General features: G+C 69.8%; 97 protein-coding genes, 1 tRNA gene and 1 pseudogene. 67 read left to right on the top strand and 32 right to left on the bottom strand.

The features are described from left to right. A partial coding sequence (locus FXF51_RS51020; protein ID WP_148442077.1) for a DUF4240 domain-containing protein occupies positions 1 to 383 on the top strand: 383 nt, incomplete at its 5' end. A 146-nt stretch (positions 384 to 529) separates the two neighbouring features. Here FXF51_RS51020 and FXF51_RS51015 read toward each other — a convergent pair. After that, the gene (locus FXF51_RS51015) at positions 530 to 1,393 is read right to left on the bottom strand and encodes a hypothetical protein (protein ID WP_148442076.1); all 864 of its coding nucleotides are present in this window, start codon (positions 1,391 to 1,393) and stop codon (positions 530 to 532) included. Positions 1,394 to 1,524: 131 nt separating this feature from the next. Between FXF51_RS51015 and FXF51_RS51010 the strand changes: the two genes are divergently transcribed. Next, positions 1,525 to 1,845: a hypothetical protein gene (locus tag FXF51_RS51010; protein ID WP_148442075.1), complete on the top strand. Its 321-nt coding sequence runs from the start codon at positions 1,525 to 1,527 to the stop codon at positions 1,843 to 1,845. A gap of 227 nt (positions 1,846 to 2,072) precedes the next feature. On the opposite strand, the gene FXF51_RS51005 is transcribed toward FXF51_RS51010, so the two are convergent. Continuing rightward, positions 2,073 to 2,843 (bottom strand): phosphotransferase family protein, encoded by a 771-nt coding sequence (locus FXF51_RS51005; RefSeq protein WP_148442074.1) that lies wholly within the window; start codon positions 2,841 to 2,843, stop codon positions 2,073 to 2,075. Between the two features lie 100 nt (positions 2,844 to 2,943). On the opposite strand from FXF51_RS51005, the gene FXF51_RS51000 reads away from it, so the two are divergent. Together FXF51_RS51000 and FXF51_RS50995 are read left to right on the top strand one after the other, a co-directional pair. Further along, positions 2,944 to 3,507: a GNAT family N-acetyltransferase gene (locus FXF51_RS51000; RefSeq protein WP_148442073.1), complete on the top strand. Its 564-nt coding sequence runs from the start codon at positions 2,944 to 2,946 to the stop codon at positions 3,505 to 3,507. 85 nt (positions 3,508 to 3,592) lie between these two features. Then, positions 3,593 to 4,792 carry an NAD(P)/FAD-dependent oxidoreductase gene (locus tag FXF51_RS50995; protein ID WP_148442072.1) on the top strand — a complete coding sequence of 400 codons (1,200 nt, stop codon included), beginning with the start codon at positions 3,593 to 3,595 and terminating at the stop codon, positions 4,790 to 4,792. Here the strand turns inward: FXF51_RS50995 and FXF51_RS50990 are convergent. Together FXF51_RS50990 and FXF51_RS50985 are read right to left on the bottom strand one after the other, a co-directional pair. Further along, the gene (locus FXF51_RS50990) at positions 4,779 to 5,246 is read right to left on the bottom strand and encodes a flavodoxin family protein (RefSeq protein WP_148442071.1); all 468 of its coding nucleotides are present in this window, start codon (positions 5,244 to 5,246) and stop codon (positions 4,779 to 4,781) included. The two genes, FXF51_RS50995 and FXF51_RS50990, sit on opposite strands and share 14 nt — an antisense overlap. A 68-nt stretch (positions 5,247 to 5,314) precedes the next feature. Next, positions 5,315 to 6,454, bottom strand: coding sequence for a hypothetical protein (locus FXF51_RS50985; RefSeq protein ID WP_148442070.1), 1,140 nt, complete (start codon positions 6,452 to 6,454; stop codon positions 5,315 to 5,317). A gap of 174 nt (positions 6,455 to 6,628) precedes the next feature. Between FXF51_RS50985 and FXF51_RS50980 the strand changes: the two genes are divergently transcribed. Then, the gene (locus FXF51_RS50980; protein ID WP_148442069.1) at positions 6,629 to 7,204 is read left to right on the top strand and encodes a GrpB family protein; all 576 of its coding nucleotides are present in this window, start codon (positions 6,629 to 6,631) and stop codon (positions 7,202 to 7,204) included. An 8-nt stretch (positions 7,205 to 7,212) separates the two neighbouring features. On the opposite strand, the gene FXF51_RS50975 is transcribed toward FXF51_RS50980, so the two are convergent. After that, on the bottom strand, positions 7,213 to 8,124 hold the full coding sequence (locus FXF51_RS50975) for an SDR family oxidoreductase (RefSeq protein ID WP_148442068.1): 912 nt from the start codon (positions 8,122 to 8,124) through the stop codon (positions 7,213 to 7,215). 129 nt (positions 8,125 to 8,253) lie between these two features. Between FXF51_RS50975 and FXF51_RS50970 the strand changes: the two genes are divergently transcribed. Further along, complete coding sequence (locus tag FXF51_RS50970; RefSeq protein ID WP_148442067.1) at positions 8,254 to 9,210, top strand: DUF418 domain-containing protein; 957 nt, start codon at positions 8,254 to 8,256, stop codon at positions 9,208 to 9,210. Here FXF51_RS50970 and FXF51_RS50965 read toward each other — a convergent pair. Then, on the bottom strand, positions 9,171 to 9,449 hold the full coding sequence (locus tag FXF51_RS50965; RefSeq protein WP_148442066.1) for a hypothetical protein: 279 nt from the start codon (positions 9,447 to 9,449) through the stop codon (positions 9,171 to 9,173). The two genes, FXF51_RS50970 and FXF51_RS50965, sit on opposite strands and share 40 nt — an antisense overlap. Positions 9,450 to 9,512: 63 nt before the next feature. Continuing rightward, on the bottom strand, positions 9,513 to 10,271 hold the full coding sequence (locus FXF51_RS50960) for a class I SAM-dependent methyltransferase (RefSeq protein WP_148442065.1): 759 nt from the start codon (positions 10,269 to 10,271) through the stop codon (positions 9,513 to 9,515). Positions 10,272 to 10,343: 72 nt separating this feature from the next. On the opposite strand from FXF51_RS50960, the gene FXF51_RS50955 reads away from it, so the two are divergent. After that, the gene (locus tag FXF51_RS50955; RefSeq protein ID WP_148442064.1) at positions 10,344 to 10,913 is read left to right on the top strand and encodes a CGNR zinc finger domain-containing protein; all 570 of its coding nucleotides are present in this window, start codon (positions 10,344 to 10,346) and stop codon (positions 10,911 to 10,913) included. Here FXF51_RS50955 and FXF51_RS50950 read toward each other — a convergent pair. Continuing rightward, complete coding sequence (locus tag FXF51_RS50950) at positions 10,905 to 11,852, bottom strand: D-2-hydroxyacid dehydrogenase family protein (RefSeq protein ID WP_148442063.1); 948 nt, start codon at positions 11,850 to 11,852, stop codon at positions 10,905 to 10,907. The two genes, FXF51_RS50955 and FXF51_RS50950, sit on opposite strands and share 9 nt — an antisense overlap. A gap of 145 nt (positions 11,853 to 11,997) precedes the next feature. Between FXF51_RS50950 and FXF51_RS50945 the strand changes: the two genes are divergently transcribed. Continuing rightward, complete coding sequence (locus tag FXF51_RS50945; RefSeq protein ID WP_187415022.1) at positions 11,998 to 12,471, top strand: CHRD domain-containing protein; 474 nt, start codon at positions 11,998 to 12,000, stop codon at positions 12,469 to 12,471. Between the two features lie 214 nt (positions 12,472 to 12,685). On the opposite strand, the gene FXF51_RS63985 is transcribed toward FXF51_RS50945, so the two are convergent. Beyond that, on the bottom strand, positions 12,686 to 13,051 hold the full coding sequence (locus FXF51_RS63985) for a ClpX C4-type zinc finger protein (RefSeq protein WP_148442061.1): 366 nt from the start codon (positions 13,049 to 13,051) through the stop codon (positions 12,686 to 12,688). 18 nt (positions 13,052 to 13,069) lie between these two features. Beyond that, positions 13,070 to 13,429, bottom strand: a complete 360-nt coding sequence (locus FXF51_RS50935) for a hypothetical protein (protein WP_148442060.1) — start codon at positions 13,427 to 13,429, stop codon at positions 13,070 to 13,072. Positions 13,430 to 13,753: 324 nt separating this feature from the next. Here FXF51_RS50935 and FXF51_RS50930 point away from each other — a divergent pair, with 324 nt between their 5' ends. From FXF51_RS50930 to FXF51_RS50885, 10 genes are all read left to right on the top strand, one after another. Continuing rightward, entirely contained in the window at positions 13,754 to 15,562 is a 1,809-nt protein-coding gene (locus FXF51_RS50930; RefSeq protein ID WP_148442059.1) for a glycosyltransferase family 2 protein, read from the top strand. Between the two features lie 94 nt (positions 15,563 to 15,656). Next, positions 15,657 to 16,658: an energy-coupling factor ABC transporter permease gene (locus FXF51_RS50925; protein WP_148442058.1), complete on the top strand. Its 1,002-nt coding sequence runs from the start codon at positions 15,657 to 15,659 to the stop codon at positions 16,656 to 16,658. A gap of 3 nt (positions 16,659 to 16,661) precedes the next feature. After that, a complete protein-coding gene (gene cbiQ / locus FXF51_RS50920; RefSeq protein ID WP_148442057.1) occupies positions 16,662 to 17,417 on the top strand; it encodes a cobalt ECF transporter T component CbiQ in 756 nt (251 codons plus the stop codon). After that, positions 17,411 to 18,148, top strand: a complete 738-nt coding sequence (locus FXF51_RS50915) for an energy-coupling factor ABC transporter ATP-binding protein (RefSeq protein WP_411268437.1) — start codon at positions 17,411 to 17,413, stop codon at positions 18,146 to 18,148. Before cbiQ ends, FXF51_RS50915 begins: the two co-directional genes overlap by 7 nt. Positions 18,149 to 18,333: 185 nt before the next feature. Next, positions 18,334 to 18,672: an STAS domain-containing protein gene (locus FXF51_RS50910; protein WP_148442055.1), complete on the top strand. Its 339-nt coding sequence runs from the start codon at positions 18,334 to 18,336 to the stop codon at positions 18,670 to 18,672. 47 nt (positions 18,673 to 18,719) lie between these two features. Continuing rightward, a complete protein-coding gene (locus tag FXF51_RS50905; RefSeq protein ID WP_148442054.1) occupies positions 18,720 to 19,493 on the top strand; it encodes an SDR family NAD(P)-dependent oxidoreductase in 774 nt (257 codons plus the stop codon). Between the two features lie 10 nt (positions 19,494 to 19,503). Next, positions 19,504 to 20,268: a crotonase/enoyl-CoA hydratase family protein gene (locus tag FXF51_RS50900; protein WP_148442053.1), complete on the top strand. Its 765-nt coding sequence runs from the start codon at positions 19,504 to 19,506 to the stop codon at positions 20,266 to 20,268. Positions 20,269 to 20,376: 108 nt separating this feature from the next. Continuing rightward, positions 20,377 to 21,015 (top strand): rhomboid family intramembrane serine protease, encoded by a 639-nt coding sequence (locus FXF51_RS50895; RefSeq protein WP_148442052.1) that lies wholly within the window; start codon positions 20,377 to 20,379, stop codon positions 21,013 to 21,015. Positions 21,016 to 21,107: 92 nt separating this feature from the next. Continuing rightward, entirely contained in the window at positions 21,108 to 21,656 is a 549-nt protein-coding gene (locus FXF51_RS50890; protein WP_187415021.1) for a hypothetical protein, read from the top strand. Next, positions 21,649 to 23,034: an SRPBCC family protein gene (locus tag FXF51_RS50885; protein WP_222871831.1), complete on the top strand. Its 1,386-nt coding sequence runs from the start codon at positions 21,649 to 21,651 to the stop codon at positions 23,032 to 23,034. Before FXF51_RS50890 ends, FXF51_RS50885 begins: the two co-directional genes overlap by 8 nt. Here FXF51_RS50885 and FXF51_RS50880 read toward each other — a convergent pair. Together FXF51_RS50880 and serC are read right to left on the bottom strand one after the other, a co-directional pair. Beyond that, a complete protein-coding gene (locus FXF51_RS50880; protein ID WP_262380431.1) occupies positions 23,031 to 23,612 on the bottom strand; it encodes a TIGR00645 family protein in 582 nt (193 codons plus the stop codon). The two genes, FXF51_RS50885 and FXF51_RS50880, sit on opposite strands and share 4 nt — an antisense overlap. A gap of 97 nt (positions 23,613 to 23,709) precedes the next feature. After that, positions 23,710 to 24,819 carry a phosphoserine transaminase gene (serC, locus tag FXF51_RS50875; protein WP_148442050.1) on the bottom strand — a complete coding sequence of 370 codons (1,110 nt, stop codon included), beginning with the start codon at positions 24,817 to 24,819 and terminating at the stop codon, positions 23,710 to 23,712. A gap of 170 nt (positions 24,820 to 24,989) precedes the next feature. On the opposite strand from serC, the gene FXF51_RS50870 reads away from it, so the two are divergent. Beyond that, complete coding sequence (locus FXF51_RS50870; protein ID WP_262380430.1) at positions 24,990 to 25,871, top strand: LuxR C-terminal-related transcriptional regulator; 882 nt, start codon at positions 24,990 to 24,992, stop codon at positions 25,869 to 25,871. Here FXF51_RS50870 and FXF51_RS50865 read toward each other — a convergent pair. Beyond that, positions 25,831 to 27,393: a peroxidase family protein gene (locus FXF51_RS50865; protein ID WP_148442087.1), complete on the bottom strand. Its 1,563-nt coding sequence runs from the start codon at positions 27,391 to 27,393 to the stop codon at positions 25,831 to 25,833. The genes FXF51_RS50870 and FXF51_RS50865 overlap by 41 nt on opposite strands. A 214-nt stretch (positions 27,394 to 27,607) precedes the next feature. Then, positions 27,608 to 28,714: a citrate synthase 2 gene (locus FXF51_RS50860; RefSeq protein WP_148442048.1), complete on the bottom strand. Its 1,107-nt coding sequence runs from the start codon at positions 28,712 to 28,714 to the stop codon at positions 27,608 to 27,610. Positions 28,715 to 28,893: 179 nt separating this feature from the next. Between FXF51_RS50860 and pdxH the strand changes: the two genes are divergently transcribed. Together pdxH and FXF51_RS50850 are read left to right on the top strand one after the other, a co-directional pair. Beyond that, positions 28,894 to 29,547: a pyridoxamine 5'-phosphate oxidase gene (gene pdxH / locus FXF51_RS50855; RefSeq protein ID WP_148442047.1), complete on the top strand. Its 654-nt coding sequence runs from the start codon at positions 28,894 to 28,896 to the stop codon at positions 29,545 to 29,547. Positions 29,548 to 29,557: 10 nt separating this feature from the next. Beyond that, positions 29,558 to 30,829, top strand: a complete 1,272-nt coding sequence (locus FXF51_RS50850; RefSeq protein WP_148442046.1) for an MFS transporter — start codon at positions 29,558 to 29,560, stop codon at positions 30,827 to 30,829. A 3-nt stretch (positions 30,830 to 30,832) separates the two neighbouring features. Here the strand turns inward: FXF51_RS50850 and FXF51_RS50845 are convergent, their stop codons facing one another. After that, positions 30,833 to 31,450, bottom strand: a complete 618-nt coding sequence (locus FXF51_RS50845; protein ID WP_148442045.1) for a UdgX family uracil-DNA binding protein — start codon at positions 31,448 to 31,450, stop codon at positions 30,833 to 30,835. Positions 31,451 to 31,549: 99 nt separating this feature from the next. Here FXF51_RS50845 and FXF51_RS50840 point away from each other — a divergent pair, with 99 nt between their 5' ends. The 3 genes from FXF51_RS50840 (at position 31,550) to FXF51_RS50830 (ending at position 35,373) form a co-directional block, all read left to right on the top strand. Beyond that, positions 31,550 to 32,254: a metal-dependent transcriptional regulator gene (locus FXF51_RS50840; protein ID WP_148442044.1), complete on the top strand. Its 705-nt coding sequence runs from the start codon at positions 31,550 to 31,552 to the stop codon at positions 32,252 to 32,254. A 123-nt stretch (positions 32,255 to 32,377) separates the two neighbouring features. Then, complete coding sequence (locus FXF51_RS50835) at positions 32,378 to 34,600, top strand: SpoIIE family protein phosphatase (protein ID WP_148442043.1); 2,223 nt, start codon at positions 32,378 to 32,380, stop codon at positions 34,598 to 34,600. Between the two features lie 17 nt (positions 34,601 to 34,617). Next, positions 34,618 to 35,373: an alpha/beta fold hydrolase gene (locus FXF51_RS50830; protein ID WP_148442042.1), complete on the top strand. Its 756-nt coding sequence runs from the start codon at positions 34,618 to 34,620 to the stop codon at positions 35,371 to 35,373. A gap of 10 nt (positions 35,374 to 35,383) precedes the next feature. Here the strand turns inward: FXF51_RS50830 and FXF51_RS50825 are convergent, their stop codons facing one another. After that, positions 35,384 to 36,010, bottom strand: a complete 627-nt coding sequence (locus FXF51_RS50825; RefSeq protein WP_148442041.1) for a TetR/AcrR family transcriptional regulator — start codon at positions 36,008 to 36,010, stop codon at positions 35,384 to 35,386. 56 nt (positions 36,011 to 36,066) lie between these two features. On the opposite strand from FXF51_RS50825, the gene FXF51_RS50820 reads away from it, so the two are divergent. Genes FXF51_RS50820 through FXF51_RS63250 form a run of 3 tightly spaced genes read left to right on the top strand, consistent with a single transcriptional unit; the run spans position 36,067 to position 37,218 of the window. Next, positions 36,067 to 36,804: an SDR family oxidoreductase gene (locus FXF51_RS50820; RefSeq protein WP_148442040.1), complete on the top strand. Its 738-nt coding sequence runs from the start codon at positions 36,067 to 36,069 to the stop codon at positions 36,802 to 36,804. Further along, positions 36,804 to 36,941 carry an SDR family NAD(P)-dependent oxidoreductase gene (locus tag FXF51_RS63255; RefSeq protein ID WP_262380429.1) on the top strand — a complete coding sequence of 46 codons (138 nt, stop codon included), beginning with the start codon at positions 36,804 to 36,806 and terminating at the stop codon, positions 36,939 to 36,941. The genes FXF51_RS50820 and FXF51_RS63255 overlap by 1 nt, the downstream gene beginning before the upstream one ends. Further along, on the top strand, positions 36,922 to 37,218 hold the full coding sequence (locus FXF51_RS63250; protein WP_316247678.1) for a PQQ-dependent sugar dehydrogenase: 297 nt from the start codon (positions 36,922 to 36,924) through the stop codon (positions 37,216 to 37,218). Before FXF51_RS63255 ends, FXF51_RS63250 begins: the two co-directional genes overlap by 20 nt. On the opposite strand, the gene FXF51_RS61405 is transcribed toward FXF51_RS63250, so the two are convergent. After that, entirely contained in the window at positions 37,215 to 37,376 is a 162-nt protein-coding gene (locus FXF51_RS61405) for a hypothetical protein (protein ID WP_187415020.1), read from the bottom strand. The genes FXF51_RS63250 and FXF51_RS61405 overlap by 4 nt on opposite strands. Positions 37,377 to 37,599: 223 nt before the next feature. Here FXF51_RS61405 and FXF51_RS63245 point away from each other — a divergent pair, with 223 nt between their 5' ends. Further along, a complete protein-coding gene (locus FXF51_RS63245) occupies positions 37,600 to 38,577 on the top strand; it encodes a DUF664 domain-containing protein (RefSeq protein ID WP_262380428.1) in 978 nt (325 codons plus the stop codon). A 19-nt stretch (positions 38,578 to 38,596) separates the two neighbouring features. Here FXF51_RS63245 and FXF51_RS50795 read toward each other — a convergent pair whose 3' ends face one another. Then, entirely contained in the window at positions 38,597 to 39,742 is a 1,146-nt protein-coding gene (locus FXF51_RS50795; RefSeq protein WP_148442039.1) for an acyl-CoA dehydrogenase family protein, read from the bottom strand. A 278-nt stretch (positions 39,743 to 40,020) separates the two neighbouring features. On the opposite strand from FXF51_RS50795, the gene FXF51_RS50790 reads away from it, so the two are divergent. Together FXF51_RS50790 and FXF51_RS50785 are read left to right on the top strand one after the other, a co-directional pair. Then, a complete protein-coding gene (locus FXF51_RS50790) occupies positions 40,021 to 41,292 on the top strand; it encodes a hypothetical protein (RefSeq protein ID WP_148442038.1) in 1,272 nt (423 codons plus the stop codon). Beyond that, positions 41,292 to 42,092 carry a class F sortase gene (locus FXF51_RS50785; protein ID WP_148442037.1) on the top strand — a complete coding sequence of 267 codons (801 nt, stop codon included), beginning with the start codon at positions 41,292 to 41,294 and terminating at the stop codon, positions 42,090 to 42,092. Before FXF51_RS50790 ends, FXF51_RS50785 begins: the two co-directional genes overlap by 1 nt. 487 nt (positions 42,093 to 42,579) lie before the next feature. Here the strand turns inward: FXF51_RS50785 and FXF51_RS50780 are convergent, their stop codons facing one another. Next, positions 42,580 to 42,798 carry a hypothetical protein gene (locus tag FXF51_RS50780; protein WP_148442036.1) on the bottom strand — a complete coding sequence of 73 codons (219 nt, stop codon included), beginning with the start codon at positions 42,796 to 42,798 and terminating at the stop codon, positions 42,580 to 42,582. On the opposite strand from FXF51_RS50780, the gene FXF51_RS50775 reads away from it, so the two are divergent. Genes FXF51_RS50775 through FXF51_RS50760 form a run of 4 tightly spaced genes read left to right on the top strand, consistent with a single transcriptional unit; the run spans position 42,797 to position 46,407 of the window. Beyond that, positions 42,797 to 43,558 (top strand): hypothetical protein, encoded by a 762-nt coding sequence (locus tag FXF51_RS50775; RefSeq protein ID WP_148442035.1) that lies wholly within the window; start codon positions 42,797 to 42,799, stop codon positions 43,556 to 43,558. The genes FXF51_RS50780 and FXF51_RS50775 overlap by 2 nt on opposite strands. A 3-nt stretch (positions 43,559 to 43,561) precedes the next feature. Further along, a complete protein-coding gene (locus tag FXF51_RS50770) occupies positions 43,562 to 44,320 on the top strand; it encodes a class F sortase (protein ID WP_148442034.1) in 759 nt (252 codons plus the stop codon). Between the two features lie 23 nt (positions 44,321 to 44,343). Next, positions 44,344 to 45,204 (top strand): hypothetical protein, encoded by an 861-nt coding sequence (locus FXF51_RS50765; RefSeq protein WP_148442033.1) that lies wholly within the window; start codon positions 44,344 to 44,346, stop codon positions 45,202 to 45,204. Positions 45,205 to 45,261: 57 nt separating this feature from the next. Then, complete coding sequence (locus FXF51_RS50760; protein WP_148442032.1) at positions 45,262 to 46,407, top strand: acetyl-CoA C-acetyltransferase; 1,146 nt, start codon at positions 45,262 to 45,264, stop codon at positions 46,405 to 46,407. A gap of 308 nt (positions 46,408 to 46,715) precedes the next feature. Here FXF51_RS50760 and FXF51_RS63240 read toward each other — a convergent pair whose 3' ends face one another. Then, entirely contained in the window at positions 46,716 to 48,353 is a 1,638-nt protein-coding gene (locus tag FXF51_RS63240; RefSeq protein ID WP_262380427.1) for a S1 RNA-binding domain-containing protein, read from the bottom strand. A gap of 149 nt (positions 48,354 to 48,502) precedes the next feature. Between FXF51_RS63240 and FXF51_RS50745 the strand changes: the two genes are divergently transcribed. Next, positions 48,503 to 49,081: an RICIN domain-containing protein gene (locus FXF51_RS50745; RefSeq protein ID WP_187415019.1), complete on the top strand. Its 579-nt coding sequence runs from the start codon at positions 48,503 to 48,505 to the stop codon at positions 49,079 to 49,081. 72 nt (positions 49,082 to 49,153) lie between these two features. On the opposite strand, the gene FXF51_RS61400 is transcribed toward FXF51_RS50745, so the two are convergent. From FXF51_RS61400 to FXF51_RS50730, 3 genes are all read right to left on the bottom strand, one after another. Beyond that, positions 49,154 to 49,438 (bottom strand): hypothetical protein, encoded by a 285-nt coding sequence (locus tag FXF51_RS61400; RefSeq protein ID WP_187415018.1) that lies wholly within the window; start codon positions 49,436 to 49,438, stop codon positions 49,154 to 49,156. 20 nt (positions 49,439 to 49,458) lie between these two features. Then, positions 49,459 to 49,863, bottom strand: a complete 405-nt coding sequence (locus tag FXF51_RS50735) for a hypothetical protein (protein WP_148442030.1) — start codon at positions 49,861 to 49,863, stop codon at positions 49,459 to 49,461. 85 nt (positions 49,864 to 49,948) lie between these two features. Beyond that, complete coding sequence (locus FXF51_RS50730) at positions 49,949 to 50,161, bottom strand: DUF397 domain-containing protein (protein WP_148442029.1); 213 nt, start codon at positions 50,159 to 50,161, stop codon at positions 49,949 to 49,951. A 162-nt stretch (positions 50,162 to 50,323) separates the two neighbouring features. Here FXF51_RS50730 and FXF51_RS50725 point away from each other — a divergent pair, with 162 nt between their 5' ends. The 3 genes from FXF51_RS50725 (at position 50,324) to FXF51_RS50715 (ending at position 51,572) form a co-directional block, all read left to right on the top strand. After that, positions 50,324 to 50,596, top strand: coding sequence for a GntR family transcriptional regulator (locus FXF51_RS50725; RefSeq protein WP_148442028.1), 273 nt, complete (start codon positions 50,324 to 50,326; stop codon positions 50,594 to 50,596). Positions 50,597 to 50,708: 112 nt separating this feature from the next. Next, entirely contained in the window at positions 50,709 to 51,254 is a 546-nt protein-coding gene (locus FXF51_RS50720; protein WP_148442027.1) for a GntR family transcriptional regulator, read from the top strand. Between the two features lie 24 nt (positions 51,255 to 51,278). Next, positions 51,279 to 51,572: a hypothetical protein gene (locus FXF51_RS50715; protein WP_148442026.1), complete on the top strand. Its 294-nt coding sequence runs from the start codon at positions 51,279 to 51,281 to the stop codon at positions 51,570 to 51,572. Here the strand turns inward: FXF51_RS50715 and FXF51_RS50710 are convergent. Beyond that, positions 51,555 to 51,908 carry a MerR family transcriptional regulator gene (locus tag FXF51_RS50710; RefSeq protein WP_148442025.1) on the bottom strand — a complete coding sequence of 118 codons (354 nt, stop codon included), beginning with the start codon at positions 51,906 to 51,908 and terminating at the stop codon, positions 51,555 to 51,557. The two genes, FXF51_RS50715 and FXF51_RS50710, sit on opposite strands and share 18 nt — an antisense overlap. A gap of 58 nt (positions 51,909 to 51,966) precedes the next feature. Here FXF51_RS50710 and FXF51_RS50705 point away from each other — a divergent pair, with 58 nt between their 5' ends. Continuing rightward, positions 51,967 to 53,130, top strand: coding sequence for an MFS transporter (locus FXF51_RS50705; protein ID WP_148442024.1), 1,164 nt, complete (start codon positions 51,967 to 51,969; stop codon positions 53,128 to 53,130). 24 nt (positions 53,131 to 53,154) lie between these two features. Here the strand turns inward: FXF51_RS50705 and FXF51_RS50700 are convergent, their stop codons facing one another. From FXF51_RS50700 to FXF51_RS50685, 4 genes are all read right to left on the bottom strand, one after another. Next, positions 53,155 to 53,715: a hypothetical protein gene (locus tag FXF51_RS50700; protein WP_148442023.1), complete on the bottom strand. Its 561-nt coding sequence runs from the start codon at positions 53,713 to 53,715 to the stop codon at positions 53,155 to 53,157. Then, complete coding sequence (locus FXF51_RS50695) at positions 53,712 to 54,263, bottom strand: RNA polymerase sigma factor (protein WP_148442022.1); 552 nt, start codon at positions 54,261 to 54,263, stop codon at positions 53,712 to 53,714. The genes FXF51_RS50700 and FXF51_RS50695 overlap by 4 nt, the downstream gene beginning before the upstream one ends. 22 nt (positions 54,264 to 54,285) lie before the next feature. Then, complete coding sequence (locus tag FXF51_RS50690) at positions 54,286 to 55,707, bottom strand: serine hydrolase domain-containing protein (RefSeq protein WP_262380425.1); 1,422 nt, start codon at positions 55,705 to 55,707, stop codon at positions 54,286 to 54,288. A 70-nt stretch (positions 55,708 to 55,777) separates the two neighbouring features. Next, positions 55,778 to 56,239: an Lrp/AsnC family transcriptional regulator gene (locus FXF51_RS50685; RefSeq protein ID WP_148442021.1), complete on the bottom strand. Its 462-nt coding sequence runs from the start codon at positions 56,237 to 56,239 to the stop codon at positions 55,778 to 55,780. An 82-nt stretch (positions 56,240 to 56,321) separates the two neighbouring features. Between FXF51_RS50685 and FXF51_RS50680 the strand changes: the two genes are divergently transcribed. The 5 genes from FXF51_RS50680 to FXF51_RS50660 all read left to right on the top strand — a co-directional run bounded on the left by FXF51_RS50680 (position 56,322) and on the right by FXF51_RS50660 (position 62,836). Next, on the top strand, positions 56,322 to 57,545 hold the full coding sequence (locus FXF51_RS50680; protein ID WP_148442020.1) for an APC family permease: 1,224 nt from the start codon (positions 56,322 to 56,324) through the stop codon (positions 57,543 to 57,545). Between the two features lie 67 nt (positions 57,546 to 57,612). Beyond that, positions 57,613 to 59,484, top strand: a complete 1,872-nt coding sequence (locus FXF51_RS50675; protein ID WP_148442019.1) for an acyl-CoA dehydrogenase family protein — start codon at positions 57,613 to 57,615, stop codon at positions 59,482 to 59,484. Between the two features lie 209 nt (positions 59,485 to 59,693). Beyond that, positions 59,694 to 60,959 (top strand): extracellular solute-binding protein, encoded by a 1,266-nt coding sequence (locus FXF51_RS50670; RefSeq protein ID WP_148442018.1) that lies wholly within the window; start codon positions 59,694 to 59,696, stop codon positions 60,957 to 60,959. A gap of 63 nt (positions 60,960 to 61,022) precedes the next feature. Next, a complete protein-coding gene (locus FXF51_RS50665; protein ID WP_262380424.1) occupies positions 61,023 to 61,943 on the top strand; it encodes a carbohydrate ABC transporter permease in 921 nt (306 codons plus the stop codon). Then, positions 61,943 to 62,836: a carbohydrate ABC transporter permease gene (locus FXF51_RS50660; protein WP_262380423.1), complete on the top strand. Its 894-nt coding sequence runs from the start codon at positions 61,943 to 61,945 to the stop codon at positions 62,834 to 62,836. The genes FXF51_RS50665 and FXF51_RS50660 overlap by 1 nt, the downstream gene beginning before the upstream one ends. Before the next feature lie 45 nt (positions 62,837 to 62,881). On the opposite strand, the gene FXF51_RS50655 is transcribed toward FXF51_RS50660, so the two are convergent. Further along, positions 62,882 to 63,622, bottom strand: coding sequence for a class I SAM-dependent methyltransferase (locus FXF51_RS50655; protein WP_148442017.1), 741 nt, complete (start codon positions 63,620 to 63,622; stop codon positions 62,882 to 62,884). A 124-nt stretch (positions 63,623 to 63,746) separates the two neighbouring features. On the opposite strand from FXF51_RS50655, the gene FXF51_RS50650 reads away from it, so the two are divergent. Beyond that, a complete protein-coding gene (locus FXF51_RS50650; protein ID WP_148442016.1) occupies positions 63,747 to 64,286 on the top strand; it encodes an RNA polymerase sigma factor in 540 nt (179 codons plus the stop codon). After that, entirely contained in the window at positions 64,273 to 65,223 is a 951-nt protein-coding gene (locus FXF51_RS50645) for a hypothetical protein (protein WP_148442015.1), read from the top strand. Before FXF51_RS50650 ends, FXF51_RS50645 begins: the two co-directional genes overlap by 14 nt. Before the next feature lie 54 nt (positions 65,224 to 65,277). Here the strand turns inward: FXF51_RS50645 and FXF51_RS50640 are convergent, their stop codons facing one another. Next, positions 65,278 to 66,306, bottom strand: coding sequence for an adenosine deaminase (locus FXF51_RS50640; protein ID WP_148442014.1), 1,029 nt, complete (start codon positions 66,304 to 66,306; stop codon positions 65,278 to 65,280). On the opposite strand from FXF51_RS50640, the pseudogene FXF51_RS63980 reads away from it, so the two are divergent. The 3 genes and pseudogenes from FXF51_RS63980 to FXF51_RS63230 all read left to right on the top strand — a co-directional run. Further along, positions 66,265 to 66,594, top strand: a pseudogene (locus FXF51_RS63980) (sigma factor); the annotation flags it as partial. The gene FXF51_RS50640 and the pseudogene FXF51_RS63980 sit on opposite strands and share 42 nt — an antisense overlap. 139 nt (positions 66,595 to 66,733) lie before the next feature. Further along, positions 66,734 to 67,555 (top strand): hypothetical protein, encoded by an 822-nt coding sequence (locus FXF51_RS63235; RefSeq protein ID WP_148442013.1) that lies wholly within the window; start codon positions 66,734 to 66,736, stop codon positions 67,553 to 67,555. 40 nt (positions 67,556 to 67,595) lie between these two features. Further along, positions 67,596 to 68,132 (top strand): hypothetical protein, encoded by a 537-nt coding sequence (locus tag FXF51_RS63230; protein ID WP_148442012.1) that lies wholly within the window; start codon positions 67,596 to 67,598, stop codon positions 68,130 to 68,132. 15 nt (positions 68,133 to 68,147) lie between these two features. Here the strand turns inward: FXF51_RS63230 and FXF51_RS50620 are convergent, their stop codons facing one another. Next, positions 68,148 to 69,356, bottom strand: a complete 1,209-nt coding sequence (locus FXF51_RS50620) for a pyridoxal phosphate-dependent aminotransferase (RefSeq protein WP_148442011.1) — start codon at positions 69,354 to 69,356, stop codon at positions 68,148 to 68,150. A gap of 168 nt (positions 69,357 to 69,524) precedes the next feature. On the opposite strand from FXF51_RS50620, the gene FXF51_RS50615 reads away from it, so the two are divergent. The 13 genes from FXF51_RS50615 (at position 69,525) to FXF51_RS50555 (ending at position 81,762) form a co-directional block, all read left to right on the top strand. Next, positions 69,525 to 69,597 (top strand) — tRNA-Trp (locus tag FXF51_RS50615). A 77-nt stretch (positions 69,598 to 69,674) separates the two neighbouring features. Further along, positions 69,675 to 69,920 (top strand): preprotein translocase subunit SecE, encoded by a 246-nt coding sequence (secE, locus tag FXF51_RS50610; RefSeq protein WP_187415017.1) that lies wholly within the window; start codon positions 69,675 to 69,677, stop codon positions 69,918 to 69,920. Between the two features lie 68 nt (positions 69,921 to 69,988). After that, a complete protein-coding gene (gene nusG / locus FXF51_RS50605; protein ID WP_148442009.1) occupies positions 69,989 to 70,753 on the top strand; it encodes a transcription termination/antitermination protein NusG in 765 nt (254 codons plus the stop codon). Positions 70,754 to 70,873: 120 nt separating this feature from the next. Next, positions 70,874 to 71,305 carry a 50S ribosomal protein L11 gene (gene rplK / locus FXF51_RS50600; RefSeq protein WP_148442008.1) on the top strand — a complete coding sequence of 144 codons (432 nt, stop codon included), beginning with the start codon at positions 70,874 to 70,876 and terminating at the stop codon, positions 71,303 to 71,305. Between the two features lie 68 nt (positions 71,306 to 71,373). Further along, complete coding sequence (gene rplA, locus FXF51_RS50595) at positions 71,374 to 72,093, top strand: 50S ribosomal protein L1 (RefSeq protein ID WP_148442007.1); 720 nt, start codon at positions 71,374 to 71,376, stop codon at positions 72,091 to 72,093. A 239-nt stretch (positions 72,094 to 72,332) separates the two neighbouring features. Further along, positions 72,333 to 73,334, top strand: coding sequence for an NADP-dependent oxidoreductase (locus FXF51_RS50590; protein WP_148442006.1), 1,002 nt, complete (start codon positions 72,333 to 72,335; stop codon positions 73,332 to 73,334). Between the two features lie 12 nt (positions 73,335 to 73,346). Continuing rightward, positions 73,347 to 73,778: a pyridoxamine 5'-phosphate oxidase family protein gene (locus tag FXF51_RS50585; RefSeq protein ID WP_262380422.1), complete on the top strand. Its 432-nt coding sequence runs from the start codon at positions 73,347 to 73,349 to the stop codon at positions 73,776 to 73,778. A 10-nt stretch (positions 73,779 to 73,788) separates the two neighbouring features. Next, the gene (locus tag FXF51_RS50580; protein WP_148442005.1) at positions 73,789 to 77,070 is read left to right on the top strand and encodes an AfsR/SARP family transcriptional regulator; all 3,282 of its coding nucleotides are present in this window, start codon (positions 73,789 to 73,791) and stop codon (positions 77,068 to 77,070) included. Positions 77,071 to 77,173: 103 nt separating this feature from the next. After that, positions 77,174 to 77,995, top strand: coding sequence for an LppX_LprAFG lipoprotein (locus FXF51_RS50575; RefSeq protein WP_262380421.1), 822 nt, complete (start codon positions 77,174 to 77,176; stop codon positions 77,993 to 77,995). 237 nt (positions 77,996 to 78,232) lie between these two features. Further along, a complete protein-coding gene (gene rplJ / locus FXF51_RS50570) occupies positions 78,233 to 78,757 on the top strand; it encodes a 50S ribosomal protein L10 (protein ID WP_148442004.1) in 525 nt (174 codons plus the stop codon). 72 nt (positions 78,758 to 78,829) lie between these two features. Beyond that, the gene (rplL, locus tag FXF51_RS50565) at positions 78,830 to 79,222 is read left to right on the top strand and encodes a 50S ribosomal protein L7/L12 (protein WP_148442003.1); all 393 of its coding nucleotides are present in this window, start codon (positions 78,830 to 78,832) and stop codon (positions 79,220 to 79,222) included. 161 nt (positions 79,223 to 79,383) lie between these two features. Further along, positions 79,384 to 81,315 carry an ArnT family glycosyltransferase gene (locus FXF51_RS50560; RefSeq protein ID WP_262380420.1) on the top strand — a complete coding sequence of 644 codons (1,932 nt, stop codon included), beginning with the start codon at positions 79,384 to 79,386 and terminating at the stop codon, positions 81,313 to 81,315. Positions 81,316 to 81,327: 12 nt separating this feature from the next. Continuing rightward, positions 81,328 to 81,762, top strand: a complete 435-nt coding sequence (locus tag FXF51_RS50555) for an RDD family protein (RefSeq protein WP_148442001.1) — start codon at positions 81,328 to 81,330, stop codon at positions 81,760 to 81,762. Here the strand turns inward: FXF51_RS50555 and FXF51_RS50550 are convergent, their stop codons facing one another. After that, positions 81,763 to 82,152 carry a nuclear transport factor 2 family protein gene (locus tag FXF51_RS50550; protein ID WP_148442000.1) on the bottom strand — a complete coding sequence of 130 codons (390 nt, stop codon included), beginning with the start codon at positions 82,150 to 82,152 and terminating at the stop codon, positions 81,763 to 81,765. Positions 82,153 to 82,236: 84 nt separating this feature from the next. Here FXF51_RS50550 and FXF51_RS50545 point away from each other — a divergent pair, with 84 nt between their 5' ends. The 5 genes from FXF51_RS50545 to FXF51_RS50525 all read left to right on the top strand — a co-directional run. Continuing rightward, a complete protein-coding gene (locus FXF51_RS50545) occupies positions 82,237 to 82,791 on the top strand; it encodes a TetR/AcrR family transcriptional regulator (protein ID WP_148441999.1) in 555 nt (184 codons plus the stop codon). A 101-nt stretch (positions 82,792 to 82,892) separates the two neighbouring features. Continuing rightward, positions 82,893 to 83,894, top strand: a complete 1,002-nt coding sequence (locus FXF51_RS50540) for an ABC transporter ATP-binding protein (RefSeq protein WP_148442079.1) — start codon at positions 82,893 to 82,895, stop codon at positions 83,892 to 83,894. Positions 83,895 to 84,230: 336 nt separating this feature from the next. Next, positions 84,231 to 84,731 (top strand): hypothetical protein, encoded by a 501-nt coding sequence (locus FXF51_RS50535; protein ID WP_148441998.1) that lies wholly within the window; start codon positions 84,231 to 84,233, stop codon positions 84,729 to 84,731. Further along, on the top strand, positions 84,728 to 85,225 hold the full coding sequence (locus FXF51_RS50530) for a hypothetical protein (protein WP_262380419.1): 498 nt from the start codon (positions 84,728 to 84,730) through the stop codon (positions 85,223 to 85,225). Before FXF51_RS50535 ends, FXF51_RS50530 begins: the two co-directional genes overlap by 4 nt. 446 nt (positions 85,226 to 85,671) lie before the next feature. Continuing rightward, the coding region (locus tag FXF51_RS50525) for a DNA-directed RNA polymerase subunit beta (RefSeq protein WP_148441997.1) at positions 85,672 to 87,771 on the top strand (2,100 nt) is incomplete at its 3' end.

Genomic DNA, 87,771 nt, shown 5'->3' with positions numbered 1-87,771 from the left:
TCGCCGCGCATCGGGCCGACCTCTGGGGTGCCGCTTACCTGATCAATGGCGGCTGTTCCGATGACGGCTTCGAATACTTTCGTTGCTGGCTGGTAGGTCAAGGCCGTGAGGTCTACGAGGCTGCGCTTGACGATCCGGATTCCCTGGCGGAGTACGGGCCGGTCCGAGGATGCGTACTCGACGGGTCCGATGAATGTGAGTGCGAGCCCTTCATGTACGCCCCTGAGCGGGCCCATATGCGGGTCACGGGACATGAACTGCCCGAGGGAACCGGCGCCCATCCGGAACTTGGCGGGATGTGGGACTTCGACGATGTCGGGGAGATGAGCCGCCGGTATCCGCGCTTGTCGGCGTTGCTCGATGAGGCTGATGCGCTCGCTTGAGTGTGCGGGTGGGCGAGGTGGTCAGGGAATTGGACAGCGGTACCAATGGCGCGGATCTCCGTCCTCGTACAGCCACAAGGTCTCGTCTCTGCCGATCTTCCCCTGGGCCCAGCCGGTCGGTTGCCGGCCGTCCGGTAGCAGCAGGTTCACGCGGCTCGACTCGGTGACGGCGCCGCTCTGTCGGCGGCCCCCGCGGATCTCCCAGCGGAACCCGCTTCCGTCCGGTGCTGATCGAGGAAGGCGACCTCCAGGCCTGAGACGGTCAGGCCGCTGCAGCGGGTGATGGGGTTCGGGGTGATGCTGCGGACGCCGTGATCATCGATCTCGACCAGCGGGAAGTCGGTGTAAGGGCAGGCGTGGACCACGTCGCGTCCGACGTTCAGCGCGTAGCAGTCGCCCCAGAAGACGTCCGGGGTGTGGGAGGACGCCATCCAGGGCTTACCGCCGTTGCTGTTCCAGCGCGCCAGGCCGAGGGCGAAGCCGTAGGAGCGGGTGCCGTCCGGGTCGGAGAACCAGTAGTTCGACTGGTCGCAGTAGCTGATCCAGATGGCGCCCCGGACGTCCGTCATGAGTTGCTCGATGCCGTCGCCGGCGTAGAAGGCTGATCGGATGTGGCCGTCCGCGGAGATCACCTGGACGTTCTGGGTGAGGTGTAGTTCGTCCGCCGGGATGGGCTGCTGGTAGCGCTCGATGTCGATGTCCACCGGTTCACAGCGGGGATTCGCCAGCACGACGCCGTCGCCGAGGGTGTCGATGAGCGTGACCCACTGGTTGAGGTCTGTCAGTGGGATCTCGTGGGTTTCCGGCCCGTCGCAGATGACGGCGGTCGCGTCGTAGCGCGGGGGTGGCTGAAGGGCCGAGAAGTGCGGGATGGGGGTGAAGCCCTGGGTGGGGTCGGCGACCAGGGCGACGAGCCGGCCGTGGTGGTCGATGGTGGAGGCCAGGACCTCAAGCCGGGCGTAGCGGTCGGGGAGCGTCGCGTGCGGTGCGAGCCGGTGGTCAGCGGCCATGGGCCTTTCTCGTTGTCATCTTTCGATGATCGCAGGCACTCCGGCTAAGATCACGTCCTCCGGCGGGAGGAGGTCGGGTGGCGGCGACTCGGATGCTCACGTTCGCCATGTGGCGAGACCACGGTCATTGCTTGGGCGTCGAAGAGCTGCTCACCGCTCTGGGGCCGCTGATCGAGGGTTACGAGTGGCGGTTGTCGATCGACTGGCTGATCGGCGAGATCGAGGGGTCTGGGGGTGGGTGGCTGCCGACGGATGAGGTTGTCCGGTTGTTCGCGGCTCGGCCACAGCTTGTGGACGGGGAAGTGGAGGGGCGCAGGGGTGGTTGCGCGCCGTCCGATGTTCAACTGCGGGCTTCTGACAGCACTTCGTGGGACGTTCGGACGGCGCGGGCGGACGTTGCGGCGAGGATCGGGGAGCTCTTTCCTGATGCGGTTGAGCTGACGACATGGTGAATGCATGCGGCCCAGGCAAGGGTCAGTTGTCGAGGGTCTGGTAGAGGGTGGTCCAGCAGTTGTGGATGGTGCGTGCCTGCAGCAGAACGACATCCTGATCGCCGCGTCGCAGCGGGTGGCCGAGGTTCTGGGGCGCGCTTCGGTGTGGCCGGCGAGTTCCTGCTCCCGGCGAACGCGCCCCTCCAGCAGGTCAGGGAGCAGTGGCAGCAGGGGCGCCGCCAGGACGTCTAGGTCGTGGTGAGTGCCGATTCGATGCCGGGGACGCGTTCGTGCAGCCAGTCGCCGCCGCACTCGTACTCCCAGATGAGGGCGAGCAGGAGGTAGAGCAGCCGGTGGTTGGCGAGGTGGGTGGGGGTGTCGGCGGGGATGCCGTCGGGGAAGTACGCGTCGAGCATCGCCTGTGGGTGGCCGAGGTCCATTCTGGCCAGGTCCAGCCAGGGAGAGGCCGCGCCGCAGTCGGCCCAGTCGATGATCCCGGTGATGCGGGATCCGGACGACAGGACGTGGCGGGGGTGGAGGTCGCCGTGGACGAACACGCAAGGGTGATCCCAGCGGGTGGCGTCCAGGAGGAGGTCCAGGCAACGGGTGTGGAGGGGCGGGGGCAGGACGTCGGTGATGAGGGCGAGCCGTTCCGCCAGGCGCGCGACCTGGTCGGCCCAGCTTCCTTCGCCGGTCCTGGGCGCTTCCTTGTAGAAGGCCGCGTTCTGCACGGGGAGGGAGTGCACGGCGCGGAGCAGCCGTCCTACCTCGGATGCTGCCTCGGGGGCGATCGGTTCGCCTGGGACGAATCGTGTCAGCAGGTACGGAATCTCTGCGTCCGGAGCTCCGGCGAGGACCTCGGGGACCGGGATGCCTCTCTGTGACATGGTTCGCAGGGCCCACAGCTCCACCTCGACCTCGCGTGCGGCGGCGGCCTTGAAGACGGCGCGTGCACCGGACTCGAGGGTGACGGCGGCCACCGTGTTGGCCGCGAACCCGGACAGGGGCTCATATCCCATCACACGTTGGGACAGCAGGTGCTGGATCACCTCACTGTCGATGGTGTGCTCCTTTCTCGCGAAGCCGGATGATCAATGGCGATTGTAGGATCACGGGCCTATGAGCCGAATGCCGACGTTGTCCGCCACCGAGATCCGTTCAGACCGTCTTCTGCTTCGCACGGCGTTGCGAGACACCGACCGTGAGGGATTCGTCGAGCTCTCCACCGACCCCGAAGTCCAGGCCTACATAGGCGGCCCCAGCCCGAGGAGCGAGGCAGAGCAGCGTTTCGACGTGGCGTTGGCCGCCGACCAGGCGCCCAGGCGCGGCAACTTCGTCATCGCGGACCTCGCGACGGACCGATTCCTCGGGACGTTGATGCTCGCGGGCCGGGCGGCCGACCGTCCAGGACATGTCGCCGAGGACGGGGAGGAGCTGGAGCTGGGGTATGTGTTGCGGCGCGGCGCGTGGGGGGCGGGTTACGCGTGCGAGGCAGCGGCGGCGGTGTTGCGGGTGGCGGCCGGGGAGCTGCCTGATCAGCCGGTCGTGCTGGTGACGCAGAGTGCGAACGAGCGGTCCATGAGGCTTGCTGCTCGTCTTGGGTTCCGTCCTGTGAGGACGTTCGAGGAGTATGGCGCCGAGCAGACGCTCTGTACTGCGCCCCTGAGCGTGTTCCGCGGGTGACGAAAGTCGGCGCGGTGTAGAGGTATCGGGTGGGTACGGTGCAAAGGCTCGTACGGGCGGGAATCGGCTTCTACCGTCGCACGGTATGCAGACAGTGGATGTGCTGGTCGTGGGGGCGGGGCTGGCCGGGCTGCGTACCGCCCGCCTGCTCGCGGAGCGTGACCTGAGGGTGCTGGTCGTCGATCGTCGCAAGTCGTTGTCGGTGGGGATGAGGACGACGGGGATCTTCGTGCGGCGTACGCTCGACGACTTCGACCTGCCGGAACACCTGCTCGGGCCCGGCATCCGGGACGTCTTGCTGTATCCGCCGTCGCGGCGGTCGCCGGTTCGGCTCACCAGTGAGCGGGACGAGTTCCGGGTGGCGGACATGGGCGGGGTGTACGAGCACACGCGCCGCGCGGCGGAATCGGCCGGGGCGCAGGTGTTGATGGGGCGGCGGTATGCCGGGGTGTCGGTGGGGCCCCGGTCGCGTGGCGGGGTGGCGGCGCGGTTCGTGGGCGGGGAGCCGGTGCTGGCGCATTTCGTGGATGCGGAGCCGGTGGAGGCGCGGTTCGTCGTCGGTGCGGACGGTGCCCGGTCCCGGGTGGCCCGTGATCTCGGTCTCGACGTCAACAGGCGGTTTCTGATCGGTGCCGAGGTCGTGCATCCGATCGTGGCGGGGGCGGACGCTCCGGCGTTCCACTGCGTGCTGGATCCGCGGATCGCGCCGGGTTACCTGGGGTGGGTGGTCGATGACGGGCACGAGGCGCATGTGGGGGTGGCGGGGTACGCGGGTGCGATGCGTGGGGGTGTGCGCCGGGCGCTGGACGCGTTCGTCGCGGACGCGCCCGGATATCCGGCTCCGGCCGCCGGGCCGGTCGAGCGGCGGGGCGGGCCCATCCCGGTGGGCGGGGTGTTGCGGCGGCTGGCCTGTCCGGGCGGGCTGCTCGTCGGGGACGCGGCCGGGGCGGTGTCGCCGTTGACGGCCGGTGGGCTGGATCCCTGCCTGCGGATGGCCGAGCTGGCGGCGGCGGTCGCGGCCACCTACCTGCGTACTGGTGATCAGCGGGTGCTGGGGCGGTATGACGGGGGTGCGTTGCGGAGCAGGTTCCGGGGGAGGTTGTTGTCGCGGCGGGTGTTCGGGGGGCTTCGGTCGCCTGGTGCTGTGGAGGCCGCGTTCGGGGTGCTGCGCGGTCGTGCGGGGCGGGCGGCGGCGGCGCGGGTGCTGTTCGGGGACGGGTCCTTTCCCGATGTACGTGCGCGGCTCGCGGACCCGGAGCTTCGAAAGGGTCTCATCCAGGGCTGATCGTCGCGGCCAGGGTGGCGCCGAGTTCCCAGCAGGCGGCGAGGTCGTCCTTGGCGGGTGCGCCCGTCACCGTCACCGGCTGGTGGACCCGCTCCCAGCCGATGCCCGCGGCGATCGACTCCACCGCGCGGACGGCCCCCGTCGGGTCGTTGTTGCCGTGCACGTACAGCGCGTACGGCAGGCGCTGCGTCTCCTCCAGGCACGGGTAGTAGACGGTGTCGAAGAAGTGCTTGAGCGCACCGCTCATGTACCCGATGTTGACCGGAGTGCCGAGGACGAGGCCGTCGCACTCGAAGACGTCGGTCGCGGTGGCGTGCAGGGCGGGGCGGGTGGTGACCTCGACGCCCTCGATCTCGTCGGTGGTGGCGCCCTGCCGTACGGACTCGAACAGCTCGCGCAGCGCTGGTGAGGTGGTGTGGTGGACGATCAGCAGGCGGCGGGCGGGGCGCGACACAGTGCGATCCTCTCACGCCCCCGCGACCGGGCGGCGGCGACACCGGTGGGTGCCCCGCCGCCCCGGGGTCAGCCGTTCGTGGTGCGGACGGCCAGGGTGCGGAGGGCGGCGGAGCCGGGGCGGGAACCGACACCCCAGACCGTGGTGGGGCCGGTCGCGGCGGCGTCGGAGAGGTCGCCGGCCGGAACGCCGCTTTCGGCGACCCAGGCGGTGCCGGTCCAGCGGGCGATGCCGGCGCCGACCGCGTACACGCTGGTCGCCGACAGCGCGACCACCCCCTCGAAGCCCATGTGGCCGTTCGGGGCGCCGGGCATGGCGGAGCGCTGCCACGTCTGACCGTTCCAGTGCAGCGCGATCGGCACGAACCTGAGGTCGGTCCGGCTGAACGCCCGGCCGACGATCCACACGTCACTGGCCGACCGCGCGAACACGTCCTGCAGCACCGGCAGGCTGAACGCGCTGTCGGAGACCGCGCCGGGCACGTTCACCTGCGACCACGCGGAGCCGTTCCAGTGCAGCACCAGCCCGGCGACGGTGCCGCCGCCGTAGCCGTCGTCGCCGTAGTTGCCGATCGCCCAGACGTCGCCGGCCGAGGCGCCGTCCACGTCGGTGAGAAGGTTGCGGATCGGGTCAGGGCTGGGGCTCGGCACGGTGGACCAGCTCGTGCCGTTCCAGCGCTGGATCAGGGTGCGGGTGCCGGGTGCGGACGAGGCGGTGTACGAGCCGACCGCCCACGCGTCCGAGCCGGAGAAGGTCTTCACGCCGGAGAGCGACGCGCGTAGCGCGCCCGGTGGGGTGGGAGTGGGGACGGCGCTCCACGAGCTGCCGTTCCAGCGCTCGGCCAGCGGGCCCGTGTCGGTGGAGCCGACCGCCCAGACGTTGCCGGACGCGCTGCCGTCCACGCCGCTGAGCCTGCCGCCGGTGGTGGCCGTGGGGGTGATCGACCAGGCGGTGCCGTTCCAGCGGGCGGCGAGTGGCCGGTCGAACGGCTGGTTCGGGGCGTGGTCGGCGCGGCCGACGGCCCAGGCGTCGGTGGCGGTCAGTGCGTCCACGCCGGTGAAGGAGTTGTGGCCGTTCGAGGCGTTGGGGGTGGGGGTCGCCGCCCAGGTCGCGGCGGCTGCGGGGGCGGGCGGGAGGAGAGCGAGGAGCAGGACGGTGAGGAGGGCCGGTGGTAAGGGGGATGGCCGGGGGCGGGGAACGGGCTTCATGGCGGGCTCCTGAGGGAGGCGGTGGTGCCGGAGGGCGGGCCGCCCCGATGGTGCGCCTCCCGCGAGAACCGGTGCAAGGGCCACTAAGAACGTCTCACGTCCACCGGTGCCGAGGCCGCGCGCGCGTGAATCAGAATCGACGGGAGGCGACGACTCACTCGGGAGAAGCCGACGATGATCACGGTGATCGAGTACGACCCCGCATGGCCAGACCGGTTCGAGGAACTGCGCAGGGAGTACGCCGCGGCGCTGGCCGCCGCCGGTGTACCGGTGATCGCCATCGAGCACGTGGGCAGCACGTCGGTCCCCGGGCTGGCCGCCAAGCCCATCATCGACTGCGACATCGTGGTGACCGGGCGGGAGGTGCAGGCCGCCGCGAACGTGCTGGTCGGCCTGGGCTTCGCGCCGCTGGGGGAGCTGGGGGTCCCGCAGCGGTGGGCGTTCGAGGAGCCCGCGCGACTGCCCAGGACCAACACGTACGTCGTCGTCGACGGCTCACTGTCGCTGAAGAACCATCGCGCGGTCAGGGACACCCTGCGCGCGGATCCGGAGTTACGCGACCGGTACGCCGCGGTGAAGAGGCGGGTCGCCGAGACGGCCGATGATCCCGTCGCCTACGGGCGCGGGAAGGAGGCGGTGGTGCAGGCGATCCTCGCGGCGGCCGGTCTGTCGGAGGCCGAACGGGCGTCGATCGCCGGCAATCCGGTGCTGGCCAAGGCGCCGGTCATCCAGCGAGACCGTACGTCATGAGAGAAGGGTCAGCGGTAGCCGGTGGTGTCCGCGGGCTTGCCCGCGTCCTGCACCTCCACCAGGTACCGCCAGCTGTCCGGCTGTGACCCGTCCACGTCCGTGAACCCGTACTCGCGGGCCAGCCGCCCGCCCGACACCGACTGCCCGCTCCACCGCATGACGTCCGGGTCGGCGGCGAGCGCGGCGACGGCGCGCCCGACGTAGCGGGGCGTCTCGGAGATCGCGAAGTGCGGCTCGCGCGCGGTGGCGTCCCGCCAGTTGTCCTCGCGGACCCCGTAGTGGTCCAGCATCAGCTCCGACCGCAGCCAGCCGGGCGTCAGGGCCACCGCCGCGCACCCGTACGCCCGCAGCTCCTCGGCCTGCGCGAAGCCGAGCCTGATCACGGCGCTCTTGGCGTGGTCGTAGAAGAACGAGACGCGGTAGTTGTCGTCGTTGTACTCCTTGGTGCCGTCGGTCATCTCCACGACGAGGCCGCCCGGCCGTTTGATCAGCAGGGGCAGCGCGTAGTGGCTGGTGATGATGTGGGTGTCGATGGCGAGCCGGAGCAGGCGCAGCCCGGCGTCGAGGTCGTGCTCCCACAGCGGCTTGTCCCACTGGGCCAGCAGCTCGCCGCCCCAGATGTCGTTGACCAGCACGTCCAGGCGGCCGTGGTCGCGGGAGATCCGGTCGACGAGGGCCCGCACCTGCTCGCGTTCCAGGTGATCGACCTGGACGGGGATGCCCACGCCGCCCGCCGCCGTCACCAGCTCGGCCGTCTCCTCGATGGTCTCGGGACGGTTGTACTCGGACGGGCTGCCGTGGGTGGTGCGGCCGGTCACGTACACGGTGGCGCCGGCGGCGCCCAGCTCGACGGCGATGCCGCGTCCCGCGCCCCGCGTGCCCCCGGCCACCAGGGCGACCTTGTCCTTCAAGTTGCTCATGCGTGCAGACGCTAGGGTGAAAAGCCGATAGGGCGTGTCATGTTTTCCGGAAGAAGGGGCCGAAAGTACTGCCGCCGCCCCTGCTTACGGCTCATCCGAGCCCCCGGGCCCGCGTCCAAGGATGGGCGCATGAAATCCCGCATCGCCGCTCTCGACGTCCTGCGCGGTTTCGCGCTCTGCGGCATCCTGGTGGCCAACGTCAGGCCGATCGCGAACGTCGACGCGAAGGTCCTGAACCTCGCGGTAGGCGAGGCCTGGCCGGGCTACCTCGTGGACCAGCGCTTCTTCCCGATCTTCTCCCTGCTCTTCGGCGTCGGCTTCTCGCTCATGTTCCAGACCTCCGCCCCCCGCCTGGTGCTGCTGCGCCGCCTCCTGGCCCTGCTGGCCATCGGCCTGCTGCACATGATGCTCCTCTGGCGCGGCGACATCCTGACCATCTACGCCGTCGTCGGCCTGGCGGTGCTGCTGCCGTCCACGTGGCTGCCGCGCTGGGCGGTGGCGGTGCTCGCGGGCGTGCTGCTGGTGACGCCGCTGGCGTTCGGCAGCAACGGCGTGGTGCTGGTGCCCGCACTGTTCCTGCTGGGCTCGCTGCTGACCAGGTACGGCGTCACGGAGCGGCTGGAGCGGATCACGTGGTGGCCGTGGACGCTGGCGTTCGCGGCGCTGGCGGTGCCGGCGGCGTGGGCGCAGAGCAACGACGTGTTCAGCGCGTTCGCCGTCGCCGGGCTGCTCACGGCGGGCGCGTACGTGTGCGGCATGCTGGCCCTGCTCGGGACGCCGCTCCGCGCGGCCCTTGAGAAGGTGTTCGCGCCCCTGGGCAGGATGGCGCTGACGAACTACCTGAGCGCCACCGTGCTGGTGCTGTTGATCGGCGCGCTGCTCGGCGGCGCCCCCGGCACGTGGTCCGAGGGGACGGTGCTGCTGATCGCCGCGGGCATCCTCGTCGCGCAGCGCGTGTTCTCCGGCCTGTGGCTGCGGCGTTTCCGCTACGGGCCGGTCGAGTGGCTCTGGCGCTGGGCCACCTGGCTGCGGCGCCCGGCGATCACTTACAGCTCGCCCAGCTCGCCGAGGGGTTTGGTCCAGTAGTCGCGGTCGAAGGGCCTGCCCTCCGCGATGGCGTCGGTGTCGGAGATGGCGCGGTGGGGGTTGGCGGCGATGTGCACGATGTCGTTGAAGGTTCTGAACGCCTTGTCGTCGCCGGGTCGCATCGCACACGTGTGGATGCGGTCGTACCAGTACTTCTGCTCCTCCTCGATGCGGGGCAGGAGCTCGGCGCGGGTGAGGGTTCTGGCCTCCGCTATCGTCAGCCGCTCGAAGCTCGGCATGAGGTCATTGTGTCGCCCGCCGCCGGTGAGGTGAAGAGCGGTGGGCCAGAACCCGCGCGAGGCTCAGCCCCGTACGGCGCACAGCAGGCGGTTGTTGCCCCGCTGCCAGAGCGTGCCGATCTCGGCGAAGCCCGCCTCGCGCAGCGCGGTGACGTGGTGCGAGAGCAGGTGCGACTCGGAGCCGCGGTGGGCCGGGCCGGCCGTGGTGCGGGCGGCGTTGAGCTCGGCGAGGGCGGGGTCGGCCTCGATCGCGTCCCACCAGGTGCGCCAGTCCTCCGGCGGGTTCTGGCCGAAGACCCGCTCGCTCTCCAGCCGGTGCACCTCGTGCTCCAGCCGCGACAGCGCGGGAGTGGTGTCCTCGGTGTCCATGTGGTCGCCGTTGAGCAGCAGCCCGCCGGGCCGCAGCACGGTGGCCAGTTCGGCGTAGACGTCCTTCAGCTCGGGCTCGGAGATCCAGTGCAGCGCCGTCGTGCTGACCGCGGCGTCGACGGGCCGGCCGTCCAGGCCGAGCAGGCCGGTCCATCCGCTCGTCCGCAGGTCGGCCGAGACGAACGTGAGCCGCGGGTAGGCCGCGCGCCCCAGCCCGAGCAGCAGCGGGTCGGCGTCCACCGAGATCACCGTCGCCTCGGGGAGCCGTTCGAGCAGCCGCGCCGACAACGATCCGGGGCCGCAACCGAGGTCCACCACCACGGGGTCGGGCCGCCCCAGCGCCTGCACCGCGTCGATCAGCGCCGTGAACCTGGCCTCCCTGTCGGGCAGGTAACCCTCCTGCTGGCGGTCCCAGCGCGCGATCCACTCCGTCGCGGCATCGTGGGTGAGCATGAAACGCCTCCTGTAACTGTCATCTAAGATTTGGACAGTCACAACGTAGAACATGAAGGTGTAACTGGTCAATTGGACTACAACAGTCACACGGACATCGTGATCAGAGTGGCGGTGTCGCTCGTCAACGAGCTGACCCCCGGAGAGCGGCGCGGGCGGCCCTACGCCGTGCCGGCGGACACCGCCGCCGCGGCGGACGCCGGCCTGCGTGCCGTCTACACCTCCCACCGCCAGGTCACCGAGGCGGAGGGCGCCGAGCTGGCGCAGGTCGCCGCCCGGCTGCGCACGGTTTTCGCCGGGGTCGCGGCCGGCGACATCGACAGCGCGGCCACGGAGGTCAACGCGCTGCTGGAGGAGACGCACGCCAGGCCGATGCTCGAACGGCACGACGGCGAGCCCTGGCACCTGCACTTCCACGGCCGCGGCGGCACCATGGCCGGCGACTGGGCGGCGAGCTGCGCCACGGGCCTGGCGATCGTGCTGGGCAGCGAGTTCCACGACCGGCTGGGGGTGTGCACGGCGCCGCACTGCGACCGCGTCTACGTGGACGTCTCGCGCAACGGCACCCGCCGCTTCTGCTCCACGGCCTGCCAGAACCGCGTGAAGACCGCCGCCTTCAGGGCCAGGACGAGGTCAGAGTGACAGCACGCGGACGGGGGCGCCGTCGATGAAGGCGTCGATGTCCTCGACGGCCTCGCGGTAGTAGGTGCCGTAGTTCAGCTCGGTCACGTAGCCGAGGTGCGGCGTGGCCAGCACGTTCGGCAACGTGCGGAACTCGTGCCCCTCGGGCAGCGGCTCCAGGTCGAACACGTCCAGCCCGGCCCCCGCGATCCGCCCCGCGCGCAGCGCGGCGGCCAGCGCGTCCTGGTCGACGACGGCTGCCCGCGCCGTGTTGATCAGGTAGGCCGTGGGCTTCATCAGCCCCAGCTCCCGCTTGCCGACGAGCCCTCGCGTCCGGTCGCCGAGCACGACGTGCACGGAGACGACGTCGGAGGCGGTCAGCAGCGCGTCGAGGTCGGGGGCCCGGCGAGCGCCGCAGCCGGCGGCCCGCTCCTCGGTGAGGTTCGCGCTCCACGCCACGACGTCCATGCCGAACGCCCGCCCGACCGCCGCCACCCCCGAGCCGATCTTGCCAAGGCCGATCAGCCCGAGCGTGCGGCCGTGCAGGTCGGCGCCGATCGTCTGCTGCCACGGCCCGCCCGCGTGCATGGCCGCGGCCTCGGGCACCAGGTGGCGGGTCAGGCCGAGGATGAGCGCCCAGGTCAGCTCGACCGGCGGGGTGCTGGTGCTGCCCGTGCCGCAGACGGTGACGCCGTGCTCGCGCGCCGCCGCCAGGTCGATGGAGGCGTTGCGCATGCCGGTGGTGACGAGCAGGCGCAACCTGGGCAGCCGGTCGAACAGCTCGGCGGGGAACGGCGTGCGCTCGCGCATGGCGACCACGATCTCGTGGTCGCGGATCGCGGCCACGAGGTCGTCCTGGCGGCCGAAGTGCTCGCGGAAGCTCTCCGCCCGCACCCTGGACCAGTCGGCCAGACCGAGGGCCACGTCCTGATAGTCGTCCAGCACGGCGCAGCGCAGCATGACTCCGGATCTTACGCCCGGGCCCGGCGGCAGCCGGAAAGGTGCCTTACCCGAGGGAGGTTTTCCCCTTACCCCCGCGAACCGCTCGTGCCGCGCAACCGTGGCGAAGGGTGTCCTGAAGTCCGATGGGAGAGGAATTCATCCCATGCGCAGACAGCTGGCAGCAGCCACCCTCGCCACCGCTGCCACCCTCACCACCCTGGTCGCGCTGCCGGCCTCGGCCGACGCGGCCTCCAGCGCGCAGCGCGTCAGGATGACCGGCGGGCAGGAGGTCCCGGGGCCGGGTGACCGCAACGGCTTCGGCACGTTCGCGTACGAGGTGAGCCGCGGGCGGTTGTGCTACGTCATCACCGCTCGCAAGATCAGGCCGGCCACCATGGCCCACATCCACCGTGGCAGGAAGGGGGTGGCCGGCCCGGTCGTCGTCACGCTCAAGGCTCCGGCCAAGGGCTTCGCACGCGACTGCGTCAAGGCCGTCCGGCACCAGAACGCCAAGAACGCGGCGACCACGCTCACGTTCAGGGAGCTGCGCGCCATCGCCAAGTGGCCGCACCGCTACTACGTCAACGTGCACAACAAGAAGTTCCCGGCCGGCGCCATCAGGGGCCAGCTCGGGTAAGGCCAACCCCCTGCTCCAGCTCCCCGGTGTGCCCCGGGGAGCTGGAGCCCGTTCAGTCGGCGGCCAGCCGCTCCGCCTCTTCGTGCAGCGCCTGGATCAGGAGCAGCTCCAGGCGGAGCTGTTCGAGATCGGGCGCGACGCCGTCCAGGACGTGCATGATCGGGCCTCCCTAAGTGTTTAGGACGCCCCATATGCCACAGAGGTTCACAGCGCATCAGGATTCGCTCCTGAAACGCTCCCACGCGGACTGCCGCGTCATACCGAGGGCGGCGCCGATGCGCTCCCAGCTCACGTCCCGGGAGCGAACGTGAGCCACCCAGTCGCGTAGGTTGTCATCCACCTGTGCCTGTACGGCGGCGATTTTCGGGAGATGTTCGAGTATTTGCTCCACGGACATGGATTCCCATGCGGGAAGCCTTGGTTCTGTCGAGGCGGCAAGCCGCTCCTGTTCCAGGATTTCGCTGCACAGGCCCACACATTCGTCACAAATGTGCACACCAGGCCCGGCAATGAGTTTGTTCACGTCTGTGCTCTTCTTATGACAGAAGGAGCAGTGGAGGTTCTCTTTCCAGTCAGGCATGGCCTGACGGTAGCGCTGTCAGGCGACTCCTGACAAGCCTGCCAGGCGGTCCCGGTCCATCTGCGCTCGCAGAATCTCCTGCCGCTCCTCGTTGATCCTGCGGGAGAGCAACAAGTACGCGCTGAGCACCTGCCCGTACCTCTCGCGCGCCTGTTCGAGCTGGTCGCGCAGCATGTACGCGCGCTCCATGTCACCGTGTTGCTCGGCCTCGGCCAGCAGTGCGCGCGCCTCGTCCACGATCTCTTCGGCCCGCGCTCTCGTGCGGCGCAGCACTGCGGAGCATTCGTGCAGCTCCGTCAGGCGCGCCGAGGAGACGATGAACTCAGCAGTGTGCACGGCCGAGCCGTCGGCCGTCCCGCTGCGGAGATCCGATCCCATTTCCCGCCACCTCCCGGTCAAGGTTGCCTAACTGTAGACGCGCGACTCTCGCGCCAGGATCACTGGCGACCTCCGGTGGTGGCGTAATGAACCCGGCGGGGAAAAAACAGCTCCCGGGGAGTAAATCCTCATCCCTGAATACCGTTCGGTCCCTCTTTAATGAGCTGATTGGCGGAGATCTCGCTGGTTATCAGCAGAATGCCGAGAATCGCCGTTGTTCGCAAAGCGGCGAGAACGAAGACATCGGATCCGCCCCCACGGACACCCGCGTCCATCACATACTGAGACGGGACGACGACGCGACGTGACTGTGGAGTGGTGGCGATGCAGGGGCCAGGGCCCGATGACGGCGCGTTCGACGTGAGCGTCGTCATTCCCGTTCACAACTGCCGGGCCTTCCTCGACCGGTGCCTCACCTCGGCGCTCGTCCAGCGGGTGAAGAAGGAGATCGTCGTCGTGGACGACGGCTCCACCGACGGCAGCGGCGAGCTGCTCGACCTGTACGCCGCCTACCACCCGGGCACCGTCAAGGTCGTGCACATCGAGGCCAGCGGCGGCGCGGGCCGGCCACGCAACGTGGGCATCGAGCACGCCACCGGCCGGTACGTCTTCTTCTGCGACGCCGACGACCACCTCGGCCCCGAGGCGCTCGAACGCATGGTCGCCGTCGCCGACCGCAACGACACCGACATCGTGCTCGGCAAGGTCGTGGGCCACGGCAGGCGGGCGCCCGTGTCGATGTTCGCGCGCAGCGCCGACCGGGTGGAGCTGGGCGACAGCGGCGTCTACAACAGCCTGAGCTGCTTCAAGCTGTTCAGGCGCGACCTGCTCGTCCGGCACCGCATCAGGTTCGGCGAGGGCATGCTGGTCGGCGAGGACATCCTGTTCACCGTGCACGCCTACTGCCACGCCAGGGCGATGTCGGTGGTGGCCGACTACGACTGCTACCACCTCGTCTCCCGGCCCGACGGCAGCAGCATCATGCAGCAGCCGGACAGCCGGGACCCGCTGGCCTGGCTGGCCATGATCAAGGAGCCCATCCGGCTCATGGCCAGGCACGTCGAGCCGGGCCCGCTGCGCGACCACCTGCTGCGCAGGCACTTCAGGCTCGACGTGTTCACCCAGCTCGGAGCCCCGTTCCTGGACAGCGACGACGTGCGGCGCAAGGACATCGCGCGGGAGGTCGCCGCGCTGTGCGAGGAGTGGTACACGCCCGGCGTGCACGAGCGGCTCAACACCATCGACCGGCAGCGAGCCGGCGCGCTGGACGACCTCGACCGCCTCGTGCGCCTGGCCCGCATCGAGAGCGCCACCGTGCGGCGCAGGCTGACCGGGCTGCGCTGGGAGGGCGATCACCTGGTGGTGACGGGCGCCGCCCGGCTGGACGGGATCACCAGGGACGACGCCCTGGCCGTGGTGCTGCGGGCCAGGAACGACCCGGCCAGGGAGCTGGTCGTGCCGGCCGAGCGCACGGGCGGCGAGTTCGTCGCCAGGGTGGACGTCGGCACGCTCGGCTCCGGCATCTGGGACCTGCGGGTCGCCGTCGAGATCGAGGGCGTGATCAGGCTCGGCAGACTCGGCGCCGACCGCGACAGCGGTATCGCCAGGCCGCGGCCCCGGCTGTTCGGCGGCGTCGTGGCCATGCCCTACTTCACCAGGGACAACGGGAACCTGAGCATCGACATGGGCGGCCACGTGGTGTCGGTGCCCGGCACGGTGCGGCTGATCAGGATGCGCTGGGCGCTCGGCCATCGGCTGCTGATGGACGGCGAGGTCACCGTGGCCGGCACCACTCCGGCGGCCTCGGCGGTCAAGCGGATCGTGTGGCGGGAGCGGCGCAGCGGGTGCGAGCGCGCCGACCGCGTGACGGCGCTGCCCGGCGGCGGGTTCGCGGCCAGGCCCGCGCTGGGCAGGCTGACGCCCGGCACCTGGGACGCCTACCTGGAGCTGGATCTCGGCGGGCCGCCCGCCAGGTTCAGGATCGAGACCGATACGGTGGCCGGGCCGCGCCGCTGGTGGGGAACGTCGCTGCTCAGGAGCGTGCGGCCGTACGCGACCTCGGGGAAGGGGCGGCTCAGCGCGGTGGTGCGGCGGCTGAGCGCGGAGAGTCTGGTGAAGAGAATGTTGGGATAATTGCCATCTATGTGCAGGTGCAAGACGATGTCCTAAAGTAGGACCGTTTGTTTGTCCGCTTTTCTTGGAGATCGTCCTCTTCCTGGAGGCAGCCGTGCACGTTCCCGATGGCTTCTTCAACGCAGTGACGTCCATCTCGGCCGGGGTCGTGGCGGCCGCGGGCGTCGCTGTCTGCCTGCGAGGGGCGCGGCGCGAGCTCGACGACCGCACCGCGCCCATGGCCGGGCTGGTGGCGGCGTTCATCTTCGCCGTGCAGATGCTCAACTTCCCCGTCGCCGCCGGCACCAGCGGCCACCTGCTGGGCGGCGCGCTGGCCGCGATACTCGTCGGGCCGTACACAGGGGTGTTGTGTATGGCCGTGGTCCTGCTGGTGCAGGGCGTGTTCTTCGCCGACGGCGGGCTGACGGCACTCGGCGTCAACGTCACGATCATGGGCATCGTCACGGTGCTCGTCGGCTGGGGCGTCTTCCGGCTGGTCACCACGGTGGCCAGGGGCAAGGTCGTGGTGGCGGCGTTCCTGGCCGCGCTGATCTCGGTGCCGGCCGCCGCGCTGGTCTTCACCCTGCTGTTCTGGATCGGCGGCACCGCCCCGATCTCCGTGGGCGCGGTCGCCGCCGCGATGGGCGGCGTGCACGTGCTGATCGGCATAGGCGAGGCGCTGATCACCGCGGCGACCGTCGGCGCGGTCCTGGCCGTCCGCCCCGACCTCGTGTACGGCGCCCGCGGCCTGGCCAAGCCGCTGGAACTGCGCGGCGCCGGCGGCACCACCACGACCGTCACCGAGAAGGAGCTGGTCACCGCCCGCAGCCCGCTCAAGCCCTTCCTGCTCGGCGGCGTCGGCGTGACCCTCGTGCTGGCCGGGATCGTCTCCTTCTTCGCCTCCTCCTCGCCCGACGGGCTGGAGGCCGTGGCCGAGAACAAGGGCTTCATCGACCAGGCGGCCGACCACCTGTTCGGCGAGTGGGCGCTGGCGGACTACGGTGAGGTGGGCGGGATCCCCGTCGGCGTGGCCGGGATCATCGGCGTCGGTCTGGTGCTGCTCATCGCCGGCGCCGTGGCCTTCGCCGCGCGCGGCCGTGACAAGACCAGGGTGTGATCTGTGAGCGCTGGGCACCACCATCAGCTCTACCTGCCGGGCGACTCGGCCGTGCATCGGCTGCCGCCGCAGTGCAAGCTGCTGACGGTCTTCGCCTTCGCGCTCGTGGTGGTGGCCACGCCGCGCGAGCGCTTCTGGGCGTTCGCCGCGTACGCCGTCCTGCTGGGCGGCGTGGCGGTGGCGGCCAGGGTGCCGCTGACGTACGTGCTGCGGCGGATGGTGATCGAGGTGCCGTTCGTGCTGTTCGCGTTCCTCATCCCGATCGTCGGGCTGGGGGAGCGCACCGAGGTGCTGGGGCTCTCGCTGAGCGTGCCCGGCCTCTGGGCGGCCTGGAACATCCTGGCCAAGGCCTCGCTCGGCGTGGTCGCCTCCATCCTGCTGGCGGCCACCACGCAGCCGCGCGCCATCCTGCTGGGGGCGCAGCGGCTGCGGCTGCCGAGCCTGCTGGTGCAGATCGCCATGTTCATGCTCAGGTACATGGACGTGATCGTGGACGAGATGCGCAGGATGCGGGTGGCCAGGGAGTCGCGCGGGTTCGAGGCGCGCAACCTCCGGCAGGTGCCGGTGATCGCACGGTCGGCGGGGGCGCTGTTCATCCGCTCGTACGAGCGGGGCGAACGCGTGCACCTGGCCATGCTCAGCCGCGGCTACTCCGGCCAGCTCCCCGTCGTCCAGGACCTGCGGGCCTCCGCGGCCCACTGGGGGACCGCCCTCGCCCTGCCCGCCGCCGCCCTCGCCATCTGGGGACTAACGTGGTGAACTCTCTCGAAGTCCGGCAGCTCGCCTACGCCTACCCTGACGGCACGCAGGCGCTGTTCGGCGTGGACCTGACGATCGCCCGCGGCGAGCGCGTGGCGCTGCTCGGCCCGAACGGCGCCGGCAAGACCACGCTCGTGATGCATCTCAACGGCATCCTGACCGCCGGGCACGGAAGCGTCACCGTGGCCGGCACGCCCGTCGCCAAGGACACGCTCAAGGAGGTCAGGCAGCGGGTCGGCCTGGTCTTCCAGGACCCGGACGACCAGCTCTTCATGCCCACGGTCCACGACGACGTGGCGTTCGGCCCCGCCAACGCGGGCCTGCGCGGCGCGGAGCTGGACCGGGTGGTCACCGGCGCGCTGGAGCGGGTGGGCATGCTGGAGGCAGCCGACCGGCCGCCGCACCACCTGTCGTTCGGGCAGCGGCGCAGGGTGGCGGTGGCGACGGTGCTGGCCATGTCACCCGAGATCCTGGTGCTGGACGAGCCGTCCTCCAACCTGGACCCGGCCGCTCGCAGGGAGCTGGCGGAGATCCTGCGCTCCCTGGACGTGACGGTGCTCATGGTCACGCACGATCTGCCGTACGCGCTGGAGTTGTGCGAGCGCTCACTCATCCTTTCCGGCGGCGTGATCGCCGCCGACGGGCCCACGCGCGAGCTGCTCGCCGACGCCGAGTTGCTGGCCCTGCATCGCCTGGAGCTGCCGTACGGCTTCGCGATCCCTGCCGTTTGAGGCAAGCTGGCCTTCCAGGCATGGGCAATGACGGCGAGATGGGTAGAAACCCGGAGCATGGTTCTTGACGGGACGTTTGGTACGCGTTTAGGCCCGCCTTGTCCTCCTGCATCCGACTTTTCGTAGTTTGTGCATGCCCGGTATCCGGGGATGTCGAAGTACAGTGGCTCATCGAGGAGGGGCCCATGAAGCTGCGGCTTGCGCGACACGCCCTGGGCGACGCCGTGGTGGTGGCCGTCGAGGGAGAGCTTGACCTGTTCACCGCGCCGTTCCTGCGCGACGAGGTGCGTGACGCCATCAAACAGGACAGCGCCCGGCTCGTGCTCGATCTGCAGCAGTTGTCGTTCATGGACTCCAGCGGCCTGTCGGTGCTGATCGAGGCCTGGCGGCTGGCGACCGGCGAGGGCGGCGGCGTGTCCCTGGCGGCGCCGCAGGCACCGGTGGCGCGCATCCTGCGCACGACCGGGCTGGACCGGCGGATCAAGGTGTACTCCGACGTGGACACCGCCGTGGGTGAGATTTAACCGCCCCCGAGTAGAACTTCATTCGGTTTCCGGGTTAGGGTCCGGCTATGGACGTGAACGGATCCGCAGCAATCATTTCCGGCGGCGCCAGTGGCCTCGGCGAGGCCACGGCCCGCGAGCTGGCCCGACTCGGCGCCACCGTGGTCATCGCCGACCTCAACGAGGAGCGCGGCAAGGCCGTCGCCGACGAGATCGGCGGCGTCTTCGCCAAGACGGACGTCTCCGACGACCAGCAGGTGCAGGCCGCCGTGGACGCCGCCGTGGCCACCGGCAAGCCGCTGCGCGTGGTGGTCAACAGCGCCGGCATCGGCTGGGCCGAGCGCACGGTCAACCGTGAGGGCAACCCCCACAACCCGGCCTCCTACCGCAAGGTCATCGAGGTCAACCTGATCGGCACGTTCAACCTCATGCGCATCGGCGCGGCGGCCATCGCCAAGACCGAGCCGGTCGACGCCGACGGCGCGCGCGGCGTGGTGATCAACACCGCGTCCGTGGCCGCGCTGGAGGGGCAGACGGGCCAGCTCGCCTACTCGGCCTCCAAGGGCGGCATCGTGGGCATGACCGTGCCCGCCGCCCGCGACCTGGCCGCCATCGGCGTACGGGTGAACACGATCTGCCCCGGCATCATCGACACCCCCATCTACGGCTTCTCGCCCAACTCCGAGGAGTTCAAGGCCAAGCTGGTGGCGCCGGTGGTCTTCCCCAAGCGCATGGGCCGGGCCGACGAGTTCGCCCACCTGGTCAGGTCGCTCGTCGAGAACGACTACATGAACGCCGAGGTCATCCGCTTCGACGGCGGCATCCGCTTCCAGCCCAAGTAAGTGAGGTCCCGTGTCTGACGAAGTGCTCGTTGAAGAGTCCGGCAATGTGGCGATTCTCACCATCAACCGTCCCCAGGCGCGCAACGCCATCAACGGGGCGGTGGCGAGGGGTGTCGCCGAGGCGCTCGACACGCTGGACGCCCGTCCTGACATTTCCGCGTACGTCCTGACCGGCGCGGGCGGCACGTTCTCCTCCGGCATGGACCTCAAGGGGTTCCTGTCCGGCGACTTCCCGGTCGTCAAGGGCCGCGGGTTCGGCGGGCTGACCGAGGCGCCGCCGAAGAAGCCGCTGGTGGCCGCGGTCGAGGGGTACGCGCTGGCGGGCGGGTTCGAGCTGGCGCTGGCCTGCGACGTCATCGTGGCCTCCTCGGCCTCGAAGTTCGGCCTGCCCGAGCCCAAGCGCGGGCTGGTGGCGGGCGCGGGCGGGATCATGCGGCTGCCGCGCCGCATCCCGTACCACGTGGCCATGGAGATGGCGCTGACCGGCGACCACTACGAGGCCGCGCGCCTGTACGAGCTGGGCCTGGTCAACCGGATCACCGAGCCCGGCGCGGCCCTGGAGGGCGCGCTGGAGCTGGCCAGGAAGATCGCCGCCAACGCCCCGCTGGCGCTCTCCGCGACCAAGAAGATCGTCATCGAGTCGCAGGACTGGTCGCTGGAGGAGATGTTCGAGAAGCAGGCCACGATCATCAACCCGGTCTTCGGTTCGAAGGACGCCATGGAGGGCGCCGCCGCTTTCGCCGAGAAGCGCGCGCCCCAGTGGAAGGGCGAATGACCGTTCCCCTCCCGTCTCCCTCAAGGAACGGGAGGGGGCTCCTTTAGCGCGCGCATAGCTCCGCCTGGATACGGTAAAGAAAGAGGAGACAAGTTACCGGGAGAGCGCATGAGCGACTATTCGGGTTCCAGGTACGAATCGGCCAAGCGCGGCGCCGGGGCGCTCCTCTCCGGCGCGCTCAGCGCGTTGCTCATCGTGGTCGGCATGGTCGCGGTGATGTGGGTGGTCGAGGGCGTCGACTTCTTCGTGGACGGTGCGCTCGACTACCAGTTCGGCATCGTCGGCTGGGATCCCGAAGGCCTGGTGGGCATCCTCTTCGCGCCCTTCCTGCACGGCGGATTCGGCCACCTGATGGCCAACTCGGTGCCGCTGCTGGTGCTGGGCTTCCTGGCCGGGCTGCGTGACGTGCGCAAGTTCCTCTGGGCCACCGTGCTGATCATCTTCATCGGCGGCCTCGGCACCTGGGCGACCAGCCCCATGGTCCTGACGATCGGGGCGAGCGGGCTGGTGTTCGGCTACTTCGGCTACATCCTGGCCCGTGGCCTGTTCGACCGCAGGCTCCTCGACATCGTCATCGGCATCGGCGTGGGCGTCGCGTACTGGGGGATCCTGGCGGGGCTGCTGCCGAACCAGCAGGGCATCTCCTGGCAGGGGCACCTGTTCGGGCTCATCGGCGGCGTGGTGGCCGCCTGGGTGCTGCGGCGCAGGCGGCGCGAGGTGGCGCCGGCCAACCCGTACTCGTTCTGATAAGAAATGTCCAACTTTCTCCCTGCGTCGGGTCCTTAGCCCGAACGAGGGCATGCGTCGGTCAGAGCTGCTGAAGGACGGGAGCGCTGACCATGTCGAACAAGATGCGCATTGCCTTTGCCCTGCTCGCGGGGTACTTCCTCGGCCGGCGCCGCAAGCTGCGGATGGCCGCGGCGCTGGCCGCCGCGGGGCTGGCCGGTCGGGCGCGCGGCGGCAAGGGCGTCGCCGGTGGCGTCGGCCTGCTGTCGCAGGGGATCAAGGGGCTCACCTCGTCCGCGGACGTGGCGCCGATCGTGGACCGCCTGCGTGGTGATCTCCTGAACGTCGGCAAGGCGGCGGCGGTGGCCGCGGCCGGCAGGCAGATCGACTCCCTGAGCGACAAGCTGCACGAGCGCGCCGAGGCGCTGCGGTCGCCGGGGGAGCAGCCCGGCGACGACGCTGATCAGGCGGACGCTCCCGAGGACGCCCAGGACGCCCAGAACGCCCAGGACGCGCAGGACGCGCAGGACTCGCGGGACGAGCCTGAGGACGACGCCGCTGAGGACCAGGGTCAGGAACCGGAAGATCGCGAGAGGCCACAGCGGCGGCCGCGCGTGCTGCGGCGGACCCACCGGGCTGTGAGGGGGAGCACCCATGGCTGAGGCAGAACCGGGGCGCGTCAGGAGGGCGGCCCACGTGGCCGGCCGGGCCGGGACGGGAACCGCCAGGAAGGCGGCGGGCGCGGGCAGGCGCCTGGCCGCCGCGGCGAGGCGCACGGAGGACCGGCCGGACCCTGCGGCGAAGAACGAGGACCCGCCGGACCGTGCGGCGAAGAACGAGGACCGGCCGGATCGGGCGGCGAAGAACGAGGACCCGCCGGACCGGGCGGCGAAGAACGAGCAACTGGATCCGAAGCAGCCGGATCCCGCGTCTTCGGACGACACCGGCGGAGGCGTGCTCGGCACGGCGAAGCAGGCCGCCGGCGGGCTGGCAGGCGCCGCGAAGGGCACCACGCGAGCGGTCGCGGGAGTGGCGAAGGAGGCCGGGCAGGAGATCGTCAAGAACCTGCCCACGGACCGGCTCAAGCAGGAGGCGCAGAACCTGCTGCACGCCGCGGCAGGCCGCGCGCTGGCCCGCGCGGAGGACAAGCTCGAAGGGCTGACCGGCCGGCTGTCCGAATACGCCGAGGGCAAGGGTTCCAGCCTCCTGGGCGCGGTGACCGGCTCCGGCGGCGGCGGCGGTTCCGGTGTGGTGAGCGGAGCCATCAAGGGGGGTCTCACCGGCGGCCTCAAGGGGGGCCTGAAGGGCTTGATGAAGAAGCTCACCGGCAAGGGCGACAAGGGCAACCGGAAGATCACCAACATCATCGAGGCGATCGACATCGGTGCTCCCCGCCGCCTGGTCTACAACCAGTGGACCCAGTTCGAGGACTTCCCGTCCTTCATGAAGAAGGTCGAGAACGTCAAACGGGAGTCGGACCAGGACTCGACCTGGAAGGCCCAGGTGTTCTGGTCGCACAGGAACTGGAAGGCGCACATCGTCGAGCAGATCCCCGACCAGCGCATCATCTGGCGCTCCGAGGGCCCGAAGGGGTTCGTCGACGGCGCGGTGACCTTCCACGAGATCACCGATGACCTCACCCGCGTCCTGGTGGTGCTCGAGTACCACCCGCAGGGCCTGTTCGAGAAGACCGGCAATCTGTGGCGCGCCCAGGGGCGCCGCGCCCGGCTGGAGCTCAAGCACTTCAGGCGGCACGTGACGGCGCACCTCCTGCTGCATCCCGACGACGTCGGTGACGGCTGGCGCGGCGAGATCCGCGACGGCGAGGTCGTCAAGGATCACGAGACGGCGATGGAGGAGGAGCGCGCCGCCGAGGAGGAGCCGGAGGACGAGGAGCCGGAGGACGAGGAGTACGAGGAGGAGCCCGAAGAGGAGGAGCCAGAAGAGGAGGAGCCAGAAGAGGAGGAGGACGAGTACGAGGAGGAGCCGGAGGAAGAGGAAGAGGAGGAGCCCGCCCCCCGGCCCAGGACCCGCCGCTAGAGGTGGGAGCGCGTGTGCTCGGCCGGTGACGTGGCCAGCAGCCGGTCGATGTAGGCCAGCCCGATCGCCGAGACCACGAACGCCAGGTGCATCACCGTCTGCCACATGATCTTGTCGTTGGGCGTCGTCTGCGCCCGGATGAAGGTCTGCAGCAGGTGCACCGACGAGATGCCGATGATGGCCGTGGCCAGCTTGACCTTCAGCACGTTCGCGTTGACGTGGGAGAGCCACTCGGGCTCGTCCGGGTGGTCGTTGAGGTCGATGCGGGAGACGAACGTCTCGTAGCCCCCGATGATCACCATGATCAGCAGGTTCGAGATCATCACCACGTCGATGAGCGCCAGCACCGTGAGCATGACCACGACCTCGCGGGAGGGCGTCCCCGCGACCGGAGCGGCGTGCAGGAACACGGTCTCGATGAGGTGCCACAACTCCAGCGCGAACTGGTACACGTACACGGCCTGGGCCACGATGAGGCCCAGGTAGAGCGGCACCTGGAGCCAGCGGCTGGCGAACATCAGGTAACCGAGGCTCTTCGGCCGGGCGGTCCCCGGGCCGAATGCGGGATTGGGGGGCAAGGAGGTTTCCTACGTGTCGAACCGGAGGGGAAGCACGGCGGCCAGCACCGGCGGGGCCGCCGGTGCTGGCCGGGTTCGCGTAACGCGTGGAGGCTGACTAGAGGCGCTCGACCACGTAGTCGACGCAGGTCGTCAGGGCCTCGATGTCGGCCGGGTCGACGGCGGGGAACATCGCGACGCGCAGCTGGTTGCGGCCCAGCTTGCGGTAGGGCTCGGTGTCGACGATGTCGTTGGCGCGCAGCACCTTGGCCACGGCCGCGGCGTCGACGGAGTCGGCGAAGTCGATCGTGCCGACCACCTGGGAGCGGAACTCGGGAGCGGCGAACGGCGTGGCGTAGGCCGACTTCTCCGCCCAGGTGTAGAGGCGCTGGCTGGACTCGCCCGTGCGGGCGGTGGTCCAGGCGAGGCCGCCGTTGCCGTTCATCCAGTCGAGCTGGTCGGCCAGCAGGAAGAGCGTGGCCACCGCCGGGGTGTTGTAGGTCTGGTCCTTGGCGGAGTTGTCGATCGCGACCGGCAGGCTGAAGAACTCGGGCACGTACCGGCCGATCGCGGCGATCTCCTCGACCCTGGCCAGGGCGCGCGGCGACATGATCGCGATCCACAGGCCGCCGTCGGAGGCGAAGCTCTTCTGCGGCGCGAAGTAGTAGACGTCGGTCTCGGCGAGGTCGACGGGCAGGCCGCCGGCGCCGGAGGTGGCGTCCACGAGCACCAGCGAGTCGTCGGAGCCGACGCGCTTGATCGGCATGGCCACGCCGGTCGAGGTCTCGTTGTGGGTGAGCGCGTAGACGTCGACGCCGTCCTCGGCGACGGCCTCGGGGTGGGTGCCCACCTCGGACTTGATGACGCTCGGCTCGCCCAGCCAGGGCGCCTTCTTGGCGACGGTGGCGAACTTCGAGGAGAACTCGCCGAACGACAGGTGCTGGGACTTCTCGCGGATCAGCCCGAAGGCGGCGATGTCCCAGAACGCGGTGGTGCCGCCGTTGCCCAGCACCACCTGGTAGCCCTCCGGCAGCGAGAACAGGTCGGCGAGACCGGAGCGCACGCGGCCGACCAGGTTCTTGACCGGCTTCTGGCGGTGCGAGGTGCCCATGAGGCTCGCGCCGGAGGCGGCGAGCGCGGCCAGTTGCTCGGTGCGAACCTTCGAGGGCCCGCAGCCGAAGCGGCCGTCGGCGGGCTTGATGTCAGCGGGAATAACGATGTCAGCCACGTAACGGAGCCTACCGACCTGCGCCGACTGGCTCGCACTCGGTCCGGACTTTGAGACCGGTGAAACTTTCACCGCACGTGCCAGGTCAGCGGTTCGTGTCTGACCGGAAACTTGACGAAACGTCCGGCAGATCTCACTTTCCAGGCAAGCCGCAAGAGGCGTTGATGGCCATGGAAGACGCTGACGTCCTCACCGCCAGAGAGCTGGAGATCCTCTCCCTGACCGGTTCAGGTCACAGTGCTCAGGAGATCGCCGACCTGCTGCGGCTCTCCCGCTGCGCGGTGGAGAACCACCGGCGGCGCATCTACCGCAAGCTCGGCGTGGCGGGTCAGGGACAGGCCGTCTTCCGCGGCCTCGGCCTGCTGGAACCCGACGGCGCGCCGGCGGTGGAGCGGGCAGGGGGCAGGGAGCTGGTCGTCGTGCACGCCAGGTGCCCGATCGCCGGCGAGGTGGTGACGCGGGCGGTGATCGGCGCGGGGCGGGCGCTGGCGGCCGTGCGCGGTCCGCTGCCGTACGACGAGGAGATGCAGGCCAACCGGCTCACGGCGGTGCTCGTGGACCCCGTCGCGGACGACTGGGCGCTGCCGGGACGTCTCGGGGCCCGCGCGATCGCCGTGCCGTCCGCGCCGCCCGGGCCGTGCACGGTGACCGACGCGGTGGCGCGGGGCGCGTACGCGGTGCTGTGGCTGGGGGACGTGCCCGGCCACCTGTGCGCGGTGCTGGACCTGGTGGCGGCGGAGTACCTGGTGGTCGGGGCGGGCATGGTGCAGCGGTTCGGCCCCGCGCCGCGGCTCACCGAGCGCGAGGCCGAGGTGCTGGCCTCCATCGCGCGCGGCGACACCATCAAGCTGACCGCCCGCCTGCTGGGCATCGCGGGCAAGACCGTGGAGAGCACCAGGGCCAGGCTGTTCGTGAAGCTCGGCGCGCGCAACCGGTCGGAGGCGCTGACGAACGCGTACCGCGCGGGGCTCCTGCCGCCGGGGCCGCCGAGCGGGCGGCCCCGGCGCAGGTTCACTGGCCGCGGCTCGTCGGATCGACCCGGGCGAAAGTGAGCAGATCAACCATCCTGAAGTCGCCCGACGGGCCCGAGCGGCGCGGCAGCGTGGGCCGCCAGGACGGGTTGCTGTTGAGGAACGAGCCGGGATCGAGCTGCAGCAGCCCGATGAAGACCTCGCCCACGATCCGCGCGCCCACCCCGGCCAGCCTGAGGCCGCCGGCGAGCACCTCGGCCTCCTTGAGCACGTAGTACCAGAGCGGGGTGCTGGCGGGCAGCCCGTGCCCGATCGACTGCAGCTCGGGGAAGTGCTGCGCCTCCAGGGCCTGCACGCCGATGGCGCGCGCGATGTTCTGCCCGGACGGCAGCGACCAGGTGATGTGCCGCAGCAGGTTGCGCGCGGCCAGCGAGGTGGGCGGGTCCGCGGACGGGATCGCGGCCAGCGGCAGGTTGAACAGCGGCGTGGACAGCTTGGAGTCGATGCGCTTGTTCGGCCGCACCTCGCCGTCGCCGAAGTCGAAGAACGTCTGCCAGCCGATGAACCGCCTGGGCGCCCTGGCGCCGCCGCGCAGGTCCACCGGGTCGGCCTGGCCCTGGCCCGCGGGGTCGAAGATGAAGCCGAAGAACGGCGTGCCGTCGGCGTTGCCCGCCAGGTTCGCCCGGTACGACGGCCGTACCATGCTGTGCCCGAACCGGTAGGCCGCGCCCTGGAACTCGACGGGGATGAACTGCTGCCCGGCGACCGGGCGGTAGAAGCGGCGCCCGTTCGTCAGGATGTCGTTGACGACGCTCTGACCGATGATCTGCGGCAGGAACTCCCTGAGCACCAGCCACTGGTAGTGCCACCTGACCTGCTGCCTGGCGGCCTCGAACACGTTGCCCTGCTGCCCCGACGCCCGCAGGTGGTCCACCACCCGGTTGTGGAAGCGCAGGAACGCGGCGTGCAGGCCGCTGATCATCAGGTTCTCGTCGTTGCGGGGGTCGGGGATGATCGCCGAGCGGTTCGCCCTGCGCGGCACGTCCTCGAACCGGCCGCCGCTCTCCACCCGGAGCTTGGCGGTGTCGGCGGGGTCGTAGAACTGCGGGTCGGCCGACGGGCCCCGGCCGTACACGGTGTCCAGGTCGAAGTCGGGCGTCCTGGCGTTGGGCGACTGCTCGGGCGCGGTCGGCACGCCGAGCGGTGACTCCTGGTCGAAGGTCATGTCGTGGTCGATGAACTGGCCGAAGAACGTCGTACCGGCCGTGTGGGTGGCGTTGTCGAGGTTGTTCGGGCTCAGCTCCGGGTTGGTGATCAGCCGGATCGGGCCCTCCTGCAGCGGGTCCCTGGCGTCGATCAGGCCGCCGGGGCGGCCCATCTCCATCAGGGCGGTGCGCAGGGAGGGGGCGTTGAGGTCGGCGAACGGGGCCAGGTTGAAGACCCGTCCGAAGCGGTCGGGGGAGGTGGCCAGGCCGCCCGCCTGGGCGGTGACGACCTTCGCGAGGGCCTCCGCGGGGGTGAGCGTCAGGGCGGCGGCTCCGGCTCCAACGCCGGTGAGGAAGCCGCGCCTGGTTAAACCTGATGTGGGCTCGTCCTTGGCCATGACGTGCCTCCTTACTGACCTCGCACCGGAGGAGGGCAGGCGTGCGCAGCCGTCAGCTACCTGCTCGTGGGAGGCCTGGGGGGTATCTGCCGTAAGGCTGAGCCCTTGACTGGAACGGGTCAAGGAACCACTTTCCCCTAGGGTCTTTCGTCCCCGGGAACGCGAAACGGCTACCGCCACGGCAGGTGCCGTGCGGTAGCCGCAACACGGAAATTCAGTACTTGCCGACGACCTCGTCGGCGCCCGCCAGCTCGCTGAGCGGGCGCGAGGTGGGGCCGGTGTAGATGGCGCTCGGGCGGACCAGCCTGCCCGTGCGCTTCTGCTCCAGGATGTGCGCGGCCCAGCCGGCCGTGCGCGCGCAGGTGAACATCGAGGTGAACATGTGGGAGGGCACCTCGGCGAAGTCCAGCACCACGGCGGCCCAGTACTCCACGTTCGTGGCCAGCACGCGGTCCGGCTTGCGGGCGTGCAGCTCCTCCAGCGCGGCCTGCTCCAGCGCGGCGGCGACCTCGTAGCGGGGCGCGTCGAGCTCCTTGGCCGTACGCCGCAGCACGCGGGCGCGCGGGTCCTCGGCGCGGTAGACGCGGTGGCCGAAGCCCATGAGACGGTTGCCCTTGTCGAGCTCGCTCTGGACGTACTTCTTGGCGTCGCCGAGCTGCTCGACGCCCTCGATCATGTGCAGGACGCGCGCGGGCGCGCCGCCGTGCAGCGGGCCGGACATGGCGCCCACGGCACCGGAGAGCGCGGCGGCCACGTCGGCGCCGGTGGAGGCGATGACGCGGGCGGTGAACGTCGAGGCGTTCATGCCGTGCTCGGCGGCGGAGGTCCAGTAGGCGTCGATGGCCTTGACGTGCTTGGGATCAGGCTCACCGCGCCAGCGGATCATGAAGCGCTCGACGATGGTCTTGGCCTCGTCGACCTTGCTCTGCGGCACCATCGGCAGGCCGAGGCCGCGCGCGGACTGCGCCACGAACGACAGGGCCATGACGGAGGCGCGGGCGAGCTGGTCGCGGGCCTCCTCGTCGCTGATGTCGAGCAGCGGCTTGAAGCCGTAGGCAGGGGCCAGCATCGCCAGCGCGCTCTGCACGTCTACACGGATGTCACCGGAGTGGACAGGAATGGGGTACGGCTCCGCCGGGGGCAGGCCCGGCTGGAACTGATTGTCGACCAGCAGGCCCCATACGTGCCCGAACGGGACACGGCCGACCAGCTCTTCGATGTCGACGCCCCGGTATCGAAGGGCGCCCCCTTCTTTGTCCGGTTCCGCGATCTCGGTCTCGAAAGCTACGACGCCTTCGAGTCCGGGTTTGAAGTCGGACATACTCGGCCGCCTCCCCTTCTGTTGCCATGTTTGGGCAATGCCTTGATGTCGAGATACCGGCGGGTCAATTTAACCCCCTCCCAGCTCATGCTCGGTCTTGGGGCACGCCAAAAGGCCAAACCCGCTGGTCGGGGGCGGTGCATGGGATCTACCACGCAAGCGCGCAAGAATATCGTCTCGTGGATGCCACCCCGCGCCCGCCCACGCTGGCGGGGCTTCGCCGTACGTACGAGGGCGAGCCGTTGCTCGAATCAGACCTCGCGTCCGACCCCATCGCGCAGTTCACCACCTGGTTCCAGGACGCGCTCGACGCCGGCCTGCCGGAACCCAACGCCATGATCCTGGCCACCGCCTCGGCCGGCGGCCGTCCGAGCGCCAGGACGGTCCTGCTCAAGGGCTACGACGAACGCGGATTCGTCTTCTACACCAACTACGAGTCGCGCAAGGGCCGCGACCTGGGCGAGAACCCGCGTGCCTCGCTGCTGTTCCCCTGGCACCCGATGCGCCGCCAGGTGCGCGTCGAGGGGACTGTGACGAGGATCTCCCACGCGGAGACGGCCGAGTACTTCGACTCGCGCCCGTACGGCTCGCGCGTCGGCGCCTGGGCGTCGCGGCAGTCGGCGGTCGTGCGTTCCAGGGAAGAGCTGGACGCCCGGTATGAGGAGATAGCCGCCCGATGGCCGGAAGATCCGCCAGTGCCGGAGTTCTGGGGCGGTTTCCGGGTCGCGCCGATCGAGGTGGAGTTCTGGCAGGGGCAGCTCGATCGGATGCACGATCGGTTGCGTTACAGGCGGACGCGACCCGGGTGGGTCCTGGAGAGACTTGCCCCTTAATGTTCGTTAAGTGGCATTCGGGGATCTGGTCAAGCGTCATCTCGTAGACACCCGGCCGCTGGGCGTTCCCGCGTACCGGCGGATCTGGCTGGGCCAGGCAGTGTCGCACGTCGGCGTCGGCGTGACCGTCGTGGCGGTCGGGCAGCAGGTCTACGAGATCACCGGGTCGTCGTTCTACGTCGGCCTGATCGGCATCGCCAACCTGATCCCGCTGATCGTCTTCGGCCTGTGGGGCGGCGCCGTCGCCGACGCCGTCGACCGGCGCAAGCTGCTCATCGTCGGCTCGCTGATCGCCTGGGCCGCCACGCTGTTCATCCTCGTCCAGGCGCTGCTCGGGCTGAACAACGTCTATCTGATCTTCCTCGCGGTCGCGCTGAACTCCACCGGCTTCGCCATCACCGGGCCGACCAGGGGCGCGATCATCCCCAGGATCCTCGACGCGGAGCTCGTCCCGTCGGCGAACGCGCTCAACTCGCTCGTCTACAGCATGGGCGCGGTCCTCGGGCCGATGGTCGGCGGGGTGGCGATGTCGTACGGCGGGTTCGCGTGGGCGTACGCGGTGGACGCCGTCCTGTTCACCGCGAACCTCTACGCGGCGCTCAGACTGCCCTCACTGCCTCCGCTGGGCGAGGTGCAACGTCCGGGGGCCAGGGCCGTCCTGGACGGGCTCAGCTTCATCGTCAGGACCCCCGTGCTGCTGATGTCGTTCGTCGTGGACATCATCGCGATGGTGTTCGCCATGCCACGGGCGCTCTTCCCCGAGCTGACCGCCGAGCGCTTCGGCGGTGACCTGCTCGCTCTCGGCTGGATGAACTCGGCCATGGCCATCGGCGCCGTGGCCGGCGCCCTGTTCTCGGGGTGGGTGGGCCGGGTCTCGCGGCAGGGGGTGGCGCTGTCGATCGTCATCGCCGTGTGGGGGCTGGCCGTGGCCGCCGCCGGGCTCGTCCACGATCTGTGGCTGCTGGTGCTGTTCATGGCCATCGGCGGGGTGGCGGACGTGATCTCGTCGGTGTGGCGGCAGTCGATACTCCAGCTCTACGCGCCCGACGAGATGCGGGGGCGGATGCAGGGGGCGTTCATGGTGGTCGTGGCGGGCGGGCCGCGCCTGGGCGACCTGCGGGCCGGAGCCACGGCCACGGCGTTCGGGCTGACCGGGGCGTGGGTGGGCGGCGGGCTGGCCTGTGCCGTCACCGTGCTGGTCGTCGGGCTGTCCGTCGCGGGCTTCCGCAACTACCGGGCCGGTTCGTCCGCCGTGCCTCTCAAGGACCGCGCCCCGGGCTGACGCTCAGGCGACGCGGGCCGCCGCCTGGAGGTCGGCCAGGAAGCCCGCGTACGCCGCGTCCCTGTCGGGCGCCCGCAGCACCGCTGACGGGTGGATGGTCGCCACCGCCAGCGCATCACCGAGCGGCACCGCCTCACCGCGATGCCGCGTCACCTTGAACGAGCGCCCCAGCAGCGACCGCGCGGCCGTCGCCCCGAGCACCACGACCACCTCGGGCCGGACCGCGGCCAGTTCGGCGTCGAGCCAAGGCCGGCAGGCGTCTATCTCCGAAGCCGTGGGTTTCTGATGAATCCGTCTTTTCCCCCGAGGCGTGAAAGAGAAGTGCTTGACGGCGTTCGTGAGGTAGACGTCGTCTCGCTGGATTCCCGCCTCCTGCAACCCCTTGTCCAATATGCGCCCCGCCGGGCCCACGAACGGGTGCCCCTGGCGGTCCTCCTGGTCTCCCGGCTGCTCGCCGACGAGCATGAATCTCGCCTGCCGCGGGCCCTCCCCGAACACCGTTCGCGTGGCGTTCCTGTACAGGTCACAGCCCTCGCAGCAGGCCGCCGCGGTGCGCAGCGAGTCAAGATCGAGACGGTCGGGAAGGAACTCGGCCGCCCCATTGTTGCCGTCCTTAACCATGGTCGGTCGTTCTCCCAATAGGGTTCCCTGTGACTCCTGTGCCCGCAGCGGGCGGGCTCAGTCCCACGACCGGCGTATACCATTCACTTGGGAGGAGCCTTGACCGCACACGGCTTGATCGACACCACGGAGATGTATCTCCGTACCATCTACGAGCTTGAAGAAGAGGGCATCGTCCCGCTGCGCGCGCGCATCGCCGAGCGCCTGCAGCAGAGCGGCCCCACTGTGAGCCAGACCGTGGCACGCATGGAGCGCGACGGGCTCGTCCGCGTCGAGGGTGACCGCCACCTGTCGATGACGGAGCTCGGCCGCACGCTCGCCACGCGGGTGATGCGCAAGCACCGCCTCGCCGAGTGTCTGCTCACGCAGGTCATCGGCCTCCCTTGGGAAGAGGTGCACATCGAGGCGTGCCGCTGGGAGCATGTCATGTCGGAGTCCGTGGAGTCGCGTCTGGTGACGCTGCTCGACAACCCGACCGTGTGTCCCCATGGCAACCCCATTCCCGGGCTCGCCGAGCTGGGCGCCAGGGAGCCGGTGGAGAGCGCTGACGACGTGCTGACGACCATGTGCGACCTCGCCGGCACACGCGACACACCGGTAGTCGTGCGTCGAATTAGCGAACAAGTGCAAAGCGATCCTGCTGTGATGCTTAAACTCAAGCAAGTTGGGATACAACCCGGACGCGAGGTGACGCTCGCGGCGAGCGACGACGGTGTACGGGTGACAGGTGACGGTGACGCGAAGGATACTCCCGCGGAGCTTCCGCGCGATGTCGCCGCGCACGTTTTTGTCTCCAAGCGCTGACGCGCGCGCGACTACTTGGTTGAATCCCTCCTGGGAGGCCCTCCACTCTCCCCTGGCCAAGACTGTTGCAGGAGCGCCCGTGGTCCGCTTTGCATACCAGCCACTGCGAGGAGTGGTCTTCGGATGAAGCGATGGGGGGATCTGTCACAAGAAGCGGCTGATCACCTTGCTGCCGGGTCCGTGCTCGACCACGCCGAAATGGCCGTGGTCGTCACCGACCGTTTCAGCAATCTCCTCTATTGGAATCCATTCGCCGAGAAACTCTTCGGCCGTCAGGGTAAGTCGCCTTCGCGTGACTCGTCCGTCCTGTCCCTCGGGATCATGGAGAAGGACCACCCGATGGCGATCGAGCTCGCCAAGCACGTGCTCAAGGGCGGCGTCTGGGAAGGCACGTTCGACGTCAGGCGCGGCGACGGCACGATCGTCTATGTGCGTGCGCAGGCCGTGCCGCTGCGTCCAGCCTCGGGCGCGGTGACAGGGATCGTCATCACCGCCCGTGAGGCGCTGCGCAGCAACGAGCGGGAGAAGGACCGCTTCGGGCTGCTGGAGCGCATCGGCGAGCGGCTGGCGGGCTCCCTCTACGTCGAGGAGACGCTCAAGCGCGTCGCCGAGATGCTCGTCCCCCAGTTCGCCGACCACTGCTTCATCGAGTTGATGGAGGGCGACAGGCTCGTCCGCAGGGTCTCGCAGCACGTACAGGGGTGGACGCCCCCGTCGGGAACATGGAAGCCGGTGGGCGCGGAGATCCGCTACCCCTCCGGCCACTACGCTGACACCGCCTTCCGCCGCCAGGAGACGATCCTGGTGGAGGACTTCGCCACCAACCGCAGCCCCGCCCCCCACGAGAACAGCGCGCGCCTGTGCGGCGAGATCGGCATGACCTCCGCCATCGTCGCGCCGCTGCTGGTGCGGGGGGAGACGCTCGGGCTGATGTACCTCGGGCTGTCCAACCTCACCGACCGCCGCAGCCCCCACTACGACGCCTTCGACCGCGACTTCGTCGGCGCCATCGCCACCCGGGTCGCGCTCGCGATCGACAACGCGCTGCTGTTCGAGGAGGAGCGTCACACGGCTGAGTCGTTCCAGAAGTACCTGCTGCCCCGGGCGCTTCCGCAGCTCGACGGCCTGCAGATCGCCGTGCGCTACTACCCGGCCGCCCCGCTCGCCTCCCACGGGCAGGGCATCCAGACCCAGGTCGGCGGCGACTGGTACGACGTCATCCCGCTGTCCGCCGGCCGCGTCGGCATCGTCATCGGCGACGTCGAGGGCAGGGGCGCCAAGGCCGCCGCCATCATGGGCCAGCTCAGGGCCGCGCTGCGGGCCTTCGCCCAGGACGACAAGTCGCCGGCCGACATCCTGGCCAGGCTCGACGAGTGGACCCGCATCATCGCCACCCCCGAGCAGGACGACAACGGCACCGACGTCAGCGTCCCGCCCATCGTCACCTGCCAGTACCTCGTCTACGACGCCTGGTCCCGCCAGCTCTCCTTCGCCAACGCCGGCCACGCCGCGCCGCTGCTGCTGGTCGACGGGCAGTGCGTGGAGCTCGACATCGAGGAGGTCGGCCAGCCGCTCGGGGTGCGCGCCAAGGGCCTGCACGCCGACCTGGTCTACAAGGAGGAGACGCGTACGCTGCCGCCGGGCGCGGCGCTGCTCCTCTACACCGACGGCCTGGTCGACCGCCGCCCCGGCCGCGACGGCCGGATGCCGACCGAGGCCGAGACGCTGGGCGTGCTCTGCGAGAAGCTCGCCAAGATGTCCGACGCCGAGGTCGAGCGCATCGCCGACGCCGCGACCGTCGCGGTGCCCGGCGAGATCGACGACGACATGGCCATCCTCGTGGTCCGCTCAAGCGACGTGAACCTCGACGTGGAGTCCCGCACGTTCCCCGCCCAGCCCATCATGGTCGGCGAGGCGCGCCGGATGGCCGCCGAGGCGTTCGCGAGCTGGAACGTGCCCGAGGAGCGTGCCGAGCTCGCCTGCCTGCTCGTCTCCGAGGTCGTCACCAACGTGGTGCTGCACGCCGCCACCGCCGGGGTGCCGCGCAGAGAGCTGGTCGTGGAGGGGCCGCCGCTGCCGTTCGAGGAGTCCTGGGACATGCCGGGCTTCGAGGACGAAGTCGTCGGCGACAAGGAGTTCACGCTGCGCCTGCGCAGGGGCGAAGAGGCCGTCTGGGTCGAGGTCTTCGACCAGGACCTGCGCCTGCCCCGCATCCGCAGCGCCGGCGAGAACGACGAGGGCGGGCGCGGCCTCTACCTGGTCGACCAGCTCGCCAGGCGCTGGGGGTCGCGTCCCACCAGGGAAGGCAAAGCCGTCTGGTTCGAGATTCCCACCCGTGGCCGCTGAGTGATTCACTGGCGGCCATGGAGCTGGCCTTCGAACGCCGGGGCACCGGCACGCCACTGATCCTCATCCACGGCATCGGCCACCACTGGCAGGGCTGGCTGCCGGTCCTCGACCGGCTCGCCGCCGCGCACACCGTGTACGCGGTCGACCTGCCCGGCTTCGGCGTATCGCCCGAGCTGCCGCCCGGCGTCCCGTACACCGCCGAGTCGCTGGCCGACGCGATCGAGTCGTTCTGCGCCAGGCTCGCCATCCGCGACCCTCTTGTCGCCGGTAACTCCCTAGGTGGTTACATCGCCCTGGAGCTGGCCTCACGTGGCGTCGTACGCGCCGCCACCGCGCTGTCCCCGATCTCCTTCTGGTCCCGCGCGGAGCTCCTCTACTGCCAGGCGATGCTGCGCGTCATGCGCGCCTCCGCCCGCTCCATGCCCCTCGAACAACTCGAGAACCCCTACGTGCGTACGGTCTCGGCCGGGCTCCTCGTCGCCCGCCCCGCCAGGCTCGACCCGACCGCCCTGATGGCCGCCACCCAGGCCCTGGGCGCGGCGCCCGGCTTCGAGGAGACGCTGGAGTCGTTCGGCGGGCTCATGCCGCCGGCGCCGCCCAAGTCGCCGATCACCATCGCGTGGGGCGAGCACGACCGGTTGCTGTTGCGCCGCCAGGCCGTGCGGGCGGCTCGGTGGTCGGGGCAGCGGGTGAAGCTGATGAAGGGGTGCGGGCACGTGCCGATGAGTGACGATCCTGAGCTGATCGCGCGCGTCATCCTGGGGTCGTGAGCCGGCCGCGTCAGCGTCCGGCGGCCGGTGCCGACCCGTGGAGCGCGTGGTCCACCAGGCGTTCCACGATCGAGTCGTCGAAGGGCACCCGGAGCACGAGCAGCCGGTGGTAGCAGGCGCCCCAGAGCTGGTCCACGATGATGTCGAGGTCCGCGTCCGCGCGTAGCTGGCCCTGCTCCTGGGCGCGCCGCAGCCGTTGCCGGGCGAGCTCGCGCCGGGGGAGCGCGTAGCTCTCCGACCAGGCATGGGCAAGGACCGGGTCCATCTGGGCGGCGCCCACGATCTCGGACATGGGCTTGTCCGCGCCGTCGTCCTTCAACCAGCGGACGAACGCGCGGAGCTGGCTGATCAGGTCGGCGCGCAGGTCGCCGGTGTCAGGGAACTCCAGCGCGCGCTCGCTGCGGGCGAAGTACGCCTCGGCCGCGAGCACCCCCGGCGACGGCCACCACTTGTAAAGGGTCGTCTTGCTCGACCCCGCCTCCATCGCGACGCGGTCGAACGTGACCGCCTGCATGCCGTCGCGCAGCAGGATGCGCCCGGCCGCCGCGAGCACCGCGGCGCGCACCTCCGCGGCCGGGCGGCGGCCTCGCCCGCGCCGGCCGGAGGCCGCCTCCTCATTTGTGGACACATTGTTCATTTCCGTGCTACCTTCTCATATGGACGGATCGTTCATATCTTATCGGAGGTCAGGCCATGACGGACAACGCGGAGCGGGTCGCGCTCATCACCGGCGCGTCCGGTGGCATCGGCAGGGCGAGCGCCGAACGTCTCGCCGCCGACGGCTTCGCCGTCGTCGTGCACTACTCAGGCGGCAAGGAACGCGCCCAGGACACGGCGGACGCGGTGCGGCGCGCCGGCGGCCGGGCCGTCGTCGCGAGCGGGGACGTGGCGGACGAGACGGCCATGGCCGCCGCGTTCGACCTGGCCGAGCGCGAGTTCGGCGGGCTCGACGTCGTCGTGCACACCGCGGGCATCATGCCGCTGGCCCCCATCGCGCAGATGGATCTCGACACCTTCGACCGCGTCCAGCGCACCAACGTGCGCGGGACGTTCGTCGTCGACCAGCTCGCCGCCCGGCGGGTGCGCGACGGAGGCGCGATCATCAACTTCTCCACCTCGGTCACCCGGCTGCAACTGCCGGCCTACGGCGCGTACGCCGCGTCCAAGGGCGCCGTCGAGGCGCTGACGCTGATCCTGGCGCGTGAGCTGCACGGCCGGGACATCACGGTCAACGCCGTCGCGCCCGGGCCCACCGCCACCCCCTTGTTCTTCGAGGGCAAGAGCCAGGAGGTGATCGACCGGATCGCCGCGTCGAACCCGATGGAGCGGCTCGGCACCCCGCAGGACGTCGCCGAGACCGTCGCCTTCCTGGCCGGGCCTGGGCGCTGGGTGAACGGCCAGGTCCTGTACGTCAACGGCGGAGCGGCGTGATGATCACGGTGATCACTGGGGCGGCCACCGGCATCGGACGCCGCACGGCCGAGACCCTCGCCGCGGCGGGGCACACCGTCTACGCGACGATGCGCGGGTTCCACGGGCGAGCGCCCGATCGCCACCATCCACCCTGACGAGGCCAGCCCGTCCGGCGTCGCGTACGCCGAGGGGTCGCTGTGGATCGGCGCCCTGGGCGGCCGGCGCCTCTGGCAGTTGCCCGTCAACTGCGCCGCCGCGGTGACCGACCCCATCGAGCACTTCGCCGGCGACTACGGGCGGATCCGTACCGTGGAGGTGGCTCCGGACGGGGCGCTGTGGCTCGTCACCTCGAACACCGACCGCGCCACCTGGGGCGGCACCGCACCGCGTCCGGGCGATGACCGCATACTGCGCGTCGAGGTGAACGCCTAGATCTTGGTCTGGCCCCAGAGCAGCAACATGACCAGCACGAACACGATCACCACACCGGCATAACCGATCGGCCCGAGGCGGATCGCCCGGCGCACGCGGTTGAGCAGCCAGGCGAACAGCAACGCCAGAAAAATCAGGAGGATCAGGCCGCTGTCCATATCGTCCAGTATGCGGCCCGGCCGGGGCGTCCGCGCGGAACCGGCCCACCCGGGACTATCGTCCGACTGACCGGAAGCCGCCGCGTACACCGAACAACAGACCGGCGAGGTCGGCATGCGAGGCCGCATTCCAGCCGTTCGTTCGGACAGGCCAGGCCACCTGCGTACGGATGACTACCTTCTGGGACGTCCCCCGCTCGCACGCGCATCGGAGTGTGTCCCCATGGCCCTGCCCACGAAACTGGTGGTCGTCGTCCGCGCCGACCTGCCCCACGGCTGGGCCGTGAACGCCGCCGCCGTGCTCGGCCTGAGCCTGGGCAGGCGGCTGGCCGGCCCGCCGCCGCAGGACGACAAGGACGCCTCGGGCGGCGTCCACGCCGGGCTGGACCCGCACCCGGTGCCCGTGCTGAGCGCCACGGCCGAGCAGCTTCGCGAGCTGCACGACAAGGCCGGCGGCCGGGAGGACGTGGTGACCGTGGGCTTCAACGAGGTGGCCCGCCAGGCCCGCGACTACGACGACTACCGGGCCGCGCTGGCCGCCACACCGGGCGAGGGGATCGAGTACGTCGCGATCGCGGTGTTCGGCCCGCGCAACCGCGTCACCGCCCTCACCAAGCACCTGCCACTGCACGCTTCGCCGCCGCCCTCGCCCTCAGCCGCCGCGGGCAGAAGAGGAGACCTCTTCCCCGCGCCCGGAGACCGCCGCTTCACCGGCCCCGCGACGGGCGACGAACGGCGGCTCCTGCTCGAAATGCTGAGCTACCAGCGCGAGACCCTGCGCCTGAAGTGCTCAGGCCTGCACACGGACGTGGCCCGGCGCGCTGTCGAGCCCTCCACCCTGTCGTTGCTGGGGCTGGTGCGGCATCTGGCCGATGTGGAGCGGCGCTGGTTCAGGTGCGTGCTGGCCGGGCAGCAGGCGCCGCCGCTCTTCTCCTCCGAGGCCGACCCTGACGGGGACTTCGACGGGGCCGTGCCCGACCCCGAGGTGATCGAGGCGGCCTGGCGGGCGTGGGTGGGCGAGGTGGCGTTCGCGGAGGAGTTCGTGGCCGGGGCCGCCCATCTCGGCGTCGAAGGGCATGACGCCTGGCGCGGCACCGTCTCGCTGCGCTGGGTGCTCATGCACCTGATCGAGGAGTACGCCCGCCACAACGGGCACGCGGACCTGCTCCGCGAGCGGATCGACGGGACGATCGGCCTGTGACGGGCGCACCCTTCGCGGATCAGAACCCGAACGACCTGCCGATGATCTCCTTCATGATCTCGGTGGTGCCGCCGTAGATCGTCTGCACCCGGCTGTCGAGCCACGCCTTGGCCACGGGGTACTCGGTCATGTACCCGTACCCGCCGTGCAACTGCACGCAGCGGTCGATCACCTTGGTCTGCAGCTCGGTCGTCCACCACTTCGCCTTGGCCGCGTCCACCGCCGTGAGCTGCCCGGCGTTCAGCGCCAGGATGCACTTGTCGACGTAGTGGCGGGCGATCTCCGTCTCGGTGGCCAGCTCCGCCAGGACGAACCGGGTGTTCTGGAACGAGCCGATGTTGCGGCCGAAGGCCTGGCGGGTCTTGCAGTACTCCACGGTCTGCTCCAGCACCGCCTCCGCCGCGGCCACGGCCGCCACGGCGATCGACAGGCGTTCCTGCGGCAGGTTGTGCATGAGCTGGAAGAAGCCCTCGCCGTCCTTGGGGCCGAGGCGGTTGGCGACGGGGACGCGTACGTTGTCGAAGAACAGCTCGGCCGTGTCCTGCGCCTTCAGCCCGACCTTGTCCAGGTTCCGCCCGCGCACGAAACCATCCATACCGCGCTCCACCATGACCAGCGTGGTGCCCCTCGCGCCCGCCTGCGGGTCGGTCTTGGCCACCACGACGACCAGGTCGGCGTTGATGCCGTTCGTGATGAACGTCTTCTGGCCGTTGACGACGTAGTGGTCGCCCTCGCGGATCGCGGTGGTCCTGATCCCCTGCAGGTCGCTTCCCGCGCCGGGCTCGCTCATCGCGATCGCCGTGATCAGCTCACCGGACGCGAAGCCGGGCAACCAGCGCTGCTTCTGCTCGTCGTTCGTGAGATCCACGACGTACGGGGCCATGACGTCGTTGTGCAGCGAGAAGCCCAGGCCGGTGGCGCCGTTGCGCATGACCTCCTCGACGACCACGGCGTTGAAACGGAAGTCCTTCACACCCGAGCCGCCGTACTCCTCCGGCACCGAGAAGCCGAACACGCCCAGCTCGCCGGCCTTCTTCCAGACCTCGCGAGGGACGATGCCGTCCTTCTCCCACTGGGGGTGGTGCGGGACGACCTCGCGGGTCATGAAGTCGCGCACGGCCTCCTGGAAGAGGAGGTGCTCGTCGTCGAAGAGGTCTCGCTGCATCAGTCGCCTCCGCTTGCAGAACAGGATTCTGTTACCGGAAGGTATACCCGGCGGTGGGGGCTGGGGACACGGGTTCATCACAAGTGCCGGAAGTAGCGGGTTTCGGCATGTGTTGCCGGTGTTTCGACTCTAAGATCTACCCTCGGTCTGGTATGTGGGGGATCGGAGTCTCCGTGAGACGGTGGCACAGGGCGTTATTCGCTGCATCCTTGGGCGTGGCGGCATCTGCTGGGTTCGTCGTGACATCGTCGATCCCCAGCCAGGCAGGCACTTCGCTGGTGATCAAGTATCGATGCACGGGCGGGATCGCCGGCACCGGCGTGGATCTGGAAGCGCGCATGACGCCGCAGGTCAGCGCCGGACGCATGGACGTCCGCTGGGACATGTCCTACAAGGGCCTGCAGCGATTCGGCTCGCCGGGCTTCTTCCCCGAGGGCTCCATCCTGAGCCTCCAGGGCGTGGTGAAGGCCAGCGGCGCCTGGAACGGTCAACTTGAACCTCGCGGGGACAAGACGCAAGGGCAGCTGGTTCCGGGAAGCTACCTCGACCTTCCCGAGGGGCTGACCGATGGTGCGGCGCTCGACCGCTCGGGCAAGATCCGCTTCGAGCCTGCCGGGCTGAGCCTGAAGTTCACGCCCGCCGAGGGCGACGTGAAGGTCAACAGCGACGACTCCACGGACATCCAGTACACCGGGGCTTGGCAGTGGGTGTACACCGCGGCGACGTACGACGACTACCAGAAGGACATCCGCTGGACCGAGGGGCTGGACGCGACCGCCAAGCTGGAGTTCCTCGGCACCAAGGTGTCCTACATCGGCCGGCGTGAGCAGGACCTCAGCAAGATCCGGGTGAAGATCGACGGTCAGGAAGTCACCTCCGGCCTGGTCGAGCCGGGCAAGGACGGCAGCGGCGCTCCCATGACGGGCACCAAGAGCCAGGAAGTGCTCTGGACGTCGCCGCAGCTCGACTACGGCCCGCACACCATCGAGATCATCAACACCGAGAGCAAGCGCGCCTACCTGGATGCCTTCCAGGTCTTCATCAGCGACGTGCCCGAGCCGCCGGAGCACGACAAGACCACCTGCACCATGCAGAACGACCCTGGCGCGATTGACGTGACCATCCCGGGCAGCACGCCCACGGACACCGGCTCGCCGACCCCGACGGACACCGGCACCGACGACCCCACCGATCCGCCCACCGACCCGCCGACCGATGACCCGGACGACAACCCGGGCACGGGCGACAACGGGTCCGACGACTACGACGGCACCATCGGCGGCGACCAGGTCAGAGTGGTCACGCCGACGTCCACCAGCACCACCACGGCAACGGTCACCCCGAAGAGCACCGGCCCCACCGCCACCAAGTACTACCGCGCCCAAGTGGCCAACACCCCCAGCGGCGGCGTGGAGACCGGTGTGGCGCCCGATGAGGAGAAACCTCCGTTCGCGCTCTTGGCCGGCGGGATGGCGTTCGTGATGGGCACCGCGGGTGGCGGGCTGCTGCTGCGGCGACGCAAGGCCGAGCATGCGGGAGGAGCGCTCTGATGGAGGAGCAGCAGCAGGAGGAGAGGACGCCGACGCAGCGGGCGCTGCCCGGGCTGCTCATCGCCGGCTCGCTCGGCGGCATCGGCCTGGTCATGGTGAGCCTGCTCTCGCTGGCGCCGCCCCCCGTGGACGACGGCTCGGGAAAGCCGCTCGCCGCACCCCAGGGCGCGCCGTCCACGCTTGAGATGTCGAACGCGGGCGCGTTCATCCTGCCGCCGACGGTCGGCCCGGGTGGCAAGAACGTCCCGCTGACCCCGGCCCGCCTGGACGCGCCGCCCCCGCTGGCGGCCGTCCCGGTCGTGCCGTCGATCCCCAAGGCCAAGGCCAAGACGGGCAAGACCGCGCCGAAGCCGACCCGGATCAAGATCCCCAAGATCAAGGTGAACGCGCCGATCGGTGCCGTCACGGTGAGCAAGAAGGGCGTGCTCGGCACGCCGCCGCTGAGCAAGCCCAATCAGACGGGCTGGTACAAGGGGTCGCCGGTGCCTGGGGAGACCGGTCCGGCGATCGTCAACGGTCACGTGAGCACCCGGTCGGGGCCCGCTGTCTTCGATCGGCTGCGGGAGCTGGCTAAGGGTGACCAGATCTACGTGTATCGGTCGGACGGTAAGGTCACCCGGTTCACGGTGAGCGGGATCGAGCAGGCGAGCAAGAACTCGTTCCCGACGAAGCGGGTGTACGGCAACACCAGCAACTCTCAGCTCAGGCTTATCACTTGCGGTGGGGTCTATAACAAGACGACTCACCACTACACGGACAACATAGTTGTGTACGCAACGTTGTCTAAGAAGAAGGGGTGAGGGGGAAAGTTGGGGTGGATTTGGCGGTTTACGGGAAGTTGACAGGGACAGTTCGTAGGATCTCAACCTAACCGTGACCAACGGCTGGAATTCTGGCACGACTGTTGAGCTGGCTTTGAAACGGAGAAGGACCCGTGCTTATGTCCCAGGTGGGGCGCCGCCTAGCCCATACGACCGCGTTGGGGCTTGCTAGTACGCTGGTCCTCTTTGTTTGCTCGGTCCTCGCTCTGTCGTCTCCGGCTCAGGCCGCGGCGGACAAGACGATGGAAGTCACCTACGACTGCACGGGTGGCTCCTTCGCGGCCACCGGTGTCAAGGTCACGATTACGGCGCCTGACACGATCGCGCCTAATGGGACGGCCCCCATCAAGTGGGCCTGGCCCACGACCTTGACCGCTACGTCAACGCTCGCCACAGGTACTTCCATTGCGCTCGAAGGCACCCTCACGGTCGGCGGCGGCGGCACGCCTGCGACGCTGACGAAGACTCAGACCAGCAATATGACCGCAGGTGGAACGGCCTTTACGCCGTCGCCTGCCACAGCGGAGGCTACGGTGACTGCGCCGGCCAGCGGCACGGTCACGATCACACCCGGGACCGTGAACACCACCAAGGGCTTCAAGATCACTGCGACGCCCACCAGTGGCCAGGCAAGCGTCACTGAGTGCACATACAAGTCGGCGACACCGGCGACCGGCCTCTCCATGACGGTTCAGGCCGGTGGTGGTGGCGGCACCAACGACGACGTCGTGGCCTACGTCTGCGACGTCCCCACCGGCACCACAGACACGAACTACCCCACCGAGGCAGAGGTGGACATCAAGGTCGTCCTGACCCCTCCCACCTCCGCCTCCGCCAACGCCGACGCCTCGATCACCTGGACAGGCACAATCCAGACCACAGGCGACCCGCTGGTAGCCCCCGCCGCCTGGCCCACCACAGGCGGCAAGGTCTTCGCCACGATCAAGGCGACCGGCGCCGGAGCCCCCGCCACCGCGACCGGTGAAGGCTCGTTCACGACCACGATCACGCCGGGCGCGGACATCACGACGCTGCCCAGCATCACCATCAAGGTCAAGCCCACGACCACGGGCACCGTCTCGCTGACGGCGGGCGATCTGGCGTTCGGCACCAGCGCGACCAGCCCCGTGCTCAAGTGCACCGCCCCCACCACCGGTCTGAAGGCGTACACCTTCACGGTCGGCAACGGCTCGACCAGCCCGAGCCCCAGCCCCACCCCCACGACGACCACCCCCCGCCCCACCACCACCCGCACCTCCACGGTGACGATCACCCCCACCAGCAGCACCACGAGGAAGTCCACAACCCCGAAGGCGGGCGCGGACACCGGTGCCGGTGGCACGATGGGCCCTGACGGCCGGATGTTCATCCTCACCGGCACAGTCCTGGTAGGCGCGGCCGCGGCAGGCGGGTTGATGATGCGACGTCGTTCGATCAAGGGCTGACCGGTGTCGAGCTACTACCCGTACGGCAGCCAGAACCCGCCGCCACCCCAGGACAAGGGCAGCACCGCACTCAGGGCGGTCCTGATCACGGCCGCGATAGCCGGCGTGGTGACGGTCGTGGCGGGTCTGCTGATCGTGCTGAGGTCCCCCGAGGAGTACGGCCTCCAGAGCAGCAGCAGGGACACCCTGAACCTCCAGGCCCAGCCGAAGCAGTCGGCCCAGCCCGAGCAGGCGTGGTTCCAGGCGCCGGCGAACGTCCCGCCGCCGCTGCCGCAGATCACCCCGGCGCCTCCGATGCTGCCGTCGACCCCGATCAGGCTGGTGGTCAAGCGGCTGGGCATCAACGCCCCGATCCAGTCGGTAGGTCTTAAGAAGGACGGCTCGATCCAGGTCCCTCCGTCGGAGAACCACAACCTGGTGGGCTGGTACCGGAACATGTCCACCCCGGGTGAGGTGGGCCCGGCCGTCCTGCTCGGGCACAAGGACACCCGCACTCGCGCCGCCGTCTTCGCCCGCTTGCCGGAGCTGAAGAACGGCGACACCATCGAGGTCAAGCGCCAGGACAAGACGACCGCGGTGTTCACGGTGGGCGGCGTGGAGCAGGCGGACAAGAAGACCTTCCCGACCCAGCGCGTGTACGGGGAGCAGCAGAACGCCCAACTGCACCTCATCACCTGCGGTGGCACCTACGATCGGACCACCGGGCACTACACGGACAACGTCATCGTGTACGCCACGATGACGAGCTCTTACAGAAGCTGAGCGCGGAGGCGGGCATGGGCTGGATGGCGAAGCGGAGACTGCGTACTGGCCCCACGGCGGCACTGCCCGCCAAACCTGATCCACGCGAGCTGCTGCGCATCGTCCAGCTCGCCGACCCGAACGCCAGGCTGGACGGCGACGACGTCGTGGCGGTGGACGTCCGCGTGCACGCCCCCGTCGAGGCGGACAAGGATCTGACCGGCGGCGAGCTGGCGGAGGCGTGGGCGGTCCGGGTGGCGGCCGATGGCCCGTTGCCGCTCGACTTCTTCGACCGCTACCTGGCCGAGGGGCTGGCCTTCCGGCTGGGCGGGCTGGCGGTGTGCCGGGGTGAGGTGAGCGATCCGGCCGACGGCGGCGCTGAGAGCGGGCCTGCGGTGATTCTGCCGGTACGTCCGAGCGCCGAGGAGCTGGAACCCCTGCTGCAGCAGGACGAGGAGGACGAGTTCACCTTCACGGCCGGTGAGATCAGGGCGGCGCTGGTGCCGCAGAAGGGGCAGCCTCCGGCCGTACAGGAGCTGCTGCCTTTCGCGACCGAGCTGACGGCGATCGAGCTGCGCGGCGATGACCAGGTGAAGCTGGGCGCGCTGGCGCTGGAGCTGTCTGAGGCGCTGAACGGCATCCCGGTGGACCGTTGGCGGTTCCGGATCGACGCGCCGGAGGACCTCGTGGCACCGGGCACGGAGGACGCCGCAGAGGAAGCCGCCGCAGAGGAAGCCGCCGCAGAGGAAGTCGCCGCGGAGGAAGCCGCTCCGGAGGAAGACCCCGTAGAGGAAGCCGCTGCGCAGGAAGACCCCGCAGGGGAAGACGCCGCGAAGGAGGATGCCGCGAAGAAGGGTGCCGTCGAGGAGAAGGCCGTACCCCCCACGGACCCTGCAACCGAATGAGGTTCTGTTGTACCCTGCCACTAGTAACCGAATAATGCTCGGTTTCCAGGAGGCACTGTGGCAGAGGCGTACATCGTCGGGGCGGTCCGCACCCCGGTCGGCAAGAAGAAGGGCGGTCTTTCCACCGTCCACCCCACTGACCTGGCCGCTCACACGCTGAAGGCGCTGATCGACCGCACTGGCGTCGACCCAGAGGCGGTCGAGGACGTCATCATGGGGTGCGTCATGCAGTTCGGGCCCCAGAGCATGGACATAGCGAGAAATGCCTGGTTGTCCGCTGGGCTGCCCGAGACCACCGCCGGCGTCACCATCGACCGGCAGTGCGGCTCCTCGCAGCAGTCGATCCACTTCGCCGCTCAGGGCGTCATGTCCGGTACGCAGGACCTGGTCGTGGCCGGCGGCGTCGAGTCGATGAGCATCGTGCCCATGGGCTCGTCGATCACGGCCGCGCTGGAGAAGGGCATGCCCTTCCCGTTCGGCGAGAAGTGGGTGGAGCGCTACGGCAAGCAGGAAATCTCGCAGTTCCGCGGCGCGGAGCTGATGTGCGAGAAGTGGGGCTACACGCGGGAGGTGCTGGAGCAGTTCGCGTTCGAGTCGCACCAGCGCGCCGCCAAGGCCATCGCCAACGGCTACTTCAAGGACCAGATCGCCCCGATCAACGGTGTCGAGGACGACGAGGGCCCGCGCGCCGACACGACGCTGGAGAAGATGGCCGGCCTGAAGACGCTGAAGGAGGGCGGGCAGATCACCGCCGCTACCTCCTCCCAGATCTCGGACGGCTCGGGCGCCGTGCTCATCGCCTCCGAGCAGGCCGTACGCGACCACGGCCTGACCCCGAGGGCCCGCATCCACCAACTCGCGCTCATGGGCGACGACCCCGTCTACATGCTGACCGCGCCGATCCCCGCCACCCAGCGGGCGCTGAAGAAGGCCGGCATGTCGATCGACGAGATCGACGCCGTCGAGATCAACGAGGCGTTCGCCCCGGTGCCGCTGGCCTGGATGCACGAGCTCGGCGCCGACCCGGCCAAGGTCAACCCGAACGGCGGCGCGATCGCCCTCGGTCACCCGCTGGGCGGCACGGGCGCGATCCTGATGACCAAGCTGCTGCACGAGCTGGAGCGCACCGGCGGCCGGTACGGGCTGCAGACGATGTGCGAGGGCGGCGGCCAGGCCAACGTCACCATCATCGAGAGGCTGTAGCAAAAGCGGCGAGCGCCGCCCCGGGCGTAACAGGGGGCGGCGCTCGCCTAACTACCCATCCCGGTAGTTGCTCTATCTGCCCTTCGGCGGGATGCGGCGCGGCGGCGCGATGGGCCGCTGCGGCATCTTGGGCATCGGTCGCACCACGGGCAGCGTGGGGCGGCCTTTCTGGTTGTTCGAGCGTGCACGCATACGAGGCTCCTCTACCTGGTTCGGAAGTCGGCGGGTGACGATTGCTTGCTTGCGAATCACTGGTAAAGGCGCATGTCCATGAGGCTACGAGGACGCCTGAGGCGCCCGCAACCGAATTACCGGACGCGCGTCAGGAGCAGGCGGCGCCGGTCGCGGTCCAGCTCGACGATGGACACCTGGACGGAGTCACCCGGCTGGACGCCCTTGCTAGGGATGAGCCCTTCGACGCCGTCCGCGATCCTGACGAACACCCCGAACGGGACAACCTTGGTGACGACCCCCGGGAACTGCTGTCCCACCTCGGCCTCGTCGGCGAACACCTGGAACGGGTCCGGCTGCAGCGCGCGCAGGGAGAGCCTGGCCTCGCCGTTGTAGGTGTCGAAGGCGAGCACCTCCCCGCGAACGGGTTGCCCGCTGCGGACGACATCCGTCACCTGCTCGAAGTGTTTCCACGACAGCTCAGGGGTCGTCACGAATCCCACGCCGGGGTAGGTGGGGTGCGGCGGGCCTTCGTCCAGGGCGACGAACACCCCGAAGTTCTGGACGTCGGCGATCCGCCCGGTGAGCACCTCCCCCGCACGCAGGCCCTTCAGGAACGTCCAGAGCTCCGGGTGCTCGGTGGCCGCCAGAGACAGCCAGATCCGTTCCGTGTCGACGGAGACGACTTCGCCGGTGACACGCTGCCCGATCCTCGCCGCCTCGGCCCTCGTTCCGTGCCACGGGTAGTCCCTGATGTGCGCGGGCGTCGAAGCCAAGTCTCCGTCGAGCCGGATTCTTGGACCGAAGGGCCGCTCGTCCGCCACGACCGTCCCCGACACGAGGCTGCCTACAGCTCCACGATCGAGCAGGTCCGCGTCGCACACCGCGCAGTGGAAGTGATCGTCCTTCACGATGTTGAGCTGCCCGCAGCGCGGGCAGCGGCGGAAGACGATCGGCAAGGTGAAGGCCCCGGGGTGGTCGAGGCCCGCGCCGTCGAGGGCGGTGCGGACGGCCGACCATGAGGAGACGTCAGGGCAGTATCCGGTCGACTGGTTGCTGATCTCCCGCACCCGCCAGACGTCGCCGTCCCGCTCGAACGTGATCTCACCGGCGCTCAGCACCGGCGCCCCGCCGGCGCAGACGACGTGCTCGCTGCGCTGCGGGGCGAGGCGGAGCGTCGTGCTCTGGTCGATGACGAACGTGAACGGCTCCAGACGATCGTGATCGTCCTGCCGGGCCAGCCACGCGGCCAGGTCCTCATGGGAGGTGATCGGACATCCGAGGCCACCTGAGCGGAGGAGGTCGTCGGGGCCGACGTAGTGGTAGCGGCGGTGTCCGTGCAGGCCCAAGGAGGCGGCGAGGGCAGAGAACGCCGGCGCGATCATCCGCCAGCCGGTGCACGGGTCGGAGGCGACTACGGCGGGGTCGGCGCTGCCGCGGCGGTAGTCGAGGGCGATGGCGATGTCGTCCCCGGCATGGCGGTTGACCGCGATGAGCACGGCCAGCTCGATGTCGAGCCAGGGCAGCTCGACCAGGTCGGGGGACTGGCTGCCGCGCGCCAGCCGGAAGAGGTCCGCGGTGGCCGGATCTTCGCTGAGGTGCAGGAGGGCCGCGGATTCGCGGCGGATCTCGTCGATGCCCGCCAGGAAGTCCATCGGGTCTTCGAACCATGGGGTCGCGGTGTCACCGGAAGGTGGCCAGGCTGCTGCGTCCAGCAGTTCGAGAAGCAGATCGGGCAGGGGAAGGCCGCGGACATGTACCTGCGAAGGGCGCATGCCGCACAGATTTCCATGATTGAGGCCGATGGCACGAGGGTGTCCCGGGCTGGACCCGGCACCTCCCTGATCGGGAACGGGATGGAACGCCCTACGGACGTGCACGCACTCCGCGTGTCACAACATCCCGACTGCTCGAAGGAGCGAATGTGCGCCGACTAATCCTGTCCGTCCTCGCCGGGCTGGCAACGCTGCTGTCCCTGACGGGGACACCGGCGGCGGCCTCTCAGGCCGTGGACTTCCCGTTCACGACGATCGCCAGCAACGCGGTCGGCGGCCCCAAGTGCTTCGGCCCGCTGAACGCCGGCACCGCCGACGGCACCCCGATCGTGTTGATGGACTGCAACCAGCTCTGGCACGGCTTCGCGCGGGTCACCTTCACGGACAACTCGGTTCGTCACATCAGCGGCAAGTGCCTCAGCATGGCGAACACCAGCTCTCCTGTCCCTCTGAACACCCCGCTGGTGCTGCGGGACTGCAGCCGGGTGGCCCTGGGCGACCAGCAGTGGATCTTCTGGGCGGTCACGTCCGGGGGCCTGGACGGCAGGTGGGCCCTGCGTAACTCAGGGTCCTTCAGATGTGCGGGCCTGTTCAACAACGGTACGGCTGTCGGCACGCAACTGGTCGTGCAGCCGTGTGACTTCAGGCTGGCGCAGCAGTGGCTGCTCCCGCCGGGGGAGAAGCCGTCCAAGTACGGCTTCGGCTACGACGACGGGACCACCCCCTGATCGTCCGGGATGACCCTGCGCCGCGATGCCGCTCGAAGGCGTCGCGGCGCTTGGCGTGCCGGAGGCTGACCGCTATCGCGCGTTCCCTTCGAGCAGGTCGTTCCACAGCCCCTTCGCCTCGGCGGCGCGCGACCACGGGCTCTCACTGACCCGATCACCGGTTGCCGTCCGCTCGGTCTGCCGGATGAGGCCCAGGCCTCCTGCGGCCAGCAGCTCGTACGTGGTCGGCTCGCAGCCGCAGGTGTGGGCCCGGACGCGGCTGGAGACGGACCTGCCCGCCGGCTCGGACCAGTCGATCCGGGCGTGCCCCTCCTTCGGGGGCTTCGGGTGCGGGCCGTGGAAGTCCTCGATGCTCATACCGACCTCCAACGCGGTCGTCATCGGGAGGGGTGGCGGATCGGGCACGGATGGGAGACGTGCCGGTTGGGGCAGCAGATCACGCCGATCGTGACGAACCGGCCGCCCTGGAGCCATTCGCCCCACTGCACGTCCACGCCCCGGGACAGCAGATCGGCCGCGGTCTCCAGGCGTTCCTCCAGCGGTACCCGCTCGGGCAGCAGCAGCATGCCGCGCGCCTTGGCGTACTCGGTGGCCATCCACCCGGCCGCCTGGCCGGGCGCGTCGAAGGTACGAGTGATGCGTGACGCCGGCTTGGCCAGCCAGTCGCCGGTTCGCATCGGCGGCACCAGCGAGGAGGGGAAGTCGGGTGAGGCCGGTCGGCGTTCTGCCTCGTTGCCACGGTCGGCTCCGGGGCCGGTCCAGTGGTAGGCGTGCCAATGCATGCTCGGGCGCTCCCGTAGAGTGCGAGGGGATGGCGGGCCCTGCTTGCTGTGATCAGGCAGGGACCGCCGTCCTTCGGGGTGACGCTCAGATGGTGGCGAGTCCGGCGGCGCGAAGCTCGTCACCGGTGAAGCGGAGAGTCCCGGCGTCCGGGTTCTTCGAGTCACGCAGGGCGTAGGCGTCCTTCACGCCGGGGATCGGGGCGATCAGGACACAGCTTTCCCCGTCCTCGTTCTGTTGATTGCCGCCGCACAGCCTGGTGAACGGCACCTCGCCGAGTTTGTCGCGGTACAGATCCATGACTCGGTTTCCTCTCGATCGCAGCACTCACGCCGGGGAAACTCCGGTCGTCAGCTCCGATGGACGTGGATTCTTCGTACTCACCATACGTGACTGGTAGCGCTACGTATAGAGACGTAGCGCTAAGACGCATCTCGTGTGTGTACTTCTAACGTCGTAGTCATGGACTTCGGCCCTGATGACCAAATTGACTATGAAGGCCCCGTCACGCCATACCGGCAGCTCGCCGCGATCCTCAAAGCGCGGATCCAGCGTGGGGACTGGCAGCCGAACCGGCCGATCCCGTCAGAGGCGAGGCTCGTCCAGGAGTACGGTCCGGCACGAACCACAGTTCGTCGAGCCATCGCAGTGCTCGTCGAGGAGGGTGTGCTCTTCGTAGTGCCTCAGCGGGGCACCTTCGTCGCCGCATCGCCTCCTACACCCGAACAAGGGTGAGCGTCTCGCCGCAGCACCGTCACCCTCCTTCTCCTTGGCTTTCGTGAGCGTTGCCGCCTCCGTGCTGCCATATTGCAGAGGCAGCGAAGCTCTCAGAGGGAGGCGATGGGACGTGCGGCCGTCAGGTTGGAGCAACACCTCGGCTCCCTACATCCGGCCTCGCCCCGACGGCGAGCCTGACGCGTGGACCGAGGAAGCCGCCCAGCGAGGCCATGCCGGTACGAACGAGCTGCGTGAAGTCGGCGAGATCCCAGCCCCTGCGGACATCGCCCGCGACCTGAACATCGGAGGGGAGCCGCAGCAGGTCGTGGTCCGGCGCCGCATCGTGCTGCTCGACGGCGTGCCGATCGAGCTTGCCGACTCCTATTACCCGGCCTCCATCGCACGCGGCACGCCCCTCGCGCAGCCGGGCAAGATTCGTGGTGGTGCGGTGCGACTGCTCGCCGAGCTGGGATACCGGGCGCGCAAGGTCGAGGAGACGGTGAGCGCGCGGCCGGCCACGGCGACTGAGCGGGAACTGCTCAGGCTCGATGAGGCCGACTGGGTTCTGGTGCTTCGCCGTGTCACCTGTGACCACGCCGGGACTCCGTACGAGAGCACCGTGATGACCATGGTGGCCAGCGGCCGTGAGCTGCGATACGAACACGAAGAGGGCTGAACATCCGACAGGGAAAGGTATCCGGTGACGCGTTCGGCGGAGGTCTGTGCGGTACCCGAGGACGGCGGCTGGTCGATGTTCATCCCCGGCTCGCCGATCGCGGCGGACGGCCGGACTTTCGACGAGGCCGTTACCGAGCTGATCGGCGCGTTGCGTGAGTACGTCGACGATTGGCGAGACCGCCTGCACGATGCGCCCAACCACCGCAAGCATCGAGGCCTGGGGCGGTTGATCAGGCGCAGTGACGACGACCGACTACGTGAATGGCTGGCGGGGGAGGCCCACCAACCGGTTCCCGGTTCAGACGCGCGCGGCTGAAATGACCAGATCCAAGGCCTGCCGAGACTCGGACAGATCACGCATGGCCTGATCGATCCGATCCCGTTCCGCCCGAAGCTGCCCCACCACGTTCGGACAAGTCGGCGCCAACCGCTCACCCCGAGCCTCCACACAGGGCAGCACCGTGGCGATGGTCGAGGTGCTCAACCCGGCCGCGAGCAGGCACCGGATGCGCCGCACGGTCTCCACCTGGTCCTCGGTGTACTCGCGATACCCGCTGGGCAGCCGCGACGGCGCGAGCAGCCCCTGCTCCTCGTAGTACCGCAGCAGCCGCTCACTCACCCCGGTGCGCCGGACGAGCTCCCCGATCCGCATCCCCACGACACCTCCACGACTTGACTCTCACATGCATGTGAGACTTTAGCGTGCCGACATGAAGAAGAGTCTGCTGGTGCCGGTCATGCTCATGGTGAGCGTGTTCGTGGTCGGCACATCCGAATATCTCATCGCCGGACTGCTTCCCCAGGTGGCGGCCGACCTGGACGTCTCCCTGTCTACGGCGGGGCAGGCCGTGACGGCGTACGCGCTGGGCGTGGTGATCGGCGGCCCGCTGGTGACGATCGCGACCGTACGGCTGCCGCGCAAAGGCCTGGCGCTGGGGTTGCTGGTGCTGTTCGCCGCCGGGAACGCGATCTGCGCGGCGGCCGGTTCGTACGAGGTGCTGATCGCCGGAAGGGTGATCGCGTCGCTGAGCCACGCGGCCTTCCTGACCCTGGCGTTGATGGTGACGACGCGGGTGGTCGAGCCGCAGCGCGTCGGCACGGCCATCGCCGCCGTGGGATCGGGGTTCTCGGTGGCGACGCTGCTGGGCGTGCCGGTGGGGGTGTTGCTGGGGGAGGACGCGGGGTGGCGGACGCCGTTCGCGGTGCTGGCCGGGCTGGCGCTCGCCGTGACCGGGCTGCTGGCCGTCGTGCTGCCGAGGCAGGAGGCGGAGGTGACGAGCGTGCGGGACGAGATCGCGACGGTCATGAGCAGGCGGGTGCTGGTGGTGATCGCTACGACGGCCGTCGGGCTGGCGGCGACCTCGACGGTGTTCACGTACCTGGCGCCCACGCTGACCGGGATCACCGGGTTCGGGCCGGCGGCGGTGTCGACGCTGCTGCTCGTCTACGGGGCCGGCAGCCTGGCCGGAGGGCTGGTGGCCGGGCGGCTGGCGGATCGGTCGCTGGCCGGGACGGTGCGCGGCACGTTCGCCGGGTTGAGCGTGGTGCTGGTGGTCTTTCCGTTCGCGGTGCCGTGGGCCGGGTCCGCCGTGGTGGCGGTGCTGGCGCTCGGGTTGCTGACCTCGGCCACGACGCCGGTGCTGCAGAGCCTGGTGCTGCGGCATGCCGGGCGGGCGCCGACGCTGGCGGTGTCGGTGAACGTGTGCGCGTTCAACATCGGCATCGCGGCCGGGTCGGCGCTCGGGGGTGGGCTGGTGGCGGTGGACGGGCTGCGGTGGCTGGGCCTGGCCGCCGCGGCGCTGAGCCTGGCCGCTCTGGCGATCAGCTACGCCGCCGTCCCCCGTAGAGAGAGTTTGACGGGGTCCCCGGCCTGAAGCGCGAAGGCCGGGGAGCCCGGGTCAGCCGACCTGCGTCGGGTCCTTCTCAGGGACGCACGCCGCGACAGCCCCCTGGATCACCTCGGCCTTGAGCTGGGACTTGACCGGCCCCTTCGGGTTCTCGGTGAACTCCAGCAGCACCGTCTGCCCCTTCCCGACCTGCCGGGGATCGATGACGAATCCCTTCGCCCCCGGCCTGGCGACCTTCCAGTGCACGGACGCGCGCCACTCCTCCGGAGTGTCGTACCCGCCGCCGACCAGCGCGCCCCGGCCGTTCTGGCACTTGGTGTACGGCTTCAGGTACGTGACGTCGGCGGTCACGCCATGGTCCTTGAGGTCCTGCTCCAACTGCTCGGCGTCCCTGAACTCCTTGATCTCCACCGTGACGGTGCCGTTGGCGTTCGCGCTCACCGCGTACGCCGGCTCAGGGCTGGTCACGAGCGGCACCGTCACCGCCGCCACGGCGGCCAGCCCGGCCACCGCCGCCCCCGCGAACAGGCGGCGGCCGGTACGGCGGGCGCGGTCGTTGCGCGCGGTCATCTCGGCTTGAAGGTCCATCAGCAACTGCTCCTCGAATCTCATCGTGGGATTCCTTCCATGACGAAGGGCAGGTCGCGAAGTGCCTTGCGGGCGCGGTGCAGCCGCACCATGGCGGTCCCCGGCCGGATCCCGAGCGCCACCGCCGCCTCCGACGGCGTGAGCTGCTCAAGCACCACCAGCTCCAGGACGGCGCGCTCCCCGTCGGGTAACCCGGCCATGGCCTCGAAGGCCGCCCTGGCGGGCCGCTCCGCGTCGATCCGCTCCTCCAGCCGGGACACGTCGTCGCCGTCGAGCGGACGCCGCCCGCTCACCCGATGCGTGAGCTGGGACTCCCGCAGCGCCCGCCGCCGCTCGGACGACAGCGTGTTGCGCGCGACGCCGTACAGCCACGCGATCTCGCTGCCCTTGCCGGGGCGGTAGGTGTGCGCCGAGTCGAACACCGCGAGGAACACGTCGGCCACCAGGTCGGCGACCGTGTGCGGGTCGTCGACCCGGCGTGCCAGGAACCGCGTGACAGCGTCGATGTGCCGCCGGTAGAAGGCTTCGAACGCCGCGGGGTCGGTGGCGAGCTTCCCCCGTTTGAGACGCACCGGCCTTGCTCCCTTCGTCGATCTACACCTGTACTTGGTGAGAACCGCCGGAAGGCTTACACAGCGCACGAATCCGGGCGACCGTCACCCCCAGGCCGGCGAGCGCCGCGACCAGCACCGCCACGGACAGCGGCGCGGGGAAGTAGGTGAGCTGGGCCCAGGTGACGGTCCGCCCGTTCATCAGCACGGACACCAGATCCGGATACCAGGCCAGCACCGCGACCGGGATGAGGGCGGGCAGCAACCGCAGCCCGATCCGCCACCACGCCCGCCCCGACCGCTTGAAGGCCCAGCGCCGCGCCCGCGCCACGCCCAGAGCACCCAGTCCGGCCGCGAGCAGCGCGAACGCGGCCAGCGCCGCTTCGAAGAGCTGCCGTTCGCTGCCCGGCCCCTCCGGCGCCCTGCCCTCGCTCATCGCTGTGAGCCCGAGCATGATGTCGTACGTCGGGTCGTACAGCGTCGCGTTGTTGGTCATCACCGCGAACCCGTAGCCGGTCCTGGGCGAGATGGCCTCGACCGCGTTGTAGGTGAACAGGTTCCCCGAGTGCACGAGCTGCCCGCCGTCCTCGATGCCCCACCCCATCCCGTACGGGCGCAGCTTCGAAGGCTGGTGCATGGCCTCCAGGCTCTGCCGCTTGACCAGCGGGCTCTGCCGCTTGACCAGCGGCCGCCCGTCACCCGTCTGCGCGACCAGCCACTTGCCCATGTCGGCGGCGGTGGTGATGACGCCGCCCGCTCCGCTCTCGTCGTGGAACCCGGCCAGCTCCGGCCGGGGCAGCCAGGCGCCGAACAGCGAGTTGTAGCCGTCCGCGACCGGGACGACCTTGTCGGAGATGGCGCTGGACTTCATGCCCAGCGGCCCGAACACCCGGTCGCGCAGGTAGTCGCCGAACCGCCGCCCGCTCGCCACCTCCACCAGCCGCCCGGCCAGGTCGTAGTTGACGTTGCAGTACTCGTAGCGGGTGCCGGGCTCGGCGGCGAGCCGGGAATCGGCGAGGCGGGCGGTGTAGTCGGCCGGCGAGGTGGCCTCCTCCGTGGAGGCGATGTCCACCGTGCGGTCCGACAGGCCGGAGGTCTGGTTCAGCAGGTGCCGTACGGTGATCCGGGCCGCCCGCGGGTCGGCCATCCGGAAATCGGGGAGTTGCGCGGCGACCGGCTCGTCGAGCTTGATTTTGCCCTGGTCCACGAGCGTCATGACCGCCATGGCGGTGAACGACTTGCTCACCGAGGCCACCCGCATCGGCGTGTCGGCGGTCATCGGCCGCCCTTGCGAGTCGTGTCCGTAGCCGGCCGCGTGCACGACCTTGCCGCCGTGCGTGACGACCACGGACAGGCCCGGGACCCCGGTGGACTCCATCGCCTGCTCCAGGTAGGCGTCGATGGTGGCGGGGGTCAGATCGGGGGCCGGGCTCAGGGTGAGGGCGAGGGCAAGAAGGAGTTTCACGAGGAAGAACCTAGAAAGGCGAGGCCCCCGCCCGTATCCGCCGACCGTCCATGACCACCCCTGACGAAAGTCAGGTGTCTTCGAGGCGCGTCGGCACCGCCTTCTGCACCTGCTGGAACACCACCGACGTCCGGAACCCCACGATCTCCTTGCGCTTGCTCAGCCGGTCGAGCAGGAACCCGTGCAGGTGATCGAGGTCCCGCACCCCCACGTGCAGCAGGAAGTCATCCCCTCCGGCCAGCACGAACACGCTGAGCACCTCCGGCATCGAGGCCGCCGACTCCTTGAACGTGTTGATCACCGCTCGGCTCAGCGGCCGTACCTGCACCGACACCATCGCCTGGACGCCGCGGTTGAGCGCGGCCGGGTCGATGTCGGCGTGGTAGCCGCGGATCACGCCGCGCCGGGTCAGCGCCCTGACCCGTTCCAGGCAGGTGGAGGGCGCGATGCCGAGCTGCCTGGCCAGCTCGCGGTTGGACTGCCGCGCATCCGTTTGGAGCAACCGTATGATCGCCGAATCAAGTTCATCCATATGGCCAGAGATACACGACATTCCGGCCATGCGTTCGGCTGACACGTAACCGGGCCGAACGGGCGGGCTACGTTCATGGGTCATGAGTGGACACATGGGGGCATGGCAGGGCACGGCGCTTCTGGTCGGTGCCGTGCTGGGCCCCGGCATGCTGGTGCTGCCGCATCTGGCCGCCGCCTCGGCGGGCCCCGCGTCGGTGCTGGCCTGGGCCGGGATGCTGGCGCTCAGCGTGCCCGTCGCGCTGACGTTCGCCGCGCTCGGCGCGCGTTATCCCGGCGGCGGAGGGGTGGCGGCCGTCGTCGGGCTCGCCTTCGGCCGGCGCGCCGCCGCCGTGACCGGCTGGTGGTTCTACGGCGCCGTGCCGATCGGCACGGTCGCGGGCGCGCTGGTCGGCGGCCAGTACGTCGAGGCCTGCCTGGGTGTGAACGCCACCCTGGCCGCGTGCCTCATCCTGGCCGCCGCGTTCGCCGCGAACGCCGCGGGGCTGCGCACGTCAGGACGGCTGCAGATCGGCTTCGTCGTCCTGCTCGTCGCGCTGCTGGCCACCGCCGTGATCACCGCCGCGCCGCACGCCGACCCGGCCAACTTCACCCCCTTCGCCCCGTACGGCTTCGCGGGCGTGGCCGGTGCGGCCGGGGTGCTCATGTTCGCCTTCGTGGGCTGGGAGGCGGCCAGCCACCTGTCGGGCGAGTTCGCGAGCAGGAACGGGCTGGTGCGGGCCACCGCGGTCACGCTCGTGGTGATCGGCCTGCTGTACGCGGGCGTCTCCGTCACCTCCGTCGGCGTGCTCGGCGCGGACATGTCCGCCGTGCCGCTCACCGGGATGCTGGAGCTCGGCCTCGGCCCTGTCGCCCGCCCGGTCACCGGGGTGGTCGCGGTGCTGCTGACGTTCGGCGCGGTCAACACCTACATCGCGGGGGCGGCCAGGCTGGGTGCGGCGCTGGCGGCGGACGGGGCGCTGCCGCGCTGGTTCGCCAGGGGAGGGGCGCCGGGCGAGACGCCGTTCCGTAGTCTCGGGCTGGTGCTGGTGCTCAGTGTGCCCGTGCTGGTGTGGGCGGTCGACCTGGACATGCTGATGCGCGCGACGTCGGCGTGCCTGGCGGCGGTCACCTCGGCGGGGGTGGCGGCGGCGGTGCGGATGTTGCCGCGCGGCCGTCACCGGACCATGGCCGTGGTGGGGACGGGGATGTCGCTGTTGGGGCTGGCGTTCTGCGGTACGTACCTGCTGGTGCCCGCCGTGCTGGGCACGGTGGCGCTCGCGGCGCTGAGCATCAACCCTCGCCGTTCCTACAAAATCGGGCTATAAACGGCGACAGAGCGCCGTCAGGCGGGCAGTACACATGAGCACAGACGGCGCGACCTCCGGAGGTGCCATGACCCAGCACGCCAAGTACGCGGAGTCCAGACAGGTCGGCGAGCAGGCGCGGGAGAAGGAGTGGGCGCGCCCGAGCTTCGCCAAGCAGCTCTTCCTCGGCGACTTCCGGATGGACCTGGTGCATCCGGCGCCCACGCTGCCCGCCGCCGCGACCAAGAAGGGGGAGGAGTTCGTCCGGGCGGTGCGGCGCTTCCTCGACGCGCGCGTGGACCCGGCGCTCATCGAGCGGACCGCGCAGGTGCCCGACGACGTGGTGAAGGGCCTGGCGGAGCTCGGTGCGTTCGGCATCACGATCAAGGAGGAGTACGGCGGGCTCGGCCTGCCCTACCTGTACTACTGCCGCGCGCTCACGCTGGTCGGCTCCTACTGCCCGGCGCTGGCCACGCTGCTGTCCGCGCACCAGTCGATCGGGGTGCCGCAGCCGCTCAAGCTGTTCGGCACCGAGGAGCAGAAGCGGGAGTACCTGCCGCGCTGCGCGGCGGGGGAGATCTCCGCGTTCCTGCTGACCGAGCCCGACGTCGGCTCCGACCCCGCGCGGCTGGCCACCACCGCCGTGCGCGACGGCGACGAGTACGTGCTCGACGGCGTCAAGCTCTGGACCACGAACGGCGTTGTCGCCGACCTCCTCGTCGTCATGGCCAGGACCGGCAAGAAGATCAGCGCGTTCGTGGTCGAGGCCGACTCGCCGGGCATCACGGTCAAGCGGCGCAACACGTTCATGGGGCTGCGTGGCATCGAGAACGGCGTGACGGAGTTCTCCCAGGTCAGGGTGCCCGCCAAGAACCTCATCGGCAAGGAGGGCGAAGGGCTGCGCATCGCGCTCACCACGCTCAACACGGGCCGCCTGTCGCTGCCCGCCACCTGCGCGGGGAACGCCAAGTGGGCCGTCAAGATCGCCCGCGAGTGGGGCAACGAGCGCGTGCAGTGGGGCCGCAAGGTCGGCCTGCACGAGGCCGTGGCCACCAAGGTCGCCTTCATCGTGGCCACCGCGTACGCGTGCGACGCCGTCTGCGAGCTGACCGCCCGCCTGGCCGACGACCAGCGCAACGACATCAGGATCGAGGCGGCGCTGGCCAAGCTGTTCGCCTCCGAGCTGTCGTACCAGGTGCTCGACGAGCTGGTGCAGATCCGCGGCGGGCGCGGCTACGAGACCGCCGAGTCGCTGGTCGCCAGGGGCGAGCGCGGGGTGCCCGCCGAGCAGATGCTGCGCGACTCCCGCATCAACCGCATCTTCGAGGGCTCCTCCGAGATCATGCGCCTGGCGATCACCCGGGAGGCGGTGGACGCGCACCTGTCCGCCGCGGGAGAGCTGATCAATCCCGAGGCCGGCCGCCAGGAGCGCGCCCAGGCGCTGCGCAGGGCCGGCCGCTTCTACGCCAAGTGGCTGCCCACGCTGGTGGCCGGCACCGGCAACCTGCCCACCGCGTACGCCGCCTTCGGCCCGCTGGCCGCACACCTGCGCTTCGTGGAGCGGACCAGCAGGAAGCTGGCCAGGTCCACCTTCTACGGCATGTCCCGCTGGCAGGGCAGGCTGGAGCACAAGCAGGCGTTCCTCGGCAGGATCGTCGACATCGGCGCCGAACTGTACGCGATGACCGCCGTCTGCCTGAAGGCCGAGGAGGACTCCAAGGACCTCGGGCGCAGGCCGTACGAGCTGGCCGACACCTTCTGCCAGCAGTCCAGACGCCGGGTGGACACGCTGTTCGACCGCCTGTGGGACAACAGCGACAATCTCGACGTCCGCGTGGCCGGTTACGTGCTCGACGGCCGCTACACCTTCGTCGAGGAGGGCATCCTCGACCCGTCCGTCGAGGGCCCGTGGATCGGCGCGCCCGAGGGCGGGGAGAACGTCCGCCGCAAGATTCTCTGACATCCGGTCTAGACCGGCTGTGCGCTCTTTGCCGCCCGAGTGTTGCCAAACCGAGACAGGCCGGTATAGACCGGCTGCTGAACTCCGGCTTACGCTTGCGCAAACGCGGCCATTCGCTGGCTCGCGCGCACATCCCCCTGGGCAGGGTTCGGCTGGCTGGTATGGACCAGTAGGGCCCGTCCGACGAGAAGGCGGTATCTCCAGTGAACATGAAGCTTGTGGGCGGCGCCGCTCTCGGCCTTGCCACGATGCTGGTCCTGTCCGCTTGTGGTTCCGGCGGCTCCGGCGGCGGAGGCGACACCCAGGCATCGGGCGACGGCCAGGTCACGTTGAAGATGGTCGCGGCAGACTACGGCGACGGCCCCGGCAAGCCCAACTCCGGCGAGACGTTCTGGAAGGGCGTCACCGACGAGTTCACCAAGGCCAACCCGAACATCAAGGTCGAGGTCCAGGTCATCAACTGGAACGACATCGACAAGCAAGTCGCCACCATGGTGCAGAACGGCCAGATCCCGGACATCCTGCAGACCGGCGACTACTCCGGCTTCGTCGAGGACGGCCTGCTCCACAAGGTGGACGAGGTCCTGTCCCCGAACGTCTCCGGCGACATGCTGCAGAAGTTCGCCGAGTTCGGCAAGGTGGACGGCACCGCGTACGGCATCCCGTTCGTCTCCTCGGCCCGCGCCCTGTTCTACAACAAGGACCTGTTCGAGAAGGCGAAGATCACCGAGCCGCCGAAGACCTGGGACGAGCTCAAGGCCGCCGCCGAGAAGCTGAAGGCGGCCGGCGTGACCCAGCCGTTCGGCCTGCCGCTCGGCCAGGAGGAGGCCCAGGCCGAGTCGTTCCTGTGGATGCTCGGCAACGGCGGCGGCTACAAGGACGCCTCCGGCAAGTGGGCGATCAACTCGCCGCAGAACGTCGAGACATTCACGTACATGAAGGGCCTGGTCGACGCCGGTCTGACCACCCCCAACCCCGGCACCAAGGACCGCAAGACGGTCTGGGAGGACTTCGGCGCCGGCAAGGTCGGCATGGTCAACGGCGGCCCCATGTCCATCCCGATCTTCGACGCGGCCGGGCTGAAGAACTACGGCGTCGCGCCGATCCCCGGCAAGGCCGGCCCGCTCGACACCACGCTCGGCGTCATGGACTGGATCATGGCGTTCAACAAGAACGGCCACGCCGCCGAGATCAAGAAGTTCTTCGACTTCTTCTACACCGGCGACGCCGCCGCGAAGATCTCCGACATCTACAAGCTGCTGCCCGTCACCAACGGCGGCATCCAGAAGCTGTCCGGCGACGAGAAGCTCAAGCCGTTCCTCGCCGCCCTGCCCAACGCCAGCTTCTACCCCTTCCAGGACCCCAAGTGGGCCACCCTGAACCCGGCGATCAAGCAGACCATCGGCGGGGCCGTCAAGGACGACCCGGCCAAGGTCCTCGGTGAGCTGCAGAAGACCGCGGAAGCGGCCGGCTGATCCAGCGAGACCACGGTACGGCCGGCCGACGCCGGTCGTACCGTCCTTGCGAAAGGTACTTGAGTGACAACCCTGGACGTCAAGAAGCCGCGCGCGCGATCGCGGGGCCTGCGCGCCCTCGAACCCCTCGCCTGGATCGGGCCCGCCATCGTGCTGATCGCCCTGGTCGTGATCTGGCCCGTGGTCGAGATGATCAGGTCCTCGTTCCTGGAGATCAGCCGGCTCGGCGTGGTGCGCGGCTCGGCCGGGTTCGCCAACTACGACAAGCTCTTCGCCGAGAAGGACTTCGCCGACGTCATGCTCCGCAGCGTGATCTGGGTGGTCGCCGTCGTCGCGCTCACCGTGCTGCTCTCGCTGGCCCTGGCCCAGCTCTTCAACCAGCGCTTCCCGCTGCGCAAGCTGGCCCGCTGGGCGCTCATCGCGCCGTGGGCCGCGTCGGTGCTGATGACGGCCATCATCTTCAAGTGGATGCTCGACCCCGAGGTCGGCGTGATCAACCAGATCCGCCTCAAGCTCGGGCTGATCGACGCGATGGGCGGAGCCGCCGCCGACCAGCTCGGCGACGCCGCCACCGCCATGCCGTGGCTGGTGTTCGTCGCGGTGTTCGTGTCGGTGCCGTTCACCACGTACGCGCTGCTCGCCGGGCTCGCCACGATCCCCGCCGACGTGTACGAGGCCGCCAGGATGGACGGCGCGGGACGCCTGCGGACCTACTGGTCGATCACGCTGCCGCTGCTGCGCCCCGCGCTCACCGTGGCCGCCCTGATCAACGTCATGAACGTCTTCAACAGCTTCCCGATCATCTGGGCCATGACCCACGGGCAGCCCGGCTACTCCACCGCCACCTCGACCATCCTCATGTACATCCTCAAGGGCTCCGACATCGGCGAATCGGCCGCCATGTCCGTCGTCAACTTCGGCATGGTGATCGTGCTCACCGTGATCTTCCTCAAGGTGTCCCGGTGGAACAAGGAGGTGGCGTGATGGCCGTCAAGACCATGCCGGCGCAGGCCCGGCCGCATCACCACCACGCCCGTTCCCGGCGCGGCGGCGTCGCGCGCGCCATGCCCAGGCTGAAGACCGTCCTCATCGCGGCCACCGCGTACGTCGTCGCGCTGCTGTTCCTGTTCCCGTACGTGGTCATGCTGCTGACCTCGCTGCGCTCGCAGGAGTCGCTGCGCGACGTGACGTTCTGGCCCGACGAGTGGGTGTGGTCCAACCTCACCGACTTCTGGGGCAGCGGCCTGGCCGGCAACCTCTGGGTGACGATCAAGGTGGCGGCCGGCTCGACCGTGCTGGTGCTCCTGGTCGCGCTGCCCGCCGCGTACTACGCGGCCAGGCACAACTTCCGCGGCCGCAACGCGTTCCTCATCCTGGTGCTGATCACCCAGATGTTCCAGCCCACGGCCATGGTGGTCGGCATCTACCGCGAGTTCTTCCAGTTCGGGCTGGTCGACTCGATCTGGGCGCTGATCCTCGTCAACGCGGGCTTCAACCTGGCCTTCGCCGTGTGGATCCTGACCGCGTACTTCTCCTCCATCCCGCGCGAGCTGGAGGAGGCCGCCTTCATCGACGGGAACGGGCGCTTCGGCGCGCTGTTCAGGATCACGCTGCCGCTGGCCATGCCCGGCGTCATCACCGCGCTGATCTTCACGTTCATCGCCGCGTGGAACGAGTTCGTGGTCGCGCTGACCCTCACCACCACGACCGCGAACCAGCCGCTTCCCGTGGCGCTCAACTCGTTCATCGGGCAGTACCAGGTGGACTGGCAGAACCTGTTCGCCGGCTCGGTGATCGCCACCATCCCGGTGATCATCCTGTTCGCCCTGATCGAGCGGAAGGTGGTCGGCGGTCTGACCGCCGGCTCCATCAAGTGACCCGTCCGGCCGCGCCCCTGAGACCCTCGGGCGCGGCCAGGCGCGTCAGAGCTTCTGGGGTACGCGCGCCACGCAGAACACCGTCTGACCGAACGGCGGCGTGACGAACCGCTCGATGAGCCTGGTCATCGGCACCACCGTACGGTCGTAGATCTTGACCAGGCGCGGGTCAGGGTAGCCCACCCCGCCCCGGCGCACCGCCACCCACCAGGCGATGCCGCCCAGGAAGTTGATCGGCTTGAGCACCTCGGCGTCGAGCCCCGCCTTGGCCACCGTCGTGCCCAGCGTCTTCGGCGTGTAGCGCTGGACGTGGCCCACCTTGCGGTCGAAGTCGCCGTAGAGCTGCTGGTAACCGGGCACCCAGATGATGATCCGCCCGCCCGGTTGCGTCACGCGCGCCAGCGAGCGCAGCGCCTCCGCGTCGTCCTCGATGTGCTCCAGGACGTTCATCATGACGACCGTGTCGACCTTGTCCTGGAGCGGGATGTCCGTCGGCAGCCCGAACTGCAGGACGCTGATGTCGTCGCGGTCGGCGAAGCGCTTCTCCAGCTGCTCGACGCAGTAGGGGTCGAAGTCGCTGACCACCAGGCGGTCGAGACGCGGCAGGAACTGCTCGGCGAAGTGGCCCAGCCCCGAGCCGATCTCCAGCATCGAGCGGCCGACATGCGGGGCGACCATGTCGAACTCGTACTGCCGATAGTTCTTGGCCTCGTCCCCACCCAGGTGGTTCTCCAGGGCCTCGTCACCGGCCGCCGGTTGCACTACACGGTCATACCCAGAAGACATAATCCCGTTCCTTCGAGGGGCTCACGGATTGCCCGAGTCTAGTGCCCGCGACAGTCACCAGGATGACACGATCCGCGGATCACCCTTCCCCGCGTGACCTGTTTGCGGTGGAATCTGACTCGCCATGGACGACGACGAGGCGATCGCGCGCTCGCTCGACGGTGACCTGGGGGCCTACGAGGCACTGGTCGCCCGCTACAGCGCGCTCGCCCACCGTACCGCCTTCATGCTCGGCGCGGGCGACGAGGCGGAGGACGTGGTGCAGGAGGCGTTCGTCAAGGCGTTCCGCCACCTGCCGGGCTTCCGCAAGGACGCGCCCTTCCGGCCGTGGCTGCTGCGCATCGTCGCCAACGAGACCCACAACCTCACCCGGTCGCGGGGCCGGCGCTCCTCGCTCGAACTGCGGCTCAGCGGCACCGCCGACACGCGGGTGCCCGACGACCCAGAAGGTCTCGCCGTTGCCACCGATCGGCGCTCCCGGCTGCTGGCGGCGGTGCGCGGGCTGCCGGAGCGGGAACGTCAGGCGGTCGTGTGCCGGTACTTCTTACAACTGAGCGAGGCGGAGACGGCGCAGGTGCTCGACTGGCCTGTGGGGACCGTGAAGTCCAGTACGCATCGGGGGTTGGCGCGGTTGAGGGAGGAGGTGGGGGATGAGCTCGCATGAGCCTTTCGACGGGCTTGAGGCCGAGCTGACGGCTCTCGGTGATCTTCTCGACGTTCCCGAGCCGCCGCCTTCGTCCGACGTGGCCGCCGCCGTCCGCGCCCGCCTCGAACCATCCGCCGCACCTCGTCCCGCCGCACCTCGTCCCGCCGCACCTCGTCCCGACGCCGCGCCCGACGCCGCGCCCGATGTCGCGCCGCCCGCCACGCCCAAGGCCGAGGGGCCCTCTGCGCCCGGCGATTCCGGCCCCGACCCGGCGCACGGCCCGATCACCGGCCCCGTGCGCCCTCCCACGCGCACCGACTCTCCGGCGCCGGGTCGGCGGGACGGTGGACGGCGGAGTCCGGCGCAACGTCGCCGGCGAGCAAGATGGACGATCATCGCGGCCGTCGTCATAGCCGTCATCACGGTCACGGCCGCCACCCCCCAGGGCCGCGCCGCCGTCGTTCAGATCCTGCGCTTCGCAGGCATAGAGCTAGAGATCGGCGAAACGACACCCCCGCCCGTCACCACCACGACCCCGCTCCCAGGCGAGCACGAGGTCCCTCGCGCCGACGTCCAGAACCAGGCGAGGTTCCAGGTCAAGACCCCCGCAGCACTCGCCGACCCGCAACGCGTCACGGTGGCCGACGACGGCAGGGTGGTCTCGATGTTCTGGCCGGCGGGCATCAGGCTGGACCAGTTCGACGGCGCCGTCTCCCCGTTCTTCTTCAAGAAGCTCGGCCCGCCCGCCCCCGAATACACCCGCGTGAACGGCCGCGAAGCCTGGTGGATCCCCGGCGAGCACCCCCTCGGCTACATCCCCCGCGAGGACGGCACCCAGGTTCCGCTCCGCCAGGCCGCCGCCACGCTCATCTGGGCGCAGGACGGCCTCAACTACCGCCTGGAGGGCGCGCCCACCATGGAGGAGGCGGTCCGCATCGCGTCGTCACTGCGGTGAGAGCGACCGCGCGAGCCGGAGACACTGAGGTGAGAGCGACCGCATGAGCCGGAGTCACTGCGGTGAGAGCGACCGCGTGAGCCAGTCGTCCACACCCTTCAGCAGTTCCTTGCGCACCGCCTCGGGCGCGGTGGACGACCGTACGGACTGCCGCGCCAGCTCCGCCACCTCCGCGTCGCTGAACCCGTACACATCCCTGGCCAGCTCGTACTGCCGCAGCAGCCGCGTGCCGAACAGCAGCGGGTCGTCGGAGCCCAGCGCGATCGGCACCCCCGCGTCGAACAGCCGCCGCACCGGCACGTCCGCCGCCGACTCGGCCACCCCCAGGCCGACGTTGGAGGTGGGGCAGACCTCGCAGCAGATCTGCCGGTCGGCCAGGCGCTGCATGAGCCACTCGTCCTCGGCCGCCCGCACGCCGTGGCCGACCCGGTCGGCGCCGAGGTCGTCCACGCACTGCGCGACGCTGCGCGGCCCCAGCAGCTCGCCGCCGTGCGGCACCGCCAGCAGGCCGCCGCGCTTGGCGATCCTGAACGCCCGCTCGAAGTCCCTGGCCGCGCCGCGCCGCTCGTCGTTGGACAGGCCGAAGCCGACGACGCCCTTGCCGGCGTACTGGGTGGCGAGCCTGGCCAGGGTGTTGGCGTCGAGCGGGTGGCGGGTGCGGTTGGCCGCGACGATCACGGCGATGCCGACGCCCGCGTGCTGTGCGGCCTGCTCGACGGCGTCCAGCATCAGCTCCAGCGTGGCCGTCAGGCCGCCGAAGCGCTGCGCGTAGCCCGACGGGTCCACCTGGATCTCCAGCCACCGGGATCCGGCCGCCACCTCGTCCTCCGCGGTCTCCCGCATCAGTCGGTAGACGTATTCCGGACGGGTCAGCACGGATCTGGCGATGTCGTACAAGCGCTGAAACCGGAACCAGCCCCGCTCGTCCGTCGCCCGCAGCTTGGGCGGCCAGTCCTGCTCCAGCGCGTCAGGGAGGGTCAGCCCCTGCTCCCTGGCCAGCTCGATCAGGGTCGAGTGCCGCATGGAGCCGGTGAAGTGCAGATGGAGATGGGCCTTGGGGAGCGCGTGCAGGGGCCGGAGCATCTGCATATCTTGCCACTCAACCTCAGGGCGGGTTCGCGCGTTGGGGAGGGCGAAAGGGGACCCTCGCTGATGACGGACGACGACGAAGCGGCCTTCGACGAGTTCCTCGCCGCGCGGAGCGCCCCGCTGCTGCGTACCGCGATCCTGGTCTGCGGGGCGACCAGGCACGACGCCGAGGACCTGGTCCAGCACGCGCTGGAGAAGGTCCACCGGAACTGGCCCCGCCTCCGGCGCGACAACCCGGAGGCGTACGCGCGCAGGGTCGTGGTGAACGCGGCCATCAGCAGGTCGCGGCGGCGCTGTGCGTCAGCCCCGAGTACGCCAAGGAGATCGACGCCCCGGAGGAGCTGCGGAGGATCGCGAGAGGCGTCCGTGAGACGGGCTGAACAGGCGGTACGGACGGGGTCCGGCGGGATATCAAGGATGCATGATCCCCGAGGGGCACCACACCGGCCAGGGATGGCGCGCGGCGTTGGCGGCGCTGGCGCTCGGGGTCACGGCGCTCATCATCTACGGTCTGTTCTCCTCGGGCTTCGGACGCCTCCCGCACGCCGCCCTGCCCACCCCGGCCCCCGCCCCCAGCCGGATCGAGCCCGCCCCCAACGAGCCCGCTCCGAGCGAGGCAGGGGCCAGCGAGCCCAGCCCCAAAGCGCCCGGCCCCGAAGAGCCCGGCCCCAGCGAGGCCGAGTCCGTCGCCGGTCAGGCCGCGCCCGATCCGGGCCACGTTGCCGATCCCAGCCACTCGGCCGCCCCCGGCCACTCGGCCGCCCCCGGCCACTCGGCCGATCCCAACCACGTGGCCGGTTCCAGCCACGGGCCCGACCGGCCGGCCGCCGCCTCAGCCGGGCAGCCGAACCCGGTCCGCGCCGCCGGGCCCGCGCTCGGGGTCGTCTCCGACGACTTCTGGCTCACGTACCTGCCGGCAGGCCTCGAACGCACCGGCGGCGCCGTCACCGCCTCCCGCGCCCGCGCCACCTTCGGCGCGGCGGGCAGATTCGTCGAGGTACAGGTGGAGCGCGGTACGGTAGCCGCCGACTGGGACGGCTACCGCAAGCGAATCACCGTGCTGAACGCCCGCGCGACCACCGTGCGCGGCAAGCCCGCCGTGGTGGGCGGGCACCCGGCCGGCGGACGCGTGATCGTCTGGCTCGAACGCCCGGGAACGGGCGCGTGGATCCGCGTCAGCGACTCTCTCGGCCGCGAACTCGTCACTCTTGCCGCCTCGGTCCAGGCTCCTGTAGGAGACTAGGAGCCTTTTCCCTGGTTCAACGCACTCTCATGGGGGGTCGATGCGGCGGTTGGCGGCGGTTCTCCTCATGTTCACGCTCACGGCATGCGGCGCCATCGGCGGTGGCGACGGCGACAGCGATGGCAGGGACGGCGGCGCCGAGGCGCGGGATCCACGGACCACCCCGTCGCAGCAGGAACCGGACGTCACCGGCAGCGGCACCCTCTCGCTGTCGTGCGACGGCGACACGGACGTGCGCGTCCCGGCCTCGCCCGCCGGCCTCACCCCGGCCGGCACGTTCGCCCGCCTCGACTCGCTCACCCGGCCGCACAAGGTCGAGGGCCGCATCTGGAGCGACAACGACGAGCGCATGTACGTCGGCGTGGTGTGCGGGGTGCGGACGGCCGAGCAGTTCGCCACGCTGGTCGCCAGGTCCGCGCTGACGGCGTACAAGGGCAAGCCGGCGCTGCGCTGGACCACTCGGACGGGCGTGCGCAACTTCATGTGGCTGGAGCGGCCGGGCACCGCGGTCTACATCGGGGCGACACCCGGCCTCGCCGACGACATCAGACCGATCGCCGCCGACATCACCACCTAGCACGCACCGCCCGGCTCAGTGGGCCTCGGCGAGCAGCTTGCTCATCCGGCTGACGCCCTCGGCCAGGTCGTCGTCCCCCAGCGCGTACGACAGCCTGAAGTAACCGGGCGTCCCGAAAGCCTCACCCGGCACGACGGCGACCTCGGCCTCCTCCAGGATCAGCTCGGCCAGCTCACTGGACGACTGCGGCCGCCGCCCCCGCAGCTCCTTGCCGATCAGCTCCTTGACCGACGGATACGCGTAGAACGCCCCCTTCGGCTCAGGGCAGAAGACCCCGGGGATGTCGTTCAGCATCCGGACCATCGCCTGCCGCCGCCGGTCGAACGCCGCCCGCATCTCCGCCACCGCCGACAGATCGCCGGACACGGCCGCCAGCGCCGCCATCTGGGCGACGTTGCTGACGTTGGAGGTGGCGTGCGACTGCAGGTTGGTCGCGGCCTTGACCACGTCGGACGGGCCGATCAGCCAGCCCACGCGCCAGCCCGTCATCGCGTACGTCTTGGCCACGCCGTTGAGGATCACGACCCGGTCGCCCAGCTCGGGGACGGCCGTGGCGATGCTGGTGAACTCGGCGCCGCCGTACACGAGGTGCTCGTAGATCTCGTCGGTGACGACCCACAGGCCGTGCTCGGCCGCCCAGCGGCCGATCGCGACGGTCTCCTCGCGCGAGTAGACGGCGCCCGTCGGGTTGGACGGCGAGACGAACAGCAGGACCTTCGTCCGGTCGGTGCGCGCGGCCTCCAGCTGGTCGACGGTCGCGAGGTAGCCGGTGGACTCGTCGGTCACGACGTCCACCTGAACGCCACCGGCCAGCTTGATCGCCTCCGGGTAGGTCGTCCAGTAGGGGGCGACGACCAGCACCTCGTCGCCGGGGTCGAGCAGCGTCGCGAACGCCTGGTACACCGCCTGCTTGCCGCCGTTGGTGACCAGCACCTGCGAGGCCTCGGCGGCGTAGCCGGAGTCGCGCAGGGTCTTGGCGGCGATCGCCTGCTTGAGCTCGGGGAGGCCGCCCGCCGGGGTGTACTTGTGGAAGCGCGGGTCGCGGGCCGCCTCGATCGCCGCCTCGACGATGTACCCGGGCGTGGGGAAGTCGGGCTCGCCCGCGCCGAAGCCGATGACGGGGCGTCCTGCCGCCTTCATCGCCTTCGCCTTCGCGTCTACGGCGAGTGTGGCGGACTCGGAAATCGCGGAAATTCTCGCGGAGATGCGGGATCGGGTGGACATGGCTCCATGCTCCCACGGGGGCCTGTAGAGCTCGTGACCTGGGCGATCAGGTTTTGGTTCGACGTGACGGGCAATCACCCGTATGCTTTCGCCTGGTCCTTCCGCCGCATGTCGGCGAGCGGTTCGGTCCAGGCAGTGAGTCGATCAGGGTAGTGTGGTTGACGACATAGGGCACTGGCGCAATTGGTAGCGCACCGGTCTCCAAAACCGGCGGTTGGGGGTTCGAGTCCCTCGTGCCCTGCGAGTGCGGTCCGCGCAACAATAGGCGTGTAAGCGCGCCGCAAGACTGCGTTGGATACGACGGATCAGGTGAGGACTGTGGCGATCGACACGCGCGGCGAGACCGCAGACAAGCCTAGTGGCGAGAAGAAGACACGCACTTCTCCTGCCCTCTTCTATCGGCAGGTCGTCAACGAGCTTCGTAAGGTCATCTGGCCGACACGCAAGGATCTCATCACCTACACCACGGTCGTTCTGATATTCGTTCTGATCATGGTTGCGATCGTGTACGGGCTCGACAGCGCCCTGGGATGGGCGGTCCTCCGCGTCTTCGGCGGATCCTGACCGAGACGCCGCCGGGTGGGTCGCCTGACGGAGTCGCCATTCGAAACCACGAAAGAGGAAGAGTCACCGTGTCCGAGTCTTCATTTCCGGCGGACGAGTCCCGCGACGAGTGGGGCGACGAGCTGGAAGAGGCCACTGAGGAGTCCGCCGAGGCGGCTCTGGAGGAGGCCGAGGTCGAGGAGAGCGACGAGGCTGCCGACGATGAGGCGGCCCCCGTCGAGGACGGTGAGGATCTTCCTGACGTCGACCCCGTCGAGGAGTTCAAGAGCTCGCTGCGGGGTCTGCCTGGCGAGTGGTACGTGATCCACTCCTACGCCGGTTACGAGAACCGGGTGAAGTCCAACATCGAGAGCCGCAACGTGTCGCTCAACATGGAGGACTACATCTACCAGGTCGAGGTGCCGACGCACACCGTCCAGGAGTTCAAGAGCGGCAAGAAGGTTCCGGTCAAGGAGCGCGTGCTGCCCGGCTACGTGCTGGTGCGCATGGAGCTGACCGACGAGTCCTGGGCCGCCGTGCGCAACACGCCCGGCGTGACCGGCTTCGTGGGCCTGTCCAACAAGCCGAGCCCGCTCAGCCTCGACGAGGTCGCCAAGCTCCTGGCGCCGGAGCCGACCGAGGAAGCCAAGAAGACCACGACCAAGGCCGCCAGCGGCCCCACGGTCGAGTTCGAGATCGGTGAGTCCGTCACGGTCATGGACGGCCCGTTCGCGACACTGCCCGCCTCGGTGAGCGAGATCAGCCCCGAGTCGCAGAAGCTCAAGGTGCTCGTGTCGATCTTCGGTCGCGAGACCCCGGTTGAGCTCTCGTTCAACCAGGTCTCGAAGATCTAAGACGATCACATACACTTAGACGTTCGGTCGGCCGCCTAATCGCGAGGGCGGCCTCCGACATGTCCGGGCCCGCAATCCTTCGGGCCGGACGCAACGCAATCAGGACCCGGAGAAGGACAAATGCCTCCGAAGAAGAAAATCGCCGCACTCGTCAAGGTGCAGCTCCCGGCCGGCCAGGCGACGCCGGCTCCGCCGGTGGGTACCGCCCTCGGTCCCCACGGCGTCAACATCATGGACTTCGTCAAGCAGTACAACGCTGCGACGGAGGCCCAGCGGGGCAACATCATCCCCGTTGAGATCACCATTTTCGAGGACCGCAGCTTCACCTTCGTCACGAAGACGCCCCCGGCGCCTGAGCTGATCAAGAAGGCTCTGGGCCTCGACAAGGGCAGCGCGGTCCCGCACCGCGACAAGGTCGGCAAGCTCAGCCGCGAGCAGCTGCGCAGCATCGCCGAGACGAAGATGCCCGACCTCAACGCCAACGACATCGAGGCGGCCGAGAAGATCATCGCCGGCACCGCCCGGTCCATGGGCATCACCGTCGCCGAGTAAGACCTTTCCCAGCAGTTCGTGGGAGGGCCGCCGTCGCAGGTGGCCCGGATACCACTAGGAGTCAAGAAATGCAGCGCAGCAAGGCGCACAAAGACGCGTCGGCCAAGGTCGACCGCGACAAGCTCTACTCGCCCGTAGAGGCCGCGAAGCTGGCCAAGGAGACGTCGACCACCAAGTTCGACTCGACCGTGGAGGTCGCTCTCCGGCTGGGCGTCGACCCTCGCAAGGCCGACCAGATCGTGCGCGGCACGGTCAACCTCCCGCACGGCACCGGCAAGACCGCCCGGGTCCTGGTCTTCGCGACCGGTGACCGTGCCGAGGCGGCCCGCGAGGCGGGCGCCGACATCGTCGGCGCCGACGAGCTGATCGACGAGATCGCCAAGGGCAACCGGCTCAACGAGTTCGACGCCGTCGTGGCCACCCCTGACCTCATGGGCAAGGTTGGCCGCCTGGGCCGCGTGCTCGGCCCGCGTGGCCTCATGCCCAACCCGAAGACCGGCACCGTGACGCCCGACGTCGCCAAGGCCGTGACGGAGATCAAGGGCGGCAAGATCGAGTTCCGCACCGACCGGCAGGCCAACCTGCACTTCATCATCGGCAAGACGTCGTTCGACGAGCGCCAGCTCATCGAGAACTACGCTGCCGCCCTCGACGAGGTGCTGCGTCTCAAGCCGTCGGCGGCCAAGGGCCGTTACCTGAAGAAGGTCACCTTCTCGACGACGATGGGGCCGGGCGTTCCGGTCGACCCCAACGTCACGCGTGGCCTGACGGCCGAGCTGGAGGCCTGAGCCTCCCGGCTGAGCAGTCCTGCGCGCCCCTGCCCGATTCGTTCGGGCAGGGGCGTTCTGCTTTGGTACGGGCTGCATTGATACGCCCTGCTTCGGTACGGGCTGCATTGGTGCGGGCTGCTTCGGTACGGGCTTGGGCGGCGCCGACGTGGCGGGCCCAAAGCGGCCCAAAGCGGCCCAAAGCGGGTGCGCCGCGGACCCAAAGCGAACCCAAAGCGGCGCGCGGCATCGTGGCGGTCATGAGAAACCGTGAGATCAGATTGGCCGCCCGCCCGGTCGGCGAGCCCACCCAGGACGTCTTCGAGCTCGCCGAGACCACCGTCCCCCAGCCCGCCGAGGGCCAGATCGTCGTCCGCAACACGTGGATGTCGGTGGACCCGTACATGCGGGAGTGGATGAACGAGGAGGTCGCCTACGCCCGGCCGTACGAGCTGGGCGCGCCGCTGCTGGGCAGCGCGATCGGCGAGGTGGTGGCGTCCCGGTCAGGGAGCGTGCCCGTGGGCAGCGTGGTGACGCACTTCCTGGGCTGGCGGGAGTACGCGCTGCTGGACGCGGCCGACGCGACCGTGGTGGACACGAGCCGGGTGTCCGCGGAAACCTACCTGGGGCCGCTGGGCACGACGGGGCTGACGGCGTACGCCACGCTGACGCGGGTGTCCCCGGTCAGGGAGGGTGACGTGGTGTGGGTGTCGGCCGCCGCGGGGGCGGTCGGCAGCATCGCGGGGCAGATCGCGCGCAAGCTGGGCGCCGCGAAGGTGATCGGCTCCGCGGGCGGGCCGGTCAAGGCGAAGAAGCTGGTCACCGACTTCGGCTTCGACGCCGCGCTCGACCACCGGGCGGGCCCGATCGCCGCGCAACTGGCCGAGGCGGCGCCCGGCGGCATCGACGTCTACGTCGACAACGTCGGCGGCGACCACCTCCGGGCCGCCATCGGAGCGCTGCGCGACCACGGCCGGATCGGCATGGTCGGGGCGATCTCCAGCTACAACGCCACCGCCCCGGTGCCAGGACCCGACAACCTGTTCCTGCTCGCCGGCCGGAACGCCACGCTGGGCGGCATGCTCGTCAACTTCCACCTCGACCTGTTCCCCGAGTGGATCGAGCGCGGCGCCGGGTGGATCGCCGACGGCTCCCTGCACTACGAGCAGACGGTCGTCGAAGGGCTCGAACACGCCCCCGACGCCTTCCTCGGCGTGCTGAGCGGTGCCAACACCGGCAAGATGCTCGTCCGGCTGAGCTGAGAGGGGAGCCACGTGTCCACCCGCATGAGCGTCCGCGAACGCGAGGAGTTCCTGGCCGGCACGCACATCGGCGTGCTCAGCGTGCCCGACGGCCGCGCGCCGCTGCTGGTCCCGATCTGGTACGGCTACACGCCCGGCGGCGACGTCCGGATCAGCACGTCGTCGGGCACCCGCAAACACGACCTGATCCGTGCGGCGGATTCGGTGGGCTTCGCCGTGCAGCAGGAGGCGATGCCCTACAGGTACGTGTCCGTGGACGGCCCGGTCATCGGCCACGAGCCGGTCGATCCCGGAGAATACCGCGCATGGTCGATCCGATATCTCGGCCCCGAGCAGGGCGAACGCTTCTTCGCCACCGTCCGGGACGGCCTGGGCGACTGGGTGACCTTCCGCATCCGCCCTGAACGGTGGCGCACGTTCGATTTCGGGAAGGAGTTCGCCTAACGTGTGACGGGTGCGTTTCGGGGTGCTGGGTCCGCTCACGGTCTGGACGGAGGCGGGTGATCCGGTTCGCGTCCCCGAGGCGAAGGTCCGGGCCCTGCTGGCCGATCTGCTGATCCAGGAGGGCCACCCGGTCTCGGCCGACCGGCTCGTGGACGACCTGTGGGAAGAGGACCTGCCTCGCCACCCTGCCAACGCGCTGCAGCAGAAGGTCTCCCAGCTGCGCCGCGTGCTGAACGACGCGGAGCCGGGCGCGCGTGACCTCGTCGGCTTCGGGCCGGCCGGGTACCGGCTCATGGTCGAGGCCGACGCCGTGGACCAGGGGCGGTTCGCGGTGCTGGTCTCCCGGGCGCGTGGCGCGGCGGATCCCCGTTCGAAGGCGTCCCTGCTCGCCGACGCGCTCGCGTTGTGGCGGGGGCCGGCGCTGGCGGACTTCGCCGGCGCGGCCTTCGCCGGGCTCGCGATCGCGCGGCTGGAGGAGGCCCGGCTGGATGCTCTGGAGGAGCGGGCGGAGGCCCGCCTGGAGCTGGGGGAGCATCGCGTGCTCGCGGGGGAGCTGGGGGCCCTCGCCGCCCGGCATCCGCTGCGGGAGCGGATGCAGGCCGCCTACCTGCGGGCTCTGTACGGGGCGGGGCGGCAGGCTGAGGCGCTGGAGGCGTACGAGCAGGTGCGGCGCCTGCTGGCCGACGAACTCGGCGCCGACCCGGGCCCGAGGCTGGCCGCCCTGCACGCGGCGATGCTCCGCCAGGACCCCGCGCTGACACCCCGGCCGGCCGGGCGGCAAGATTCCACGGCCTCGCCGGCGTCGGCGACGTCCGGGCGGCAAGATCCCGCGGCGTCGGCGACGTCCGGGCGGCAAGATCCTGCGGCGTCGGCGACGTCCGGCTTGTCCGGGCGGCAAGATCCCGCGGCCTCGCAGTCGTCCGGGCTGTCCGGAGGGACCGTACCCCGGACCTCGCCGACGTCCGCGCTGTCCGGAGGGTTCGCTTCCGGGCTGTTGCCGGTGCCCGCCACAACGCTGATCGGGCGGGACGAGGAGGCGCGCCGCGTGCGCGCGGCCCTGGAGCGGTCCCGGCTGATCACACTGACCGGGCCAGGCGGCGTCGGCAAGACGCGGCTGGCGCTGGAGGTGGCCGCCGCCTGGGACGAGGACGACGGCGTGCACCCGGTGGAGCTGGCCGAGTCCCGGCGGTTCGACGCGGACGTCGTCCTGGAGGCGCTGGGCGTGCGTGACGACGGCCGGCCGCGCGTGCTGCACGAGGTGCTGCGCGACAGACGGCTGCTGCTGGTCCTGGACAACTGCGAGCACGTGCTCGACCAGGTCGCCGAGGTCCTGGGGCCGTTGCTGCCCCGCGTGCCCGGCCTGCGGGTGCTGGCCACCAGCCGTGAGCCGCTGCGGCTGTCCGGCGAGACGGTGGTCGCGGTGCCGCCGCTGGAGCCGGAGGCGGCCGTGCGCCTGTTCGCCGAGCGGGCCGCCGCCTCGGGCGCCGTGGTGGACGATGACGAAGCGGTGGCGGGGATCTGCCGCAGGCTCGGCGGGATCCCGCTGGCCGTGGAGCTGGCCGCCTCCCGGGTACGCGGCCTGGGCGTGCGGGAGCTGGCCGGCCGGTTGAGCCTCAGGCTGCTCAGCGGCGGCCCCCGGGACGCGCCGGCCCGCCAGCGCACGCTCACCGCGGTGATCGACTGGAGCTGGGAGCTGCTCGGCCGGCCGGAGCGGGTCGTGCTGGCCCGGCTCGCGGTGCATTCCGGCGGTTGCACGCTGGAGGCGGCCGAGCGCACGTGCGCAGGCGACGGCGTCGACGTCTCCGAGATCATGGACGTCCTCGCCCGGCTGGTCGACCGCTCCATGGTGGTGCGGAACGACGGACGCTACCGGTTGCTGGAGCCCATCGCCGAGTACTGCCTGGAACGGCTCGCGGACGCCGGTGAGCTGGAGATCATGCGTGGGCGGCACAGCGACTACTACGCCGCGCTCGCCGTACGGGCCGAGCCCGGGCTGCGAGGCGCGGAGCAGGACATGTGGCTGACGCGGCTGCGGGCCGAGGCGGCCAACCTGCGTGCCGCCCTGGACAGCGCGGTCGAAGACGGCGTGGTGGACCGTGCGCTGGCCCTGGTGAACGCGCAGACCTGGTACTGGTTCATGACCGGAAGGCTGAGCGAGGCCCGTCACGCGCTCACCCGGGCGCTGTCGCCGGCCGGAGGGGAGCCTGCGGTGCGGGCGCAGGCGCTGGCCTGGTCGCGCGTCATCGGGATCCGTTCAGGGGAGACCCAGCCGGAGGGGATCACCGGGCCGGAGGGGATCATCGGGCGGGAGGGGATCACCGGGCCGGAGCTGGGCAGTGGTGCCGAGCAGGCGCTGGAAGGGGTCGCCGATCCGGTGACGCGGGCGCGCCTGCGCTGGCTCGTCGGGTTCGCGATGATCGGCGTGGGCGGGCAGGCGGACGGCGTACGGCAGCTTGAGGAGGCGTTGCGCGCGTCGGAGGCGGCGGGCGACCGCTGGGGCGTGGCGGCGGCGCTGGCCGGCCTGGCGCGGTACGCCGCGCTCCGCGGCGACTTCGACGCGGTGCGCCGCGACGGTGAGCGGGCCGCCGTCCTGTTCGGGGAGCTCGGGGATCAGTGGGGGCTGCTGCAGACCGCCGAGCCACTCGGGGTGCTGGCGGAGGTCGGCGGCGCGTATGCGGAGGCTGCGCGGCACTTCACCACGGGGCTGCGGGTGGCCGAGCGGCTCGGGCTGTGGTCGCAGGTGTCGCTGCTGGCCTCGCGCCTGGGCAGGATCGCCCTGCTCACCGGCGACCTCGTACGCGCCGACGAGCTGCACGAGCGCGCCCGCGGGCTCGCGACCGAACGGTCGGACAAGTCGATGGAGGAGTTCGCCAGGATCGGGCTCGGCCTGGCCGCCCGGCGGCGTGGTGACCTGGACGCGGCGGAGGGCTACTTCCGTACCGGCCTGGAGTGGCTGCGCCGGATCGGCGGCGGGGGAGCGCCGATGGCGCTGCTGCTGGCCGAGCTGGGCTTCGTCGCCGAGCTGCGCGGGGACGCCCCTACGGCGGCCGGCCTGCATGCCCGTAGTCTGGAAGTGGCCCGCGCGGACGGTGACGACCGCGCCGAGGCCCTCGCCCTGGAGGGGCTGGCGGGCGTACGGGTCCTGGAGGGAGACCCTGACGAGGCCGCCAGGCTGCTGCGGACGGCCCGCGAGCTGCGTGAGCGAGCGGGCGCTCCACTGCCCGCCGCCGAGCGGTCCGACGTCGACCGGATCGGCGCGGTGATCAGCGGCGAGTCCCTGTCCGGCCGATGAATGTGCGGGGTTCGTGCAGAGGATGTGAGGGAGAACCCTTAGTTTTCCCCGATTTGTGCGGGGAAGGCGCCATGACCCGGAAACTTAAACGTAAGGTCAAGGCATGCTGAAGCGCACGATAAGTATGACCGCGGCAGGAGCCGCGCTCGTGGTTGCGGCGGTCGCCGGTTGCGGATCGAACGCCCAGCCCATCCAGGTCAACCTGGCCGCCTCCGAGGTCCTCGCGCAGGCCGCGCAGAAGACCGCCGAGGTCACCAGCTACACGGTCGACGCCGTGGTGAACGTCTCGCACCCGCAGCAGGGCGCCGGCAAGGTGCAGGGCCGCATGCTCTACCAGAGCAAGCCGCAGCTCGCCGCCGACCTGACCCTGGACCAGGTCGACATGGGCGGCCGCAGCGTCCCCGGCGGGGTGCGGGCGGTGCTGCAGGGCGACACCGTCTACGTGAAGGTGCAGGCGCTCAACGACTTCCTCGGCAACACCAAGCCGTGGATCAAGGTCTCGCTGAACGAGACGGGCCACGCCGGTGAGGTCAACCAGTACCTCGCCCAGATCCAGCAGTTCGACCTGGGCAACATGACGAAGCTGGTCACGGCGTCGCAGGACGTCAAGTCGGTCGGCACCGAGAGCGTCAACGGCGAGGACACCACGCACTACAGCGGCACCTTCCCGGTGGAGGTGGCCGTGCAGCAGCTGCCCGCCGCCGAGCAGGAGCAGGCCCGGCAGAACCTGGCCGAGCTGAAGGACGTCAAGTTCGACATGTGGGTGGCGGCCGACGGGCTGCCGCGCAAGATCGGGCTGAACGGCGCCAAGGAGGGCGCGACGCTCGACGCGACCCTGTTCTTCAAGGGCTTCAACGAGGCCGTCACCATCCAGACGCCGCCCGCCGACCAGGTCGGTGAGCTGCCCAAGGGCACGACCAACTGAGAACGATTTGGAAACTCGGCGGCCAGCACGTACTCTGGTCGTTGCCGAAGACCGCCGGTCGTCGTCGGGTGCTCTGAGCCTGACGACCGAAGGTTCCACGTCATGTGGGCGACCTGCGCAGGTGTGATGCGAGTTTCCCACATGGATGTCTCATGTGCGTGAGCCCCGTGCGCCCCTGCGCCGGGGCTGTTCTCATTTCTACGGGCCTTCTCCGGCGGCACATCTGGAAGGAGGCCCATGGCGAGGGCGGATAAGGCGACAGCGGTTGCCGAGCTCAAGAGCGAGTTCGAAGGCAGCCAGGCCGCCGTTCTGACCGAGTACCGCGGTCTCACCGTCGCTCAGCTCAAGGAGCTGCGCGTCTCTCTCGGTGGGAATGCGAAGTTCGCCGTGGCGAAGAACACCCTGACCAAGATCGCGGCCAACGAGGCCGGGCTGACGGGCCTCGACGGCCTGCTCGCCGGTCCGACCGCGATCGCCTTCGTCAACGGTGACGTTGTCGAGGCGGCCAAGGGTCTGCGTGACTTCGCCAAGGCCAATCCCCTTCTGGTGATCAAGGGCGGCGTCCTCGACGGCAAGACGCTCGACGCTTCCGAGATCACCAAGCTCGCCGACCTCGAGTCCCGCGAGGTTCTCCTCGCGAAGCTCGCCGGTGCCCTCAAGGCCAAGCAGAGCGCCGCGGCCGCGATGTTCGCCGCTCTGCCCACGCAGATGGCCCAGCTTGCTGAGGCCCTGCGCGCCAAGCGCGACGAGGCTGGCGAGTAACACCGGGGGTTGCCGCACGTACCGCGGTCCCGTTCCTAGTTTTCTGCAAGTCCTAAACGTAAGGAAACAATCATGGCGAAGCTCAGCACCGACGAGCTGCTCGACGCGTTCAAGGAGATGACCCTCCTCGAGCTGTCCGAGTTCGTGAAGACCTTCGAGGAGACCTTCGACGTCAAGGCCGCCGCCCCCGTCGCGGTTGCCGCCGCCCCCGCCGGCGGTGGCGCCGGCGAGGCCGCCGCCGTCGAGGAGCAGGACGAGTTCGACGTCATCCTCGAGGCCGCCGGCGACAAGAAGATCCAGGTCATCAAGGAGATCCGCGCCCTGACGTCCCTGGGCCTCAAGGAGGCCAAGGACCTGGTCGACGGCGCTCCGAAGGCGGTCTTCGACGGCAAGGTCAACAAGGAGCAGGCGGAGAAGGCCAAGGCTGCCCTCGAGGGCGCCGGCGCCACCGTGACCGTGAAGTAACTTCCCCTTCACTTCACGCAAGAAGCTCTTCGGAAAGAGGCGGATACACCCTGGTGCCGGGTGTGCCCGCCTCTTTTCGCGTTCCTGGGCCCCGCGTGGGCTCAGGAACTTCTCATGTACGTCTCATCGCCCGGCCAACCGGCCTGCCTAGCGTTCCTGGTGTGGTTACCGAAGCGAAGTCTCGTTGGGCGCCGGCCGTGCTGCTCGTCGGCACCGGTGTGCTCTACATCTGGGGTCTGGGGGCCTCCGGGTGGGCCAATTCCTTCTACTCGGCGGCGGTCCAGGCCGGCAGCCAGAGCTGGAAGGCGTTCTTCTTCGGGGCTTCGGACGCCGCCGGCGCGATCACCGTGGACAAGACGCCGGCCTCGCTGTGGCCGATGGTGCTCAGCGTGCGCCTGTTCGGGCTGAGCTCGTGGGCGATCCTCGTGCCGCAGGCGCTGATGGGGGTCGGCGCGGTGGCCATGGTGTACGCCTCGGTGCGCAGGGTGCTGACGCGGCGGGCGGGGCTGCTGGCCGGGGCCGCGATGGCGCTCACGCCGGTGGCCGTGCTGATGTTCCGCTTCAACAACCCGGACGCGCTGCTGGTCCTGCTGCTGACCGTGGCCGCGTACTGCGTGATCAGGGCGCAGGAGCGCGGCGCAACGCGGTGGCTGGTGCTGGCGGGGGTGGCGATCGGGTTCGCGTTCCTGGCGAAGATGCTGCAGGCGTTCCTGGTGCTGCCGGGGTTCGCGCTGGTGTATCTGCTGACGGCGCCGGTGGGGTTCTGGCGGCGGGTACGGCAGTTGCTGCTGGCCGGTGCGGCCATGGTGGTCTCCGCCGGGTGGTGGCTGCTGGCCGTGGCGCTCGTGCCCGCGGCGGATCGGCCCTACATCGGCGGCTCGCAGACCAACAGCGTGCTGGAGCTGGCGCTGGGCTACAACGGCATCGGCCGGCTGAACGGCGAGAATTACGGCGGGCTCGGCAATCTCAACCAGCAGGCCGGCTGGCTGCGGCTGTTCGACACCGAGGCGGGCGGCCAGATCTCCTGGCTGCTGCCTGCGGCGCTGGTGCTGCTGGTCGCCGTCACGTGGCTGACGCGCCGCGCGCCCCGGGTCGATCCGGTACGGGCCGCGCTGTGGGTCTGGGGGAGCTGGCTGGTCGTCACCGGGCTGATCTTCAGCCTGATGCAGGGCATCTTCCACGCCTACTACACCGTGGCGCTGGCGCCGGCCATCGCGGCGCTGGTCGGCATGGGGGCGGCGGTGCTCTGGGAGCGCGGGGCGCACCGGGCCCTGGCCCTGGTCACGGCGGGGACGGCCGGGTGGTCGTACGTGCTGCTGTCGCGCAGCTCCGACTGGAACCCGTGGCTGGGCGTGGTCGTGCTGGTGGCGGGGCTCGGGGCGGCGCTGGCGATGTTGTTCGGCCGCCGGGCGGTGGCCGTGGTCGTGGTCGCGCTGGTGGCGTGCCTGGCCGGGCCCGCGGCGTACGCGGTGGACACGGCCGCGTCGGCGCACACGGGGGCCATTCCGACTGCTGGGCCCTCCACCGGTGGGGGTTTCGGGAGGCCATCCGGTGGAGGGTTCCAGCGACCAGGGGGCGGGCAGTCCCGCCAGTGGCAGGGCGGCGGGATGCCCGGGCAGGGCGGAAGTGACGGCGGCTTCCAGGGCCGCGGCGGCACGGGGCGCGGCGGCGGCACGGGCGGCAGCACAGGCGGGGGAACGGGTGGCGGTATGCGTGGGGGCATGGGCGGGTTGCTCAGCGCCGCCGCCCCGAGCGCGGAGCTGACCGCGCTGCTGAAGTCCGGCGGCTCCGGCTACACGTGGGCGGCGGCGACGGTCGGGTCCAACAACGCGGCCGGGTACCAGCTCGCGACGGAGCTGCCGGTGATGGCGGTGGGCGGGTTCAACGGCACGGACCCGGCGCCGACGCTGGAGCAGTTCAAGCAGTACGTCGCCGACAAGAAGATCCGCTACTTCGTCGGCACCGGCATGGGCGGCGCCGGGCGCAGTTCGGGCGGCAGCGACGACGCGGCTCAGATCGCGGCCTGGGTGCGGGAGACGTTCACCGCGACCACGGTCGGCGGCACGACGGTGTTCGACCTCACACAACCCTGAAAGAATGGGGGAGTGACCGACACCGCCCCCCATGTCGATCGCCGGGTGATCGCGCCCCGGTTCACCCGGTTCGGCGCCTGGCTCCTCGACATCCTGGTGTGCGCGATGCTCGTGTCAGGCGTCCAGTGGGTGTTCCCCTTCGCCTGGGACGAACCGGCGAACATGGTCCCCGCCTTCGCCTACCTCTGGGCCGCGCACGCCTGCTTCGGGCGGACGCTGGGGAAGTGGGTGGTCGGGATCAAGGTGGTCGGGCGGGGAACGGGCCGGTCGCCGTCGCCGTGGGCCGCGGCCGTCCGCTCCCTCTGGGTGTTCCTGCCGCTGATCCCGGTGGTCGGCCAGTTCCTCGTGGTGGCGGACTGGCTGTGGTCGTTCTTCGACGAGGAGAAGCGCTGCCTGCACGACCGGCTGGCGGGCACGCTCGTCGTGAACGCGCGGGTCAAGGGCTGATCAGCCCGCCGCCCGTACCTGGGCGATGGCACTGGTGTCCATGTAGTCCCTGGTGTGCACGATCCGCCCGTCCCTGATCCGCAGCACGAGCAGGCCCGGCACGGTGAGCCGGTGGCCGCCGGCCGCGCCGTGCACGGTCTGCTCCACCACCACGACCTCCGGGTCCTCAGTGCGGTGCAGCGCGACCCGGCGTACCTCCTCGACCTCGAACGGCGTCGCGCCCCACATGGTGCGGTAGTTCTCGCGCACCGCCTCCCTGCCCTCGTACGGCGCCAGCCCGCCGAAGGGGAACTCGTGCAGCCCGTCCTCGGCGTACAGGTCGGCCAGCTCGTCGGCCGACTTGTGCAGCATGGCCGCGTGGAAGCCGGTGACGATCTCCTCGATCGACATGATCCCTCATTTCGCTCAACGGTTGTTGACTCAACGAGCGTAGAGCGAAATGGAGTGGACGGTCAACGGCTGTAGAGTCAGGGGGTGGGCGTTCCGAGGGCCGAGAGGCGGCGCAGGACCGAGGCGAGGATCCTCGACGCGGCCAGGGCGCTCTTCGCCGAGCTGGGCTACGAACGCGCGACGATCAGGGCCGTCGCCAAGCGGGCCGAGGTCGACCCGGCCCTCGTGATGCAGTACTTCGGCAGCAAGCAGGAGTTGTTCCAGCAGTCCGTCCGCATGACGCCGCCCGCCGGCGGCGAGCTGGGCCCCGAGGGGGCGGTCGAGCACGTGCTGGGCTCGCTGACCATGAAGCTGGGCGAGCTGCCGCAGGGCTCGCTGGCCATGATGCGCTCCATGCTCACCCACCCCGAGGCCGCCGCGTCGGCGCGGCAGGTGCTCGGCAAGCAGATCGACCGCCTGGCCGAGGCGCTGCCCGGCGAGGACGCGCGGCTGCGGGCGGCGTTGATGACGCTGGTCATGCTGGGCATCACCGTGGGCCATCAGCTCCTGGAGATCGACGAGCTGCGCGGGGTGCCGCAGGAGGAGCTCGCCCGGTTGCTGCGGCCGAGCCTGCGCGCCCTTACTGGACAGGAAGTCTGATAACTGCCCGGTAACAAGCTGGGAGATCGGGTTCCCATTCGCCCGAACGCCGTTACGGTGATGGCATCCTCTCAATGCCTTCTGTGATCGGGCAGGTGACCGTGGGCGTGGAAGTCATGGTCGACGGGTTGACCAAGTCGTTCGGCCGGCAGGTCATCTGGGAGGACGTCTCGCTCACGCTCCCGGCGGGCGAGATCTCGGTGCTGCTGGGCCCCTCGGGCACCGGCAAGTCGGTCTTCCTCAAGACCATGGTCGGCCTGCTGCGGCCCGACCGGGGGCACATCTGGATCGACGGCTTCGACCTGGCCAACTGCGCTGAGGCCAAGCTGTACGAGCTGCGCCGCCTGTTCGGCGTGCTGTTCCAGGACGGCGCCCTGTTCGGCTCGCTCAACCTCTACGACAACATCGCCTTCCCGCTGCGCGAGCACACCAGGAAGAACGAGGCCCAGGTCCGCCAGATCGTCATGGAGAAGGTGGAGCTGGTCGGCCTGCTCGGCGCCGAGACCAAGCTCCCGGGTGAGATCTCCGGCGGGATGCGCAAGCGGGCGGGGCTGGCCAGGGCGCTGGTCCTGGACCCGGAGATCATCCTGTTCGACGAGCCCGACTCGGGGCTCGACCCGGTCCGCACCGCGATACTCAACCAGCTCATCGTGGACATCAACGCCGAGATCGAGGCGACGTTCCTGATCGTGACGCACGACATCAACACCGCCCGCACGGTGCCGGACAACATCGGGCTGATGTTCAGGCGGGAGCTGGTGATGTTCGGCTCCCGGGAGATGCTGCTGTCGAGCGACGAGCCGGTGGTGCGGCAGTTCCTCAACGCCAGGAAGCACGGCCCGATCGGCATGTCCGAGGAGAAGGACCTGTCGGAGCTGGAGGCCGAGGCGCAGATGGGCCACGACCCTGGGCCGTTGCCGCCGATCCCGCCGCAGCTCATGCCGTCCGGCAACAAGATCCGCCGCACCCAGCGGCCGCCCGGCACGTGGCTGGCGGCCAACGGGGTGATCCCGCCGCAGGGATCGTTCGTGGACGAGCGCGGGCGGAACTGGCTGGACGAGTACCCCCGGCTGATCAACGCCCACATGCACGGGATCGCCTAGTTCGTCGACCAGGGGTGACAGAACTCCAGCCGGAAGGTAAGGCCGCAGAGCCGGCGCTCGCGAGGCCGCCACACAGGCGCAGGAGGTGCTCCTGAGGCCATGGGGAGGACGAGGCGGCGTCCGGCGCTCAGCGGGCCTCACAGGGCCATCTGAAGGCATTTGTGGGGATCTTTCGGCTCTGACCGATTCGCTCAGAAAGGGGAGTCGGCGGCGCGTCAGGAGCACCCTGTGAGCCACCGCGCCACCTGCCCAACCGCCTGCGTCGGTTGGCGGGCTGCGGAAGCGGATGTCGCGTTATGATCCGGCAGCGACCGGCGGGGAGAGGGGTGAGCAGACGTGGCAGGGCTTGCTGTCCGGCCCGCTCGCATCCTGCTGGCGGCGCTGAGCGGGGTGCTGGCGGTGCTCGTCGGCACCGGCGTGTGGATCGCGGCCCAGGCGCGCGACGAGCAGGGCAGGGCAGGCGACGAACAGGCAGCGCTCCTGGCCGCGGGCACGCACGCCAAGAACCTCATGTCCCTCGACTACAAGAGCGCCGACGCCGACGTGCGGCGGATCATCGGCAGCTCCACCGGTGCCGCCAGGGTGGAGTACGAGGCCAACGCGACCAAGCTGCGGACCACCACGGTCGAGAACAAGGTCGTCCAGCACGGCGTGCTGCGCGCGACAGGCCTGGTCTCGATGACCGCCACCACGGCCAGGGTGCTGGTCGTGGGCGACGTGGAGATCCGCTGGGACGGCTCGGACAGCCCGCCGCAGGAGCGCTTCTACCGCTGGCAGATGGACCTGAGCAAGGTCGGCGAGGCCTGGCTGGCGGCGAAGGTGGTGCAGGTCCGGTGAGGGTCTTCATGATCGCGGTGCTCGGCGTCCTGGTGGTCGTGGGCGGGGTGCTGGTGCCGACGATGTGGTTCGACCTGCGCGAGCTGCGCGACAGCGACGCGGCGGGGCGGGAGGCCGTGGTCGCGGCCAGGAAGGTCGCGCCCGATCTGCTCTCCTACGACTACCGGACGGTGGAGGAGGATCTGGCCCGGGCAGGCACGTTCACCACGGGCGAGCTGACCGGGCACTACAAGGACCTGGCGAAGACCCTGGTGCCCAAGGCGAAGGAGGAGAAGATCGTCCAGAACGTGGCAGTGGCGGGCGCCGGTGTGGAGCGGGCAGAGCCCGACCGGGTAGAAGTTCTGCTCTTCGTGAACACTGGTACGGTCAAGGAGATCCCCGGTAAAGAAGGGGTCCAGCAAGAGTTCACCCAGAACCGCGCCAGGTTCGTCATGGTGCGGCAAGACTCCCGCTGGCTCGTGGCCGGTCTGTCCACCCTCTTGGGGACGGCCTGAGGCTCCAGGTGATCGTCGGCGCGTCGCTACCTTCAATTGTTACCAAAAATCAGGTTTAGCGAAGCCTTTGATAGGGGTACCCCAGTCACTGCAACACCGGTTGTCGGCATGGGTTCGGCCCCCGGTGTGACGGAGCGTTAACCGCCCCCGTTCGCGGGTATCGTCTTGGGCCTGGCGGTAGGCGATCAGTCACACAGGGGAGAAAACCCAGCGTCGGGGCCCTGAGTCGGCTAAAAGTCGGGCTCGCGGGCTTGACGTTTCCGCCTGAACGGGCGATGCTGCGACCAACGTGGAGCATGCAGCGAGGGTGAAGTGGACAGGCGTGTGCCGTTCGGCTACACTGCCCCTTTGCGCTGCCCTTTGACGACCCGCGATGCTTGCTCACGTTGCGAGGTTGTCTGGCGTGCGTGTAGTCAGTCCGCCGCGAGCCCTCGGAAGGACATCTGTTGGCAGCCTCGCGCAACGCCTCCGCCGTACCCGCTGGTCCCCGTCGCGTCTCTTTTGCGCGCATCCAGGAGCCTCTCGAAGTTCCTGACCTTCTCGCTCTGCAGACCGAGTCTTTCGACTGGCTGCTCGGAAACGAGAAGTGGAAGGCCCGGGTCGAGGCGGCTCGCCAGGCCGGGCGTCGGGACGTCCCGACTCAGTCGGGCCTCGAAGAGATCTTCGAAGAGATCAGTCCGATCGAGGACTTCTCGGGGACCATGTCCCTGTCGTTCCGCGACCACCGGTTCGAGCCGCCGAAGTACTCCGTAGATGAGTGCAAAGAGAAGGACATGACCTTCTCCGCCCCGATGTTCGTGACGGCGGAGTTCATCAATAACACCACCGGTGAAATCAAGAGCCAGACGGTGTTCATGGGCGACTTCCCGCTCATGACGCCGAAGGGCACCTTCATCATCAACGGCACCGAGCGTGTCGTGGTCTCCCAGCTCGTCCGTTCGCCGGGCGTCTACTTCGAACGCAACGTCGACAAGACGTCCGACAAGGACCTCTACGGCTGCAAGGTCATCCCGTCCAGGGGTGCCTGGCTGGAGTTCGAGATCGACAAGCGCGACAGCGTCGGTGTGCGCATCGACCGCAAGCGCAAGCAGGCCGTCACCGTGCTTCTCAAGGCACTGGGGTGGACCAGCGACCAGATCCTCGAGCGCTTCGGCCAGTACGAGTCGATGCGGGCGACCCTGGAGAAGGACCACACCGCCGGTCAGGATGACGCCCTGCTCGACATCTATCGCAAGCTGCGGCCGGGTGAGCCGCCGACCAAGGAGTCGGCGCAGACCCTGCTGGAGAACCTCTACTTCAACCCCAAGCGCTACGACCTCGCCAAGGTGGGTCGCTACAAGATCAACAAGAAGCTGGGTGTTGACTCGGAGATCACCCAGGGCACCCTCACCGAAGAGGACGTCGTCGCCACCATCGAGTACATCGTCCGCCTGCACGCGGGCGAGGAGTCGATGCCGGGTGCGAACGACCGCGACATCATCGTCGAGGTCGACGACATCGACCACTTCGGCAACCGCCGCCTGCGCAGCGTCGGCGAGCTCATCCAGAACCAGGTCCGCCTGGGCCTGGCCCGCATGGAGCGCGTCGTGCGCGAGCGCATGACCACCCAGGACGTCGAGGCGATCACCCCGCAGACCCTGATCAACATCCGCCCGGTCGTGGCGTCGATCAAGGAGTTCTTCGGCACCTCGCAGCTCTCGCAGTTCATGGACCAGACCAACCCCCTGGCGGGCCTGACGCACAAGCGGCGTCTGTCCGCGCTGGGCCCCGGTGGTCTGTCCCGTGAGCGGGCCGGCTTCGAGGTCCGCGACGTGCACCCGTCCCACTACGGCCGGATGTGCCCGATCGAGACGCCTGAAGGCCCCAACATCGGTCTGATCGGCTCGCTGGCCTCCTACGGCCGGATCAACGCCTTCGGCTTCGTCGAGACGCCCTACCGCAAGGTCGTCGACGGCAAGGTGACCGAGCAGATCGACTACCTGACCGCCGACGAGGAAGACCGCTACGTCAAGGCGCAGGCCAACACGGTGCTCAATGCCGACGGCTCGTTCGCCGAGGCTCGCGTCCTGGTCCGCACCAAGGGCGGCGAGACCGAGCTCATGCGGGCCGAGGAGGTCGACTACATCGACGTGTCGCCGCGCCAGATGGTGTCGGTCGCCACCGCGATGATCCCCTTCCTCGAGCACGACGACGCCAACCGCGCGCTCATGGGCTCCAACATGCAGAGGCAGTCCGTGCCGCTGCTGAAGAGCGAGGCGCCGCTGGTCGGCACCGGCATGGAGTACCGTGCCGCGACCGACGCCGGCGACGTCATCAGCGCCGAGAAGGCCGGTGTGGTGGAGGAGGTCTCCGCCGACTACGTCACGGTCATGAACGACGACGGCACGCGTACGACGTACCGTGTCGCCAAGTTCAAGCGTTCCAACCAGGGCACCAGCTTCAACCAGAAGCCGATCGTGGCCGAGGGCGACCGCGTCGAGGTCAACCAGGTCATCGCCGACGGTCCCTGCACGGACCAGGGCGAGATGGCGCTGGGCAAGAACCTG

Source organism: Nonomuraea sp. PA05, assembly GCF_008086045.1.
GTDB classification, from domain to species: Bacteria; Actinomycetota; Actinomycetes; order Streptosporangiales; family Streptosporangiaceae; genus Nonomuraea; species Nonomuraea monospora.
This window is presented reverse-complemented; position numbering and strand designations above follow the sequence as displayed.

Excerpts from the sequence above, each read along its gene's own strand:
- FXF51_RS63240 (WP_262380427.1), bottom strand. The coding sequence starts at position 48,353 with ATGCGCCCTTCGCAGGTACATGTCCGCGGCCTTCCCCTGCCCGATCTG.
- FXF51_RS50870 (WP_262380430.1), top strand. The coding sequence starts at position 24,990 with ATGGAAGACGCTGACGTCCTCACCGCCAGAGAGCTGGAGATCCTCTCC.
- FXF51_RS50905 (WP_148442054.1), top strand. The coding sequence starts at position 18,720 with ATGGACGTGAACGGATCCGCAGCAATCATTTCCGGCGGCGCCAGTGGC.
- FXF51_RS50910 (WP_148442055.1), top strand. The coding sequence starts at position 18,334 with ATGAAGCTGCGGCTTGCGCGACACGCCCTGGGCGACGCCGTGGTGGTG.
- FXF51_RS50970 (WP_148442067.1), top strand. The coding sequence starts at position 8,254 with ATGAAATCCCGCATCGCCGCTCTCGACGTCCTGCGCGGTTTCGCGCTC.
- FXF51_RS50765 (WP_148442033.1), top strand. The coding sequence starts at position 44,344 with ATGGCGAAGCGGAGACTGCGTACTGGCCCCACGGCGGCACTGCCCGCC.
- FXF51_RS50725 (WP_148442028.1), top strand. The coding sequence starts at position 50,324 with ATGGACTTCGGCCCTGATGACCAAATTGACTATGAAGGCCCCGTCACG.
- FXF51_RS63230 (WP_148442012.1), top strand. The coding sequence starts at position 67,596 with ATGCGGCGGTTGGCGGCGGTTCTCCTCATGTTCACGCTCACGGCATGC.
- FXF51_RS50650 (WP_148442016.1), top strand. The coding sequence starts at position 63,747 with ATGGACGACGACGAGGCGATCGCGCGCTCGCTCGACGGTGACCTGGGG.
- FXF51_RS51015 (WP_148442076.1), bottom strand. The coding sequence starts at position 1,393 with ATGGCCGCTGACCACCGGCTCGCACCGCACGCGACGCTCCCCGACCGC.
- FXF51_RS50705 (WP_148442024.1), top strand. The coding sequence starts at position 51,967 with ATGAAGAAGAGTCTGCTGGTGCCGGTCATGCTCATGGTGAGCGTGTTC.
- FXF51_RS50860 (WP_148442048.1), bottom strand. The coding sequence starts at position 28,714 with ATGTCCGACTTCAAACCCGGACTCGAAGGCGTCGTAGCTTTCGAGACC.
- FXF51_RS50640 (WP_148442014.1), bottom strand. The coding sequence starts at position 66,306 with ATGCTCCGGCCCCTGCACGCGCTCCCCAAGGCCCATCTCCATCTGCAC.
- FXF51_RS50975 (WP_148442068.1), bottom strand. The coding sequence starts at position 8,124 with ATGAGCAACTTGAAGGACAAGGTCGCCCTGGTGGCCGGGGGCACGCGG.
- FXF51_RS50710 (WP_148442025.1), bottom strand. The coding sequence starts at position 51,908 with ATGCGGATCGGGGAGCTCGTCCGGCGCACCGGGGTGAGTGAGCGGCTG.
- FXF51_RS50575 (WP_262380421.1), top strand. The coding sequence starts at position 77,174 with ATGCTGAAGCGCACGATAAGTATGACCGCGGCAGGAGCCGCGCTCGTG.
- FXF51_RS50620 (WP_148442011.1), bottom strand. The coding sequence starts at position 69,356 with ATGTCCACCCGATCCCGCATCTCCGCGAGAATTTCCGCGATTTCCGAG.
- FXF51_RS50795 (WP_148442039.1), bottom strand. The coding sequence starts at position 39,742 with ATGCAGCGAGACCTCTTCGACGACGAGCACCTCCTCTTCCAGGAGGCC.
- FXF51_RS50780 (WP_148442036.1), bottom strand. The coding sequence starts at position 42,798 with ATGGAGAGGCCGGTCGCCGGTGTCGCCGACTTGTATGTGCACTCAGTG.
- FXF51_RS50980 (WP_148442069.1), top strand. The coding sequence starts at position 6,629 with ATGATCACGGTGATCGAGTACGACCCCGCATGGCCAGACCGGTTCGAG.
- rplA (WP_148442007.1), top strand. The coding sequence starts at position 71,374 with ATGCAGCGCAGCAAGGCGCACAAAGACGCGTCGGCCAAGGTCGACCGC.
- FXF51_RS50735 (WP_148442030.1), bottom strand. The coding sequence starts at position 49,863 with ATGCATTGGCACGCCTACCACTGGACCGGCCCCGGAGCCGACCGTGGC.
- FXF51_RS63985 (WP_148442061.1), bottom strand. The coding sequence starts at position 13,051 with ATGCCTGACTGGAAAGAGAACCTCCACTGCTCCTTCTGTCATAAGAAG.
- FXF51_RS63255 (WP_262380429.1), top strand. The coding sequence starts at position 36,804 with ATGATCACGGTGATCACTGGGGCGGCCACCGGCATCGGACGCCGCACG.
- FXF51_RS50960 (WP_148442065.1), bottom strand. The coding sequence starts at position 10,271 with ATGCTCACCCACGATGCCGCGACGGAGTGGATCGCGCGCTGGGACCGC.
- FXF51_RS51000 (WP_148442073.1), top strand. The coding sequence starts at position 2,944 with ATGAGCCGAATGCCGACGTTGTCCGCCACCGAGATCCGTTCAGACCGT.
- FXF51_RS50775 (WP_148442035.1), top strand. The coding sequence starts at position 42,797 with ATGACGGTTCAGGCCGGTGGTGGTGGCGGCACCAACGACGACGTCGTG.
- FXF51_RS50660 (WP_262380423.1), top strand. The coding sequence starts at position 61,943 with ATGGCCGTCAAGACCATGCCGGCGCAGGCCCGGCCGCATCACCACCAC.
- FXF51_RS50845 (WP_148442045.1), bottom strand. The coding sequence starts at position 31,450 with ATGGTTAAGGACGGCAACAATGGGGCGGCCGAGTTCCTTCCCGACCGT.
- FXF51_RS61400 (WP_187415018.1), bottom strand. The coding sequence starts at position 49,438 with ATGAGCATCGAGGACTTCCACGGCCCGCACCCGAAGCCCCCGAAGGAG.
- FXF51_RS50655 (WP_148442017.1), bottom strand. The coding sequence starts at position 63,622 with ATGTCTTCTGGGTATGACCGTGTAGTGCAACCGGCGGCCGGTGACGAG.
- FXF51_RS50825 (WP_148442041.1), bottom strand. The coding sequence starts at position 36,010 with ATGAACAATGTGTCCACAAATGAGGAGGCGGCCTCCGGCCGGCGCGGG.
- FXF51_RS50550 (WP_148442000.1), bottom strand. The coding sequence starts at position 82,152 with ATGTCGATCGAGGAGATCGTCACCGGCTTCCACGCGGCCATGCTGCAC.
- FXF51_RS50675 (WP_148442019.1), top strand. The coding sequence starts at position 57,613 with ATGACCCAGCACGCCAAGTACGCGGAGTCCAGACAGGTCGGCGAGCAG.
- FXF51_RS50885 (WP_222871831.1), top strand. The coding sequence starts at position 21,649 with ATGGCTGAGGCAGAACCGGGGCGCGTCAGGAGGGCGGCCCACGTGGCC.
- FXF51_RS50930 (WP_148442059.1), top strand. The coding sequence starts at position 13,754 with ATGCAGGGGCCAGGGCCCGATGACGGCGCGTTCGACGTGAGCGTCGTC.
- FXF51_RS50685 (WP_148442021.1), bottom strand. The coding sequence starts at position 56,239 with ATGGATGAACTTGATTCGGCGATCATACGGTTGCTCCAAACGGATGCG.
- FXF51_RS51005 (WP_148442074.1), bottom strand. The coding sequence starts at position 2,843 with ATGGGATATGAGCCCCTGTCCGGGTTCGCGGCCAACACGGTGGCCGCC.
- FXF51_RS50680 (WP_148442020.1), top strand. The coding sequence starts at position 56,322 with ATGAGTGGACACATGGGGGCATGGCAGGGCACGGCGCTTCTGGTCGGT.
- rplK (WP_148442008.1), top strand. The coding sequence starts at position 70,874 with ATGCCTCCGAAGAAGAAAATCGCCGCACTCGTCAAGGTGCAGCTCCCG.
- FXF51_RS50985 (WP_148442070.1), bottom strand. The coding sequence starts at position 6,454 with ATGAAGCCCGTTCCCCGCCCCCGGCCATCCCCCTTACCACCGGCCCTC.
- FXF51_RS50935 (WP_148442060.1), bottom strand. The coding sequence starts at position 13,429 with ATGGGATCGGATCTCCGCAGCGGGACGGCCGACGGCTCGGCCGTGCAC.
- FXF51_RS63245 (WP_262380428.1), top strand. The coding sequence starts at position 37,600 with ATGGCCCTGCCCACGAAACTGGTGGTCGTCGTCCGCGCCGACCTGCCC.
- FXF51_RS50965 (WP_148442066.1), bottom strand. The coding sequence starts at position 9,449 with ATGCCGAGCTTCGAGCGGCTGACGATAGCGGAGGCCAGAACCCTCACC.
- FXF51_RS50890 (WP_187415021.1), top strand. The coding sequence starts at position 21,108 with ATGTCGAACAAGATGCGCATTGCCTTTGCCCTGCTCGCGGGGTACTTC.
- FXF51_RS50670 (WP_148442018.1), top strand. The coding sequence starts at position 59,694 with ATGAAGCTTGTGGGCGGCGCCGCTCTCGGCCTTGCCACGATGCTGGTC.
- rplL (WP_148442003.1), top strand. The coding sequence starts at position 78,830 with ATGGCGAAGCTCAGCACCGACGAGCTGCTCGACGCGTTCAAGGAGATG.
- FXF51_RS61405 (WP_187415020.1), bottom strand. The coding sequence starts at position 37,376 with ATGGACAGCGGCCTGATCCTCCTGATTTTTCTGGCGTTGCTGTTCGCC.
- FXF51_RS50835 (WP_148442043.1), top strand. The coding sequence starts at position 32,378 with ATGAAGCGATGGGGGGATCTGTCACAAGAAGCGGCTGATCACCTTGCT.
- FXF51_RS63235 (WP_148442013.1), top strand. The coding sequence starts at position 66,734 with ATGATCCCCGAGGGGCACCACACCGGCCAGGGATGGCGCGCGGCGTTG.
- FXF51_RS50820 (WP_148442040.1), top strand. The coding sequence starts at position 36,067 with ATGACGGACAACGCGGAGCGGGTCGCGCTCATCACCGGCGCGTCCGGT.
- FXF51_RS50895 (WP_148442052.1), top strand. The coding sequence starts at position 20,377 with ATGAGCGACTATTCGGGTTCCAGGTACGAATCGGCCAAGCGCGGCGCC.
- FXF51_RS50645 (WP_148442015.1), top strand. The coding sequence starts at position 64,273 with ATGAGCTCGCATGAGCCTTTCGACGGGCTTGAGGCCGAGCTGACGGCT.
- FXF51_RS50785 (WP_148442037.1), top strand. The coding sequence starts at position 41,292 with ATGGAGGAGCAGCAGCAGGAGGAGAGGACGCCGACGCAGCGGGCGCTG.
- FXF51_RS50590 (WP_148442006.1), top strand. The coding sequence starts at position 72,333 with ATGAGAAACCGTGAGATCAGATTGGCCGCCCGCCCGGTCGGCGAGCCC.
- FXF51_RS50995 (WP_148442072.1), top strand. The coding sequence starts at position 3,593 with ATGCAGACAGTGGATGTGCTGGTCGTGGGGGCGGGGCTGGCCGGGCTG.
- FXF51_RS50730 (WP_148442029.1), bottom strand. The coding sequence starts at position 50,161 with ATGGATCTGTACCGCGACAAACTCGGCGAGGTGCCGTTCACCAGGCTG.
- FXF51_RS50700 (WP_148442023.1), bottom strand. The coding sequence starts at position 53,715 with ATGAGATTCGAGGAGCAGTTGCTGATGGACCTTCAAGCCGAGATGACC.
- FXF51_RS50830 (WP_148442042.1), top strand. The coding sequence starts at position 34,618 with ATGGAGCTGGCCTTCGAACGCCGGGGCACCGGCACGCCACTGATCCTC.
- FXF51_RS50945 (WP_187415022.1), top strand. The coding sequence starts at position 11,998 with ATGCGCAGACAGCTGGCAGCAGCCACCCTCGCCACCGCTGCCACCCTC.
- FXF51_RS50865 (WP_148442087.1), bottom strand. The coding sequence starts at position 27,393 with ATGGCCAAGGACGAGCCCACATCAGGTTTAACCAGGCGCGGCTTCCTC.
- FXF51_RS50950 (WP_148442063.1), bottom strand. The coding sequence starts at position 11,852 with ATGCTGCGCTGCGCCGTGCTGGACGACTATCAGGACGTGGCCCTCGGT.
- rplJ (WP_148442004.1), top strand. The coding sequence starts at position 78,233 with ATGGCGAGGGCGGATAAGGCGACAGCGGTTGCCGAGCTCAAGAGCGAG.